Annotated in this window: 79 protein-coding genes and 4 pseudogenes (2 of these 83 cut by a window edge); 50 read left to right on the forward strand and 33 right to left on the reverse strand. The window is 38.6% G+C overall.

Annotation, left to right across the window (positions count from 1 at the left end; translation table 11 throughout):
* Together ALW18_17145 and ALW18_17150 are read left to right on the forward strand one after the other, a co-directional pair.
* Positions 1–168, forward strand: the end of a protein-coding gene (locus tag ALW18_17145; GenBank protein AOE54082.1) for an AraC family transcriptional regulator. Its footprint begins 714 nt before the window's first position; the window shows 168 of its 882 coding nt (coding positions 715–882); the start codon falls outside the window, past its left edge; its stop codon occupies positions 166–168.
* A gap of 219 nt (positions 169–387) precedes the next feature.
* Positions 388–2,784, forward strand: a complete 2,397-nt coding sequence (locus ALW18_17150) for a hypothetical protein (protein ID AOE54083.1) — start codon at positions 388–390, stop codon at positions 2,782–2,784.
* Between the two features lie 339 nt (positions 2,785–3,123).
* Here ALW18_17150 and ALW18_17155 read toward each other — a convergent pair whose 3' ends face one another.
* Both ALW18_17155 and ALW18_17160 read right to left on the reverse strand, forming a co-directional pair.
* A complete protein-coding gene (locus ALW18_17155; protein ID AOE54084.1) occupies positions 3,124–3,759 on the reverse strand; it encodes a LuxR family transcriptional regulator in 636 nt (211 codons plus the stop codon).
* A complete protein-coding gene (locus ALW18_17160) occupies positions 3,749–5,791 on the reverse strand; it encodes a hypothetical protein (GenBank protein AOE54085.1) in 2,043 nt (680 codons plus the stop codon). The genes ALW18_17155 and ALW18_17160 overlap by 11 nt, the downstream gene beginning before the upstream one ends.
* A gap of 260 nt (positions 5,792–6,051) precedes the next feature.
* Between ALW18_17160 and ALW18_17165 the strand changes: the two genes are divergently transcribed.
* The 4 genes from ALW18_17165 (at position 6,052) to ALW18_17180 (ending at position 8,546) form a co-directional block, all read left to right on the forward strand.
* On the forward strand, positions 6,052–6,480 hold the full coding sequence (locus tag ALW18_17165) for a hypothetical protein (protein AOE54464.1): 429 nt from the start codon (positions 6,052–6,054) through the stop codon (positions 6,478–6,480).
* Between the two features lie 196 nt (positions 6,481–6,676).
* The gene (locus tag ALW18_17170; protein AOE54465.1) at positions 6,677–7,231 is read left to right on the forward strand and encodes a hypothetical protein; all 555 of its coding nucleotides are present in this window, start codon (positions 6,677–6,679) and stop codon (positions 7,229–7,231) included.
* Positions 7,232–7,540: 309 nt separating this feature from the next.
* The gene (locus ALW18_17175) at positions 7,541–7,924 is read left to right on the forward strand and encodes a hypothetical protein (GenBank protein ID AOE54086.1); all 384 of its coding nucleotides are present in this window, start codon (positions 7,541–7,543) and stop codon (positions 7,922–7,924) included.
* 130 nt (positions 7,925–8,054) lie between these two features.
* Positions 8,055–8,546, forward strand: coding sequence for a methionine sulfoxide reductase A (locus tag ALW18_17180; GenBank protein AOE54087.1), 492 nt, complete (start codon positions 8,055–8,057; stop codon positions 8,544–8,546).
* Between the two features lie 33 nt (positions 8,547–8,579).
* Here ALW18_17180 and ALW18_17185 read toward each other — a convergent pair whose 3' ends face one another.
* Genes ALW18_17185 through ALW18_17205 form a run of 5 tightly spaced genes read right to left on the reverse strand, consistent with a single transcriptional unit; the run spans position 8,580 to position 15,188 of the window.
* Positions 8,580–9,068 (reverse strand): hypothetical protein, encoded by a 489-nt coding sequence (locus tag ALW18_17185; GenBank protein AOE54088.1) that lies wholly within the window; start codon positions 9,066–9,068, stop codon positions 8,580–8,582.
* Positions 9,069–9,118: 50 nt separating this feature from the next.
* Positions 9,119–9,730 carry a 2OG-Fe(II) oxygenase gene (locus ALW18_17190; protein AOE54466.1) on the reverse strand — a complete coding sequence of 204 codons (612 nt, stop codon included), beginning with the start codon at positions 9,728–9,730 and terminating at the stop codon, positions 9,119–9,121.
* 48 nt (positions 9,731–9,778) lie between these two features.
* Positions 9,779–12,958: a DNA polymerase gene (locus ALW18_17195; GenBank protein AOE54089.1), complete on the reverse strand. Its 3,180-nt coding sequence runs from the start codon at positions 12,956–12,958 to the stop codon at positions 9,779–9,781.
* Entirely contained in the window at positions 12,955–14,445 is a 1,491-nt protein-coding gene (locus tag ALW18_17200; protein ID AOE54090.1) for a nucleotidyltransferase, read from the reverse strand. Before ALW18_17200 ends, ALW18_17195 begins: the two co-directional genes overlap by 4 nt.
* The gene (locus ALW18_17205) at positions 14,445–15,188 is read right to left on the reverse strand and encodes an Error-prone repair protein ImuA (protein AOE54091.1); all 744 of its coding nucleotides are present in this window, start codon (positions 15,186–15,188) and stop codon (positions 14,445–14,447) included. The genes ALW18_17200 and ALW18_17205 overlap by 1 nt, the downstream gene beginning before the upstream one ends.
* Before the next feature lie 100 nt (positions 15,189–15,288).
* Between ALW18_17205 and ALW18_17210 the strand changes: the two genes are divergently transcribed.
* Positions 15,289–16,056 carry an XRE family transcriptional regulator gene (locus ALW18_17210; GenBank protein ID AOE54092.1) on the forward strand — a complete coding sequence of 256 codons (768 nt, stop codon included), beginning with the start codon at positions 15,289–15,291 and terminating at the stop codon, positions 16,054–16,056.
* A gap of 16 nt (positions 16,057–16,072) precedes the next feature.
* Positions 16,073–16,318, forward strand: coding sequence for a hypothetical protein (locus tag ALW18_17215; protein AOE54093.1), 246 nt, complete (start codon positions 16,073–16,075; stop codon positions 16,316–16,318).
* Positions 16,319–16,440: 122 nt separating this feature from the next.
* Here ALW18_17215 and ALW18_17220 read toward each other — a convergent pair whose 3' ends face one another.
* The 7 genes from ALW18_17220 to ALW18_17250 all read right to left on the reverse strand — a co-directional run bounded on the left by ALW18_17220 (position 16,441) and on the right by ALW18_17250 (position 27,289).
* Positions 16,441–17,931, reverse strand: coding sequence for a hypothetical protein (locus ALW18_17220; protein ID AOE54094.1), 1,491 nt, complete (start codon positions 17,929–17,931; stop codon positions 16,441–16,443).
* 113 nt (positions 17,932–18,044) lie between these two features.
* A complete protein-coding gene (locus tag ALW18_17225) occupies positions 18,045–21,188 on the reverse strand; it encodes a hypothetical protein (GenBank protein AOE54095.1) in 3,144 nt (1,047 codons plus the stop codon).
* Between the two features lie 275 nt (positions 21,189–21,463).
* Positions 21,464–22,861, reverse strand: a complete 1,398-nt coding sequence (locus tag ALW18_17230) for a transporter (protein AOE54467.1) — start codon at positions 22,859–22,861, stop codon at positions 21,464–21,466.
* Position 22,862: 1 nt separating this feature from the next.
* Positions 22,863–24,215 carry a biotin attachment protein gene (locus ALW18_17235; GenBank protein ID AOE54096.1) on the reverse strand — a complete coding sequence of 451 codons (1,353 nt, stop codon included), beginning with the start codon at positions 24,213–24,215 and terminating at the stop codon, positions 22,863–22,865.
* Positions 24,216–24,219: 4 nt separating this feature from the next.
* Positions 24,220–25,875: an ABC transporter ATP-binding protein gene (locus tag ALW18_17240; GenBank protein ID AOE54097.1), complete on the reverse strand. Its 1,656-nt coding sequence runs from the start codon at positions 25,873–25,875 to the stop codon at positions 24,220–24,222.
* A 107-nt stretch (positions 25,876–25,982) separates the two neighbouring features.
* Positions 25,983–26,384 (reverse strand): hypothetical protein, encoded by a 402-nt coding sequence (locus ALW18_17245; protein AOE54098.1) that lies wholly within the window; start codon positions 26,382–26,384, stop codon positions 25,983–25,985.
* 176 nt (positions 26,385–26,560) lie between these two features.
* On the reverse strand, positions 26,561–27,289 hold the full coding sequence (locus ALW18_17250) for a GntR family transcriptional regulator (GenBank protein ID AOE54099.1): 729 nt from the start codon (positions 27,287–27,289) through the stop codon (positions 26,561–26,563).
* 1,133 nt (positions 27,290–28,422) lie between these two features.
* Here ALW18_17250 and ALW18_17255 point away from each other — a divergent pair.
* The 3 genes from ALW18_17255 to ALW18_17265 all read left to right on the forward strand — a co-directional run bounded on the left by ALW18_17255 (position 28,423) and on the right by ALW18_17265 (position 33,824).
* A complete protein-coding gene (locus ALW18_17255; protein ID AOE54468.1) occupies positions 28,423–30,198 on the forward strand; it encodes a hypothetical protein in 1,776 nt (591 codons plus the stop codon).
* A 65-nt stretch (positions 30,199–30,263) separates the two neighbouring features.
* Positions 30,264–32,621, forward strand: a complete 2,358-nt coding sequence (locus ALW18_17260) for an alpha-mannosidase (protein AOE54100.1) — start codon at positions 30,264–30,266, stop codon at positions 32,619–32,621.
* Positions 32,622–32,633: 12 nt separating this feature from the next.
* On the forward strand, positions 32,634–33,824 hold the full coding sequence (locus tag ALW18_17265; protein AOE54101.1) for an MFS transporter: 1,191 nt from the start codon (positions 32,634–32,636) through the stop codon (positions 33,822–33,824).
* A gap of 37 nt (positions 33,825–33,861) precedes the next feature.
* Here ALW18_17265 and ALW18_17270 read toward each other — a convergent pair whose 3' ends face one another.
* Both ALW18_17270 and ALW18_17275 read right to left on the reverse strand, forming a co-directional pair.
* Positions 33,862–35,304 carry a monooxygenase gene (locus ALW18_17270; GenBank protein ID AOE54102.1) on the reverse strand — a complete coding sequence of 481 codons (1,443 nt, stop codon included), beginning with the start codon at positions 35,302–35,304 and terminating at the stop codon, positions 33,862–33,864.
* A 44-nt stretch (positions 35,305–35,348) separates the two neighbouring features.
* Positions 35,349–36,899 (reverse strand): oxidoreductase, encoded by a 1,551-nt coding sequence (locus tag ALW18_17275; GenBank protein ID AOE54103.1) that lies wholly within the window; start codon positions 36,897–36,899, stop codon positions 35,349–35,351.
* Between the two features lie 270 nt (positions 36,900–37,169).
* On the opposite strand from ALW18_17275, the gene ALW18_17280 reads away from it, so the two are divergent.
* Both ALW18_17280 and ALW18_17285 read left to right on the forward strand, forming a co-directional pair.
* Complete coding sequence (locus ALW18_17280; GenBank protein AOE54104.1) at positions 37,170–37,958, forward strand: short-chain dehydrogenase; 789 nt, start codon at positions 37,170–37,172, stop codon at positions 37,956–37,958.
* Positions 37,959–38,060: 102 nt separating this feature from the next.
* Positions 38,061–38,633, forward strand: a complete 573-nt coding sequence (locus ALW18_17285; GenBank protein AOE54105.1) for a hypothetical protein — start codon at positions 38,061–38,063, stop codon at positions 38,631–38,633.
* Positions 38,634–38,733: 100 nt separating this feature from the next.
* On the opposite strand, the gene ALW18_17290 is transcribed toward ALW18_17285, so the two are convergent.
* On the reverse strand, positions 38,734–39,462 hold the full coding sequence (locus ALW18_17290; GenBank protein ID AOE54106.1) for a hypothetical protein: 729 nt from the start codon (positions 39,460–39,462) through the stop codon (positions 38,734–38,736).
* A gap of 255 nt (positions 39,463–39,717) precedes the next feature.
* On the opposite strand from ALW18_17290, the gene ALW18_17295 reads away from it, so the two are divergent.
* Entirely contained in the window at positions 39,718–41,133 is a 1,416-nt protein-coding gene (locus tag ALW18_17295) for an MFS transporter (protein ID AOE54107.1), read from the forward strand.
* A 380-nt stretch (positions 41,134–41,513) separates the two neighbouring features.
* Positions 41,514–42,665, forward strand: coding sequence for a hypothetical protein (locus ALW18_17300; GenBank protein AOE54108.1), 1,152 nt, complete (start codon positions 41,514–41,516; stop codon positions 42,663–42,665).
* Between the two features lie 68 nt (positions 42,666–42,733).
* On the opposite strand, the gene ALW18_17305 is transcribed toward ALW18_17300, so the two are convergent.
* Positions 42,734–44,320, reverse strand: coding sequence for a hypothetical protein (locus ALW18_17305; GenBank protein ID AOE54109.1), 1,587 nt, complete (start codon positions 44,318–44,320; stop codon positions 42,734–42,736).
* Between the two features lie 395 nt (positions 44,321–44,715).
* Entirely contained in the window at positions 44,716–45,432 is a 717-nt protein-coding gene (locus tag ALW18_17310) for a hypothetical protein (protein AOE54110.1), read from the reverse strand.
* A 294-nt stretch (positions 45,433–45,726) separates the two neighbouring features.
* On the opposite strand from ALW18_17310, the gene ALW18_17315 reads away from it, so the two are divergent.
* Positions 45,727–46,911 (forward strand): hypothetical protein, encoded by a 1,185-nt coding sequence (locus ALW18_17315; protein AOE54111.1) that lies wholly within the window; start codon positions 45,727–45,729, stop codon positions 46,909–46,911.
* A gap of 124 nt (positions 46,912–47,035) precedes the next feature.
* Here the strand turns inward: ALW18_17315 and ALW18_17320 are convergent, their stop codons facing one another.
* From ALW18_17320 to ALW18_17335, 4 genes are all read right to left on the reverse strand, one after another.
* The gene (locus tag ALW18_17320) at positions 47,036–48,148 is read right to left on the reverse strand and encodes a hypothetical protein (protein ID AOE54112.1); all 1,113 of its coding nucleotides are present in this window, start codon (positions 48,146–48,148) and stop codon (positions 47,036–47,038) included.
* A gap of 2 nt (positions 48,149–48,150) precedes the next feature.
* The gene (locus ALW18_17325) at positions 48,151–51,228 is read right to left on the reverse strand and encodes a hypothetical protein (protein ID AOE54113.1); all 3,078 of its coding nucleotides are present in this window, start codon (positions 51,226–51,228) and stop codon (positions 48,151–48,153) included.
* Between the two features lie 652 nt (positions 51,229–51,880).
* Positions 51,881–54,244 (reverse strand): hypothetical protein, encoded by a 2,364-nt coding sequence (locus tag ALW18_17330; protein ID AOE54114.1) that lies wholly within the window; start codon positions 54,242–54,244, stop codon positions 51,881–51,883.
* A gap of 1 nt (position 54,245) precedes the next feature.
* The gene (locus tag ALW18_17335) at positions 54,246–55,016 is read right to left on the reverse strand and encodes a sugar transporter (protein AOE54115.1); all 771 of its coding nucleotides are present in this window, start codon (positions 55,014–55,016) and stop codon (positions 54,246–54,248) included.
* Positions 55,017–55,434: 418 nt separating this feature from the next.
* Between ALW18_17335 and ALW18_17340 the strand changes: the two genes are divergently transcribed.
* The 9 genes from ALW18_17340 (at position 55,435) to ALW18_17380 (ending at position 65,165) form a co-directional block, all read left to right on the forward strand.
* Positions 55,435–56,928, forward strand: coding sequence for a hypothetical protein (locus ALW18_17340; protein AOE54116.1), 1,494 nt, complete (start codon positions 55,435–55,437; stop codon positions 56,926–56,928).
* A gap of 10 nt (positions 56,929–56,938) precedes the next feature.
* Positions 56,939–57,904, forward strand: a complete 966-nt coding sequence (locus ALW18_17345; GenBank protein AOE54117.1) for a hypothetical protein — start codon at positions 56,939–56,941, stop codon at positions 57,902–57,904.
* 17 nt (positions 57,905–57,921) lie between these two features.
* Positions 57,922–58,902 (forward strand): hypothetical protein, encoded by a 981-nt coding sequence (locus tag ALW18_17350; protein AOE54118.1) that lies wholly within the window; start codon positions 57,922–57,924, stop codon positions 58,900–58,902.
* A gap of 161 nt (positions 58,903–59,063) precedes the next feature.
* Entirely contained in the window at positions 59,064–59,816 is a 753-nt protein-coding gene (locus ALW18_17355) for a hypothetical protein (GenBank protein ID AOE54469.1), read from the forward strand.
* Positions 59,813–60,973 (forward strand): hypothetical protein, encoded by a 1,161-nt coding sequence (locus tag ALW18_17360; protein AOE54119.1) that lies wholly within the window; start codon positions 59,813–59,815, stop codon positions 60,971–60,973. Before ALW18_17355 ends, ALW18_17360 begins: the two co-directional genes overlap by 4 nt.
* On the forward strand, positions 60,963–62,099 hold the full coding sequence (locus ALW18_17365; protein AOE54120.1) for a hypothetical protein: 1,137 nt from the start codon (positions 60,963–60,965) through the stop codon (positions 62,097–62,099). Before ALW18_17360 ends, ALW18_17365 begins: the two co-directional genes overlap by 11 nt.
* An 86-nt stretch (positions 62,100–62,185) precedes the next feature.
* Positions 62,186–63,172 (forward strand): hypothetical protein, encoded by a 987-nt coding sequence (locus ALW18_17370; GenBank protein ID AOE54121.1) that lies wholly within the window; start codon positions 62,186–62,188, stop codon positions 63,170–63,172.
* 2 nt (positions 63,173–63,174) lie between these two features.
* On the forward strand, positions 63,175–64,035 hold the full coding sequence (locus ALW18_17375; GenBank protein ID AOE54122.1) for a glycosyltransferase: 861 nt from the start codon (positions 63,175–63,177) through the stop codon (positions 64,033–64,035).
* Entirely contained in the window at positions 64,032–65,165 is a 1,134-nt protein-coding gene (locus ALW18_17380; GenBank protein AOE54123.1) for a capsular biosynthesis protein, read from the forward strand. Before ALW18_17375 ends, ALW18_17380 begins: the two co-directional genes overlap by 4 nt.
* Positions 65,166–65,261: 96 nt before the next feature.
* On the opposite strand, the gene ALW18_17385 is transcribed toward ALW18_17380, so the two are convergent.
* Together ALW18_17385 and ALW18_17390 are read right to left on the reverse strand one after the other, a co-directional pair.
* On the reverse strand, positions 65,262–66,032 hold the full coding sequence (locus ALW18_17385) for a sterol desaturase (GenBank protein AOE54124.1): 771 nt from the start codon (positions 66,030–66,032) through the stop codon (positions 65,262–65,264).
* A 62-nt stretch (positions 66,033–66,094) separates the two neighbouring features.
* Entirely contained in the window at positions 66,095–66,682 is a 588-nt protein-coding gene (locus ALW18_17390) for a hypothetical protein (protein AOE54125.1), read from the reverse strand.
* A 261-nt stretch (positions 66,683–66,943) separates the two neighbouring features.
* Here ALW18_17390 and ALW18_17395 point away from each other — a divergent pair, with 261 nt between their 5' ends.
* The 7 genes from ALW18_17395 (at position 66,944) to ALW18_17425 (ending at position 80,606) form a co-directional block, all read left to right on the forward strand.
* Positions 66,944–68,437, forward strand: coding sequence for a hypothetical protein (locus tag ALW18_17395; GenBank protein AOE54126.1), 1,494 nt, complete (start codon positions 66,944–66,946; stop codon positions 68,435–68,437).
* A gap of 183 nt (positions 68,438–68,620) precedes the next feature.
* Complete coding sequence (locus ALW18_17400) at positions 68,621–71,260, forward strand: hypothetical protein (GenBank protein ID AOE54127.1); 2,640 nt, start codon at positions 68,621–68,623, stop codon at positions 71,258–71,260.
* Positions 71,261–71,324: 64 nt separating this feature from the next.
* Positions 71,325–71,591, forward strand: a complete 267-nt coding sequence (locus ALW18_17405) for a hypothetical protein (GenBank protein AOE54128.1) — start codon at positions 71,325–71,327, stop codon at positions 71,589–71,591.
* 14 nt (positions 71,592–71,605) lie between these two features.
* Complete coding sequence (locus ALW18_17410; GenBank protein ID AOE54129.1) at positions 71,606–77,575, forward strand: hypothetical protein; 5,970 nt, start codon at positions 71,606–71,608, stop codon at positions 77,573–77,575.
* 371 nt (positions 77,576–77,946) lie between these two features.
* A complete protein-coding gene (locus ALW18_17415; protein AOE54130.1) occupies positions 77,947–78,852 on the forward strand; it encodes a hypothetical protein in 906 nt (301 codons plus the stop codon).
* Positions 78,853–78,990: 138 nt separating this feature from the next.
* Positions 78,991–79,503, forward strand: coding sequence for a hypothetical protein (locus ALW18_17420; GenBank protein AOE54131.1), 513 nt, complete (start codon positions 78,991–78,993; stop codon positions 79,501–79,503).
* 80 nt (positions 79,504–79,583) lie between these two features.
* Positions 79,584–80,606, forward strand: a complete 1,023-nt coding sequence (locus ALW18_17425; protein AOE54132.1) for an alkane 1-monooxygenase — start codon at positions 79,584–79,586, stop codon at positions 80,604–80,606.
* Between the two features lie 1,776 nt (positions 80,607–82,382).
* On the opposite strand, the gene ALW18_17430 is transcribed toward ALW18_17425, so the two are convergent.
* Genes ALW18_17430 through ALW18_17460 form a run of 7 tightly spaced genes read right to left on the reverse strand, consistent with a single transcriptional unit; the run spans position 82,383 to position 87,768 of the window.
* Complete coding sequence (locus tag ALW18_17430) at positions 82,383–82,895, reverse strand: phosphopantetheinyl transferase (protein AOE54133.1); 513 nt, start codon at positions 82,893–82,895, stop codon at positions 82,383–82,385.
* A complete protein-coding gene (locus ALW18_17435) occupies positions 82,892–83,146 on the reverse strand; it encodes an acyl carrier protein (protein AOE54134.1) in 255 nt (84 codons plus the stop codon). Before ALW18_17435 ends, ALW18_17430 begins: the two co-directional genes overlap by 4 nt.
* Entirely contained in the window at positions 83,143–84,423 is a 1,281-nt protein-coding gene (locus ALW18_17440) for a beta-ketoacyl-ACP synthase (protein ID AOE54135.1), read from the reverse strand. The genes ALW18_17435 and ALW18_17440 overlap by 4 nt, the downstream gene beginning before the upstream one ends.
* Positions 84,420–84,857 (reverse strand): hydroxymyristoyl-ACP dehydratase, encoded by a 438-nt coding sequence (locus tag ALW18_17445; protein AOE54470.1) that lies wholly within the window; start codon positions 84,855–84,857, stop codon positions 84,420–84,422. Before ALW18_17445 ends, ALW18_17440 begins: the two co-directional genes overlap by 4 nt.
* A 14-nt stretch (positions 84,858–84,871) precedes the next feature.
* Entirely contained in the window at positions 84,872–85,924 is a 1,053-nt protein-coding gene (locus ALW18_17450; protein ID AOE54136.1) for a 3-oxoacyl-ACP reductase, read from the reverse strand.
* Positions 85,921–86,640 (reverse strand): methyltransferase, encoded by a 720-nt coding sequence (locus ALW18_17455; GenBank protein ID AOE54137.1) that lies wholly within the window; start codon positions 86,638–86,640, stop codon positions 85,921–85,923. Before ALW18_17455 ends, ALW18_17450 begins: the two co-directional genes overlap by 4 nt.
* Complete coding sequence (locus ALW18_17460) at positions 86,641–87,768, reverse strand: FAD-dependent oxidoreductase (GenBank protein AOE54138.1); 1,128 nt, start codon at positions 87,766–87,768, stop codon at positions 86,641–86,643.
* 430 nt (positions 87,769–88,198) lie between these two features.
* Between ALW18_17460 and ALW18_17465 the strand changes: the two genes are divergently transcribed.
* The 4 genes from ALW18_17465 (at position 88,199) to ALW18_17480 (ending at position 90,770) form a co-directional block, all read left to right on the forward strand.
* Positions 88,199–88,876 carry a glycosyl hydrolase gene (locus tag ALW18_17465; protein AOE54139.1) on the forward strand — a complete coding sequence of 226 codons (678 nt, stop codon included), beginning with the start codon at positions 88,199–88,201 and terminating at the stop codon, positions 88,874–88,876.
* A gap of 777 nt (positions 88,877–89,653) precedes the next feature.
* Positions 89,654–89,965 (forward strand): hypothetical protein, encoded by a 312-nt coding sequence (locus ALW18_17470; protein ID AOE54140.1) that lies wholly within the window; start codon positions 89,654–89,656, stop codon positions 89,963–89,965.
* Between the two features lie 22 nt (positions 89,966–89,987).
* A complete protein-coding gene (locus ALW18_17475; protein AOE54141.1) occupies positions 89,988–90,185 on the forward strand; it encodes a hypothetical protein in 198 nt (65 codons plus the stop codon).
* A gap of 63 nt (positions 90,186–90,248) precedes the next feature.
* Positions 90,249–90,770, forward strand: a complete 522-nt coding sequence (locus ALW18_17480) for a hypothetical protein (protein AOE54142.1) — start codon at positions 90,249–90,251, stop codon at positions 90,768–90,770.
* On the opposite strand, the pseudogene ALW18_17485 reads toward ALW18_17480, so the two are convergent.
* Positions 90,746–91,065 (reverse strand): annotated as a pseudogene (locus ALW18_17485) (hypothetical protein). The gene ALW18_17480 and the pseudogene ALW18_17485 overlap by 25 nt on opposite strands.
* Positions 91,066–91,496: 431 nt before the next feature.
* Between ALW18_17485 and ALW18_17490 the strand changes: the two are divergent.
* The 14 genes and pseudogenes from ALW18_17490 to ALW18_17555 all read left to right on the forward strand — a co-directional run.
* Positions 91,497–91,694: pseudogene (locus tag ALW18_17490) on the forward strand (hypothetical protein).
* Between the two features lie 156 nt (positions 91,695–91,850).
* Positions 91,851–92,960, forward strand: a complete 1,110-nt coding sequence (locus ALW18_17495; protein AOE54143.1) for an RND transporter — start codon at positions 91,851–91,853, stop codon at positions 92,958–92,960.
* 36 nt (positions 92,961–92,996) lie between these two features.
* Positions 92,997–96,110 carry a multidrug transporter AcrB gene (locus ALW18_17500; protein AOE54144.1) on the forward strand — a complete coding sequence of 1,038 codons (3,114 nt, stop codon included), beginning with the start codon at positions 92,997–92,999 and terminating at the stop codon, positions 96,108–96,110.
* A gap of 9 nt (positions 96,111–96,119) precedes the next feature.
* Positions 96,120–97,598: an RND transporter gene (locus tag ALW18_17505; GenBank protein ID AOE54145.1), complete on the forward strand. Its 1,479-nt coding sequence runs from the start codon at positions 96,120–96,122 to the stop codon at positions 97,596–97,598.
* 31 nt (positions 97,599–97,629) lie between these two features.
* Positions 97,630–99,402 (forward strand): transporter, encoded by a 1,773-nt coding sequence (locus tag ALW18_17510; GenBank protein ID AOE54471.1) that lies wholly within the window; start codon positions 97,630–97,632, stop codon positions 99,400–99,402.
* 107 nt (positions 99,403–99,509) lie between these two features.
* Positions 99,510–100,148 (forward strand): hypothetical protein, encoded by a 639-nt coding sequence (locus ALW18_17515; protein ID AOE54146.1) that lies wholly within the window; start codon positions 99,510–99,512, stop codon positions 100,146–100,148.
* A gap of 737 nt (positions 100,149–100,885) precedes the next feature.
* Positions 100,886–101,116 (forward strand): hypothetical protein, encoded by a 231-nt coding sequence (locus tag ALW18_17520; protein AOE54147.1) that lies wholly within the window; start codon positions 100,886–100,888, stop codon positions 101,114–101,116.
* A 48-nt stretch (positions 101,117–101,164) separates the two neighbouring features.
* Positions 101,165–101,638 (forward strand): annotated as a pseudogene (locus ALW18_17525) (hypothetical protein).
* A complete protein-coding gene (locus tag ALW18_17530) occupies positions 101,593–102,537 on the forward strand; it encodes a hypothetical protein (GenBank protein ID AOE54148.1) in 945 nt (314 codons plus the stop codon). The pseudogene ALW18_17525 and the gene ALW18_17530 overlap by 46 nt, the downstream one beginning before the upstream one ends.
* 5 nt (positions 102,538–102,542) lie before the next feature.
* Complete coding sequence (locus ALW18_17535; GenBank protein ID AOE54149.1) at positions 102,543–104,744, forward strand: ABC transporter ATP-binding protein; 2,202 nt, start codon at positions 102,543–102,545, stop codon at positions 104,742–104,744.
* Positions 104,744–106,039, forward strand: coding sequence for a hemolysin D (locus ALW18_17540; GenBank protein AOE54150.1), 1,296 nt, complete (start codon positions 104,744–104,746; stop codon positions 106,037–106,039). Before ALW18_17535 ends, ALW18_17540 begins: the two co-directional genes overlap by 1 nt.
* Before the next feature lie 2,660 nt (positions 106,040–108,699).
* Positions 108,700–110,310, forward strand: a complete 1,611-nt coding sequence (locus ALW18_17545; protein ID AOE54151.1) for a hypothetical protein — start codon at positions 108,700–108,702, stop codon at positions 110,308–110,310.
* 8 nt (positions 110,311–110,318) lie between these two features.
* Complete coding sequence (locus tag ALW18_17550; protein ID AOE54152.1) at positions 110,319–113,810, forward strand: hypothetical protein; 3,492 nt, start codon at positions 110,319–110,321, stop codon at positions 113,808–113,810.
* 2 nt (positions 113,811–113,812) lie between these two features.
* Positions 113,813–115,343 (forward strand): annotated as a pseudogene (locus tag ALW18_17555) (hypothetical protein) (it continues 1,355 nt past the right edge of the window).

Consider the following 115,343-nt stretch of genomic DNA (forward strand, 5'->3'; position numbering starts at 1 on the left):
TTAGTTCATACCTCTAAAAGTGCCAAAGAAATCGCGTATGATTTAGGCTATGAAGATCCGGCTTATTTTAGCCGCTTTTTCTTTATAAAAACCGGCGAAACTCCTTTTGGGTTTAAAAGCAAATATCTTAGCAGCCAGGAAACTGAATCGGATAGCCTGCCATATTAAATATAATTACATTCCTGAAAATTAGTGCGCAAAGTTTATGGTTTATACGCTGCAACGCTCTTTACCTAAAAATTTAGAGTCAGTTAGATAACGGGTATAAAGTTCATTCTTCGATTTTTTCACATATGCATGCAACACAACCTAAACTGCCAGCAACCGATAAAAGTCTAAAATTAAAAACCTTAATAACTATAGAGACTTTACTTTTTTTATATAAAAGTGGGCAAATTAGAGCTACAGCACTTAAATCTTTGTTTAAACAAACGTCTTTTTTTTAATTTAAATGCTATAATTTTATTGTTATTACTTGCCATTGATTTGCCTATAATATTAACTATTCGTTGCCTAATTCCAAATTATCAGATGCGTAAAATTATCCTGATTTTTATATCCTTCATTTTTATCAATTCTCCAATCCGGGCTCAAAATAGTAGTAAACAGGCCATCGAATTTAAAATCCACCAAAACTTATTAAATGCGAAGAATTTCCACCAAAAATTTAAAGCGTTATTAGAATTGGGAGAATATCATTACTCGATATCCAATCAATATATTTATTACAAGTCGATCGATAGTGCTTTCTATTATACAAAAAGACTGGCAAGTGTTAGCAAAGCTATGAATTACAAAAGGGGGATTGGAGAATCACACCTTCTAAATAGTAAAATTTACACTAAGATAGGCTTGTCGAATAAGGCCATACAATATGCACAGCAAGCGGTGGATGTATTTTCGGAACTAAAAGACAAGAGTGACATAGCCAGGTCTTATATGGCTCTTGTAAGCGCAAGAGGCACTCAAGAGGATATAAATTTAAGTATTGTACTCGCAGAAAAGGCATATACATTATATAAACAATCAGGAAAAAAATTAGAACAGGCGCAGGCGTTGGTTGAGATTGCCTACTTAAAGATGGGGCTGGGAAATATGGAAGCTGCAAAAATAGATTTGGAATCAAGCCTGGCGCTTTATCAAGAATGCAATTACAAGAAAACCCAGCGTGTATATTCGCTTTTAGGTATGGCTTACTTACAAATGGGTATCTATAAAGAGTCCTTAGAAAATAGCCTTCATGCTGTTAAACTAGTAGAAGATAACCATGACAATTCTGTTTTGACTGCCGAAATTTATAACTATGTTGCAATTACCTACAACCAATTACGGGATATAAAAAGATCAAATGAGTATTTCCAAAAAGCCTACGGCATCTCAAGCAGGTTTAAAGAGAGGGAATTAAACACTATGATACTTACCAATATTATCCAAACATTCATCCATCTAAACAAGAATAAGGAAGCCATATTCTACCTTAAAAAATTGGAAAAGGAAATCGACGAAATGGACGAATCGTCCCGCACATTGCTAATAGCCAGAGCGCTTAGGGTCTACACAGAAGTGTCTGATTTTAAATCTGCCAATAAATATTACAATGAGGCGATCAAGAAAGTAAAAAAGAGGGAATCAGGAAATAACCTCAATGTAATATTATATCCTGCAATTATCAGCTATCAAATCAAATCATCCCAATATAACGAAGCACGTAATTATGTGGCACATTATAAAAAGATAAGCGAAAAAAACAAGGACAAGAAAAAGCTCCAGGAAATACACCTAATGTTATTCCGGCTTGATTCGATTGAGTCTAAATTTTTATCGGCAATTAACGAATACAAGTTACATGAAGCATACAAAGATTCACTTTTTAGCGAAGAGAAAAACAAGCAAATTGCAGAGTTGCAAATTAAATTTGAAACAGAAAAAAAAGACAAAAACCTTTTAGTTAAAGAACAGCAAAACACGCTGCTGAGGAAACAGAGTGAACTTCAAAAAAGCAAATTATCTGAGGCAAACCTTTTAAAAAATATCAGTTTTGCAAGTATGGTATTGTTCCTTATTATAATTATTTTATTGCTTGCCGGATACAGAATCAAATATAAAACAAATCGTATACTACAGTCTCAGAAAGAAGAGATCAATCATAAAAATATGACTCTCCAAAAATTAGTTGTTGAAAAAGAATGGTTACTGAAAGAAATACACCACCGCGTAAAGAACAATCTCCAAATGGTAATTAGTCTGCTAAAAGTACAGTCCCATCACCTCAAAGATCCGGCAGTTATATATGCTATGAGAGAGAGCCAAAACAGAATATATTCGATGTCACTAATCCATAAAAAGCTCTATCAGTCAGAGAATCCCATGTCGGTAAACATGGCTGTTTATATAAAGGAATTGGTGGAGTATTTCGAAAGCACATTCGATATGGGCCGAAGGATTCAATTTAGTGTAGATATAGAGGCTATCGAGTTAAATACTTCTCAGGCAGTTCCGTTAGGGCTGATACTTAACGAGGCCATTACCAACTCTATCAAACATGCATTTGTTAATAAGAAAATGGGTTTGATCTCATTATCTTTTAAATATATTAATGAAAACTATTTGAAGATGTCGGTTATGGATAACGGTGTCGGAATTTCAGAAGATTTAAACGATTTTAAATTTAAATCATTAGGTATGAAGCTGATACAAGGTTTTAGTACAGATTTGGATGCTAAGCTGTTGATTAGGAATGAAAATGGACTGATCATAGATATTGAATTCCTACACAATCGGTAAAAAAGGATACATATGATTTGCCTGCAGGTTGCTATTGTAAAACATTTAATTTGAGAGGGAGACACGTTAACAGCTGAACAGAGAAGGTTTTAGCTATAATTCTGGACAAATCCGTAGTCCTAATAACTCTGCTTACAATACTGTTAAAGATGCCGACGACGCAATTATGCATTCGTATGTAGATCTGACACATTTAAAAAGTAGGATGATTAATCCTGGTACAACTGTGTTCAAATCATCCTGTAACCTGACAGTATAAAGTTGTAGTGCTAAAATTTCCTTGATTTTAAAAAAAATGCGACAGAATCGGAGTAATTGGTCAATGCATTTTGCAATAAATTAGAGAATATGATGTTGGGCAGCTAGTAGTATGAGCTCCGCCACATTTTTAGCCTGGAACTTCTGCATTATATTTTTACGGTGTGTCTCAATTGTCAGTGGGCTAAGGCAGAGTTCGCCGGCAATAATAGGGGTAGTTTTACCATCGGCCATCATCCGTAACACCTCGCTCTCGCGTTTGGTAAGTTTTGGTATTTCCGGGGTATTCCTGCTATCCGGCTTGCCAATGATCATTTTAATTTCATTGCAAAAAACGATATTTCCGGTAATTACCTCGGTAATGCAATTAGTAAGCTCTTCGAGTGATGCATTTTTTAAAAGGTAGCCGCTTGCACCGTTTTGCAGGGATTGCATAACCATACTTCGCTCTGAGCGGTTACTGAGCATTAGCACCGATGTAGAAGGAGATGCCATTTTAATGGCACTGCACAGTTCAATGCCATTGCAATCGGGAAGAGTAATGTCCAGTAATATTACATCAACAAAATTTGTCTTCACAAAGGAGAGTATCCCGTTTCCATCAATAAAACAGCCTGCAATATGCAACCCCTTAACTCCGGAAAGCAATTGCTTTAATCCTGCAATGACTATCGGATGGTCATCAACTACAGCGATTGTAATCGTTTTATTTTCCATGTAATTTCAATTCAATGTTAACCGTTGTGCCCTCACCAATTTTAGAATCAATTTCTACCATGCCACCAAGGTATTCCACCCTGTTATGAATGTTACTGATGCCCATACCTGCGCGATTTGATAAATCTTCCACTGCAAACCCAATGCCGTTATCTTCGATAGTGATATAAAATGCAGCTGCATCCTGCGAACATTGCAATAATATAGTGCTTGCCTTGGCATGCTTAATGGCATTGGAAAGTAATTCCTGTACGATCCTATAGATATTCAGTTGTGCGGAGCGTGAAAGATCCTCTGCTATAGAATAGGTTTGAAGGTCAATATCAAGATTGTCGTTCATGAAAAACTCGCAAAGATCCTTTAAGGCGGTTTCAAGCCCAAATTTCAGCAGCGATTCAGGCATAAGGTTCCGGGCTACCCCTCGTAATTCACTTACAGACCGGTCTAATTGAAGAACTATAGTATCAAACTCGAACCTCTGTTCTTGTGCCAGTTGTTTTGATGCCCAACCTGATAGATTAATTTTTACGCCGGCAAGCATCCCACCAAGCCCATCATGAAGTTCTTTTGCGATACGTTCCCTTTCTTTTTCTTCTCCTTCCAGTATCGCCCTGGTGATTTTTAGTTTTTCTTCTTGCTGTCTGGTCTCAATTTCCTGTTTGTGGTTTAGCTCTTTTTGAAGGATCAGTTTTTTATTACTGCGATAGTACAGGTAAGAAAACAGTGCAATGCTGAAAAAAAGCAGGCTTATACCGGCTAGAGCAAATACGTAATTTTTTTGTTCAGTAACCTCCAGGTCCTGCTGCACTTTCTGTGTTTTTAACTGTACGATCTGATTTTGGTTTTCCGAATTTTGGTATTTCGCCTCAAGGGCGTTCACTGTTTCTTTTAGCCTGCTGTCAGATAGGCTGTCACTTAGCGCACTGTATTTTTTCAGCCATTTGTAGGCTTCACTTTTATCTGCTAACAACTCATTTATACTGACAAGTTGTGCAAATATGGTTTTACGATTATTTACATCCCTGGTAAAGATACCTTCGTTCAAAATAGCAATAAGTTGCATTTTTGCCTGTTTATAGCGTTGGAGGTGTAATAACGACTCGTAATTTCTAAAATATAGCAATTGCAAAATATCGGGTTGGTTGAGGCTTTTGGCAAGGCCAATACCCGATTTTGCGCTCTTGATTGCCCCGTCGAAATTCTCTATATAAATGTTATACTGCGCTTCACATAAATAGTACATGGGATAGCTGACACAATCAGGCGATAGTAAGAGTATTCTTTTTGCTGCATCCAGCATCTCCCTGGCCGGTTCTTTTTTACCCGCATAAATAAAATTGTTGGCAGCCGCTATGTAAGCCAGCAGAAGGGTAGGGGATCGCGGTACATCTTTTTCAAGCAAATCAATTGCCTTTTTATTGTACAATGCCGCTTTGTCAAACTGGGCATTGTACATTAGTATCGTACCGAACTGAGAGTAGTAATGCGCTAGTTTTTCGACATTGCCTGATTGCCTGGCCAGTGGTATTGCCTGTTTTGTAAGTACTTCCATTACGTAAGGATACCCTTTACTGTCTTTGAGGGCGATGGCATAATTATACCATGCTGCCGCCTGCATTAGCAAGGCATCTTTACCTTTAAATGCAGCAAGTTGCTTTTGAGCCATTTGAAAGGACTGGGCAGCTTTAGCCTTGCTCCTTGTACTATAGTATTGCCCCTGGTAGAAATTATAGGCTGCTCTTAAATAGGGATAATTTTTAGCACTGGTTTTTCCTTGTAAGAGATAATATTTGCTTTTAACACTGTCTGTAGCGCGATAGTAGTCTGAAAGCAGGTAATAAGCGCCTGCTTTAAGGCTGTCAGAAACCTTTGAGCGAACTACAATACTTAGGCTGTCTGCATACGCTTTTTGCCCTATAGGCAGAAGTTGCTGCGCAGCGGCTCGGGGGGGTATAAAAAATACTACTACAAATACGGCTATACTGTATCGAACAATTTTAAGCATTGATAAAAATTTGCTTAAAAGTACCATATCCTTTCCTAAAAAAAAATACCCGGAAACAGGTAGATGTTTTTACCTGATTACAGGTATTGAATACTGTAGAATAAATTTTGACCTTTGATTTGTAAAGCAGCGATGGAGACTAAAGGTAACAACATCCTACAGCCTGTGCGGCTTTTACATCGAATTGCAGGTAAAAGAAAAATTAATTTAAATTTAAAATCATGAAAAACCAATTGAGAACAAAAACAGGATTCAGAAAAATGGCACTTATCGTTTGCACTATCGCTATGGGTATATTTACCTCTTGTAGTGATGATGACGGTGGGAGTACTACAAATCCAACAAACGGAAAAAATGTTAAACTTACAATTACCGTTAATGGCGCTGCCGATAGTGATTACCTATCTTTTGTAGCGGTGGGTAGCGCTACATCTGATCCGTCTGAAAATACAATTTGGAAAGTAAATGGTACAACACTAACCAATGAGAGGGCAGTGAGCCTTGGTGAAAACGAATTTACAGGGAGTACAAAAACCTATATTATAGAATCTGTAACACCCCTTACCTCTGTGAGTGTCGGCATGCAGTTTCTTACCTCTCCGGAGAGGAGTTACACATTCAGCTATAAAGCAGAGATTAATGGGAAAGTGGTGAAAGAAGAGAACAATGTTCAGGTAACTTCTGATAACGACTATACACACGACTATTCATACTAATACAGCAGAATAACTATTGAAACAGCCCTACGTACAGCCGTCAGGGCAGTTTCAATAAATACAGACATTCCGAAGGAGATTTACCATTTCTTACATATAGTTTACTATGAAAAATAATCTAATACACAAAGCGCTGTGTGGCTGCTTTATAATAGCAATTTTTATTTGCACGGATTCGGTTGCTGCTCAGCAATATGTGCAGCCTGAAAGAAACGACACGATTTATCTCACCCCAAAAACAACTTTTGACATTGCGAAAGCAACAGCTGCCCTGGCTAAAGGTAAAAGTACTATTAAAGGTGTGGCATTTATTAGACCTGAAAACAGCAGTCTCGGGTTTAATATTAAAACAGGGAAAAAGCTTTTCGCTGATAGGATAAAAATTAGCCTATATCCGATTACGCCGTACTTTGATGAGTTTTTAGCGTTGAAGAAAAAGGAAAACCCCCGTAAATTAAAATATGCTTTTCTATCAAAGGAAGCTATAAGCTACAGGCTTGAAGCCATAACAAACAGTACAGGTGAATTTACATTTCCTGAAATGAAGCCGGGGAAATACTATATTGAGGGAGTTCTAAACTGGACACAAAGCGGAACCTACCAGCAATATACCGGTAGCGGCTATAATAATTATGGTGGGCGTACCAATTATTACACTAACCAAAACTATGTAAACCATAATAGCGAACTTTTGACAAAAATTGTAGAAGTGAAAAAAGACGGAGAAATTGTAGAAATAAAACTGAAATAATATTTACATTTTATAAACCATACAACAAGCGGTTTACTTAAATTCAAGGTCAGGTAAATGGTGTTTCGGCAAGAGTGCTTTCCAGTGAACTTAAAGAATCGGAAGCTAACGACTTCATTAAGAAAAAAGCTTCAGTGGGGATATCCGGTAAGTATTAAATATGAATTTTTGCCTTATAGCCAGACACTTGATGAAGTTATAGGAGCAATGACAAAATAGGAATGCAGCATCGCCAGAAAATAAAAAGTGGACATAATTATAGTATAAACAACTACTATAAATAAGATTTCCTTTACACTAAAATTAACTATGACTGATATAGAAAAAAACAAGAAAACTGCTGTCGCGTTTTACGAGTTGATGTTTAATGACTGCAAACCTGCAGAGGCTATTTCGTTATATGCCGGAGACACTTATATACAGCATAATCCTCACGTAGCTGACGGTAAGGAGGGCTTTATTTCTTATTTTGAACGCATGGCTTTAGAGTACCCTGGAAAACGGGTAACCATCAAACGCATTATCGCAGAAAATGATTTGGTTGTACTACACTGTTTTCAACATTGGCCGGGCGATTCAGATTATGCCGGTATTGACATATTTCGCTTTGATATTAATGGTAAGATTGTAGAGCATTGGGATGTATTACAGGTTATTACAGTACATTCTGAAAACGACAATGGATTGTTCTAAAGGGGGAAACTTAAATACCAGGTTATGAAACGTTATAATATGTATAAATATTAGAAAATGAACTGTCCATTTAGTATTTTTATTACCCGTAAAAAACTTCACAGTTACATTAGATAGTAAAAGCACGATAATGGAAAATTTAAAAAAAACATATATAGCAGGCGGTTGTTTCTGGGGTATGGAAGACCTTTTTAGAGTACTGCCTGGGGTAAAGGATACAGAGGTAGGTTATTTAGGAGGACAAAATGAAAACCCCACTTATGAAAATCATCCAGGACATGCAGAAGGTCTTGAGATAACTTACGATCCGCAAGTGATAACGTATAACGAACTGTTGGATTATTTTTTCAGGGTTCATGATCCAACTACTATCGACCGTCAGGGAAATGACAGGGGAGCAAGTTACCGTTCTGCTATTTTTATCCAAAATGACGAGGAAGAGCAAACGGCTAAAGATGTAATCGAAATTGTTGATGCATCAAAGCGATGGCCGGGTAAAGTTGTTACCACTTTAGAGCCATTTACCAAGTTTTGGATTGCAGAAGGCTATCATCAGGACTATTTGGTTAAAAATCCTAATGGGTATACATGCCATTTTGAAAGGTTTGGCACATTTTTATAGTAATGAAGAACTCTGTTTTAAGGTTCATCCAGACTATTTTCCCTTGGTAAAAATCAATATATCCCAACTTTTTCTTCCCATTAGAGGTTTGGATTTGTAGATAATTGTGTTTTTATTAGCTATAATTTCGCTGTATGGTGCATGGTGCTGTTTATCTTCCGGCATTACAAGTTTCCCATCTTTAATAAAGGCTTTGTAAACATCGCCGCTTTCCCGTTTTTGGTATTTAGCGGTCCAGTCTGTTATTGTGGCATATTGTGCATTGTCAAAAACTATCTGCAGGTTTCTGGTCGTTTGTTTGTTAATCCAGAGGCCTTCATATATTTTTTTAGCCTGATTAAAGCCTGAAGGGTGCTGGGCGTCAGCATTCGAAGATGCTAGTAGTATGATAATTGCACAGGTGAGGTATTTATAATAATTTGACATCTTTGTTTGATTTTGAAATTTATCAGTAGTAGGCATCCCGGATCTCAATTGCTGCAGCAATACTAGATTACTTAACTTAAAAATAGTACCTGTCATAAGCGTTTTTCTTTGCTAAGGTATGGCATTGTATCAAAACAGACTCTAACTTATTGAACTTGCCGAAAAGTAAGGTTGATCCTCGGTAACATTTCTTTAGCGGATTTAGGAATTTGATGTTCCCAAAAAGTATTAGTGGTGCCGGACATAAGCAACAATGTACCATGATGCAAAGGAACTTCTATCTGTGCAACAGACTTATCAATTTTATGCCTGAGACGAAAAGGCCTTGTCTGACCGAAAGTCATAGATGCAATATTAGGGTTTCTGCCAATCATATGTTCCTTATCCGAATGCCATGCCACGCTGTCGCTACCATTACGGTAGAGATTCAGCAACACAGCATTAAACAAAAGCCCCGTCTCTTCTTCGACTTTCTTTTTTAGTTGCATAAGTTCAGGCGTCCACGGCAATGCACTTTCTCCTGCTTCTTCCTGTTCGCCATACCAGGCAATCATTCTCGGAGCGGTCACTATTTTGTCATACATGGGCATTTGGTATTCTCGCCATGGCGTATTATGCAATAGCATATCATAATAATAATCGGCTTCAGTTTTAGATATAAAACCTTCATGCAGCATCAGGCATAAGTCAGGCAGGTCAAAATTCTTTTGCGCACCGTTACCTGTGGTAAACAAATCTTTTTCGTCAAATAATAGCATTGTCATTTCATTAAAGGCATTTAGTCATAGATAAGTTTAAAGCCACGGTTACCTGAAATTACGTCCCTTATGAAACACTTTTTCCGGGTTTTTCTCATCAGATTGTGATAGGGTAGACAAAGCTGATGCAGTGTCTTTAGTATCTGTCATATTTTGTAAAAGCGAAGACATATTATAGCAGGAATTTGCAATAACGTGGATAACCTCACCTTCAATTTGCACTTTTCCCTGTACCATTAGCAAACGTGCCTGCACGATATCCCTGCGGTAGGTATCAAACACTTTTCCCCAAACCACCAGGTTGGCAAAACCGGTTTCATCTTCAATAGTAATAAAGATCACGCCTTTGGCTGTTCCGGGTCTTTGTCGTACGGTAATTAGTCCGGCTACAGCAACAGAATCTCCATTTGCCAGTTTGGAGAGGTTTGCCGTAGCTGTTACCCGGAAGCTATCCAGTTGCTTGCGCACAAAACTTACGGGATGGGCTTTTAATGACAAACCTATAGTACCATAATCTTCAACTACGTGTTCGGCATCGGTTAGCAGCGGTAATTCAAGCTGTATCTCGCTAGTACTTTCAGAAGGCTGACCCTTAAACATACCAATAGGGCTGTCTGATAATGAAGATACCTCCCAAAGTGCCTGCCTGCGGTCCAGTCCGATAGAGCGGAAAGCATCGGCATCTGCGAGTTTTTCCAAAGCAAGCATAGCTAGTCCGGCGTCCAGCAATGCGTTAACAGACCTAAATGGCTTTTGCCGTGCCGCCATTAATAACTGCATATCATCGGTAGACAAACCTTTAATTTGCCTGAAACCAAGCCGCAAAGCAAAATATTTACCCGATCTTTCTTCGAGTTTATTATCCCAGTGCGAATAATTAATGTCTACCGAGCGTACTTCTACGCCGTGCTTTTGCGCGTCGATAACAATCTGAGCAGGCTGATAAAACCCCATAGGCAGGCTGTTGAGCAACGCCGCAGCAAACACATCCGGGTAATAACATTTAATGTACGATGATACATATACCAGCAAAGCAAAACTTGCCGCATGGCTTTCAGGGAAACCATAAGAACCAAAGCCTTCTAACTGGCGGAATACCCGGCGGGCAAAATCTTCCTCATATCCTTTGTTTATCATTCCCTTCACAAGTTTTACTTCCCAGTCGCTTACTTTTCCCTTTGCTTTAAAAGTAGCCATGCTTCGGCGTAGTCCATCAGCTTCGGCAGGGGTAAAGCCAGCAGCTACAATAGCAATTTCCATAGCCTGTTCCTGAAACAGCGGCACGCCCAAAGTACGGCCTAGAATTTCCTTCAGTTCTTCCGATGGGTAATTTACAGGGTCAATTCCATCACGACGGCGCAGGTAGGGGTGCACCATGTCGCCCTGAATAGGCCCCGGGCGTACAATAGCTACTTCAATTACCAAATCATAAAAGCACTTGGGCTTTAACCGTGGCAGCATAGACATTTGCGCACGGCTCTCTATCTGGAAAACACCCAGTGTATCGGCATGGCTTATCATTTCATACACCGCGGGATCCTCATATTTGTTGATTTCTGCGAGGGTATATTCCTTACCATAATGCTGTTTGCAAAGGTCAAAAGCCTTACGGATGCAGGTCAGCATCCCCAACGCCAATACATCTACTTTTAAAAAACCCAATTGTTCTATATCGTCCTTATTCCATTCAATATTAGTACGGTCTTCCATCCGTGCATTTAGTACAGGGCATAAGTCAGAAAGCCTATCCTGTGTAATGATAAAACCACCGGTGTGCTGACCGAGTTGACGCGGGAATCCCACAAATTCACGTGTAAGTTCGAGGGTTTTCATCAAATGCGGATCGGCGAGGTTAAAGCCCTCAGAAGTAATCCGCCCGTTGTCAAGTTCATCACGAAATTCCTGTATAGAAGCTGCCAGCCTGTCAACAGCATCGGTTGATAACCCCATGGCTTTTGCCACATCGCGAATGGCACCCCTCCAGTGTACCTGCGTAACGGTTGCCACAATAGCAGCTCTGTCCCGTCCATATTTTTCATAGATATACTGAATGACTTCTTCACGGCGTTCATGTTCAAAATCTACGTCAATATCGGGCGGCTCATCACGGGCATCCGACATAAACCTGGCAAACAGCACCTTGAATTTAGAAGGGTCTACCGATGTAATGCCCAAACAATAACAAACCACAGAGTTTGCTGCCGATCCGCGTCCCTGGCATAAAATGTTACGTTGTCTCGCAAAACGTACAAAATCGTACACGGTTAAAAAATAGGAGGCGTAATTTTTACGTTCCATAAATTCGAGCTCATAGCGTATGGCCTCTGCAATTTTTTCGGGAATGTTATTGTCAAACCTTTCATTGGCTCCCTGCCATGCCAGCATTACAAGTTCCTGTTGCGGTGTTCGCCCACCGGAAGTAATTTCTTCGGGATAGATATATTTTAGACTATCGAGCGAGAACCGGCAGGCATCGGCTATTTCGCTGGCAGCATCTAATGCCTGGGGGTATTGCCTGAACAATCGTTGTATTTCATCAGCAGGTTTCAGGTAGCGTTCGGCATTTTGGTAAAGGCGAAACCCCGCCGTGTGTATGGTGCATTTCTCGCGAATGCAGGTTAGTACATCCTGTAGCTGCCTGCGCTCCGGCACGTGGTAGTGCACATCATTTGTGGCAACAAGTTTTATATTCAAAGATTCAGATAATTGCCAAAGGCGGTGCATGCGTTTATTGTCATTGGCCTGATAGGATCTGCTCATTCCCAAGTAGAGCGCCATGCTCAAATTATCGCTATATTCTTTTAGTGAATCTTTATAACTATTGTCAAAATCAAAAGTTTCGTTAAGCGAGAGTGGGGGCAGAGCAATAAATAATATGCCTTTGGCATATTCGTAAACTTCTTTCTTATACAGGAGGCATTGACCTTTTTCGGCGCGTAAATTTCCCGTAGAAAGCAAACCGGAAAGCCTGGCGTAGGCATCTTTATCGGTGGGATAGGCAAGTAGGGGTGGCCCATCCATAAGTTCAAGCCTGCACCCGATAATTAGCCGTATACCAACCTTTTTTGCCGCCGAATACGCCCGTACCACGCCTGCCAGTGTGTTATGATCGGTAATGGCAACTTCGGTATAACCTAACGCTGCGGCCTGTTCCACAAGTTCATGAGGATGCGACCCCCCACGCAGGAAACTGAAATTGCTTGTGATATGTAGTTCTGTATAGCTCATGCAAAAAATCCGTGTAAAAACCATTTGGGCTTATCGCCATCATAAGGCCCCGAACGGAACACCCAATAACGGGCACCATTTTTATCTTCAACTGAATAGTAATCCCTATATAATCCGTCAGAGAGCCACCATTCCTGCTCAATACGTTCGGGTCCATCAGCTTTGGCTATATCATATACTGTCCCCTTGTAGCGAAACACTATTGGAGGGTTATCCGGCAGGGCAGCACTCACTTCTATAATTTCAGGGATAGGCAGCAGGTGCATGGGGCGTGGCAAATCGGTACGCCAGCCACCGTCAGGTTTTTCCCATAAAGGAGATGCTTTTTTTATAGAACGTTCCGGCCAGTGATGTTCCACCGGTAAATACCGGTTTACAGAATCCTGTCCAATTTTAGCGGTTACCCTGTCCAGCAGTTCGGCCACCTTCATGTCGTTTTGTGAAGCAGCATTCCATATGGCTGCCTGTTCGTGTGTAACCGGTTCTATCTTTGGTGCCTCAAGTATAAATAACTCAAACCCCAGCGCGGGCTCCAACGTGGCGATCTTATGCTCAAAAAGCCTGAATAAATGACTGGTATTTCGGGATGGATGCCCCGTGCCAATTTCTATTTGCTGCACGGCACCATCAACTCTATACGCCTTAAAAACACAATGGCGTAAACCGAGGCCTTCGGTTTCGAACCGCAGACATAGTATTTCAAGCAGCTGTTTAAGAGCAATCGTTATACCTGTAGCCGATGCAATAGGTTCCATACTCGATAGCCGCTCCTGATACGGTTCGACAGGTTTTACGGGTACGATGAGTTCAATTTCCTGACCTAAGGCCTGTGCAATTCTTTTAGGAAGATCGGAACCAAAGCGCCTGCGTAGCACTGATGGCGGCATATTTATAAAATTGCCAATATACTTCATACCTAGTTTTTTCAGTCTTGCCAGGATAGTAGCGTCCAGCCTAAGCGCGGCAGGCGGCAGGTTTTTCAATGCCTCGCGCTGCTGTCCCGGGTTTACCATTGCTTCGCTTCCAAAGCGTGCTACTGCCCATGCCGTGCTTATGGTATCGGCAACGGCAGTTTGTACAGTATAGCCATAGCTGCCTAATTTCTTTTTAATATGGGTAAGGTAAGCAGCCTCGCCACCCCAAAGATGCGTGCAGCCGCTGCTGTCTAAAATCAACCCGTCGGGCAGGTCCACCGCCGCAAAGGGCGTATAAAATATGCTCCATTCAGCCAGTGCCTGTAATAGCTTTTCAGCTCTTCGGGGTTCGGTTTCAACCATTTCCAGTGCCGGAAAAATGGCTTTGCAATCGGCCAGTACCATGCCTGTGCGTATGCCTTTTTGAACCGCTTCAGGGCTAACCGCGTCAATAACCATACGTCCGTGCTGACGTGAAGCCAAAACGAAAGGTTTGTCTCGAAATTCGGGTCGCTTGCGCGCCACATACTCCGTGAGCAGGTAAGGAAACGATATGGAAACGTATCTTGGCATTATCCGGTATGGCGTTCGTTAAAAATTGATAATGTAAAATGTTTATCGGTCAGCGAGGTAAAGGTTTTATCCTGCCAGGTTACCTGCCACGAATGGGGTCTGCCATTACGCATCTTTACCAATTGCACATCCCATGTGCTATGACCCACTCCGGGTAAATTGTCATTAATAAGGCTTGGTAACGAGCTTATTTTCCATCGGGTAGTACAGGCCACTGCATTTTCTCTGTGCGGGCAATGACGGTGAATAAAACCGGTTACACCGCTGTTTTCTACGGCTAACTGCAACCGTCGGGATTCTGTAAAACCAAGTTCTTTAATTTCACCTACCACAGCTGTAAGCGCTTCGCATTTCAATGCTTCTTCAATAATCCAAAGCGCATCTTTTGTACGCACTGTATTTATAAAAACCACACGGTCGGGTTCCAGCCCAAAGTGTTTTAAACCAAAGGGGAAAACTTTTTTCCCGTTGCCAACCCAAAGGCAAAGGCCTCCGTCTTTTATTAATTTACTAATTATTGCTGTAATGAAACCGCTTGTTGATGCGGCATTAGCCGATTCATAGCTGATAAATTCGTGTATAGCCCCCGTTGAAAAAACATTGCCGGGAAAGGCAGTCGCAAATGGATAAAGACCGGTAGTAAAAGGCTCGGTGCTTAGTTTTCCTAAGCCTTGCATCGCATTGATCTTTGCCTGAAGCTGCCTTGCTATTTCTAATTTTTCAGCTGCGTATTTCACTTTCATTTCTTTTAGCTATACAAATTTCATTCTGCACAGTACAAAATTATTACAGATTGTAACAAAAAATCGTATATTTGATGTTACAAATTATAACAAAATAATTATGTCTTTATTTTCTGATAATATTAGGCACCTGAGAAATCAAAAAAATATTTCTCAGGAAAATATTGCCGGTGCATTGGTTATAACCCGTGGTCGCTATGTGAAATATGAAGACGGCACCTCGGAACCGCCTTATGAAATCCTGCTGCGCCTTTCAAGATATTATAATGTAAGTGTAGACCTTTTGCTTTCCGTTGATATCCGTAAGGTAGATATTACCAATCTTATCAAGCTGGATGATAACCGTATATTGTTGCCAATAACGGTAGACAGTAAAGGGGAGAATATCATAGAGATTGTTCCGCATAAAGCGAAAGCCGGTTATCTGAATGGTTATAGTGATCCTGAATTTATTGAGGGATTGCAGCATGTTTCGCTACCCTTTTTAGGTAATGGAAAATTCAGGGCATTTCCGGTAGAAGGCGATTCTATGCCGCCGCATAAAGAAGGCTCTTTTATTATTGGGCGTTATGTGGAGCAGCTGGGTCATGTTACCGATGGCAGGACATATATATTGCTTACCCGGGACCAGGGAATTGTATATAAAAGGCTGAATAAGAATGGCAGGAACAGCCTCATGCTGCAATCTGACAATACATTTTATCCGCCCTATACAGTAAAAGCATCTGATGTGTTAGAGATATGGGAATACGCTTGTAGTATCGCTACCAAAGAATTTGAACCTGATGACAGTCCCGAGACGATAAGAGATGTATTGCAGGGTATGCGAAAAGAAATGGCTGCGTTGCGAATAATTAATAAACAATAATATAAAGTACTATACAATGGACACAATTGTACGCTTAAGGGTAAAGAAAGAACTTGATAACAGGCAGCACAAAAGCATACTTGGTTTAAAGGGTAGTATCATATCCAAAGGATATACTGATATCATTCATATTAGTGATGAAGGAGAAGAATTCCACATTAATTCTTTTTTGGTCCTGCAGCAGGAAAGAGAAACGATACTGGAATATGTTGCTCTTTACCTTAAAGAAAATAAGCTTGAAAAGAGTGCAACGCTTCTGTAACGACTAAAGCAATAGATACAATTGAGGAAAAAATGAAGTCAAAAAAAGAATAGGTAAGGGGCAGCCTAAGGTTACATTACCCGGATTTTTTTATTTTGACAAACAGATGTTACAGAGCCAGTTTATTTAATAATATGCTGTAAAAAATCTTCAACAGTTTCATAATCCTGTATGAGTAGTTTTTTCTTAAGGCGCATTTTGCAAACCCTTACGCTTTGTGGTGAAATACCAAGTATGTTAGCCATTTCTTTACTTTTAAGATTTAAGCGCATAAGTACCAATATACGGATCTCTGCTTCTGTAATTATAATGTGGCTTTCATTAATTCTGGCAAAAAAATGCGGATATATAGAACCAAACCTTATTTTAAATGTTCGCCAGTCTTCATCGGTAAGTATCTTTTGACCTAACAAATCAGCAACCTCTTCGTCTTCTGTATCCTTAATCAGTTTAATAGTAGTGTCAGTTTGTAAATTGCCTATAATGTTGTTCTTTTTAGAAAGGTCTATAATATAGGTTTTTAGTTCCTGTTCCTTTACTTCTATTATCTTTAGCGAATTCTCAAGTTCTGCTTCAAGCTGTGTTTTTTTAAAGCGCATTTTAGAAAAATATCTATAAAGCAAAAAGGCAGTAATGAGTAGTGCTATCAGGATACCAATAGCAATAAACCATAGCCTGTTATTCGCGATCTGACGTTCATTCTGTAAATTTTGTATTTGCAGGTTTTTTACCTCTACACCCATTTTTGCCTGGTAGCGTGAAAGCATTTCACTTTGGCCTGCATCCATCAGTTCCTTCTCATGGTCATAATGTTTTTTAAAATAATACAATGCCGAATCCGGTTGGGTAAAACGTTCATGTATCCTGGATAACTCGCTATATGCTTCGCTAATGCGCACTTTGCTGTTTAGCTTTAGACTAAGAGCAAGGCTTTTATGGGCATTATAATAAGCTTTGTCCGGATTTGCCTTTGTTGTGTATATTGTACTGAGATTTTGATAGGCCGTTGCCATACCTTCTGTATAATTTATCTTCTGGCACTCTTTTAAAGATAGGCCGTAGTGAGTAAGAGCCTGTTCTGTTTGATTGCCAAAACGGTAAATTTGCCCCTGGTTGTTATAAGCAATAGCAAGATCCCTTGGCTCTTCAAGTTCTTTAAAAATTGCGATTGCTTTGTTATTATACTTAAATGCTTCGGTAAAGTTACGTTGCTCTTTAAGAATGAGCGAACGGTTCGTAAAGGTTAGGCCAAGCAAGCGTTGCATATTAAGCTTTTCCGCCAGTTTTTCCGCTTCACTATAGCATTCCATTGCCGAGGTATTGTTCTCAAGCCTCCAGTGTACCAGCCCAAGATTGTTAAGCAGGGTGGCCATTTGCTGCTCATTTCCGGTACTTTTTACTTTGTTATAAGCCTGTGTAAAGTATTTTAATGCTTCTTGGTAATTGCCCATTCGCCATTCTTCGTTACCAAGGTTGGTAAGCAAGTCTGATTTGTTTACTACAGTTTTATTTACTACATCTTTATTATTTGAATTATCCTCACGGCATGCACTTAAAAGTAGCAGCAGCGATAGCATAAAAAAAAACTTGTTTATGTTACGGGCCTCTTTCATAAGTAGGATTGAGCGTTCAAATTTATGCATTTTAGAATTAACGCTGTATATATAACTATAAATCCCTAAGCAGTAATGCAAAGGGATTTAAATTTTTATTGATTTACGGAGTGCTATCGTACTACGATCATTTTACGTGCCTGCTTAAATTTACCGGCAGTTATCTGGTAAAAGTAAATGCCCGATGCAAGTCCGTCCGCATCAAAAACAAATGTATTATTACCCACACCAAAAGTTTCGTTCGCTATTTCCTTTATTAATTTACCATCATTACTATAAAGTTTAATACTTACTCTTTCTGTACTAAGAAGGTAAAAAGGAATAGTTGTACTGTTTATAACAGGGTTAGGGTAATTTTGCCCTAGTTTATTTTGTTGACTTATTATTTCTTTATCGTCTAGGCCCAATGAGCCATCGTGCTCTGTTTCAAAAAAATGCAGGCCCTGAAAGAAAGACTGGTTACCTATGTTTCCTGCTAAGAGCAGCCTGCCATCGGGATGTGGCACAAGGCCTTTACCATAAAATTCTGCATATTCATTGCCTACAAAAATTTCTTCTTCACCATTGCCGGAAGCATCTACAGTTATTAGTGTTGCTATAGGGAAGGGGGAAATGTTGATCTTATGTGGAAACGGGTCTCTTTGTATCTGATTCATGATATAGCAATTATCAGATCCGTCAATATGGAAGCCATTGTAGTATCGCATGCTTTCCGATTCAAACACCCATACTTCATTTCCATCTGTATCGTATTTAATTAGCTCGTTATTTATATTTCCATCTATATCAAGACTGTAGCCGATAACCGCAATAGCACCATCAGAAAATTGCCTAAGGGTATAAGAGCGTTCGTTCGTATCGTTATCGCCAAAAACGCGGCTCCACTCTAATGCTCCATCTGCACTAATTTTTGCGGTAACAATATCTTGCGCATAGGTCTCATTATTTTGTGCATAACCATTGGTGTAAATTGCACCGTTGTTACTGATTAGTATATCAGTACCCGATGACGAATTGCCCTCAACAGCCACAGGTGTTTGCCAGCCTTCACTGCCATCGTTATTAAATTTTACAACGGTAAGGTTTACATTTTGAGACATAAAATTGCCTGATCCGCAACTGCCCGTTAATATAAGGTCGTCTGCCTGGTTTACCTTACCTGCCGAAATTGTGTAGATGTTGTTTGAAGCAGTACTGCTTGCTATAAAAGTCCTCCAAAGTTCTTCGCCGGAGGCACTTAGTTTTATCCCAAGGAAAGAACGGTTTTGATCGTTTTCATTTTCATAGGCCAGGCCACCAAGGTATACCGAACCATCGGCACCTATTTCCATAACCTGTACCTGAGCGCCATTAAGACTTATTTCGGTTTCCCATAATTCCTGGCCATTTGGAGCCATTTTTTTTATTTTAAAAGCTTCGCCAAACTGAGGCAGCAGACATACAAAAGCATTACCATTTCTATCCGCTCTTCCAAGTATGCCTTCGGCAGGATTGCCATTTTCGGTATTATAAACTTTCTCCCAAGCTACTGCGCCCTGTGCATTATATTTTACCAGAAAATAGTTGGAATTTAGCATACCATCGGCAAAAGTAGAGTATTGCCCTGTAGAGAACGTGTTGCCATTACCATCGGCAAAAGGATATAGCATAGAAGCATTAGGCGCAGCGGTATTGGCATATACAGTATTCCAAAGTGGGGTTGGGGCTGTAGTGCCAAATGCTGATTTTACAGTTTCATACACAGCGCCGTTTTCACTATAAAAGGAATTTAAAGCAAAGTATACATTGCCTTCGGTATCCAGGCCTATTCCTGCCAGATCACCCATACTAGCCGTGCCCGTTGACGTATCAATTACAAATGCGGCTTCTCCAATCAGGTTTCCCTGCACAGAATATTTTTTAGCGCGTGCAGCAACGTTTAGTTCCCATTCTTCTGCTCCGGGTGTCATACCTTTTGCTGCCACTACGGGGTTGCCCTGAGTATCAAACATTAGCTGTACGTTTGCAGCATCAATAAGGTCGGTAGTTTCTTTAGCCCAGTTTTGCGTGCCATCCGGCTCATAAGATAAAAGTACATTACCATTATTTGCAAAGTTGCCATTATGGATGCCCGCAACATATAGCTTGTTATCTCTAAATGCAGTTTGCCATCCCTGTGTATTTTCGCCTTCGGTTTTGTAAGTCGCTATCCATTGCTGCTCTCCGGCAGCATTATATTTAATTGTACCTATACGGCCTAAAAAGGTATCAAAAACACCGGTTACATAAACATTATTATCACTATCTGTTGTAACAGATCTGGGTACCGAATTAGTTACTTCCGAAGGATTTTCAGGATCGGTACTCGCATAATTATAGTCTCTTACCCAAAGCTCTGTACCATCGGCACTATATTTAACAGTATGGTAGTTTAACCATCCGTCGTTGTTTGGGCTATAACCTGTAACTATTACATTGCCTGTATTATCTATTGCAATGGCTGTAGCCTCATTCCAGGTTTCTCCGCCGGACCCATTATTACGTGCCTGCCACGCAAGCGTTCCATTCGTGTTATATTTAAGGGTAATATAATCTAAAGATGGTCCTGACCAGCTTATGCCTGTAATATAAATTGCGCCATCCGGTCCTGATTTAATTGCAGTGGGAATATCTATGCCTTCATAGGGGCTGTTAAATATGGTTGTCCATAGTTGCACTCCTTCCGGAGAATATTTAACGGTAAGGATGTCCATATCGCTACCGTTCCATTTCAGTCCGGTTACTACAAGGTTACCATCGTTATCAAGCAATAGCCTCATACCGTATTCTACAGCATACTTTGCTGCCGGAATTCTTACCTGCCAGAGTATAGCTCCCTGTGGACTTACTTTCATAGTAAAGAAATCGCCTGCAGGCTGATTTTCGTTACTACTTCCGCCCGTAATGTAGGTGTTTCCCTGGGCATCAGTAACCATTGCATAAGGAATATTATTGCCGGCAGTACTCTCGCCTCCGTAAAACTCATAGTTGTTGGCAAGAGTTGTAACAACCGTTGGACGAATTCCCAGTTGCAAAAGCATTTTTTCCTGAGGGGTCTGAAATGATTCAGTAGTATGTTTTGCGCCAAACTTTTGCCATCGCATAAGTTGTGCAATCATTCCGCTACCCTGAGATTCCCTATAGCCATTTTGCTCACGCAGGCTATTAGCTTCCTGCGCAACACTTATAAAAGATTGCAGGGAAAATATAAAGACAATTGTAATACGTATAATTTTCATAACATGTAAATTTATTTCTCGCACGTAAATTTAACGATATGTACAGGTATTAGTCTTTAAATGGTGTTGACATAGCTGTTGACAACCGGTAGTGTTAGCTAGTTAGCTAAGTCTACTAAATGTATTGCCAAGTGGGAAGATCGCATTTCTAATTGAAACGATAAATACGGATACCACATAACTAAAAACCCGGGCAGCGTAAGCTGCTTGGGTTTATTAGGATGTAGCAAAATAATAGTCGCTAGTATATATTCTAAAGTAATCTAATGGTACTATTAATCAGGATTAGCGAATGTCCTATACAATTCGGCATTAGAGATGTAATATTGATTTTCAATGTTGATTTGCGAAAGCCTTGCATTTACCAGATTGTTTTCACGGGAATTGATTAAAAATATTGAACTCTCACCAAACGAAAATAATTTTTCTTCAGAGTTTAGCATAGTAGTATAATCCTTTACAAGATTATCAATTACATCTTTTTGTCTTTTGAGAGATTGTATCTCTGTTTGCTGAGCCGCTATTTTGTTCTTTAGTTCCAATCGTTCCTGATCCAGTTCGTACTGTGTGTCCTGAATCTTAAACTTTGCCAATCTAAGGTTACCCCGTTCTTTCCTAAGAAATACCGGTATACTAAAATTGACATTAAACTTATAATCCTCGGCGTTAAAGCTACCTATATATGCCGGCTCAGACAGGTAATTATAACCCACATTAATTTTAGGGAGCAGCATATTTGCCTTAAGTTTTCTGTTTACCTCCAGTATAGACAATTTGGTTTGTAACGACTGTATTTTAGGATGGCTTTCAAGTTCCCCTGCAGTAATAGCCATATCATTAATACTAAGTGTTTCCTGTAACGTCTCTAAAAGGTTGTCTTCCGGCCTTACATTGTTATCAAGTTCAACAGGAACATTTTCAATCCATAAAAAGTTAGATAACTTTAGTTTTGCTTTTGCCAGTTTAAGGTTGGCACTTTCAAGGTTCAGCTGCCTGCTACGAACTGTAATGCCTGCTTCAACACTGTCTATAGCAGGAGAATCTCCCAACTCTATCAGTTGTTTTACACCTTTAAAACGTGTGCTGGCAAAACCCAGATAACTTTTATATAATTCTGCCTCACTATAGCTTCTTTTCCAGTCAAAATAGGTTTCACTAGCTTTATATAGAACTTCTATCGCTCTTAATTTACGTTGAGCGTCGCTAAGTTCTACCTGTAATTTGCCTTCTCTTACATCAGCCATTCTTTGGTTTATAAATAAGCCTTGCCCCAATGGTACACTTATACCTAAAGCGGTAAGCCCGGCTTCAGGAGTACGGTTTTGTGGATTAAAGTATTGTCCCGAAGTATCATCAAAACCAGCCTTAATTTCTATACCATACCATGTGGGTATTTTAAAACTACTATTTAGAAGTGAGTAATATTCAGTCCCTTTAAATTCTTTTTTATTATAATCCACTTCAATTTTAGGGTCAAAACCACCACGGGCAGCCATAAGCGATGCCTGTGCATAACTAATTTCTAAGTTAGCCTGCTTAACAGCGGGGTGATACTTTTTTACATATCCTAAAAATTCACTGTAGCTTAAGTGGTCTTTATTAAAATCCTGTCCCTGTATATTTTGTATGCACAATACAAGAAACAGAATATATATATTGATAGAACGTATCATATTATTTCTTTTCCTTGCTATTAATATCATTACCATCAGGTTTGTAAAAATTTGGTGGAAAACCATTTAGGTTACGCCATATCTCATACCATATTGGTACCGTATCCAAAAGAGCGATACTTTCGGCTCCTGCACCTATGCTCAATTCTTTTGGCCATTTTTCTTCATCAGCATCAGGTGATACAAGTACTCTGTACTTACCATTCGGACTAATGAAATTTTCAATAGCCACTACCTTACCACCAAATGTTCCATAAGATAGCCCGGGCCATCCCGAGAATACAACACGCGGCCAGCCATCAAACCATACCCTTACCTTGGCCCCACGATGAACCAGTGGTAAATCTATCGGATTTACATAGGTTTCTACAGCGATGTCATAACCTGCAGGCATAATACTTACAATGGCAGTACCTTCTTTAATAGTTTCACCAATACCTGCCAGCAATGCGCGGTTTACATAGCCGCTTTGCGGTGCGGTGATATAATACAGTCCGTTTCTAATACTATAGTTTACAAACTGGTTTTGCAATTTATTAACTTGTGCCTCAGTGTCATATTGAGTACTTAGGGCTGTAAACTTGTCACTTTGCGATTTTGATATTTTCTCAGCGTACTCAGCAGTGATACGGTTTATTTCGACCTTGGCATTTATAAGTTCGTTTTTGCTGCTTAATAGTTTATTGTCCTGTGTAATTATATAGGCTTCAGCTTCCTGTAGCTTTAACCTTTTTTGCTCTACATCGGTAAGTGGTTTTAAACCTTCCTTATTAAGAGCGGTAGAACGGTCAAATTGTGTTTTTGCAATCCTTAGCTGGGTCTTTACAGCCTCAAGATCCATACTATCACTCTTAATTTTAAGGTGCGCCTGTTTGATCTTATTTTCAGCCTGTTGTAATTTCAGCTGTCTTTCTTTTGCCAGTGACTCAGTTTGCAATTCCAGAGAGTTTACTTTATTCCCGTACGAATCAAAAGCCATTTTCTTTGCATCTACCTGCTGTTTTGTGTTAGCTATAAGATTGGGGTCAAAATAGTCTTCTTTTGTTTCAGATATAAAAAGTATTGTGTCGCCTTTATTTACATAGTCGCCTTCCTGAACGAACCATTTTTCGATACGTCCGGCAATTGCATTATGAACTGTTTGCGGTCTATGATCCGGTTTAAGGGTGGTAACAGCACCACGACCGTCTATATTTTGAGTCCATGGAAGGAACAGGCATGCTAGTAAGAAGAAAAGAAAGCCGATAATAATTCTGTTTAAGAATTTATATTGTGGCCTTTTAGCAACACTGGTAAGCGATTTATATTTGCCGGGAGTGATAAGTACATGATTATCGTTAGATATATTTAGCATAATGTTACAGCTTTACGTCGTTAATAATTTTACCATCGCCTATAGCTATCATACGGTCACATTTATCTTTGTACATATTGTTTTTAGATGCAACTAAAACCGTCCAGTTGTTTTCTTCGGATAATAAAAAGTCCGTTATCTTTTGTGATGTAACATCATCCATCATACTGGTAGGCTCCTCAAGGAATAATATATTTGGTTTATGAACTATGCTGCGTGCCAGTAGTATTTTTTGTACATCTGATGCAGAAAGTTCACTACCACCGGGATGGATGTGAGTTTCGAGTCCATTAGGAAATGTTTTGATATGTTGTAACAAATCCACCTTCTCTAATGCCCATTTAAGATCTTCGTTATCAATTGCATCATTCCCAAAGAGTATATTATTACGTATGGTACCATCAAAAAGTGTTTCGCTTTGTAAAAGTGTTCCAGACTGCGCCCTGTATGTACCTTCATCAAGCCTGTTCATATAACCGTCGGTTACGTAAATGGCACCGTTTTCGGGTTCAAGGATGCCGGAAAGTAATCGAAGCAATGTGCTTTTGCCGGAACCGTTTGCGCCAGTAACCAATATTTTTTCTCCCTGGGAAATTTTGAGATCAATGTTTTTGAGTGATCTTTTTTCACTCCCCGGATACTTATATCCTAAACTTTCAGTCTCTATATTAATTCCATCCTGCGTTTTTTCTGTTGTTGTTGGAATAGCGCAAGTCTCCATATCAGTAACCTGTCCTATTTTTTCAACAGAAGTAAGAACGTCATAAAATGATTCAAGTCCGAAAATTACTTTTTCTACCGAATTGATAAGTAATACAATAACGATTTCTGCGGCAACAAACTGACCAATGTTCATTTGATGGTTTATTACAAGAAAGCCACCTATTGATAAAAGTGCTGCGGTAACAACCACTTTGAAAATTACAAGCTGTATGTACTGCTTTCTCATAACTCCAAAGTGTTTTTCGCGAAACTCTACATATTCGCTAACATATTTATCGTTTCTGTCCAAGGCATATTCAAACTCCTTTTTTTTACGAAAGCTGTCGCGGTTACGTGCTATTTCCTGCAACCAGGCTGCCACTTTATATTTGAATTTAGATTCTTTTAAGCTGGTTTCTAAACCATCTTTGTAGGAAAATTTAAAGATGATATACAGGATAGCGATAAACAGCAATCCTATAATCATAAAGAAGGAATGGTATAAAGCGAGTAAAATGATACCGAAACTAATTTGAAGAAAAGCTGTCGAAAAATCGAGTAGAAGCTTAGCAGTTCCTTTTTGAACCATAAGTGTGTCAAAAAACCTGTTTGCTTTTTCCGGTGCATAATTAGAATGCATTTCCTTAAATTTTATTAAGGGCATTCGATAGGCAAATTCAAAAGACGACCGCACAAAAATGCGTTGTTGAAGATTTTCTACGATACGCAACTGCATGATGCTTAATATACCTGAAAAACCCACCGCAAGTGTTACAAGAATTACAAGTATAATCCAGGATATGCTTAGCTGGCCACTTTGAATAAAGTTAATAATAGCCTGGACTCCCAGGGGCAGTGATAAATTCACTAAGCCGGCAAACGCAGCGTAAAATAATATCTGATACACATCGCGCTTGTCTAGCTTAAGTAAATTATAAAAACGTTTAAAAGGCGTCATAATTTATATAAGTACAAAATTAATAGAATAGGGGTTGGGCAATGCTCCCACATACGATACTAAGATAATTACTATCCTATTTAGTACCACATAGCTTTTTGGAATACCTATAATTTAATTTCCGGAGGCGGTAAATGTATCTTGCTGTTAAAGCCCGCTATTAAAACTGAATTAATAATAAAGGCCTTATCTTTTGAAGTTATATTAATGTGATTGTCTGTAACAGAGAAATGCCCGGGAACTATATAGTCAATCAGGAGTAATCCTCTATCTGCTTTTTCCGATTTGGTTTTAGCATCATATTCTTCTAATTCTTCGGGGCAGCCATCACATTTAAATATTTTTTTAAAAATGTCACCTACAATGCCAGCAGTAGTGTTCTGTTGAATATTTTGCGTAAGCAGTTCATTAAAAGTACCTGACGCATTGACACTACTAATTAAAAAATAGCCAATAAGGAGCACCTCCAGGCACCTACTTAAATAGCTATTTTTTATATTTTGGATCACAATAGCTGAAATTCAAATTTTATGCCAAAAAAACGATTTTTATATTAAATTAATGGTTTTTAATACTGATATTATTCAATATTAAAGGTTTTAATGATTAAAATTAAATTTTCTAATCTTTGATATGACGGATGTATATTTATTTACTATTTAATTAATACATCAGCAATTCGCCTTTATCGTTCAAATTCAAGGGTATATGTAAAGCTATCTGCCCTGTAGTATCCTATATTCCATTCGAGAGGCCTTCCACCCGGATCGTAAACAAAACGCTTCCGTCTTAATAAAGGTTCTCCAACTTTAACCTGAAGTTTTTCTGCCAGTTCCTGAGTGGCACTGACAGCACTAATTTCTTCCTTAGATACTTTTGCGACAGAATTATAATCATTTTCCAGGATTTCATATAAGGGACGTGAAAAATCCTCCTGACCCGTAAGTCCTATTCGCGGATTAAAATATGAGATGAACAGTACAAATGGCTGCTCTTCACTACCTCTTATTCGTTCCAGCCTAAGCAATTTTGTATTATCTTTTATATCAAAATACTGCAATAATTCTTCATCGGGAAGCGCCCAGCTTATATTCTGGTCAAAAAGTTTTATTTTTATTCCAAGGGTTTTCATTTCCTGCGAAAAGCTTGGCCAATTAGACGCTCTTGAAGTAATGCCCAATTTCTTTACAAATGTACCAACCCTTTTTTTACGGATTAGCAAACCTTCATATACCAGTTTATTTATCGATTGGCGTAACGTATTTCTGGAAATACCCAATTGTTTTGAAAGATCCATCTCATTGGGAAGTTTTTCGCCACTTTGGTATTTCTCGTTTTTTATTGCTTCCCTGATTTGTTCTTCAATCTGGAAGTGTAAGGGTATATGGCTTTTGTGGTCTAATTTAATTTTCATTATAAGAATTCATTATAAAACACCGCACATAATTGTACACGTTTTAATTGAGGTTTTACTTCCCTTTGAAGCACTTGATATCTGATACAATGTACAAAGCTAGTTTTTTTACTGATAAATGTTTAAACATATTTTGTGATGTTAATTCAATTACTTTTCTTTGTAATAGTTAATATGTATATACATATGAACATATAAAATTTTATTCTACTACCATGGCATTATATTTTTTAGGTATCGATATCGGTGGATCGCATTTATCAGGTGCGGTTGTGCAATCTTCAGACATGTCTTTAGTGAATGGGTCATATACCAGTATTCCTGTCACTTCGTCATTGGCAGCGGGCGACTTTGTCGATAGTCTCGATATACTTATTAGAAAAGTAATTCAAAATTCGAAATTAACGGTAGAAGAGCTTAGTGCTATTGGCATTGCGATACCCGGGCCTTTTGATTACCAGCGCGGAATTTCTAAGATTTATGGTGTTCAGAAATATGATTCACTTTTTGGTTTGAATATTACCGCAGCTGTAAACAAAATGGTTGACTGTCCGGTATATTTTATTAATGATGCAGAAAGTTTTGCCATAGGCGAATATTATGCAGGTGCAGCAAAGGATAGTACTAAAAGCATAATTTTTACTTTGGGTACGGGTTTTGGCAGTACATTTTTAGACGCCGGAATAGTACAAAAAGATAAAGCTGATGGAGTTCCTGAAAATGGATACTTATACAATGTTGCATTTAGAAACGGAATAGCTGACGATTATTTTTCTACCCGATGGTTTGTTCAGCAATGGCAAGAACTTGGACGTGAGAATGTGATAAGCGTTAAAGAAATAGCTTCTCTTGCAGAAAAGCAGGATCCTGATGCCTTAAGCTTATTTACAATTTTTGCAGACAATTTTATCGATTTTATTTCGCCCTGGATACAATCGTATAAGCCACAGCGTCTTGTATTTGGCGGAGGTATTGCAGAAGCAGCTCATTTATTTAAAGATAGAATTGCATCATCTTTTTCTAAATTCCCGAATTTAGAAGTTAGTATTTGCCAATTATGGGATAAGGCAGCTATAATAGGTGCAGCCCATTACGCACAGGAGAAGTCAAAAAATGCAACACAACAGGATATTATATTTCGAAAAACAGAGCAATTTCTTGCTCCTGTAAAGAGAGATAGTAATGAAGAAAATAACTATGATGCATATCCATCATTCCCAATTGGCGATGGTAAAATACAGTTGGGAGCAGCGGCTCTTGCACAATGGATATCAGTACATAAAAACATAGTTATAGATGGATACATTGGTGTGTTTTGGGATACTGTAGTAGAAAGTCTGGATGCCGAATTATTAAAATTAGGTATTAGAGCGCGTTGGTTTCACACCGAAGCGGCAATGAAGACAGAGGAAGAACTAGATACTATGCTAGAACCATATCTTGGTGGTGACGATCCGCTTTTTGGTAAGATTACCGATAAACATTTATCAGACTGGTTTGATCGGGAGAAACTATATCATATACAACCGGACCCATCCGCAGATGTAAATATTTTAATTGGCCCTGGAGCGGCTTTAGGAAACTGGAATGCACCACTGGTCTATTTCGATTTGCCGAAGAACGAACTGCAGTTCAGGGCGCGAGCTGGTAAGGCAAACAACTTAGGTGTAACAATCATAAATGATAGTCGCCGAACCTATAAGAGATTCTTTTTTATTGATTGGGTCGTGCTTAACAGGCATAAAAAAGAAATACTGCCTGATATTGCAATTATGGTTGATGAGCAGCGTCCTGATAATTACCTTTTCATGACGGGTAATGATCTTAGGGATGGATTATCGTCAATGGCTAAAAATGTTTTTAGGGCAAGGCCTTGGTTTGAACCGGGAGCTTGGGGAGGCAGCTGGATGATGCATCATCTGGAAGGAATTAATAAAGATGTTAGCAATCTTGCATGGTCTTTTGAACTTATGGTATTAGAGAACGGCCTTCTACTGGAAAGCGATGGATATCAGCTCGAAGTATCTTTTGATACACTTATGTTTAATAGTTATCAGGATGTTTTAGGCGATTGCGCAGAAATTTTTAAGTATGATTTCCCTATACGTTTTGATTTTTTAGATACTTTCGATGGTGGCAATCTTTCTATTCAGTGCCATCCGAGTCCAAAATATATCAAGGAACATTTTGGTATGCCTTTTACACAGGATGAGACCTATTATATACTGGATTGTAAAGAAGACCCTGTTGTTTATTTAGGATTTCAGGAAGGTGTAGAGCCGAAAGAATTTCATGATGCCCTTGTTTACAGTCAGGAGCATGTAGAAAAACTTAATGTAGAAAAGTACATACAAAAGTTTACGGCGAAAAAGCATGATCTCTTTCTAATACCTAATGGCACAATACATGCATCGGGTAGTAATAATATGGTGCTCGAAATTAGCGCTGCTCCATATATATTCACGTTTAAAATGTACGACTGGCTTCGTCTGGATCTTGATGGAAAGCCGCGACCAATTAATATTGAGCGCGGAATGGAAAATCTAAATTTTTCAAGAAGTGGCGATAAAGTAGTTCCTGAACTTATATCAGTTCCTTCTTTGCTGACTGAAAACAGTGATTACAGTTTAGAACATTTGCCAACGCATGCAGAACATTTTTACGACATACACAGGTACAGCATAAATACACATGTACAAGTACAAACCGACAATAAATGCCATGTATGGATGGTTGTAGAAGGGCAATCGGTAAGGGTTGAAACCGAAGGCGGTATAAGCCAGGTATACAATTACGCTGAAACCTTCGTTATACCGGCAGCAGCAGGAAGCTACACTATTTACAATGATAGATTTGATACGACTGTCAAATTGGTTATGTCTTTTGTAAAGTCAGACGTTACTATATAAATATCGGCATATTGCTTTAGTAAAGAACTGTTTATTATTATGATTTAAACTATTTATATTTAGATATGAAAAATATTATTATACAACTATTTATCCTGACTGCTATTTGTTTAGCGCCTGATAAAGCCATGAGTCAGAAATCCACTAAGAAATTATCCGATTATGTAGATCCTAATATAGGCACTGCGCACAGCCGCTGGTTTTTTTACACTCCGGGTGCTGTACCATTTGGGCTTGCAAAACTAGGGCCGTCAACAAACGCTCATCTGGGTAATGCCCAGGGTTGGGAAGCAACAGGGTATGATGACAGGGATACATCTATAGAGGGGTTTGCCTGTCTGCACGAATTTCAGGTAGGGGGTATAGTGCTTGCACCTTCTGTAGGAAAGCTACAGACAATACCCGGCAGCCTCGACAATCCAGATGAGGGCTATCGTTCAAGGTTTGATCGCAAGGATGAATTTGCTACAGCGGGTTACTACTCGGTGAAATTAAAAGACTATAATGTAAAGGCAGAACTGACGGCCACTAAGAGAGTAGGGTTTCAGCGATATACGTTTCCTAAATCATCGCAATCAAACATCATTTTTGATATTGGTAACAGGCAGGGTGAAAGTGGTGCTGTAAAAGAAGCTAAAGTTACGATATCTGCAGATGGCAGGATAGAAGGATATGTTATTACAATTCCCGAATATGTAAAGAAATATCAGGCAGGTGCCGATGTAGCGATGTATTTTTCAGCCGTTTTAGATAAAAAGCCGGCAGCATTTGGTACATTCAATAAAAAAGGAACCCAGGCAAATAGTAAAGAAATGACTGGGGAAGGGGCAGGTGTATACCTGACTTTTGATACTAAAGAAAATGAAACAATTACGGTAAAAGTTGGGTTATCCTATACTTCTGTTGCCAATGCCCGCCTTAATCTTGATACTGAGGCAAAGGACCTGAATTTTGACAAGGCCAGAAAGCAGAGCCTCACAACCTGGAATGATTACTTAGGCAGGATAACAGTAGAAGGTAAAAATGAAAACGATAAGACAAAGTTTTATACCGGACTTTATCACGCTTTATTAGGGCGTGGACTTGGAAGTGATGTAAACGGTGCCTATCCTATGAATAATGGTAAAGTTGGTCAGATACCTTTGGATGCTAAAGGCCAGCCAAAATACAATTACTATAACACCGACGCTATTTGGGGTGGTTTCTGGAACCTTACCCAATTGTGGGCATTAGCATATCCTGAATATTATGCTGACTGGATACAGGGACAGTTGCTTGTTTATAAAGATGCAGGATGGCTTGGCGATGGTATTGCTAATAGTAAATATGTATCAGGTGTGGGTACTAACTTTACGGGTCTTGTTATAGCATCGGCTTATAATAGCGGGATTACAAATTTTGATGTAGAAAAAGGATATGAAGCTGCTTTAAAAAACGAACTCGAATGGAGGGGAAGAATAGAAGGTGCCGGAAAAATGGACGTTAAGCAATTTGTTGATCGCGGTTATGTACCACAACTTGATAATATTGGTTACGACACTAATGGAGAAGGTTCGGGATTCTCGGCTTCCCATACATTAGAGTATTCGTATAGTGCCTATGCTGTAGCGCAATTTGCTAAAGCATTAGGTAAAACTCAGGACTATGAAAAACTCATGAAACTAGCCGATGGATGGAAATTGATTTTTGATAAAGAAACAATGTTCATAAGGCCTAAATATGCTAACGGTAAATTTGTAGATAATTTTGATGCGTCGCAGCCCTGGAGGGGTTTCCAGGAAGGTAATGCATGGCAGTATACATTCTATGTTCCTCATAATGTGGACGAGCTGGTTGCTACTTTGGGAAAAGACACTTTCAATGATAGGCTGGACAACATCTTTGTAAAATCTCAGAAAAATGTTTTTGGTGGGGGAACCACAATTGACGCTTTTGCCGGATTGTCCGGGTTTTATAATCATGGCAATCAGCCTAACCTGCATATTTCCTGGTTGTTTAACTTTTCTGGCAAACCTTATCTTACCCAAAAATGGGTGCATGCAATCTGTGACGAATTTTATGGTACAGAAGGAATTCACGGATATGGCTATGGTCAGGATGAAGACCAGGGACAGCTGGGTGCTTGGTATGTTATGTCTTCAATTGGATTATTTGATGTTAAAGGACTGACAGATATAAATCCATCGTTCCAGATAGGAAGCCCTCTATTTGATAAAGTGACGATTAAACAATCGGGTAAATCAGGAAATAAAAACTTTGTTATTGATGTAAAGAACAATTCCAAAAGCAATGTATACCTACAGGAAGTAAAGCTGGATAATAGAAATTTAGAAAAGCTTTCAATCGACCTGAAAGATATAAGAAAAGGTGGTACATTAAAAATGAAGGTTGACGCTAAACCTGTAGATACCTGGAATAACTAATAAAGTATTATCATGCAGAATCAAAAATCTATTTACAATAAACTGTTTCCTGTATTATTGGGCTTTTTTATAATGGGTTTTTGCGACCTTGTAGGGATATCGGTAACCTATGCAAAATTGCAGTTTAACTGGTCGGAAACAAAGGCGGGTTTTTTACCTTCGCTGGTGTTCCTGTGGTTTTTGTTACTATCTGTTCCTGCTGCTTTGGCTATGAATAAGTTTGGTCGGAAAAAACTGGTTTTAGCGGGATTATTTATTACCCTGATTGCAGTGTTTATTCCGGTGGTGTCGTTTACTGAAACTACGTGTTATATAACATTTATATTATTGGGAATAGGAAATACCGTACTTCAGGTAGCTCTAAATCCGTTACTTACCAATATAGTTAATGATAAGGTTACGAGTTACATTACCCTTGGGCAGTTTATAAAGGCAATCTCATCTTTTACAGGGCCAATAATAGTGGGGTATTTTTCGGTTCAGTTTGGCTCTTGGGAAAAAAGCTTTTACGCATATGCTGCAATAACATCTTTATCACTGATATGGTTATTCTTTACAAAAATAAAAGAAAACACAACAAGACAAGAAACGGCAAGTCTTACTAAAACCTTTGGTTTGCTTAAAGATAGTACCATCCTGTTATGTTTTATTGGTATTTTATGTGTCGTAGGGCTTGATGTGGGGATGAATATGGTTACCCCAAAATTATTAATGGAAAGAGTAGGGTTAGAGAAAGAGGCGGCCACATACGGATCAAGTTATTATTTTGCAGCCCGCACCATTGGTACTGCATTTGGAATAATAATGTTAAGCAGGTTTTCTGAAAAGCTTTTCTTCAAGATATGCATGCTCGTTGTGCTGCTTATGCTTGGTGGTTTATTGTTTGTGAATGATCAGACATTACTACTAACGCTTGTGTGTATTATAGCCTTTGCATCGTCAAGTATCTTTGCGATAATTTATACGATAGCAATCAGATTCAGGCCTTTGCAAACAAATGAGATATCGGGTCTTATGATTACAGGGGTTGCAGGGGGCGCTATATTTCCACCACTTATGGGACTGGCTACAGAAACTCTGGGTTCGCAACAAGGTTCAGTAATGATACTATTGTTATGCGCACTTTATTTGGCAATCTGCTCCTTTAGACTAAGTGTCCCATCTGCCGCGAATCTCAACGATAAAACTGATAGTTCCGCCTAATAATCAGAAGTACATATTTATACAGAATCCAGGCGCTTTATGCGCCTTTTTTCTTTAGGCAGCGTCCTCTTGGGGCATCGCCTTCATGAAGCACAATATCGGAGTGCAGAAACTGTGCCGCTGCTGCTGAATCTTTTACTTTAATGGCACTGCGTTCTAACATTTCTGATTCAAATTCATTTAGTACACTGTCTCTCAATCCTGCTGTCCTCCATTGGGAAGATCTGCATCCTTTTGCTATTCCGCGTGCTAATGTAAGTGCATCTAATAGTGCCTGATTGGCTCCCTGTCCTTTAAACGGACTCATAGGATGTGCTGCATCGCCTATTAGTGTCACCCGATTACTCTTCTTCAGAAATTCTGAATCGAGTAATTCACGATCATATACCGGATAGCCCGAAATTTGGACTTCGGGAGTAGCTGCTAAAATCTGAGGAATAGGGTCGTGCCACTGTGTCCTGCGACACGCTTCTTCTTTTAGTGCTTTTGCTCCAAGTGCACTTAAGGCTTTGGCTTCTTCTTCCGGCATAGGAAAACTGAGCTGCCACATTACAGAGTCTGTTGTGAAAGGCATCATATAGATACGCTCATTCCCGTTGGCAGTCTGAAATACAGTTGCCGAATCCAGTAAATGACTGCTAGGGTCTTCCAGAGCATTTAGCGGACAAATACCTAATATTACGATGCAGTCGAGGTAACGTAGTGGCGTAATATTGTCACCGATAACTAATTTGCGTACGGTACTGCGAATACCATCGGCACCAACCACAAGATCTGCCTTGTAGTTCTTCCTTTCTCCGTTTACGTGAAAAGTAAGATTGACGCCTTCATCTTCAGATTCTTTAAAATCAATTAACTGGTGTCCCCAATGTATTGCATCATGTCCGCCAAGTTGCTCAAGCAATGCTAAACGTAACGATTGCCTGGCAATATGTATGTTTGAACGTTTTTGAGATTCTTTCGTGTCGGGTTGCACCCATTTTCTGTTTCCCCATTCCCCTATAACTTTTCCTTCCGGAGTATGAACAACATGTTTTGTTGAAATCACGCCTTCTTTTAATGAAAAAATCCCGAACCCCTCCATTGCTTTACTGGCTTGTTGCAAAGTTAGTCCGTAACCCTGAGAACGTGCATCAAAATGGCTGTCACGCTCGTATAAGGTAAAAGGAATTCCTCTATGTAAACACGCTACAGCCAAAGCCACGCCGCCTATGCCACCGCCAATAATAGCAACGTGTGGGTAATTTTCTTCATTTGCTATTGGATTGTCGATAGAAGGAAGCAACCCCGATCCTGAACAGGTTAAGCAGGAATATAAATGCCCTTTCGGGCGAACGGGAGCCACACCTTCATTTGTTTTTTCGAAATTATCCAGCTCCATTTGATAGTGGAGCTTTGCTTTCTTGCTAAGTCCCCGGCTTTTTTTGCCGCGTCCCTTGCAGTCAATACAAACAGTCCAGTGTACCCCTTCATTTTCCATTCTATTCACGTCCTCTTTTATTTACTTTTTATAATCGCTAACGATTACCATGCAATTGGCCTGTAATCTTTCAGGAATTTTCCACACCAGTGTTTTCCTGTATTTATTCCATCAAACAGTGGATCCATAACCCTCGCAGCACCGTCAACAATATCTAATGGGGGTTGAAAATCTTCTTCCTCTTGTTTTCTTTTTGCTAATTCAGCAGGATCTTCATCCGTAACCCAGCCGGTATCTACAGCATTCATATAAATACCATCTTTAGCTAAAGTAGCGGCTGCTGTATGAGTTAGCATATTTAATGCTGCCTTTGCCATATTAGTATGAGGGTGGCGGTCGTCTTTAAATCCGTAGTAAAATTTGCCTTCCATAGCAGAAACATTTATAATATGTTTTTGCCCAGTATTATCTTTCTTCATTACTTCTGCAAGACGATTACATAGTACGAAGGGAGCAACAGAATTTACCAATTGCACTTCTATCATTTCGGTAGTTTCAATCTGGCCTAATTTTAAACGCCAGCTGTTTGTCTTACGTAAATCAATCTGTTGAAGATCGGCATCCAGTTCTCCTTCCGGGAAAACTTCGTTTGTTACCAGCGTATTATCAAATGAGTAGGGAATTTGCGATAGTTTAGCAGACGCCCTTAATCCGATACCCGGTTCGGGTCCGTGCCACGTTACCGGCATATTTTGATTAGACGAAGCACCAAGTGTCAGCGTTTTAAGCTCTTCCAGGCAATTGGTATGGTCTAATAGTAAATCCTGCACCTGTTTAGGTAAAGACGCAACAGGGCGTTCTTCATTTTCCATTAAATGGGTATAAAATCCGGAAGGGCGTCTTACCGTTTGTGCAGCATTATTAATAAGGATGTCTAAGCGACCGTACTTTTGTTCTATAAAATTGCAGAAGATCTCTACACTAGGAATGTGTCTTAAATCTAATCCATGGATTTTTAAACGGTGTCCCCATTCCATAAAATCATGCTCTTTAGCAAAACGAATTGAAGAATCTACAGGAAAACGGGTCGTAGCTACAACTGTTGCGCCACCACGCAAAAGCATAAGGGTAATATGGTAGCCAATTTTTAAACGGGAACCTGTTACCACTGCAATCTGACCTTTTACATTTGCTGTCTGGAAACGTTTTGCGTAATTAAAATCGCCGCAGTCTGTACACATAGTATCATAAAAGTGATGCAGCTTGGTGAACTGTGTTTTGCATACATAACAATTTCTGGGCGTTTGTAACTCTAACTGCTCCTTAGTAGATAAATCGGTGAAATCTAGTAATTTGGGAGCTATAAAAACAGGAGCTTCACGGGCTTCACGTATTCCGGTTACTTTACGGGCAGTCCTGTCTCTCTTTTCCATTTTTCGTTTTAGAGCCTGTTTTCCGTCTTTTTTTCTACGGACAAGTTCATCGCGATCGGGCCTTGAAAACTGACCTGCAGCTTTAATCAATGCTGTTCGCTGCTCTTTTGGAATGTCAAATATCTGGTCGGTATTAGTATTTAACTCCGTCAATAAAGCAATACATTTCTCTATTTCTTCAATGCTTATTGCATTTGGAGTTATAAATTCATCTTTCGTCATCATAAAAATCGGGTTCAATTATGGCTTACCGCCAGCGGTGCAAATATAGTTCTTATAATCTCTGGTACAATTCATTTTTATGTTCTGTTATGCCTGATTTTGAGACTATGAGACTATAATACAAATCAGTAATTTTTCGGAAGTTTTTATCAATCAGGTTAGGCAACAGGATTTTAAGAAAATACTGAGCATGCGTTAATTTAAAGCTAATTCAATGCGTACATTATATATACTGTCCTTTTGTAAGTAACTTTAAGAAAAAGAACATTTATGGAAAACACAGAAAAGAAATTCACGGGTAAAGTAGCAATTATAACGGGTGCAGATTCAGGAATTGGGCAAGCTTCAGCTGTTGCACTTAGTCGTGAAGGTGCTGATATTTTAATTAATTATCACACTGACGAAGACGGCGCAAAAGAGACTTTAAAATTAGTTGAAGAAAATGGCAGTAAGGGAATCATCCTGAAAGCAGATGTTAGCGACTATAAACAGGTACAACAAATGTTTGAGGAATGTGAACGTCAGTTAGGGACTCCCTGGATTATTGTAAATAATGCAGCTGTAAACCAGTCGGGTGTCAAGCTGGATGAAATGGATATTGAAGTTTTTGACAAGACGATACGTACTAATTTATACGGAACTTTTTATGGCTGTAAGGAATTTATAAAAATAAGGAAAGCAAATGGCAATGGAGGGAAAATAATAAATATATCTTCTATTCATGAAGAGGTGCCAACTATTGGCGGAAGTGACTATTGTGCAAGTAAGGGAGCTATACGAAATCTAACCAGATGCCTAGCGCTCGAGTTGGGGCCTTTCAATATAAATGTAAACAATGTGGCTCCGGGCATGATACTTACACCAATGAACCAGGAGGCAATAGATAACCCCAAACAGTTAAAAGAAGCCCAAAGTAATATTCCATATCAAAGGGCAGGAAAACCGGAAGAAATTGCAAAGCTTGTGGTTTATCTGGCTTCGGAAGATGCTTCTTACGCGGCAGGTCAGACTTTTACCCTTGATGGCGGTCTAAGTATAAATCTGGGGCAGGGGGCGTAACTATATTAAATTTGAAAGGCTTAGAAAATTGCCTGTCACTACGGTTAAAAACCTTCATATCCCAGGTTTTGGGAATAAATTTAGATAACTAAAAAATAGTCTATGGAAGCAATCTACAATAATGTATTTACCGAACTTAAAAAGTTTATAGATAAATCCTCAGATGATGATTTAAAAGCAGAGCTATACAGGGAGAACCTTCGACGTAAGTTTGCCATTGCACCACCTTACCTGGATACAGATTGTTTAGCTGTAGAAATTAAATCTAAGACTCTTACACATAATAACGCTCCGGAAGGTTATAATTATGTTGTTGGCGATGTCGCTAACTATGCCTACTATAGTATTCCTGTAAGAGGAAAGGTTGAATTATTAGAACATAAAATTAAGGATATCCTTGAGGCAAGCAACAAATTTGCTATAGTAAATAGCTATCTATTTGTGGAGGAATACTATTTTGAGAAAATTGAAAATAATGAAAAAGCGATTCAGGCCGTAAAAGCAGAACTACTGAAAGATCTAAATTTCATACATACCTTTATAGAACAGATCCATAAAGAATTAAAAGTATTCGGTAATAGATTAATCACTGAAATTGATATTGAAATTTCAGCAGAAATTGAGCGAAGAAACCGGAAAAATCACACGTTAAAAAAACTAAACCCCTATCAATAATAAAACCACCTTGCAACAAATTGCAGAATGCAGAATGCAGGATGAATTGATTATGCTTTATTCATAATCCGCATTCTGCAATTTGTTTAAGGTTTTGGGATTACTCATCAGTTTTTTTAACCTGTTTTTCAACCGAGAAGTGGAGTAGGAGGGCATCATCTTCAATATGCCTTACATCTTTAAGGCCTAAAAGCGTAGAGCTTATCTTTTTGCTTTTAGTCTCTCTATCAAAAAAGGTTGATGCATCTTTACTGCCATCTGCCAAGGGCAATAGAATTTGGTAAATCTCATCTATAAGTCCAAGGTCAAGGAAACTTCCATTTAGCGTGCCACCACCCTCCAGCATAAGTTTATCTATAGAAAAAAGGGAATATAGTTTTTCTACCACCACCTCAAGGTCAACTACAGATTTTCCTGCAAAAATATAAGATAAGCCTATATCCTGCAGATGTGCCAGGTAAGCATCCTGTACTTCTTCTGTTAATACGGTAATTACATGCTCTCCCTGCATCATTGGCGATTCCCAGCCCAGTTTTGCGTGTCCGTCTATAGCAATCGCATAAGAGGAAGCATCCTTAACTGCAATAAAATCGTTGCGGTCTATTTCAAAATCACCTTCCTTGTAAATTGGCTTAAGGTAATGGGTGAAATCTTTTTCCATGGTAGTTCTCCCTACTATCCATGTCGGTATGCCAATCTCATCATGGATCTCTTCATATTTCGCGGCGAGTTTTTTTACCTGCGGATGGTCACCCCAGGTTTCTGAAAGAATTTTTCCATCAATAGATGTCATCATAAGGCACGTAATATGAGGTCGACTCTGTTTCATATAGTATGATTAATTAAATTTTATTGTACATAATCTGAAAGTTAACAAAAATTGATAACACAATGAGGACTTTATAAACCTGTTAACTTTCGGTTATAAAAGTTATTATGAATTTGTCACTTTAAAGGAGATGTAACGGAAAAACATAGTCCCTAGAACGGATAAAAGAATAGTTAAAGCCTGCTATTTCTTATGTAGAATAGCTAAATTAGTAGTTACAAAAATTACAGCACTACGCCTGGAAAAATATAATGAATGCTAAGTCTTAAAAGGGAAAAGAAACAAAAGAAAAAAGAACAGGAACATATCGCCAAAAACCTATTGCCTTGGGTTACGGCAGTTGCTATGTTTATCCAGTCGTTAGATGCAACAATTCTTAACACCTCGTTGCCTGTTATTGCACGCGATATGAATTATTCGCCTACAGAGATGCATTCTGTTATTGTTACCTATGCGCTTACACTGGCTTTGTTTATACCATTATCAGGCTGGCTTGCCGATAAATTTGGTACAAGAAGCATGTTTATGCTTGCCGTTGGCCTTTTTGTTGCGGGGTCATTATGCTGTGCGCTCTCGGTTGACCTTCTTACTTTTAACCTGTCAAGGGTGCTGCAAGCGATAGGAGCCTCTATGATGGTGCCAATAGCAAGGCTTGCCATATTATACCAATATCCTAAAAATGAACTATTAAAGACCATGAACTTTATAACAGTTTTTGGCCTTTTGGGAATGGTGGTAGGACCCAGTTTAGGCGGATTCCTTTCGGATAATTTTTCATGGCACTGGATCTTCCTTGTAAATGTTCCGATAGGCCTTATCGGGATAGCAATGGCAAAGAGGATTATGCCCAATTTTAAGAAGGCAGTGGGAAGATTTGATTTTCGTGGGTTAATGTATTTTAGCCTTTCACTGATAGCAATAACAATGGTGCTGGAACTTATAAGTACCGGCCTTACGCACTGGATGCTCATCTTAGCATGCCTGCTGGTATTTAACCTGTTGGCTGTTTTCTACTATATACACTACAAAAAAACAGAAAAGCCTATTATCGATTTAAGGTTGCTTAATATTAAAACGCTGCGTGTAGGGCTTTCCGGGAGTCTGATTACGCGGCTTGGTATCGGCGGGTTACCATTGCTATTACCTCTTATGTTGCAGACAGGGTTTGGCTATTCGGCATCAACAGCAGGACTGTTATTACTTCCTTCAGCGCTTTCTAATGTGGCAATAAAGCCATTTATGGTACGTATTATTAAAGCGCTGGGATATCGAACGGTACTAATTAGCAACACTATTTTACTTGGAATTGTTCTAATCATTTTGGGTTTTGTAGAAAAGGAAACGCCAATTGGATATTATATTCTGCTAATGATATTTTACGGATTCTTTACTTCTATACAGATGTCGGCAATGAATACAATTACTTTGGTTGACCTGGATGATAATACAAAGAGCGGAGGTAATACTATGCTGGTTATTATGCAACAGCTTTCGGTGAGTTTTGGCGTATCAGTAGCCAGTGTTATATTGTCGTTCTTTCAATCCGACGCTTTCGATATGAACAGTACGCAACCTTTCCACTATACTTTTATTGTGCTGGCTATATTTACCATTCTTTCCAGCCTTACGTTTACGAGGCTAAGTAAAACGGATGGCAGCGGTTACGTTTAGATGTCTATTTTTGTTGTTGCTTATACAGCATTTCTATTACGTTATTGAGTGCGTTCTTTATTTGAGTTTGTCCTTCAGGCACTGCGGCATCAATACCGCAAAATGTACTGTTGCTTTTAGTAATATACATGTTGAGGTAGTAAATTCCGGAAATTAAAATTGCCATCGTTGCCTGAAATCTTCACTATTAAAACCAAAGTAGGTCGGTAATTGTCTGAAACTCCTTGTTCGAATTAGAGTAGTCAAATTGCTCGATGAGCATCTGTTTCTAGAATTGCTGACTTTTTTTATATTTGCGGCATCATACCAAAACGGACAAATTAACGAAGTGTAAAACCTAATCGGGCTTTTTTTAATAAATTTTATAGCAGTCCATCAAAATGAGATACATTTATTTAATTACGCTGTTGGCTTTTTCAATAAGCTGTTTTTCTCAAAAGAAACTGCCTGTAATTAGGGCAACCTCTAAAGCTGCAGTTGTATACGAAGAAGGCCAGAAGGCAATACGCTGGAATCTTAGCCCCGAAACAAAAGTTGATGCCTATACTACAAACAAATTAACCAAGCCAACATCTGTAAAGCTTAAGACCGATATTGATTCGATCAGCCTTACTTTAAAAGAAGGGCAGTACAAGGATTTTATAGTTTTGCTTAATGGTAAAGATTCGTGCTATACACGTTTTCAAAGCCCCGAAGTTAAAGATTACCGTAAGGTTTCTCCTGAAATTCACGATACAATTGCACTTGTATTAAATAAATACAATACCAATTATATTAAAGTTGTAATCAATAAAAAGGATACTTTACATCTTAATTTTGATACGGGTGCCACAGAAGTTACTTTGATTGAGGAATCTTTACAGCATAAGGTAAAAGGTGATATTAAATTGTACAATACGTTTCACGATATTGAAATAGGGGGGAGGACCTACAAATCAAAAATATATGATATTAAAATGGCAGGTCACGAGACTGATGGCCTTTTAGGATGGGATATATTTGATGGTTTAATTGTAGAACTTGATTACTATAAAAACATCATGGTGGTTCATTCTAAATTACCTAAGGCTGTAAGACGTAACAAAGCTGCCGTAAAACTGGATATTAAATATTTTAACTCCAGGTTTTTTACGCAAAACCAAATTGCGCAAAGCGGAACTACTGTTAAAGACTGGTTTCTTTTTGACACAGGTTACCAAAAGACGGTTATGCTTGATAACGACCTGTTGAAACAAGAAAATTTCCCCACAGATAAAATGGAGTTTATCGATAAGGTAATAATGCATGGCGTCATAGGTAATGAGGTTCCGGTAATAACCTCAAAGCTAGAAAGCCTTACCATCGGTAAATATGAATTGAAAAACGTTCCTGCGCAGGTTATGACAACAAGCAAAACACAGTTTGGGGCTAATGTCCATATTTTAGGCAGCGAGGTATTAAAAAGATTCAATACTTATCTGGATTTTCAGGATAACACTGTTTATCTTATACCGAACCATCATTACAACGAACCGTTAATGAATAAGTCGTAATCAAAAAATAAGCTTAAAGAAAGCTTGATAAAATTAAGATGAAGACATGCGTTTTATCTGTAGGTGCTTTATACAACTGCCAGACAGTCTTCTGATAGAGGTTTATAAAAACAGTCTTCTTCTTTTGAGCCTATTTGTTGCAGATGTCTTTCCGTTTGGTATTTATTAAAGTTATCCCATTTAGGAGGTATGCTTGTTTTCTCGCCGCACATTGAATCCAGGCAGATATTATTGTCTTTGTATTTACTATGCAAAACCGCTAAGATCTTAAAGAAGAAGTCATCTAACATTATTATAGCATCAAATTCAGATTTTAATGTGTTATAATCGCTATCTAATGGATTTAATATCTTTAGCACTTCTAAAACCTCTTTCTTTTCAACCTCATTTATTTCAGCTAAATAACCCAATTTTAAAGTTTTAAAAGCTAAATTATTCCAGGCTGCACTATCGTGTCCCCATTGTACATCGGGCAGGCTTAAAGAGTGTTCACAAATTAGAATTATAGCAAAAATCACATCCTGTAGGTACTCGGCAGGAAACTCGTCAAAGCTTCTAAATTCAAAACCGCTTTGGTACATTTTTTCCTGATTAAAATCAAGGCCAACGTCAGAAAGCAATTCATATTCCATGTCTGCCTCAATTTGATCACGCCACCAAATATTTTCTTCTTTAGTAAACTTTAGCAGCTTTCTAAAGTCTTCTACTTTATAAGTCAGTATTTTACCCTTTGGCATCGCTTTATTATAAGTTCCTAAACCTATATAGCGGGAAATAGCATTTCTCATAGAACCTAGAGTAAATTTTTTCTCAAGGTTGTATTTATCGCTTATTACGCCCATAATATCGGGACTTCCAAGAGTTGCTATAAAAAAAGGCTCAAACCATTGCAGTAAATAAATAGCGTTGGCGTGTGTTTTTTCAAAATCATTGTAATCTACAATCCTGCTGTCTACAGTTAACGAAGGCAAAGTAATATGAAAATGATAGGTACCGGTGTTGAATAATACCAAATTCTCGTGATTGGTAATGAACATATTAAGGCCATTGTTGTATTCAGGGAAATTTAATTTACCATTTAATACTGACGATTCATTAATTGTATCGAGAAATAGCTTTTTCGTGGCTCTTAACTCTTTGCATGAATCAGCGATCGTTCTATTTTCGAAATATTTGGTTACAAATTCAATAGAATCACCATCAAAGTGTACAGATCCCATCGTCTTGTTCCTCTGGGTGATCATGCTTTGAATATTGTAAGGCTGATCTTGAAGGAAAATTTCCATGATCGATTTTCCAAGATATTCAGGATTGTCAAGGGGTTTTACTTCTGTATCAGTTGTATCAGCAGTGCCAGGTGCTTGTTCTAATACTGGTAAGGTTTTGTGCTGATAGTTTAGATCTAACTTTTCCAGCGAATGGCTATTCACCATCCTGCTAACGGTATAGTTTTTCTTAAGTTCAAAAGCCTCTTTTAAGATAGGAGCCAGGCTATCCGGTTTATAGCATTTCCTATAATCGATACTGTATCTTTCAAAACCAATTTTTTCCTGTATAAATTCACCAGAAACTATTAGGGATTCTTCAAACTGCAAGTAGGTTTCGTTTTCTAATCCTATTCCCCAATAATATTTTTTAATCTGATTTTCTTTCATTTATACTACTTTCTTTTTTGTTATTAGGAACATTTATTTGGTTAAAAGCAAGAGAGATAAAACATTAGTAGATCAGTTGCTTTTACAGCTACTAAAGTTTTAGTTTGATTTTAAACGGTATGGAAATCTATTTTATTCTGAGAAACATGGGCACTTGCATCTACTGAAGTACTGATGAAAAAGTAATATTTATTGTAGGGGTGTAAAATAACTACCGCCGTAAATTACTTTTTATCAATAATTTAACCCAGATGAGCAGCTCTGTTGTTAGAGCTGTTATTAGTGGTCTTTCTAAGTTGCGAAAGTAGTTCTTTATTGTATTATTTCCAATTAGTTAAAGCGCTGGAAATCAATACGTTTTTTGAGAGTGTAAACGATGAGGTATATTATTTTGTTTAATCGTGGTAATAAAACACATATGAGGAATATAACTCATCATTCCACCAATCTTTTCTAATTTCAGAAAAGTAGTTATAATTTAGTTTTCCTGCCTGTGACTGAAGGGGATATACTACAATGCCATCCTCACGGTAAGCTTTATTTAAATCGGTTTCAGGAACAACAGGAACAATATGTCCGGATAGCCCTTTTTCTTTTCTTTTGGCGCAAATTATACCAATACCACCATTAGTATTTACCTTTTCCTGAATTTCATCAGCGGTAAACAATCTCTGCCAGCCAAAATGAGATCCCCACTGTAAAAACCAGTCATGTATCGCGCTTGAGTAAATTCGCTCTACAGTTTCCCCGAAAACAACTTCTTCATCGCATCCTTGCAGAACTCGTTCTAAGGCTTCATCTGTCCACCAGACCGTTGGCAGGTATACTTTACTAAAGAAACAGTAATCATAGGCGTATACATTACAATACGTATCTTCAACAGTTCTCTGATACCTAACACTGGCAGCAACATTTAGTTTATTAATCAGTCGGCCCAGGCTTTCTTTTTTGCTGGCAGCATCAGTTAAGTCCCTGTATTGTATTGTAGCATCCATAAGAGGTCGTTCCCTCATTTCCATAGAATCTAATCTTGATTCCGGATCGGGTAATAAATCAACTTTCTTTATTTGCTCATTTGATACCGGATTTTCATCCAGAGTATATTCTTCCATGCTTACTACTTAAAATTGATTGACCTGATGCTACAGAGCAACTAATCGTATAACTTGAATTTTACTTAATAGTAAATATAAGAATTAATGTCATTTTACAGCTATTAGGAGACTAATATCTCTTATTTTCCTAATAAAAAGAACTGCCTTGGTTTGAGGCAGCTTTATATAAATTAATATGTAATCTCTCTGAGGACGCTTTACATAATTGTTTCTTCTGTCATAATGAAGTTTTTTTTCATTGCCAATGTAATTTTGATTCGCTATATTTGAGAGTCATCAAATCTAAAAAACATGAGTAAAAGTTTACAAAAATTCTTTATTAAGTCTTTTATAATATTGCTAATTATACATTTTGCTTATTTTTTATACGGATATTTTAAATTTGAGGGAGTAAAAAATATCAACATCTATACAGAATTTTACAGATTTAAATTTTACGATGACGTTTCTATATCTCATTTTTTTGTTACCGGTTTTTTTCTGTTTTTCTTTCTTATTTTTTTAGTCCGAAATCACTCAAAACAGCAACGTACGTTTACTGATTTATTAAAAACAGGTTCATTATTGCTGTTAATTTCTTTTTTAAGCTTTTCCTTTTTTATTAGTTACAGCTTCGGTTTAAATGCTAAATTGAAAACGGAATTATCAGAAGCTAATTTTAATAAGGATAAAGTCTTATTAAACACTTTGAATTCTTTTTTATATAATTATACTTCCTACAGTTCTGAAAAGCTGTTTAATGTTTTGAATATTTTGTATCCCGAGCCTTATCCTATTATAGAGGAAAAAGACAGTACCAAAATTTCTGATGACAATTATATTACTGAAAATAGGTACTATAGTATTGATACTTTAAAGGTAATCACAACCGATTATAACAAAGCTGCCAATGTAACAAATACATTTTTTGATAGTCTTGGCATTGACAGTGACGTGCTAAAAAAGCGAGTTTTAAAGAAGACAACTATTAAGGACAGCACCGAAATTATTTATAAGGGTAGCGAGGTAAACCCACGATATGATGGTGATATTTGTATCTTTTTAGAAAACAATTCTTTGTTTAAAAATGTTGAAGGGATTCCAACGGACGAACAACAACGCCAGGTTGCTGTAATAAGGTATAATTTGATTTACAGGTACGGCAAAGATTCGCTGCTTTACAATTTTCAGAAATTAGATACCTTATTCAAAAAATACAAGATTGAAACACAGATTGTACCGGGTCAGCTTACTACAGATGTTTTGTATTATAAAGAGCATAGCAATGAATATCTAAATGCTATCAGAAATAATTTTGACAGAAAAGGGTTGACAGAAAAATTCACCACATTAGATAAACTGTTCTATCAGCCAAATTATTTACATCCTTCAATTATTAAGATATACCTGGGTGTTATTTTTGCAGTGTGGTTTGTACTGTTAACGATTTATTTTTTGTTTAGCAGAAAGAAGCTAAGAACTGACGGCAGTAATTGATTTTTTGGTAATTATATTGCATAGTCAATCTGTGTAAACTCCGGAATAAAACAAAATTTGAATCTGATACTTTTTGGATTAATCTCGTATTGTAAAGTCGCTGAATTATTTAAAAAGTCAGAAACTATTGTTGCCTGCTTTTCCAGTAGGGTTCATTTCGATAGCGAAATTCATTCATGTAAAAATACCTTAAATGTTTTTGGTTCTCAGTGAATACATTATCAACAATAGCTTCATAATCTTTTAAACTTTGGTTTGCTATGTTCATTTCAGTGAGATTTTTTACAATAGCTTCTGCACCTTTTATACCACTGTATAATGCAAATAAAATTCCTTGTGAAGATAAAGGATCAAAAGAAAGTGCAGCATCGCCTACACAAAGCAGCCTGTCGGCAATAATACTATCGGGCTTTGCCACGCCTGCCTCGTATGCGCTCTCTTCAAGAATTGACTCCTGTGTTATGGTACGCGAAAGTATTCCTGAGTCATTAAATCGGTTAAAGAATAATGTTGCATCTTTATGCATTTGGCTGACATCTTTCGGTAAGCCCTGAAATCCTATAACTCTGCTGTTATCAGGTAAAAAAGAAGTGTACCACCAACCATATGGTACAGATTTGATACGTGTTGCATGATCATCGTTTGCAACAGAAGCTGCCTTAATCCATTTTACAGCTGCCATCTGACTATCGAGGCGCATTCTTTTTACGCCAAACATCCTGCTAATTGAGGCTTTTCGTCCTGTTGCATCAATTATCCACATTGTTTTTAAATGTGCGTTACCGTTGCGTTTAAATTCAACCTTTAGTCCTATTGTTAGTCCTTTAATTGATAGTGGACTAACGCTACCTATCATATTTTCATAGATAACAACACCAACCGATATAGCTTTATCGCGTAAGGCATCGTCAAAAGCTACTCTGTTGATATGATATCCTCCGCCTTCAGGATTCTTCAGTCCCGACTGAAATTCCCATGTATCAGTGCCCCATGCAGAAATATTGGCAAGGCATTTTTTATAATCTTTACTATCTAATAAAGATTCAATTCCGTTAATTCCCAAACGGTTTAAAAGCCGTACTGATGCCCCGGGAATAGATTCGCCAATCTTTCGTCGTCCGTTATAAGGCCTGTCTACAACGCATACGGTTAAGCCTGCAAGTCGTAACGCAATTGCCGCGGCGCAGCCCGAAGGGCCTGCGCCGGCAACAACTACATCAAATTCTGTAGTATTCACAATTAATTCCCTCTTCGTTTAATTGTTAAGAACTCATTTCTTTGTTCTTCACTTGTCCATCCTGCCTCTGCCATTCTACGGTCAACAAGTCCAAGCTCGTTAAATGCTTTATTATATAGTTTGTGGTCAATCTTAAGATTATGGCTTTCTTCTTTGGTTAGGTTTTCAACATAAATATTTTCCGGTAGCCAATCCATATCTTCCGGTCGTGGCTTCGCTTCTATAATACCCATCTGACTAAAGTGTGATACCATAAACATCATTACCTCCGGCGCAGGGCTATTAGGGAACTGCCTTACCCAATTAGGCCTGTTTTGAAATGCGGCAATCCTGATATCCATTGGCTGTGATGTATCACATAACGTATGGTAATCAACATCAGTTAGCACTTGATTTGGTACGCGGGCCGGCCAGAATGTCGGCAGGTAAGGATCATATTCCATATCATAACCCGAACGGCAAAACGCAGTATCGCCCTGCCAAGGCAAAGCCATCCACCTTGTAAGTCCGCCTGCAGACTGGCCATATAATGGTCCATTTACAGCCATTACTCCATTGTTATCCAGCGTAGCGCCATATGAAGCATCTGATATTCCCTCCTCGCATTTACGAATACGGTAAGGCGCTCTATATAAAGAAGCGTTACGCATAGGCCATGTTAGTTCTGCTCCCGGGTGAAAAGCATCTGCCAGGCAAAAATGCATTGCCGACCTGTCCAGCATTTCCGGCTGCTTCTGAATATCTATTTCTTCAATATTGTGCGGTTCTTTTTTGTTAGCATCATAGTCATTTATAAAGAGACCTTGTACCCAGTTGGTAAGAACGTACGTGTAAAATGGAGGTAACTGAAGATATGTAGATGCGGCTGGTGGAAGATTAGGGTCCGGATTGGTATATCCAAATGCATCGCCGTAAATAGACGGCCACGCAGCAATTTCGGCAGTTTGAGTATTAGTAGGCCTGAAACTGTTATATATGCCACGGCGCAGTTCCGCATACGGATCAGGATACATTGTTGTATCCATTGGCACAAAAGACAACTTCCTCATTAGTTCCGGATCGTTAAAATCCATCGGAGCACCCGCACCAAACAAAGAAAGGAATCCTTTGTTAACCCATTGCAACTCGCTAAGGCGCTGAAGTATTGGCCTAACATGATCGTTAAAGGATATTCTTTGTGGTACGCTCAACATACCCGATTGCATATATACATTTTGTAAAAGATCATCCATAGTTCTCCAGCCTACAAGATCCGGCGCAAAATTGGGAGGTGCAGATGCTACCCACGCAGAATCTGCATCGTAGTCAATACCACCAATAGTAACCTTTGCATATACGGGACCATCGGCAATGTCGTCATACCAACCATTGGCATTATTAAAGCTGTTAGGGTCTTCAGGTCTGTAAACTGGCTGATTCGACGGACTTGCTGAAACACCGAAACCAGGTAATACCAATAGTCGTCCGGCTTCATCGGTTCTAAGTTCACCAAGCGTTACAGGAGTACCTTCAAAATTTCCGCTCATAACATAGCTGGAATCTTTCATATTTACTCCCATTATAACGGTTTTACCCGCATCTATAGATAGTGTACTCCTGTCGCCACCTTTTATTGTAGGATTTCTTAATGGGACTGTAAGGCTTACTGTAGCCGGAATATCCAACGCGGCATTAAACTGATACCATGCAGCTTTTTTATTAGCCAAATGTACTGACCACTGAATAGTGGATTTTTTGGTATGCTCAACTTCTCCAACTACATTGTTATATTTATCGTACGCGTAAATCCTGAAACGGGCAGCCTGACGTTTTATGGCACCTCCTGCATCTCGTGTAGATCCAAACTTTGTTGGTTCAGGATGAAATACTTCGGGGCCAATGTAGTATCCGTCCGGACTGTCTCCAACTCTGGCAATACCTATTCCTGGATGTATCTTTACATGTGTTATCCTTTTTATCTGGTCTTCTGTAAGCTCTTTGGATTCCGGTTTGGGTTTGTGGTGAGGGAAAGGGCAAACAGGATTTTTAATTTGCGGTTCCCCCGGTTTTACAGGCTCAGTTACGGGCTGGCTGTTCATTTCCCTTCGATAATTAGCACTGGTTTGATAAACGCTTACGCGCGCCTGCGCTATACTGCCAACGGGCTGGTTATCTAAAGGAACCCTGCCTATATTAAACGAAAGCCAGTCGCCATATATCTCCTGCTCATCTTTATAAATGTCCTGTTTTTCTAAATGAATAGTTGCAACTTTAACAGGCACAGCAATTTTTTCATCCCATATAACTGTAGCACGATCTAACGGGAAGTGTTCTTCAAGGTATGCTTCTCCGTATTCGGCAGCATCAGGCCGTCTCTGAATATAAATATCTAAACTGGCGTGTCCTAATGCCATACGGGCAGCAAGATCTTTAGCCATAAAATCGGGGTCATTGGTGTCTACATCTCCAGCAAAAGTAGATTCTCCGGGACGAAGTACATATTTACAATAATTATCGGGCCCTAGCTTAAAAGGCACAACACTCCACAACTGCGTTTCAAGCACAGAAAGCACAGGTTTCGCCATTTTATCTAGAAGTTCGTTCGTGTCCGGAGCATTTTGCTGCACCCAGTCATCACCCCAACCTTCAAGACTCGCTTTTGTAAAATTACACATATCGCTGGCATTGTCTACAAAAAAGAATGGTACATTCTGCAGCAATAAATCGGCAGTATTTGCATCATTATCAGTTATGAATTTTTCACCCGGAATATCAAAAACCTTAATTCCTATTCCAATTGTGCTCATCCAGTCCGGTCTGCCATCTGAAAGGTCAGAGGAATAGCGCACATATACCGGATGTGTACCGGAGTCTTTAAATATACCATATTGAAGGTCTTTGGGTAATCCTTCCGGTATCGTAAATGTACCTTTGATTATACCGTGTGTACGTAAAAATACCGGCCTTCTTACAGGACACTGACCCTGATCGACTCTTTTCTTTTGAACAAGGTCGCAAAACATATGCCTAAGGCATTCAATTGGATCTTCACACCCGCAGGATGTATTGTCGTGACTTTTGTTTTGAAGAATACTTTTCATAAATGATTAATTGTTAGTTTTTGTAAATCAAACCTACAATTTAAACATCTCTGATATGTAAGTAAAAACACCTGTTTTAAAACGACGGGGTTCTACTGTGTTTCTACCTTGTTACCGGATTATTTATTACCGTTTAACGGAAGAAATAGCATTTATATCGTATTCAGTGTATTTATTAATAGCTTTTAGTTATTGATAGTTACAGATTCTTAAATTAAGTTCTATCGCAACTGTGATTAATTATCTTATTTTTCTCTTTCACGTCGCAAATCATATCAACTGACGTTGAATTTTAACTTTTGAAGAATTTAGAACTTTGATTTTCCTTACCGGGCTGTACAACAATTAAAATATAAAATCCTTTGGGAAGCTTTTTTATGTCTATAGCATGACTTTCCGTTTACTCAATTTCAAAAGATTCAAAGTGTTTTTACTGAAAGATAGGTAATTTTAAAGTCAGTAATCTGGTTATATCGTTTGCAAAATGAACAGTAAGATAATCTTTAGCCGCATTAGGATAGGCATAACTTGAAATTAGCTCTAAAACAATGCAGAGTGTTGGGTAGCTCATGTTATTCAAATGTCTTTGCAAAATATTGTTTCGAGCAAGCTTTAAATGAAAGTTAAAGAATTCTACATGTTTCTTACGATCTTACGATCGAAATCCTCTTCTTTTTATTGACTTAAAAAAAGACTTTTTTCGGTCATTATATTCATAACCGTAACCATAGCCGTATCCATACCCTTTATTGTAGTTAACATCATTTATGATAAGGCCAATATTCTTTAATTTTTTGTTTAAATACATATCTTGTAGTACTGTCGTTAAGCGTTTGTCTAAATAATTAGAACGTGCTATAAACAAGGTGGCATCGGCATACTCGGCGATAATTTGAGTATCGCTAACCATTCCTACAGGAGCAGTGTCAACAATTACATAATCATATCTGTTTTTAAGTTCGGTTACAATTTCTTTAAAACGCTCATCCATTAACAGTTCCGCCGGATTAGGTGGAATAATACCCGCAGGCAGAATGTCAAACAGATAGTTGTCGGGTTGCTTTAAAATAACGGTATTTACATCAACGTCATGATTCGCTAATAAAGTAGTGAGCCCCATATTTTTAACCGTTAAATTTAGGTAATCTAATATTTTTGGAACACGAACGTCTGCCCCTAATACTATTACAGTTTTTTTAGTTAATGCTAAAATCTGGGCGAGATTTACAGCCGTAAATGTTTTGCCTTCGCCAGGTAAAGTTGATGTTACATAAATAACTTTGCCATATGTTGTTTTAGGCAATATAAAGTTTAGATTAGAACGTATGATGCGTAATGACTCCGCCAAGCCCGAACGGTCGTTAGATCCTGTTATTTCATCATCACTTGTTGGAATATCACCTAAAAAAGGCCCGGAGTATATTCCGTTAAAATCTTTTTTATCCTTAATGGTATTACTCAACAAAAACTTTAAAAATAATAAAGTAAAAGGGACGAAAAAGCCTAACAAAATACTCCAAAAATAGACGCTGCTATTTTTTGGCGTAACTGGTGTATTGGTGGTGTAAGCCTCGTCTACTATTTTAAGTGTATCTATTGTTGCAGTCGCTCTAATTTCTGCCTCTTCACGTTTTTGTAATAAAAACAAATAAATCGCTTCAACAATTTGCTGCTGACGTGCAATATTTCTAAATCCTCTTTCCTGCTTTGGTAATTTTTTCAATTTATTGTTTAAACCACCCTCTGTATTTTGTAGCAAATTCAGTGACGCCTGAAGATTACGAACATACATTTTAAGGCTGCTTAATATATTAATACGTAGATCTTCTATATTTTTTAGCAGCGTAACCATTGTGGGGTTATTAGGGGTCATTGATTTACTGTACTGTTGTTGTTCAAGAACCAATTGGTTGTAATTGCTTATAGTTTCGCTCAAAGCAGCGTCTTGTATTCCTATATTGGAAGGTAGAAGCGAATTTTTATTATTTTGCAACGTTTGCTGCAAATGCTGTGCTATTTGCAATTGGGCACCTTGGGTAACTACCTCCTTATCTGCAGCCAGCGCATCTGTTAAAAACATTACTGCCTCTGTTTCGGTATTGTTGAGATTGTTTTTAGTTTTATAATCTTCCAGATTTTTATCTACATTTTCGAGATCAGAGGTAATTAGCTGTAAACGTTCATTTATAAAGCTGGCTGTAGCCTCTGCAAGTTTGCTTTCATCTTCTTTACTTTCCAGGCTATAGCTGTTAATAAGGCTGTTAACGATTAAAATAGCACGTTCTTTAATGTTATCTACCAATGCAAAGTTTACAATCATAGAATTTGCATCATCATCAGGAGTAACAGAAATTTTTTGTATGTATTTCTGAACTGTAGAGGTGATAGGCTGAAACTGTATATTTACCACCTTTCCAATATTATTTACATTGGGAATAAATGTTACTGCCCCTAAAGACGTTGGTATAGGTTGGTAATAATGGTAAATACCAGGTTTTATCAAATCACCTTCGACAATCTCAAATTGTTTAAGGTTAATTGTTTTTATTTCAAGTTTTCCACTAAAGTTATAAGAGGTATATGCTGTATCCTGTTCAAATTTGATTTGCACTGGTGAATGTTTCGCCAGCACTTCGATCTTAGTTATGTTACCGTGGTTGAAATAGTTTACGTTTAATCTACTTTGCTGTATAATTTTATACATTAAACGACGGGATTTCATAATTTTTATCTGGTCATTTACACTGGCATTGCTGTTTGTTCCCGTAAAGCTAGCCGTAGCATCAGTCAGGGCTGCCAGTTCTGGAGATGCTTTTGATTTATCATTTAATAATATCTGAGCATTTACTTCGTAGTTTTTATTAGCATAACGTAAGTATAACACGGCAAATAATAAAGAAATTACTATGGATATAGCAAACCATTTCCAGTAGTAAAAATACTTCTCAAATAGTTCTCTTGGGTTTGCTATTTCAGATGGGTTACGAAAAGTTATCTCCTGTTTATTTGTTTCCATTTTATCTAGATAATACTGCTATTACAGAAATAATGATGCCTGCTACTGAAATGAACAGACTATAATTTACTACTGACGATTGTATTCTTGCCTTATTGGGTTCTACATATACCACGTCATTTTGTGCCAGGTAGTAAACGGGTGAATTCAATGCTTCTTTTGACGTAAGATCTATAAAATAGGTTGTTTTTTTTGAATTATATTCCCTTATAACCATCACATTTTCTCTTTTACCCTGAATAGATAGGTCGCCTGCCAGTGCTAAAGCTTCAATTATTGTAATGCGTTCATTTGGTAGTGTAAAACTCCCAGGGTTATTAACTTCGCCAATTACGCTAATTTTAAAATTGGTAAAGCTTATGTTTACTCCCGGATTTACTATGTAATTATTCAGTTTGCTTTTAAACAGTTTTATAGCTTCATACCGTGTCATACCGCCTAAGTTAACTTCTCCTAAAACAGGAAACTCGATAGTACCTGCTTCCGAAACGGTATATACATTTTGTGGCGTTTCGTTAGGAGAAGATCGCATTTGATATACACTTGCCTGATTAAAAGCTTCTGTTGCTTTTACGTCAGCTGCTGAAATTGAAATCGACAGCATGTCGTTAGGGCCAATTCTAGGTACATTTTTCTCGAATGACGTATTTAACTCTGCATCTCCCTGAAAATACACGATTTTTTTTCTGGACGCGCACGATGTAAATACAATTGCGAGTAAAAAAAAAGCCAATCCTTTAAAGGTATTTATTATAGTTTTATGGGAATTCATTAATAAAATAAATATGATGGTTAGATTGTGATTGATAAAGTTTAATTGCTTCTGATATCCGTCAATTTTTCAAGTTCTAAAAGTACTTTTTTTTGCATAAAATAATCATATTTTAGTACTTAATTTATTCTTATAAGGAATAATTATTGTTATATTGTTTTGATTTGTTGTAAAATAAACTATTTTTGATAGCGAAATTATCCTTTGCCAACTTGCAAAGGTAGATTCATAATGTGTATAGTTAACTTCAATCTAAATGCCCCCTGCATTTGGCTATCACATCATGTAATTGTAATATTATTTCTTATTGTAGTATTAAGTATGTATTTAATGTAAATATTTAACATTTTATGTTGTCTCTTTATCATTTAATATATAGGGTAAAAAATTCTTTTAAAAGAATCTAGTTAGTAAAAAGATGAGCCAGCTAAAAAAAGGAGTGCTTTTTTCGTATATAAATATTTTTATAACTAATATAACTGGTTTAGTTATAACTCCGCTTATAATCGCTGCACTCGGAAATTCTGAATATGGCTTGTACACACTTATAGGAGCATTCGTGGGATATATTTCAATTCTCGATTTGGGGTTAAATAACACTGTAATACGCTACGTAAGTCAATACCGGATAGAAAATAAGAAAAAAGAAGAAGAGAATTTTTTGGCTACAGTATTTATAATTTATTTGATAATAGGCCTTTTGATTGCCGTAGCCGGATATTTTTTCTATATAAAAATTGAAGACGTGTTCGGAAACTCACTTACTCCGGAACAGTTAGAAAAAGCGAAGGTTATGACTATCTTTTATATAGCCAATATCGCAATATCTCTTCCAGGGGGAACATTTTCGGGTATTTGTTTTGCATACGAAAGGTTTTTCTTTCCAAAGTTATGGGCTATTGTTGTTAAGCAAATTCTCAGAACCATTGCTATACTTTGCATTTTATATTATGGAACTAATGCGATTGGTATTGTGATACTGGATTCTGTTGTGAATTTACTTTTTATTGCCGGAACAGTTGTTTATACCTTTTACGTGCTTAAAGTTAAGGTCAGACTTCATGACTTTAAGTTTCATTACTTTAAGACGATATTCCAGTATTCATTGTGGATTTTTATTTTTGGTATAGTGTTTCAGTTTCAGTGGTCTGCCGGGCAGGTAGTATTGGGAATTAATCACAACACAAAAATTGTAGCAGTATATGCTGTGGGCATAATGTTGGGAATATACTTCAGAACATTTGGAAATGTAATCAACAGCTTTATACTTCCAACAGCTGTGAAATCGGTGAGTAATCAGTTGTCAAATGATGAGCTTTCCCAGCAAATGATAAAGGTAGCCCGCGTAATATTGATTGGGCTACTGTATATACTAGGAGCATTTATTTTATATGGACATGACTTTATTATCTTATGGATTGGTTATAGCTACATCGATTCATGGTTTATAGCACTATTGGTTATGGCTGTAAACATCATACCTATTAGCCAGGGATATGCAAATACAATATTAGAAGCCAGTAACAAAGTAATGTTCAAAGCACTATTATTTCTCGTTTTAAGTGTTTTGGGTGTAGTCTTAGGTTATTTTCTCTCGATAGATTACGCAGGGAAAGGTATGATTATAGGTACCACAGTCATGATTGGGGTATCTCAAATTGTTATGTCTATATATTATCAAAAAAACCTGGGTTTAAATATGATAAGGTATTTTCAACGTGCTCTTTTACCCCTTTTATTTGGTGCTTTGATTGCCGTATTTCCAAATTATTTAATCAGGCACTTTATGAAAAGTCAGAATTGGGGAAATTTTATTTTGCAATGCACCCTGTATACAGTGGCTTATGGAACAGTTTTATTTTTTTTTATGAATCCTTTTGAGAAACAACTATTTAAAGTAATAAAAAAATAACACCTTCAGCATGGAAGTATCTGTAGTTTATTGTTTCGATAATAATTTCACAAGACCCGCCTATATTACGATCGCGTCTTTAAAGCATCATATAAGGCGTCCGGCAACTTACAGTATATATTGCATTATTGCTGAGGATGTAACAGATCAAAGTAAAAACATGATTCATTCATTGAATGACGAAAGTTTTCAGATCATCTTTATTGCTGCCAACTCAGATTTCGACAATGCTTATTCATATAGGGGAGTTACGGTAGCTTCATATTATAGATTAACGCTTGCTGACCTTCTTCCCGAAACTGTTGAAAAAGTACTTTATATAGACGTAGATACACTTGTAAATGACGATATAAGCCAACTTTATATGACTGATTTACAAGATAACATTCTTGGAGGGATCAGGAATCTATATATTTTTCAGGTTCATGAAAAACTCTTATCACAATTAGATTATTGGGAAAAATCATTTGGCGATTTTAAGTCGGACTACATTAATGCGGGCGTTTTACTGATGAATCTCAAAGAAATCAGAAAACACGGATTAGCGAAAAAGTGGTTGGAGTATAGAAATGAAAAATGGGAGTTCTTTGATCAGGATATCCTGAATATATCCTGTAAAGGAAAAATAAAATATCTGGCACCAAAATACAATGCAACATATGCTGTGCGGGCTAGCGGAGCAGAAAGCTATGGTTTATTCTCTAAAGCTGAATTATCAGAAACTCCGGTAATATTTCATTTTACCGCAGCTAAACCATGGAATGCTAAATATATGAGCCAGGCCAAAGTCTGGTGGGATTTTGTAAAGAATAATACTACCATGTATGACTATTTTCTTACTGAATATAAGAAAAAATATACGTTGAAAAGGAAAGTAAACAGGTATTTGAGAAGAATAAAATCCGGACTGCGTAACAGACTAAGATACCAAATTTTCGTTAAGCCGAGAACATGGCTTAGTACCAATACATTATAGTTAATACAGGATAGTACATGATTACAGTAGCCTTGGCAGTTTTTAATACTGAATATTATCTCAGCGAATGCCTGGAGAGCATTTTAAATCAGACGTATACCGACCTGGATGTATTGTGTATTGATGACTGCTCAACGGATAATAGCCTTTCTATCCTGAAAAAATATAGAGAGCAGGATAACAGGATAAGGATAATTGAAAGAAAAGCTAATGAAGGTTTGGCTGTTGTACGTAATCATTCAATTAAAGAAGCAAGAGGCGAATACCTTGTCTTACTCGACAGCGATGATGTGTATGATGTAACAATGTTGAAGAAGGCTTGGTACATAGCACAGAGGGAAAATTCCGATATGGTTATGTGGGACTATATTCCTTTTACAACCGAAGATGAATTAGCGAAGAAGAAAAATAAACTTTCTGACCTAAAATTTTTAGATGCCAGTAATAAAATAGCGCTGCTTCAAAGACCTGCTTTTACAGGTGTGAAACTTATTAAGACAAGTATTGCCAAAAATTTAAATATACACTTTCCTCTCGGTTACACACGACAGGACATCCCCGTACACTGGCATTTAATTATCGCTGCAAAAAAGATATCTGTTTTGCCTGAACGACTAACCTATTACAGGCAGCAGCCAAATGCTGCGACAGCCCAAAAAAATGAGAAACTATTGCATTTGGCTTTTATAATGGACATAACTAAGCAGGTACTTACAGAGAATAACTATTGGGAAATTTATATGAAAGAATATTTCAGGCAACAGCTAAATCTGTTGTTTGGAATGTTGGATAATATAAAGCCTGATTTAAAGGATAGGGCATTAGAGTTAATAAAGGAAAGGGTCACACCTGAACATCATAGGTATATAAATAAGGGATTACCTGTAAGGATACAGGCAAAATGGTTTTATCAGGGTTTGGAGGGGAATAAGACAGCAAAGCTAAAATATACTTGCTGGATTGTTTTGCGAAAATTATACCGTACTATAAAAAGATAATTATGAGAGAGTTCCTGGTGAATTTGAAAAATAGAAATCCTTTCTTACTCTATTTGTGGACAAAGAAAAGGCAGTCTGTGGGTGAAAGTGATATAGAGAATTTCAGCGATAAAGAGGCTATAATAAATCTGTATAAGAAATTTTCGGGTCAAGTTCCAGATCTGGAAAATCCGAAGACATTTAGTGAAAAATTGCAATGGTTAAAGCTGAATCTTAGGGATGACAGAATGATCACTTGTGCAGATAAATATGAGGTGAGAGACTATCTGAAGAATAAGGGATATTCAGCAATGCTTTCAAAAATACTAGATGTATGCGATTCAGTCACCGAAATTAAAATTAATAACCTTCCTGAAAAGTTTGTCATAAAAGCGACTCATGGCAGTGGATGGAATTTAATTGTTGAGAATAAACACAACATTAACTGGTGGATATGGAAAAAGATAATGAACATCTGGCTGCATGATAACATATTCTGGCCGGGTAGGGAGTGGCCATACAAGAATATGAAACCGAGATTGATAATTGAAGAATATCTTGAGGATAAATGCGGTCAGCTAATAGACTTTAAATTCTTTTGTTTTAATGGGAATGCCCATTTTATACAGGCCAATAAAGGGCGTAACACCGCTAACCACGCACAGAATTTTTACGATCTCAATTGGAATATTCTTCCTTTTGGTAAAGACCTAAAACCAAGGCCTGACATCACGATAGAGGCCCCCGCTAATTTAAGTGAGATGGCTGCAATTGCACAAGATTTAGCTAAACCATTTCCATTTGTGAGGGTAGATTTTTATGAAGTAAATAACAAAATCATATTTGGAGAGATGACCTTTTACCCCAAAAGTGGCTTACCGGATTTTACTCCGGGGGAATATGATAAAATTTTGGGAGACCTATTAAAGATATGATTAAAGTACTACACATAACAGGCGGTATGAATAGAGGTGGAGCCGAAGTAATGGTTATGGATCTGCTAAAAAACAGATCTGAAAATCTTCATTTCGACTTTTTAATTCATTATAAAAACAGTATTACAAAAGGAGATTTTGATGATGAAATCAAAAGTCAAGGTTCCAGTTTATATTATACTCGTACACTATGGGATAGCGGGATTTACAACTACATAAAAGGGTTAAAAAAAATATTTAAAACTATACGTCCTGATATTGTTCACATACATATGAATAGTAAATCGGGTGTTATTGCTTTAGCTGCTAAGTTAGCAGGGATAAGCTCAATCATTACACATTCTCATGCAGATATAAAATTTAGAGGAAGTAGTGTATACAGGTTTTTAGCTAATAAAGAATTGTGGTTTCAAAAAATTCTCATTAATAAATATTCAACACATTTCTGGGGCTGCTCGTTGGAAGCGTGTAAATCTTTATTCCAAAAGTCAAAAAGCAATCATTTTCAAATTATTAATAATGCTGTAGATACAGAGGCCTATCATGCAATCTCGGCAGATGATGTTGCTGCATTCAAAAAAAATAATTTGATTCCCGATGACGCTATCCTGTTAGGCAACATTGGTCGTATAGTCCGACACAAGAATATTTCATTTGCTATAGAGGTGCTAAATGCATTGGTAAAAAATAACAGTAATTATTTTTTAGTATACGCAGGTAGAGAGGACGAGCCTCAATATCACAAAGAAATTGAAGATAAGGTAAGGCAATATAAACTGGATAAACATGTAGCTTATTTAGGATTACGGGATGATGTTCCGTTGTTGATGAATGCTATTGATGTATTTGTGGGGCCTTCGTTGCAGGAAGGTTTTGGTTTAGTAGCCGTTGAAGCTCAGGCCGCGGCAACACCTTGTATTCTTTATAAAGGATTTCCTAAAAGTGTGGATATGCAATTGCAGCTTGTAACATTTGTTGATGACTTTAAAATTCAAAATTGGGTAAATGCTATCCTCAACGTAAAAAGCAAGAAGATACCGGATAAAAAAACTATAAAACATACAATTCGGTCTTTAGGATTTGACAGCAGGATGAATGCAAAAGAAGTTTGTGATTTTTATATAACAATGAATAAATCTACATCATATGAAAAGTAAGGTAACTATAACTTTATGTGGTGATTTGTGTCCGACTAAGGACACATTGCCGAATTTCCTAAAGGAAGATTTTCCATCGTTATTTAACGACGTACAGGGAGTATTTGATAACTCAGATTTTTTATTTGGAAATTTAGAATGTGTATTAACCGATAGTCCAACTCCAATACGTAAAAGCGGCCCGGTATTACATGCGCCGACTTCAACTGTTAAAGCTTTAAAAAAGGCAGGATTTAATCTTTTAAGCCTGTCAAATAATCATATTAGAGATTGCGGTGAAAGTGGCGTTAAATCTACAATTGCTGCCTGCTTAGATAATGGCATAGCTACATTTGGTGCCGGAAAAAATATTTATGATTCGAAGAAGCCATACATTAAAGAGGTAAACGGATATAAGATAGGCTTCATCGCTTTTTCCGAGCAGGAATTTAATACTGCTACAGAGACCTCTTATGGAGCAGGGTTTTTTGATCCGCTCGATGATCTTGATCTTATTGAGGACACAAAAAATAATGTTGATTATTTGATTGTTATTTATCACGGAGGCGCGGAATATTACGAATATCCTAGCCCGCTACTTCAAAAAAAGTGCAGAAAATTTGTTGATAAAGGAGCAGACCTGGTACTATGCCAACATAGCCACTGTATTGGAACTTTTGAGGATTATGCCGGAAAAAGAATTCTTTATGGGCAGGGAAACACAGTTTTCGGACACAGAGAAGGGAACGATCAGTGGAACAGGGGATTGTTAGTGCAAATATTATTTGACGGCACTTTCACACCTACAATAAATTTTGTACCGATAACAGCCAATGATAAAGGTGGTATAACACTACTAACTAAAAAAGATACAGCATTACTACTAAGCCAACTAAGTGAAAGGTCGGAAAAGATAAAGGATAAAGCTTTTATTTATTCTGAATGGGAAAAATTTATTGCCTTCAAAAGTAAATTATATGTCCCATACTTACTCGGTTTCAATAGGTTGTTTATACATCTCAATCGAATTACAAATAACAGGTTTACAAATCTTTTTTATAAGAGATCCAGGTTATTAACGACTCATAATATCATCAGGTGCGAGTCTCACAACGAAGTAATACAATCAATCTTAAAAAAATGGTAGCGCATTTTTTAATATTAATCATTAGTTGTTTCTGCATTTATTACGCTGATAGATATAAGGACAGTTTTTTAGGTACTATTAACCTAATGATTGTTTGTGGAGTACTTATAATATTCGGTGGTTTAAGGGATAAAAGTGTTGGTACAGACTCCGGTAATTATGTGAGAATTTACAAATCATATAAAAATCTAGAATTTTTTAAGTTTCCCAAAACAACAATTGAAAGAGGATTTGTAATACTTCAAAAAATCGGGCATTTAATATCCGATAAATATGTAACGATATTCATGTTGGTTGCCATCGTAAACGTAGCAATCTATATGCTTATCATCAGAAAATTTTCATATCACTACCTCATATCAGTTATTGTTTTTATCACGCTGGGCACATATTCAACTTATTTTAATGCTGCAAGGCAAAGTCTGGCCATCTCCATCTTCGCACTGAGTTTATATTATGTATACCATAAAAAAATTCTGCCATTTTTGATTTTAGTATGCATTGGTTTTTTCTTTCACCAGTCTATCATCATCCTACTGCCTTTCTATTTCCTCATCAATATTAAATACGATTTAAAAAAATTTATTGCCATACTAATAGGATCGTCAGTATTATTTGTGCTGGCAGGTAAATACTTGTTAGCAATAGATAACAGCGATTTTAACCGTTATACAGTATATGTAAACAGGGGCGCAACGGGTGGTTATTTATTGTGCCTTTTTTATACTGTTATATCAGCTTTCTTCATTTATATAAGAGAAGATATGGTTAAGAATAAATTCCCGGCCTTAAAGGAATTTGAATTTTATCTGAAGTTATGTCTGTTCTCAACTATCATCTACATCATCGTAGTAATTACAGGCAGTGATGTAAACTTTATTAGGATGACAGTGTATTTCGCTCCAGGTTACATTTTAATCTGGCCGCTAATATATCTGTACCTAAAAACTAACAAGATTAATACAGGGTTATTTGTATCTGTTTTTATAGTCATGCATACGCTGTTTTTTTATGTAATGCTCGATAAAATGGCAAATCTGGTTCCTTATAAGTTAAACACTGAAATATTTTAATTATGGGGATTACAGTAGCAATACCATTTTACAATGTTGAGCAATACCTTTTTGATGCTATACGGTCTGTATTTGCCCAGACATACCTCGAATGGGAACTTATTTTGATAGATGACGGATCTACAGACAGATCATTAGAGATTGCGAATTCTATTAACGATCCCAGAGTTCGTGTTATTTCAGATGGGAAAAATAAAAAATTGGCAAGCCGTTTAAACGAGGTTACGAAGCTTGCTAAATATGAATATATCGCACGTATGGATGCGGATGATTTGATGGTTCCGGAAAGGTTACAAATTCAATACGACATTTTAGTCAACAATCCACAGTACGATTTAGTGACATCTGGTATTTATTCAGTTTTAAATGATCTGACCATTGTAGGGAAAAGGGGTAGTGCTTATTTGGGAGCAACTTTCGAAGAAATTATCAGTAGGAAAAAAGGAATTACACATGCTGCCATATTAGCAAGGAAAAGCTGGTACGAACGAAATAAATATGATGAAAAACTTACCATAGCGCAGGATTTGGAATTGTGGGTACGCACAAGTCAAAAAAAAGATTTGAAAGTAATTTCCTTGTCCAGCCCTCTATACATATATAGAGAGGAAAATAATATTTTACCTAATAAGCTGCTTAGGGCATATAGTGTAGAAAAGCAATTAGTAAGAAAATATAAAGGAAGGATAAACAAATATTATATGATTTTATTATTAAAATCATGGGTAGTGAGGTTCTTAAAAATAGTGAAAGTAGACAGAGACTTCCAACGTAGGCGGAATTTTGTTTTAGGTAGTGAGGAAGTATGTATTTACAAAAACGCGATCGATAAAATCAACGAAACTAAAGTGCCACTATTATGAAAAAAAAATTAGTTCTACTTACAACAGTTTCTATGTCGCTGGAATTCTTTAGAGAGCAAATTTCAGAGTTAAGCAAGATATACGATGTAACACTAGTAAGTTCACCGTCTGAAGAACTCATAGAGATAGCTTCACGGGAAGGAGTGGCATACAAAGCAATAAAAATGAAAAGAGAAATTTCTTTTTTTCATGATTTAAGATCTTTTATAAAGTTACTATATTACTTCATTACGAGAAAAATTTTTATAATTCATTGTAATACTCCAAAAGCCTCTTTACTAGGGCTGGTAGCAGGAAAAATAGTGGGAATTCCCAATAGAATTTATTATGTACATGGCCTTCGGTTTGAGGGCGCTTTTGGAATAAAAAGGAAAATATTAATAGGTTTGGAAATTTTGGGATGCTATTGTGCTACAGAAATTATAGCTGTAAGCTATGGAATTAAAGAAAAAGTTGAAAGGAATTTAACCAACAAGAAAGTAATAGTAATAGATAATGGTAGCGCCAATGGAGTGGCAGTCGATGAATTTATAAATTGTTCTTACGATAGTTATCAGATTAAAGAAGGGCTGGGCATTGAACATGACGATTTTTTATATGGCTATGTTGGGCGTATTGTAAGTGATAAGGGTATTAATGAATTGATATATGCATTTAATGAAATTAACAATACAGAAACAAATACAAAGTTACTTTTGGTAGGTTCGTATGAAGATAAATTAGATCCTCTTTTACCCAAAACAAAAAAAATAATTAGCGAAAATACAGCGATTATAGAAACAGGTTTTCAGAAAGATGTCAAAAAATACCTTTCAATTATGGACGTATTTGTGTCGCCGTCTTACAGGGAAGGTTTTGGATTATCATTACTTGAAGCAAATTTAATGGGTAAGCCGGTTATCGCTACCCAAATCACCGGTTATGATGAGATAATAAGAGAGAATATTAATGGTTTTCTTGTTCCCGCAAAAGATTCAACGGCCTTATTAAATCGTATGAAATTTGTATTAAACAATAAAAATTTTATCAGGGATATGAAACAGAGTTGTATACAGGAGGTATCAGAAAAATATAGTCACAAAAAAGTTATGCAGAGTGCTTTAGGATATTATTCTAAGTTTCTCAGATAACAAATTTGGTAGATAATTCTGCTTTTTAGGCATATTGGGTATCCCTTCGTTTTAAATTTTTCGGTTGCAATAAATTTATAGACCATACAAATTTCGTTAATCCTTGCTAAACCTTTTGCTTTGAATTAAATCATACTGATTTTCATAATCCGGTATTTCTGTCTTCATTACTTTATCCCAAAATCTAAAGTAGAGGCCATAATTTCCTGTAAACCGGCTATGATGCATATTGTGGTGGACAGATGTATTGAGTACATTAAAGAGTTTAGTTTTTCGAAATGATTTTGGCGCTATCTCGTATCCTAAATGACCATATACATTTATCATCAAGCCAACCACGGTAAACAGTGATATAGATATTACATGCAACGGAAGTATAAAAACCAACACAAGTAAGATAAGGCCTTCAGGGATTGCCTCAAGTATATGGAATGAGTAAGAACTCCAGGGAGAGGGATTTGTAGATTTATGATGTGTTACATGCGTGTGTTTGTAAATTTTTTTATGATGGAGTAGCCTGTGCATCCAGTAAAAGTATGTATCATGAATAACAAGGCTTAACGCTACACTTATAACAATCCACCATATGGGATATTCACTAATGTCATCGTAAACTAGAGTATACTGTTTTAGCGGCGTATATAATATTAAAATGGTAATTATTGAAAATATAAGTGCGCTTTGACTAGAGTGAAGTATTTCCCTGATGATAACTTTCTTTTTAATCATTCTGCTTTGTATCTTTGAATTTACTAATGCTTTTGATAAAACATAGTATATAAATACAAAAGCTAAACCTGCTATTGCGAAATATCTAATTAACGTTAGCCCAACTATATACAGTAGGTTTTCGATAATATTGTCCATAATTTTAATTTTTAGGCTAAATTATTGAACCTGTAATGTTTAAAAGATAACAAAAGATAATTTCACCGCTGAGTGCTTATTCGCTTCCTTATACGACTAAGAGATACAGGAGTAATGCCGAGCATCGAGGCAATATATTTATCGGGTACGCGGTTTACAATATCAAATTTTTCAGCAATTAATTTTTTATAGCGCTCTTCAGGATTTAACAGCACAAAGTCTTCAATCATTTGCAATGACGACCCTAGCATAGATAGAATGATCTGGTAGCGCAAGCTTTCATATTTTGGATTTTCAGACATTATCTTTTCAACCAAAGCATAGTCAATTTCCAAAATTTGGGTCTGTTCCAGTGCCTGATATATGAAATTTGATGGTTTGTCAAAAATTATGGAATCATGCGATCCTATAAATTGGTCTTCCCACCGAAGTAACAATGTGGCCTCCTCACCATTTTTTTTTATAGCATATACTCGCATCAAACCTTTTTTGATATAAGCAAGTTTTTTGTTTATTTGATTTCTTTGAATATATCCTTCTCCGGCTTTTAGATTTTTTTCCGATGCTTTAGAAAATAAATCACTCACATCTTCAAAAGGTACATCATTTAATAAATTGGTAAAGAATAAGAGTTTTTCGTTACTTATCATAATTGACTAATTGTATAGAAATTTAGGTAAAAAATACGGTTATGAAATTAACAAAAGATAATAATAGGGTCTACTTTATACCAGCAAATTTGTTACAATGCAATAATTACTCGTTTTTTTATAAAAAATGGATCATTGTTTCTATGTTTGTAACAGTTAACCTAATAATAACATAAGATGCGGTTGAAAAATTTTATCTGTCCGGGATTCTTTTTCTATTTTTTTCTTTTTAGTGTTTACACTTTAAGCGCTCAGAAAAAGATGGACGATTCTGAAAAGCTTATTAGGGCTGGTGTAGTACAGTATAACAAAGGGAACTATATTAAAACAATCGAATTCCTTACAAAAGCAGTTGTGCTTATTGATAAGAATGATCCTAAAAAGCTTTTTACTGTAAAGAATACCATTGGCATTTGCTATGGTTATCTATCAAATTATGGCGAAGCATTGAGTACATATAGCGAAGCCATGAAAATTGCAGAGGACAATAATCTTATTGAAGACCAGATCAATGTCATGTGTAATATAGGTATACTTTATTCCTTAGAATACGATTTTAAAAGTGCCATCGATATATATGAAAAAGCTATAACTACCGCAAATAAAATTGATTCCAATTATTCGAAAACACTACTTGCTGTAAATATTTCTGACGTATATAATCAGTTGGGCGATTATAAAAAAGCCCAGTTTTATTTAAATTCAGTAAAGAAATTAAAAAAGACGAAACAATTTGATCAGCTTTGGAATATAAATTATGCGGAAAGCCTTTTAATTCAAGGCAAGGTTGCCGAATCGTATCGTATTATGAAACAACTTGAATTAACCAACCCGGTTGATCTTTCCTGTAGTATTTGTGTAATAGAACTCCTTTCAAAAATATACGACGCTAAAAATGATATCAATATGGCCATTGCCTACGCGAATAAGGGAATAGCTAAAGCAACAGATAAAAGCGACAAGCTTAATCTTTATAATCATCTTTCGCTACTATATGCTAAAAAGAAAGAATTTGATAAAGCATTGAAATACAAAGATTCTGTCATTATGACGAAAGATTTGGTGTCGGTTTCCATTAACAGAGGACTTTTTGAAAGTAATAAAGTAAAGCTTAAAGTACAGGAATACCAGGACGAGATTAAGGTGAAAACGGAAAAGCAGCAAAAACTACTATATCTATTTATTAGCTCTTTATTTATAGTAGCAATCGTCTGTTTTTTAATTTATCGGGGGTTAAATCATAAGATTGCAAGACAGGAACAGGAAAAAGTTATTGCGGGAAAACAACAGCAAATTATTACATTAGAGCTGGAAGGTTTAAAAAATAACGTTGCCGAAAAAAACAGGAAGTTAAGCGCAAAAGCGTTATACCTTTCCGGGCGTAATGAATTAATCGAGGAGGTAATGAATTCGCTTTCCGACATTCCGGAAGTTATAAAGAATAAACAAGTATTGGATTATGTAAAAACTCTTAAAAGCTATTTGAAGTCTGACGAGGAATGGGATGACTTTATAACGTATTTTGAGCAGGTCAATCCTGAATTTATAAAAACCCTTACCAGTAACTTTCCGGATCTGAATTCTGCAGACATTCGCTTTTTATGTTACATATATATGAACCTTGACGTTAAAGAAATCGGTAACATCTACAATATTACCTATAACGCTGCCGTAAAAAGGCTCCGACGTATAAAGGAAAAGATGAAATTTGATAAGGAAATGTCCTTTCATGAGTACCTGGTTACACTTCGTTGATTTTCAGGAATATGTGTTTTCATTGATATATGACGGCTATTTATTTCCCACTGTTTGGCTAGTTATTTCCATTCTTTTTTATTGTAAATGGACAACTAAAAGCAATATTTGTTGTGAAATCTTAAAACGATTGGGTTAAAGATTTGACCGACAACTTTTGCTAACCATTAACTAACTAAACAGATGAAAAAAAAATTACTTCACAGTATTACAGTAGTACTGTTATTAATTGGCTGCACTTGTAGTGCTCAATGGCAAAATGGACTGTGGACAGAAAAACAGGCTTACAATTGGTACTTTTGTATGAATGCAGGCCTAAATTTTAGCGAGGTACCGCCGCTGCCACTGGCCGATGGAAATGTAGATGCCCTTGTTGGCTATGAAACTGATCCAAATGGAGTTATCAACCCCGATAGTGGCTATACAACATACGGTGGTTCTTCAGTTATGTCAGATGCCCAGGGAAACTTGCTGTTTTATACTAATGGTAATACGGTTTGGAATAAAAATCATCAGGTCATGGTTAATGGTACTGATTTAATTTGTGGCCCATGGGGTAAGCAAAATAATATAATTGTACCAGCTCCGGGACATCCTGACAGGTATTTTATTTTCTCAATTAAAGAGCCTGGCTACTATACACTTCCTTATCCTTTTCCTATACCGAATCCTCTTTATAGCTGGAGAGTTGTATATTCTGAAGTTGATATGTCCCTGGATAACGGCATGGGAGGAGTTACAGTTAATAAAAACGTAATATTGGGGGGTATTGACGAACCAAATTTTTTAGCGGGAAGTTATTACGCCAGAATTTCAGCTACCTATCATTCTGATGAACATCAGATATGGGTTATGACGCATGGAATTGGTAATAACGAGTTTAGGGCTTTTCTCGTTTCTGATACGGGAGTAAATATGACTCCTGTTATAAGTTCAGTTGGAGTGTCGTATGATGGATACCCGGATACAATGGCACAAATGAAATTTTCTCCCGATGGAACCAAGGTTGTAAAATCATTAATGTTGTATGATGAAGGAAAAAATGTTGAAGTTTTTAATTTTAATAAAAGTACTGGCGAGGTTACAGGCCTTTTAGTAACGATAGGGCAGCAGGAATTTATAAACGAGGGGGAACTTGCCGGTGCCCAAGGGCTTGAATTTTCTCCCAACAGCAAACTACTTTATACTACGGGTATAACATCAGGCATCCTTAAGCAGTTTAATCTTGATGCTGGAGATGAAGCCGCTATCAGGGCTTCAGGCATTCCATTGTCCGGTTCAGAAGACCCTCTGCAATTTAATCATTATATGCAGGTCGGTCCGGATGGAAAGATCTACATTGCATATTCAGAAGAGGCATATGGGGGGTTTGGTTCACCAATGGCATTAAGTACTATAAATGTTGTCAACTTTCCTAATAACATAGGTATAAGCAGTGGTTTTACCCCAAATGCAATTGATTTGGGTAGTGGCAAAAGCGCTCATAGTTTTCCTAGTTTTATTCAGGACTATTTTGCATCCGGTATATTGTATGAAGGGGATTGCGAAGGAACAGCTACTACATTCAGCACAATTCGTATACCTGGCATAACCAGTATAACATGGAATTTTGGGGATCCTGATAGTGGGGGAGATAATACATCGCTTGACCCGGAACCTTCGCATACTTTTAGCGGTGCGGGTACTTACACGGTAACAGCTGTAATTACAAGTAACAATGCACAGCAAACCGCCACAAAAACAGTTAAAATATTGCCGGCTCCCATTGCTACGATGCCTCTTTTAACCGATCTTAGTCAATGTGCTGATGCTTCAGGTAAAGGTACTTTTAATTTATCTGACCTGGATGAATCCATTCTCGGTGGACAAAGTGCGCCCGAATATACCGTTACTTACTATGCTTCAATAGAAGATATGGAATCAGGCACTGTTGTTAGTATACCTGGTGAATTTGTAACTTCAGGGCAGTCGATCTTTGCTATGGTAACAAATACCCTTACAGGATGCAATTCGGTAATAGAACTTATCCTTGTCGTAAATCCAGTTCCTGTAGCAGGTAACCCGTCTACTATTCAGGAGTGTGGAAATGCTTCCTCTGCCGCTATTTTTGATCTTACACAGCAAATTCCATCTATACTTGGACACTTAAATCCGGGAGAATATAGTGTAACTTTTTATACAGATCAGGATGTTACAAATGAAGTTCAGCAGCCAGCAACATTTATTTCCCAAGGGCAAACAATCTATTCCAGGCTAACCAATTTGGCCACAGGGTGTTCAGTGTTGGTACAGTTCGATATTTTGGTATTGCCGCAACCGTCACTTCCGGAAACTTCGACTTTTGAAGGATGCTCACCTTTCGACCTTGTTATCATTGCAGGTGAACCGGAATCTGGTACAGTTTTTAGCTTTTACACTACTGAAGAAGATGCTTTAGGTAATGTAAATTCTATTGTAAACACAAACAATTATGTACTTAAAGACAATATGGGTACTTTATACGTAAGAGCTCAGGATGCTAGCGGTTGTGTTCAGGTGGGAAAATTACTTATAGAATCGGGAGATTGCTCTATACCACGTGGTATTTCTCCTAACGGCGATGGAATGAACGATACTTTTGACCTTTCCGGTTTTGATGTAAAGTTATTAATGATATATAATCGCTATGGACAGGAGGTATATAGTAGAGAAAACTACATGAATGAATGGCTCGGACAGTCCTCTAATGGGAATGAATTACCGTCTGCCACCTACTTTTATATTATTGAATATAGAAATGGAAATAGCAAAACGGGCTGGGTTTATGTGAACCGACAAGAGTAGATTACTAAAAAAACAGTTACATGACAGGCTATTACGATAGCCTGTCATATCTAATCAAAGAATTATGGATGAGGTTATCTTCTACCCAATGTCGCAAAGGCCTGTACCTGATGAAAGCGATGCCACTTTTAGCACAACTGTTATAGTGTACAATGAAAAATATACTGCAGTAGGATTAGGCTATTTTGACTTTGAAATAGGCGAATGGCTTCATTTTAGCCATAATAGTTTTTTGTTAAAATGCTGGTGCTATATACCTGTTCCAAAGATTATTGGTGACAGTAGCTGGGATACGGTAATGCCGAAGGGTTATATCAAATCTCTTTTCTAATAAAAATAAATGCTATGCTTAAGAAAATAGTATACCTCATCTTGCTGTGTTACCTTCCTGCGTTTGCTCAGAAAGAAGCCGCTAACTGGTATTTTGGTAATAATGCAGGATTAGATTTTAATTTTGGAACGCCGTTAGCATTAACAAATGGACAATTGTCTCAATTGGAAGGTTGTGCCACTATTTCTGATAGTGATGGTAATCTTTTATTTTACACGAATGGAATAGAGGTATATAACTCCAACCACCAGTTAATGTTAAACGGAAGTGGTCTGTTCGGAAGCCAGAGTAGTACCCAGTCTGCAATTATAGTTCCGGCTCCAGGTAATCCTGATAGATATTATATATTTGCTATCGACAGTGAAGGAGGAATTAATGGTCTTACCTATTCTAAGGTAGATATGACACTTGACAATGGCCAGGGCGGAATAATAGTTGGTCAAAAAAACATTCCCCTTGCAACGCCAACTGCTGAAAAACTTACAGCTACCTATCACTCCAACGGAGAAGATATCTGGGTCATTGCACATCGCTTAGGTACGAACGGTTTTTTATCCTATCTTGTGACGGCATCTGGTGTAAGTACAATTCCACAGGAGTCTAATGTTGGTGTTATACACTATTCCAGCGGAGGTTTGGGCGCCATTGGTTATATGAAATCATCTCCTGATGGAAAAAAAATTGCTATTGCAAAATTGATCGGACCTGCTATTACACAACTTTTTGATTTCGATAATGCTACCGGAACTGTATCAAATCCGATTAATATAAATACTTATGCCTCCTATGGTGTAGAATTTTCCCCGGACAGTAAATTGCTGTATACAACTTCCACGGGTTATTTCAATTCTCCAATATATCAATATGATATAACATCTGGAAGCCAATCGACTATTCAGTCATCACAAATTTGTATAACCCCCGGAATATTTAATTATACAGCGTTACAGTTAGGGATAGATGGAAAAATTTATACCGTTGCTTCAGGTGGCGAAAGTGTACATGTTATACAAAATCCAAGTGCGACCGGACTAGCTTGCAATTTTCAGCAAAATGCGGTAAGTTTAGGAGGAAAAACTTCCTCGTATGGGCTTCCTCCATTTATTCAAAACTATTTCCAATATGAAATAGGTTATGAAAATATATGTGATGGTGTCCCTACACAGTTTAAAATAAATACGCGTTCCGTTATAGCTTCAGCAAGCTGGAATTTTGGTGATCCTGATTCCGGAAACAATAACAGTTCTACAGACATTGAGCCCGAACATATTTTTAGTTCTCCGGGCACATATGAAGTTTCAGTTACTTTCGTTACAGATTTAGGCTATACCATTACTTTAACTAATAACTTAACCATCCTTCCCGGGCCTGTAGCCAACACGCCATCGGATATGCGAGTTTGTGATGTGCTTCCCAATGATGGTTTTTCTACATTTGCCCTGGGCAACCAAAACGCCGCGATACTGGGCAGCGGACAGGCCACAGGTTATACGGTAAGCTACCATTTAAGCCAGGACGATGCGATTGCAGGGGAAGAAGCCCTTGTGTCACCTTTTACCAATACAGTAAACCCACAAACACTACATGCGCGTGTAACCAGTGCTAACGGCTGTTATGCTACGACATCTTTTAACCTTATTGTTAACCCGGTCCCGGTTGTTACCGGCCCTGATGCGCTTTTAGGCTGCGAAGAGCAGCAGGGGCAGGGCAAAGCCCCTTTTGACCTTACCGAGTCCATCCCACAGATTACAGGAGGTAACACAGCAATTAATGTCACCTTTTACAAGTCACAGGCCAATATGGTCAGTAACTTACCTATTGGCACACCGGGTAATTATACCAATACCACACCTTACAACGAGACGATTTACTTTAAGGCAGCCAATATAGCCTCTCCCGAGTGCACATCAACGGGCGAACTTCAGCTAAAAGTAAACCCCCTTCCGGTTTTAAAAAGCAATATAGCTCCCTACAGCCTTTGTGATACCAACAACCCCGGGGATGGCTTTGAAGTCTTCGACCTTACCAGCAGGTATAGTTCCATCACCAACGATACAGGCCTTGTCCTTACCTACGCCTATGATAATAATGGTACGCTAACCACTATTACTGACCCGGCAGCATTCCGCAATACAGTAACCGGCCAGCAGACCATATTTGTCTCAACACAAAATACTTTTAATTGCAGTAACAGCACGAGCTTTACCATTGTGGTAAACCCGCTACCGGTATTAAGCGATAACCCTGCAGACTTTATTGCCACCGAGTGTGAAGAACTGCCTGGCGAGGCTGATTTTGACCTTGATGAAATTGCAACAGCGGTAACGGCAGGCTCCGCGAGCTATGTAGTGTATTTCTACCAGACCCAGGCCCAGACACTGGCTGGGGGTACTGATTTTGAACCGGGCCCAAACTACCTTTCGGGCGATGCCGATATCTGGGCCAGGGTAATTAACCCTACCACGAACTGCGTAAGGGTAGCCCGTGTGGAACTAAACGTAATCCCTGCCCCTATTGCCACCACCCCTGCACCTATTGCAGAATGTGATGACAACAACGACGGCTTTGCAAGGTTTAACCTTACACCAGCCATGCAGGCTATTGAGGCCGCTATCCCCGATGTAACGGTAAGCGCCTTTGAGACCCAGAGCGATGCTGACCTAAATGTAAATGTAATACCGTCACCCGAGGCCTATGACAATATCGTAGCAGGTACCCAGACCCTGTACCTAAGGGTACAGTCGGACCTTACGGACTGCTATGATACGGTAACCCTTGTGCTGATTGTAAACCCAAGGCCTGATGCCCACAGCCCGGCGCAGCCTTATGCGCTGTGTGATGACGGTACCAGCGATACTGATGGCATAGCCCATTTTAACCTGAACAGCCAGAGTGCTGAGATACTTGCAGGCTTAGACCCTGCGCAGTACACAGTAGACTATTACACCGACGCTGCAGCTACACCTGCCAGCCTTATCGGTACACCGGGCAACTACCCATCGGCAACAGCTACGGTGTATGCCAAAGTAACCAATACAGCCACAGGCTGTTTCTATATCGTAGCGGTACGCCTTGTGGTGAATGCCCTTCCGGTGCTTATTACCAATGAGTACAGCTACTCGCTGTGTGATACCACACTGCCGGCCAACAAAGAGACCTTTGACCTTACCACTACCATCGATAAATTCATCACCGATGAAAACCTAAACGGTGTAGCGGTAACCTTCCATACCACCCTTGCCGATGCGCAAGGGGGCACCAATGCCCTTACCGACGCCCAGGCACAGGCGTATGAGAACACTTCACAGGTACAGAGCCTTTATGTGCGCTTTACGGTAACCACTACAGGCTGCTTCAGGCTTGGCTACCTTGATATCAGGGTAGAGCCGCAGCCGGTACTTACCCTTCCCTCACAGGATGAGCTAACGGTATGTGATACCGATGGCAACGGTATCGGTGAGTTTAACCTTGAAGCCTTAAAAGAGGGCCTTGCCAATGGTGATGCAAGCCTTGTGATCACCTTCCACCTAACGGCGGAAGAAGCACTATCGGGGGCCAACCCGATCGGTAATACGACCGACTACAGGAATGACCACCCGGGCACACAAACCCTTTGGGTAAGGGCAGTGAGTGGTACCACAGGCTGCTTTAACACCACGCCATTCCCGGTTACCCTTATAGTAACCCCTGCACCGCAGGCACCAAAGCTACAGGATATCACCCTTTGTGATGATACCGACAACAATGGGCAGGACGGGGCGCTAAGGACAGACCTTACAGTATATGAAACACAGATAAAAGAAGCAGTAGCCCCTGTGGAAGTAACCATCACCTATTACCTGTCACAGGCTGATTCCGATGCCGGTAGTAACGGTATTGCCAGCCCTGCAAGGCATATTGCCAGGGATGGGCAGGTGATCTGGGTAAGGGTAGAGAATACCGCAGGCTGCTATAGCCTTACGAGCTTCACCATCCATATCAACAAGCCACACCAGTTGGTAACCCCAACACCCCTTGCCGTATGTAACGAGGCATTGCCAAATGACGGTATTGCGGAGTTTAACCTTACACAAAAAGACGATGAGATACTGGGCCCTGATGGGGTAGGCATGGACTACGTTGTAGACTACTTTACCACCGACCCAAAAACAGACAGCACCGCCGTGGCAATCGCCACCCCGGATGCCTATGTAAATACAGACAGCAATGGAGCAGCCCAAAACCCAAGGACGATCTGGGTAAGGGTAACCACCACCCAGGGGTGTGTTAGCTATACCACCCTGACCATAAGGGTGCTTCCGCTACCTGTACCCAACTTTAACCCAGCCCCACTTGAGGTATGCGACCAGGATACTACAGTAGTAGGCAGTGAGCCCTTTGACCTTACCCTTGCACAGGATGATATCCGCAACAACGGTACTAACTATGTGTTCAGCTATTATACCACAGAAGAGGATGCCCAGGCAGGCACCAATGCGATACCTGACCCAACCAGCCACAACAGTGCCAGTGGCAGTGTATGGGTAAGGGTTGAGGCCAATACTAATAACCCATCTGATTTGAGGTGCTTCCAGATAGTGGAGCTTGAACTAATAGTGAACCCACTGCCACCGATAGCCGACCTTGCCGACTATGGTATCTGTAACGACACCCCTGCATCCCCTACAGCCTTTAACCTGAAGGAGTATGTAGAGACAGCCCTTGGCGGCAATACAGGTACCATTTACACTATAGGCTACTTTAGCGATGCAGCCCTTACCACACGTGCCACGCCAATAACAGGGTATGTAGTAACAGGCAGTGCAACGGTATACATAGAAGTAGTGAACAACGACACAGGGTGCAGGATCGTAAAAGAGCTTGAGCTTATCGTAGAGCAGCAGGCAGTAGCCAACCCTGTGGCAGACCCTGCGGCGGTATGTGATACCGACGACCAGAATGACGGCAGGGCCTCAGGATGGGATTTAACCCTACTTGCACCTGAAGTACTTGGCGCTCAGGACCCGGCTGTGTTCCTTGTAAGCTATTACGATATTGACCCGTCTACAGTACCTGCACCGCAACCGATACAAGACCCTGAAAACTATACCAACCAGACTCCGGAGAGCCAGGTGATCTGGATCGTAGTAACCAACAGCGATACGGTACAGGACACTCCATGCAGTGCCACCACTACGGTAACCCTAAGGGTAGAGCGCAGGGCAGAGCCTGTTATCACCACAGCAGATGGCAGCGATACAGTATGTATCGAATGGGGGGCAAGCGAAGGCGAGCTGGAACTTAACAGTGGTGTAGTACCAAACGGGCACACCTATCTTTGGTACAAAGACGGGGTACTGCTAACCGATAGTGATGACTCAGGAAGCTACATCGCCAAAACAGGCGGCGTATACACCGTAGTAGTAACGGGCCCTGCGCCACTGGAATGTGTGTCGGATGAATCGGCAGGCTTTACGGTAATCGAATCAGGGCAGGCATCAGCAATAGGCCAGGGGTACTATGTAACCAACTACTTTAGCGATAACCAGACCATAACGGTAACCATAGAAGGAAACGGGGAGTACACCTACCAGCTGGATAACGGCCCAAGGCAGGAATCTCCGGTATTCACCAATGTATCCCCGGGCTACCACACGGTTACGGTATGGGATGAGAAAACAGATTTTCCATGCCAGGAGCTGGTCTTAAATGGAGTAAGCATTGTAGACTACCCTAACTTCTTTACCCCTAACGGTGATGGTTTCCATGACACGTGGAACATCATAGGCTTAAGCGGTACAGGATCGGTGATCTATATCTTTGACCGCTACGGCAAGCTTATCAAACAGATAAGCCCGGACCTTGAGAGCAGCGGATGGGACGGAACACTAAACGGTACCCCGGTACCGGCAACGGACTACTGGTTCACCGTTACCTACCCTGAGTTTGATGGCACCACAACGGTAACCAAAGAATTTAAATCGCATTTCTCACTGAAGAGATAAACAAATAGAAAACCATAATAACTAAGAACCCCGGACAGCGAAAGCTGCCCGGGGTTTGTTTTTATAAGTAATGTAAAAGTTAAAACGGCAGAAAAAAAGTTTAAAGAAAGTGTTACAGTTTGTGCCTAGCCCTGATAGAGGCGGCATCCTGCCCGGCAAGGCCAAAGGGCAGATACAGCCGATAGCAGGAAATAGCTTTAAATAAATGCGCTTAGTTGGACTTCTTAATACTACTCTAAATAGTCAGGAGATATCGTTTTTCGTGTAGTAAAGTTTATATGTAGTGATTAACCTATCATTAACTCTGTATTAACCGGGTAAATGAATTTTACTTGCAACATTTGCAGCTTAAACACATTAAATTTATAAGTATGAAAACAGGTCTTTTTATTGCAATGTTACTTTTATTTAGCCTATTTGGTTTTGCTCAGGCGAGACCTGTATCAACAATTCCGTTTGTGTTAGAGAATAACACAGTTTATGTGTATTGTAAAATTAATAGTACCGACAGTTTAAAATTCTTGTTTGATACCGGTGCTGACGGATCTGTTATTAATAAAGACTCTAAGCGTATGTTTAATCTTAAAATAGATGGTAAATCATTAAACAGGGGCTCTAATGGTACGAATGAAGTAGAGGTGGCTATTGATAACACCATTAGGTTTGGAGATATTGAAAGAACTAAAATCAGTTTTACATTAATATCTTTCGGAACAGATAGTTTTGATGGGATTATTGGAACTGATTTGATGAAAGGGTATATTGTAGAGCTTGACTATAATAAAAATGAACTAAAGTTTTATAAGGATAATGATCCGGAAATGACATATTCCGGATATGAAAAAACAAAACTCCATCTTATAGATAATTATCCTGCCGTAGAAAGTAAAATGATTGTAGATGGTGTAGAGTATAAAGGCCTGTTTGGTATCGATAGCGGGGCAGACGATATTCTGACTATTGCTGCGCCATTTTCTAAAAGGCACAAATTGAATGAAAAAATGAAAAATATAGGATCGGCAACTGCTCAGGGATCTGATGGGTCTGTTTATGAAATGCCTGTAGTTTTGTGTTCGATCATGAACTTTAGCAATAAATTTTTGTATAACCTTCCTGTATTACTTTCCAGTTCTACAGAAGGAATTGATGCATCAGATAAAATGGCCGGTTTTCTTGGTAACAAATTTCTAAAACGATTCAATACCATATTAGATTTTAAAAATAGATATGTGTATTTCAAATTAAATAAAAACCTATATTCTGAAGTTTATCAATAATTTATGTAAGAAAAATAATAATTGTACACTGCAGGTTTATATAATATTGTAAATTAGTAGTATCGGCAATTGGTTCACTACCAAAAATAAACAAGGGTGCACTACCGTCTAACTAATTGTATAATAAAGTAGCAACAAATGAAAAAGAAATTAAGACTTGCAATAGTGTGTACCGTGCTTCAATGTGTGATATCTTTCTTTACCAGCAGGTATCCTTTCTTTTACCAGGGGGCAGACTGGTTTATAACTGCGACGGGCGATATACTTTTCCTGATACGACTATTATGTTCTTTAGGTACTTTACCTTTTTTTATCGCGCTTTATAAAAGTAATGACTTTATAAATATAATAGATAAGGATGTTGCTACAAGTCAGGACAATCCGAAGGACGAATCCTGGTTTAAGCATCTGTTAATCAGGGTGGCAATTTTACTCGTGGCCTATTTGTTTTTGTATACCATATCACTATTAGACAATAGTCTTGGAGCGGGCTATATTGTAGCTTACGGACTCTTAATGATTTTAGGTGCCTCAACTGTTATTCTCAGTATTGAAGCTGTTATTTTGTTTCGGAAGAAGCTTTTCTTTAAGAGCTATGGAAATATGTTTATTTTAGGTGTTTCCTTATGGATCTTGTTAGGCCTTTTGTAAACAAATATTTTCTGATGAAATGTTTTAGATGCACTCGGTTATGAGTCGTAACTTTGTTATTGTAACAATTAAAGCTATCTATGAAAAAAATAGGATTTTTATCGTTTGGGCATTGGTCCGATCATCCTTCCTATCAAACCCGTACAGCGGGCGATACGCTGCTTCAGTCTATCGATTTGGCTGTTGCTGCAGAAGAGATTGGTTTGGACGGCGCATATTTTCGTGTACATCATTTTGCGCGGCAGCTGGCATCGCCTTTTCCTTTGCTTTCAGCTATAGGTGCTAAAACGCAAAAGATAGAGATTGGAACAGGAGTGATTGATATGCGGTATGAGAACCCTCTGTACATGGTTGAAGATGCCGGCGCTGCCGACCTGATTTCCGGAGGGCGTTTACAACTAGGAATAAGCAGAGGATCGCCAGAGCAGGTAATCGATGGCTACCGCCACTTTGGTTATGTGCCTGCAGATGGCGAAACAGATGCAAATATGGGACGCAAAAAGGCTCTGGAGTTTTTGGATAGGCTGAAAGGTGAAGGATTTGCACAACCAAACCCAAACCCCATGTTTCCAAACCCACCGGGTTTATTACGTCTTGAGCCGCATTCTGAAGGTTTGAGAAATCGTATATGGTGGGGAGCAGCATCTAATGCTACTGCCATATGGGCGGCTGAGAATGGGATGCACCTGCAAAGCTCTACCTTGAAATATGACGAAAATGGCAAGCCTTTCCACATTCAACAGGCGGAACAGATAAGGTTATATAAAGAAGCCTGGAAAAAGGCCGGACATCTGCACGAACCAAGGGTATCGGTAAGCCGCTCTATCTTTGCATTAGTTACCGATCAGGATAGGTATTATTTTGGACAGCAGGGAAGAGGATCAGATAGTTTTGGTTATATTGAAAGTGATCAAAGAGCAATATTCGGCAAGAGTTACGCAGCCGAACCAGATAAACTTATTGCAGAACTGGATCAGGATGAAGCTGTTAAAGAAGCGGATACCGTGCTGCTGACTATACCTAATACTTTGGGTGTTAACTATAATATACATGTGTTGTCGGCTATTTTAGAACATATTGCCCCGGCACTGGGTTGGCGATAAACTTTTTGAAAACATTAGAAATGAAAAACCCTTAAACTCTTTGATTATAAAGTGTTTAAGGGTTTTTTAGTGTGGAATCGCCCGAATCGAACCTGCTTCGAAAGGCCCTTTAAAATCCTATCTTTTCAAGCATGCAATTAAATCTTGCACCCAATTTGCAACTAATCTGAAATAGATGTTTAAATGATTACCTCATAAGTCTTTACAGGTGCAAATGTGAAAATTTCAGTAGATTTGTACCTATTCTGTCTTTGTTTATTATAATCTATCATTCATTGACTATCTTTTGGCTACTCCTTAAACAGTTTTTATATATCTGACTTACCAGACTAGTAAGAACCAAACTTACTTATACCGTATTTTCCGCTAACCCTGATATTTCGCAATGTACTGGGAGCTATATCTAATATCTTGCGTATTGCTTGCTTTTTAGCCACTGGTCACCAATAATTGTGGCTGGCTTATTGCGGGCAAGCTCATTTTTTACTTCCCTTATGATTTCGACCGCAAATTGCTAATGATTTTCTTTAGTTATAGCTCGTTCATTACGGTAATTATTTGCAAATGGATAATTGCTATGTATGGATGGTGGCTAAGGGAATACATTTCGATAGGCATCAGGTTTCATTTCTTGGCATTTTATAACCAATTAGCAATACAGTGAAATCTTCAACTTTCCCTTTACGATCATACAAAGACTGTATAAGGGAGATTTCCGTTGGATGCTGAGTCAAGGATGATCTAAAACAGGTCTTGATCTTCTATTAATTGCATTGCTATCTATTAGGGCTTCAACGGCTTTATGCTATGATAAATCGAAGATAGAAAATACGATATAACCCACAATGGTTTGGCTGCTTTAACCTATCTATTAAGATAAGTTTATAATAAATGATTCCCTGAATCCTAAATGCTTCTCTGATATAAGCTTTCGAAGTAGATTTATCTCATTACAAATCCACTCTGCAGAAAAATTTAAATTTTCCATATATGGCTTGAGTTTATTGAAAGTTTCATGTGGGATTTTTTTAGCCAGGCTTATATTAGGTGATTTTGATGACGACTTTACTCATGCCATTAGGTTAATAATTGGGGCCGGATTTTCAATTTTGAAATATATAGTAACACTATGGCCATGATCAATGACATCCCAACCTTTAGCTTTGACTTTAAAGGGCCCCGTCGCTGTCAACAGACCTGAAATTGTCTCGGCAAAATGAGCATCATCAGTAAGCTTATCACTGAGTGTGATATGTGCTATATAGTTAAGATTCCTTTCACCGATATCTGCAATTTTGTTAAGTTCTTTTTTAATTCCGGCGATTTCCGCTTATACCTTTTCAGCAGGGGAAAGAACTACCACATAAGCGTACAGCTGTCCAAACAACGAAGTTTGGTTATAGATGATGGTACGGTTCATTCCTGTAGCGGCATCTGTCCTCATCTGGGTGGTGTGTTGCAGTGGAAAGACGACGAGAAATCATTTGATTGCCCACTGCACGGTTCAAGATTTACCGCTTATGGAACGGTAATTAATGGGCCTGCGATTTGTGATCTCAAGAAAACAGTTTAACACCCTGGCATTTCGCCAGATTAAATAATGTATTATGAATAAGCGTAAAACAATCGGTCTAATTGCTCTTGTAGCTTTAGGTTCACTGTTCTATTCCTGTAAGGATATATTACATAATGCGGACAACTGAAAAATAATATTATAAAACCAACTCATTACGAAAGCAGCAGTTATACATGGTCTGGGTAAAATAACCTGTGACACTATTGACTATCCAACTTGAGGGTAGCTACTTTTTCAAATCGACCGTGATTGCTGACTGAAACATCACGGTGTATAGTTGTATTGTTATCATACAGATACGGGATACCATATGCATTTTTTAGGATCAATTTCTTTTCGACTTCTATTACACAATCTAAATGTTCCATCTGGGTAACAGCTATAGTATATAAACTTTCCTGTGTTATAATTGTTCTTGTATAATACAGCGTACCTAAACACTTTACATGTCCGGTACAATATGTGTTTTCTTCATGTAAAATTGTGCATTCAAACTTTTTAGGGATGTAGTGCCTGCTCCCTGTTCGCCGGTTATAAATTTTATAAGCAGCTTCTTTCATGCTCCAAAGCAACCATATTAGAATTTCGGGGTCATTTGTGTTTGTGATACATCGCTTCTCATCATCAGTAAAAATTTTTTGTATAAAACCAGGTCGCTGCCAATTGCTTTCAAGGCGCGATTGAGAGATGTCAACCACATCATTACCTATCATTTTGCTGCCAATTTGGTTTCTATTATTTCTACCGATGTTTTTACATCAAGCATACGTTCCATATCAGCATTGTCAATCACCACGCCAAAGGCTTCTTCAATGTCAAGAATGATATCTACCAGATTAGCGGAGTTGATGTTAAGGTCATTAATAAAGTCTGTTTTTTCATTAAGATTATCGTAGGCCTCAAAATTTGTTGTGTATGGCTTTACGATTATTTTTAGTTTAGCAATGAGTTCTTGTTTATTCATGTTAAATTTTTAATTTTTTTGAATATTATGCAAGCGTTTACATCGCCAAAGCCAAAACTTGCCTTGGCGATTATATTCAGGTCTGTATTAAATGTTCTTAGAGGTACTTTAGACGAATCGATTAGCTCTATAATTTCAGGATGCAGGTCTTCGCAATTCGTGTTACCAAATATAAAACTTTCATGCAGCTGCAATACAGTCGCAATACTTTCTATGCTTCCGGCAGCGCTCAAGCAATGGCCTGTCAAACTTTTAAGGGAATTAATGTAGGGAAAGTTAGGTCCGCTTCGACCTAAAGCCTTTGTCCAATTTTCAATTTCGAGGCTATCTTTTGTGGTAGCGGTAAGATGGCCGTTTATAGCATCTACTTCAGCTGCAGAGATAGCCGCATTTTTAAGGGCATCTGTAATGCAACGCTGTACTGCCTCACTGTTGGGTGCCGTCATACTCCCATTGCCACGCTGCCCTCCGGAATTTACATTACCTCCAAGGATCTCAGCATAAATGGTTGCGCCGCGTTGTAGTGCACTTTCTAAATCCTCTATAACCAAAGCTCCTGCGCCACTACCGGGAACGAACCCAGCTGCTGTAGCACTCATGGGGCGAGAACCCTGTTCGGGGTTATCGTTATATTTTGAACTGCATACCCTAAGAGCGTCAAAGCCTGCCCAAATGTATGGACCGCTGTCTCCTGTGCTTCCTGCCAGTATACGTTTTGCATGACCAGATCGTATACGGTCGTACGCCATCATTATGGCCTCAGTACCCGTCGCGCAGGCCGATGAATTTGTCGTTACCTGATTGCCTAGTCCAAGTTTTCCACCAAGGTAGGCACTAATACCGCTGTTCATAGTCTGAGCTACTACAGTGCTTCCCAGCCTTCGGGTCTGCATGTCATCAATTTTATAAATGCTTTCACGGAACTTATCAATACCAGAGGTACCGGATCCAAAAATAGTTCCGCTTTCCCAATCTGGCTCACTTTTATTTTCCGCAGGCAGCCCTGCATTTTTCCAGGCTTCCATGCCTGCAATAACGCCATATAATATACCGGTACTGTTAAAGCCGCGCAGCTCGAGATCTGAAAAATACTGCGATTTAAGCTCGTCGGTTATTTGCGGCATGCCGGCTATGTGGCAGGAAAACTTTAGTTCCTTCAATTGGGTGTCATGGCGTATTCCCGAAATTCCGTTTTTTATTGCATTGGTAAAAGCAGGTATACCCACACCGTTTGGAGCAGCAATGCCTAAGCCTGTTATAACAATCCGTTTACTCATAACTTAGTAGTTATCATCCCGGCTACAACCCCTTTACAAACTTCAATTCCTGCTTCATTTTTCATAACCACATCACACTTTAGCTTGCCAAACCTAAAAAATGTTTTTTTCGATGTCACAGTTACCTTTTCATTAGGGTATACGGGTTTTAAGAATTGCATATCTGCGGATGTAAAAGCAACAACAGTATCCTTTTTTAAATCGTTACCCAGTAAATAAATACCCAGGCAAACCATACCTATCTGCGCCATAGTCTCTGTTAAGATTACACCCGGTGTTACCGGATTACCTTTGAAATGTCCTTTATAAAAATCAAGATCTTCTTTAAAAGTATAGGCGCCTGTAACACCGTCTTGGTCGGCATGAAGTAATTCGTCAACAAATAAGAACGGTTTGCTGTAAGGAAGCTGTGCTATAATGTCGTTTAAGTTCATATTTTTCTTTGTAGTTACCATTGTAATAAAACACGCTGTGCCGAAAATCCCGGGCCAAAACTAAGCATTAGCCCCTTTTCTCCCGGTTGAGGGCTTTTCTCCATAATACATTCTAGAACGTAGAGTACTGTAGCACTGGACATATTTCCATATTGCTTAAGTACTTCTTTAGTAGCGTTAATGTTTTTACCCAAGCCTGAGAAAAGTGTCTCGACAGTTGCGACTATTTTTTTTCCTCCCGGGTGAAATATCATGTGATTTATATCTTCAATATCTAAATTATTTTTTTCGAGGAAAGGGTGAATTATATCGCCAAAATGCGTTGATATAGTATCGGGCACCTCAATATCCAGTACCATTTGTAAACCGCTATTGGTGAGCTTAAAGCCCATCATGTGCTCTGCATCATAAAAGTGATACATTTGCTCATCTACTATTTCAGGTCCGTAGTCTTCTTCATACGATGAGAGAAGGCAACAAGCCGCTCCATCTCCAAAAATGGCTGCACTTACTATATTTGGCATTGAAAAATCATTGAGTTGAAATGTTGCCGTAGGTGATTCTACTGCTATTACCGCAGCGCGCTTGCCGGGATTTGCCTTTAAAAAGTTTTTAGCATAGATAATACCCGATATTCCTGCGGCACAACCCATTTCCGTCACAGGCAGTCGCACAATATCCTGCCTGAGCTTCATCGTATTAATCAGATAAGCGTCTAGGGAGGGTATCATGATACCGGTGCAGCTAACGGTGATAATGTAATCAAGCGTTTTGGGGTCCCAACCTGCTTTACTAAGCGATTTTTCAAGTACCTGTTCACCTAAAATAACGGCTTCACGACTGTAAATATCGTTTTTCTCTTCAAATGATGTGGCTGTAAAAACTTCAGCAGGATCCATTATAGAATAGCGTCTATCTACAGCGGCGCCTTCAAATATCTTCTTTACTTTTTTTATAAAACGTTCATCCTGTCCCGACAGCCAGCCGTCCAGAAGCGGAAGTATATCGGTTGTGGTACGAGAATATTGTGGCAGTTGCTTTGCAACGGTTATTATTTTTACACTCATTGTTTAGCTATTATCCATTGGTAGCGAAAAGCCCATTTCCAATTTATGGTATATTTTTTTAGGTTTAGTTTTTTAGAAAAGTCAATTAATTCCTGCTTCTTAAATCCCCGTAATATAGATATCAGCCCATCTTCGCGCGACATTCTGTTAAGTTTAAACAAACTACAGATAACTTTGAAAAGCATATACGCAGCCTTGCTACGGTGCAAATCGTTGATAACTACTCCCACAGCTGCATTATTATTAAATGTAATGATTATATTTTCTATTTCCTCGTCGGTGAAGTGGTGCAGTGTGAGGGTGCAAATGGCAATGTCATATTTAAGGGTAGTAAAATCGGCGCTAAAAATGTCAAGGCATCTATACTCAATATTTAGATAGTCTACTGATAACGACCTTGCGTAATTTATTGTAAATTCATTAGCATCCACGCCAATAAGCTTGAAGCTAACAGAATGTTTTTTTCCATAGCGGGCTAGCATGCGTAGCATATCGCCGTTGCCGCAACCAATATCTGCAATGGTTACTGTTCTAGGAATGCTCCCTTTACCTTTATTTAATAACTGCTTTACACCGTGTAGCGTTAAGCTGTTGCCACCTAAAAGCTGGTTAATGTTAGCGATTTTATCAAGTGCATCGCGCAGTTCTTCACCCTGTAGCGAAAAATCGTCCATTATCTCGGTGTCCTGTGTCCTGTATTTAGTAATTATGGGCATTTAATTGATTATGATAGGTTTGCCATGCGTTTGTTTAATTATTAGAGGCAGTAGCCCAGGCAGTGTTGCTGTTATAGCAACCAATAGAGTCGTGGTAGTTGTAGAACGTAATATCCTGGCTAAGGTTCTCCCCATAAATAAACGCCCGGCAAAATGTTTTTTCCATTGCTGTGAATACTTTGTTTCGAGTAGCTGTCGTGATGCTATGCTGCCTGAGTAATATTCTAACACGAGTCCTGAAGCGATTTTAGCGCTATGCAATGCCATCGCCATACCGTTGCCGCAAAGTGGGTGTATAAGACCGGCGGTATCACCAATCATAAGCATATGGTTTTCTACAGGTAGTTTGCTGTCAAATGATATCTGGCTTATAGTAAGCGGTTTATCAAAGAGTATGGTAGAGCTTTCAAATACAGCTTTTAGGTACTTGTTTTTATAAAGTACATTACGCTGGTAATCATCGATATTTTTATATTTTTTAAAGGTGGAATAATCTGCGAGATAACAAATATTAAGGATATTATTTTCAACCTTGGATACGCCGCAATAGCCGCCTTTAAAGTTATGCAATGCCACAACATCGTCAGGGAAATTACCTGAATAATGTGCTTTAACGGCTAACCAGGGTGACGTTTTACGTATAAAATCTCTTGACAAAACCTGGTCAATATTCGATCGCTTGCCGTAAGCACCTAAAACTATTTTCGCTGATAAAACCTGGTTTGAAGAGGTAACGGTAAATAACTCATTGTTAAAAGAAATAGTGTTGACAGTCTCCTGGAGCAGGGTGCAACCATTTGTTACTGCAATCTGACACAGATATTCCTCGAGTACGTAACGGCTAAGGCCGAAGCCTCCTAAGGGAAGTTGTGCTTTCGCCATTCTACCTTCGCCGGCTGTAAGTATAAAATTGGTAATATTGGCAGGCTGAAGCTTTGGAATATCTGCGCCGAGCCATTTCAGGTAGGGAAGAATTTCGTTTGAAATATATTCTCCACACACTTTGTGGCGCGGGTAAGCGGACTTTTCCATCACAGTTACCGTTAATCCTTTTTTAGATAAATGAATTGCACTTGCCAGACCTGCAAGGCCTCCACCAATTATAATTACATCAGGACTTTTTATCATATACAGCAATTTAAGTATAAAACTTGAAATACGATCTCTTTAAAAAAGTTTATTATATGCCTATGGCAAAAGATCGTACACCACTACATCGTCTCCAGGAAAATTAACAACCATAGTGTTCCAAAAAAAAATAAAATGGCATTTCTTCGCGGTTTTTTATTATCCAGTATTGCATTATGCTTGTTTAATTTTTAAAAAACAACATTAATAGTATTCCATTTTTGTTTAGTATTGTAAAAATTTGTGTGTAATAATTAACGTATCGTACGTCATCCATAATGATATAGATATGCTACAAGATACTGGATATCTATAGGTAGTATGTCAAAAAAGTAACCAATGCAGGATGATGTAAATCAATTTGTAAAACGCAATTAGAGAAGGCCGGAAAAACCTAAACTTTTAAATTAAAAAATTAATAGAAAGAATTATGATAAAAATTATGACAGCAGTCGTACTATACACTTTTTTACAAACCGTAAATGCCCAGCAAGGTTTTATGCCTATTTTTGATGGAAAAACTACAACAGGCTGGCATACATATGGCAAAACTTCGGCCAGTGCGGGCTGGAAAGTAGAAGACGGGCTTCTGCATTTTGATCCCGAAGCCGCTAAAAATGGTCAGGGAGGCGATTTATTAACCGATGCAGAATATGAAAATTTTCACTTAAAGTTGGACTGGAAAGTAGCACCAAATGCGAATAGTGGTATCATTTTTTATGTGAACGACAATCCAATAAAATATAAAAATACTTATGAAACAGGTCTTGAAATGCAGGTTTTAGACAACGAGGGTCATCCTGATGGAAAAATAAGCAGACACCGTGCAGGAGATTTGTATGATTTAATTCAAAGCAAATCAGAGCCGGTTAATCCTGTTGGCGAATGGAATACGTCTGAAGTTATTTGTAGAAATGGAAAACTTACTTTCGTTTTGAACGGCGTTATAATTGTTGAAACCTTACTTTGGGACGATAACTTTAAAGCACTCGTTGCAGGAAGTAAATTTGCAACCTGGCCAGGTTTTGGAACTTTCAAGAAAGGTCACATCGCTTTACAGGATCACGGTAATAGTGTATGGTACCGCAACATTTCCATTAAAGAGTAGAATACTATGGAAACCACAACAAGCTGTAGTTAACTGCTCCAAAAAAAAATATGTCAATGAAATCCTACCCAGACATGTTTACATTGAATATGCCATAACTTTATTTTATTATATGTTAAATCATTCCTAAATCACTTTTTGATACTCATTATAAGGCTCTTATAGGATGATATTTGGGATAATGTCCATGATGTTAACGTCGCTCCGTTAGAATTGAGGGTAAAGTTACCGCTTCCGGGATCTACGATAATTACTGCGCCGCCACTACCAACAATGCCTCCGAAACCTGTATTCCACCTGTCTTTGCCACTACCACCTGTACCGTTGAAGGGACTTTACTGCTGCTGGCTGCGCCCATGCAAAAGTGCTGGGCATCATGAGCATCACAAGGGCTATCCTGCCCGTCATGCTTTTTTTAGATCATTAAAGTTTCTAATAAAATCAGAAATTGGGGCGTAGAGCCATAGATCACAATTTGAGATAATCGACCAGAATTTTCCAGTATAGAATTTCTAATACTTGCGATAGGATCATAACAAAGATATCAGTTATATTATTTGGTATAAAATATAAAAGGGTTAAAAAAGTGTTCATTTTTGCTACTATAAGTAAAACGCTATAACAAATACTAACCGTTTAACATTTAGAGAGATAATCGATAGTAGTTCCTAATATTTGTAAGTATATACCTGTGTAAATGATTTAACAACAAAGCAAAGTAATGTTGTTTTTTATAATGTTTTCTATAGTAACTTTGCCTACCCCCAACCAATAACCATGGCTATTGTCAAATATTTAATTACTGGAATTGACCTTTTTTCAAAGCAGAAAATTGTGTTTTATGTATTGTTGCTACTGACTAATTTAACCTTCGGGCAAAATAAATCTTACGATGGAGTATTATATCAGGCTGTTGTAAAGACTGCCGGAAAGGATATTAATCTTGCCAAGAAAATGGCTGACTCCCTATACAAAAGCTCTGTTGAGCCACTGCACAAGGTAAAGTCCTTAATGCTGCTTTCTGAATTAAAGTTAACAACAGGTAAAAAGGAGGAAGGGATTAATTATGCGTTTGCGCAGAGCAAATAGCTTCTGATAACAAACTCTTTGAATGGCAAGCAAGGATATATGGATTTATTGCTACGCATTACCGGACAATTGGCTTAAAAAGCAAAGCAAGGCCTATTTAGAAAAGGTACTCGAAGCTATTGGCAAAGTAGATGACATCCATATTGTTAACCAATACAAGGCGATGGTTTATCAGGAACTTGCTTTATATAAAATAGAAGATAAAATATATCATAAATAAAGAATTACGCATGTATCAGTTGGCCACGAATTTCGGGCAATTGGGTATACCAAGGACCCAAAAATGGCTATTGTAAATTTTAAAAAAGCCCTTTGGCATCTATATCATATAAAACATGAGTCAGCAGTACTTAGGGGATTTATGAATGAAGGGATAGGGCGTGCCTTTTTAGAAGATCAGGCATATAAAAACGCCAAGCACTACCTTGATGAAGCATTGTCAATTGCTGTCTCATCCGGGGATATTAGCCTTAATGAGGAAGTGTATTGCGATATGGCCATTTATTATATGGAGATAGGTGATACAAAAAAGTATAATAAATATGATAAACTGTTCCAGGACGCAAGGGAAAACTTCGTCAAAGCGAACAAAGAGAGCGCAGAAGTTTTTGTAAACAGGCTTGAAGAGAGGCAAAGGGAGGTTGGACGCCAGCATGCTTTTCTGTTCGCAGGACTTGGCGTGGCATTACTGATATTAATCATTGCCTTAATTAAGGCCAGGACAAAGAGAAAAAGGGAATATACAAAGTTTCAGGAGATTATACACAATATTTCACAACAGGTGCGTTGGTCGCCAATAACGTAATTACTGCAATTCGATTCCCTAGAGATCATTTTGCTGCTCCACTGCATACCAAGGCTGTCCGGCCAGGTTTTCACATAAGGGTATCGGCCTGGACCTCTTTATCTTTCAGGGTTAGCAAACTGTCCCTCATTTTAACGAGCTGTCTATAATCCGCTTCCTTAGTCTCAAATTCCTGCTCACGTGATGTAAGTGCCCTCTCGCGTTCGGCGAGGCCTTCTTCCTTTTTGTGGGCGCAGGAAATAATTAATAGTAATAGTAGCAGTATGAACAGTTGAGGTAATTTTCTAAAAGCCATAGTAGTAATTTTGAAGAATTAAAATTTAAGCAAGGTGTGCTTTTAAAGGCTTTTAAAAAATCATAAAACATAAAAAAATGACGTAATCTATTTGCTTTTGAATTAGAAATCGAGGAATGCTTAAACTGAAGAATACTATTTTATGTTAAAAAACTTCCCTAAAAGGTCTATAAAGCCCTATATTTGAAATTCTAACATCAACCCCAATATCATAAGCTATTTTTTTCACGTAAACGTACGATATGAAGCGTTTTAAATATTTCTATTTTATACTCCTGCTTTGGCTTTGTCTTTTTGGCAATGCCTATGCTAAAGCGGAACCTATATTTAGGACATTTACTACAGGCCGTACGTTTACCAAGGCCCAGGTTCCGTACGTTAAGTCGTTACTCAAAGTTACCGGTCAAAAACTGCAGTACTGTAAGCCCCATAAAGATACCGAGATAAGATCTACTGTTAGCAAAGGGATGAAACGGAAAGCCACCTCACCGGACAGCGATACTTTACCGGAATCCTATACCAGCGAATTTATCACGATCAGGTCGTTCCAGGATACTAAAATTCACGGCCTTACCATATTATATCACATCCAGAGGCATTTATACCTCCACCTGTACCAGCTTTTCTAAGTTGCTGACAGGTCAACCTTTTACTTTTATAACTTCCTGCCATAAATAGGCAGATTTATATATAGTTTCTGAAGGTAGGCCATATACTTTTTTACACGTCACACCTTATCTGTTGGTAACCCGTCACCATGTGCACGGGTCATAATCACTTACTATATATCCATGAAACATCTTATAATTCACCGATCACTCTGTGCAATAGCCCTTTTGTTGCTACTCTCCTGCGGCGATAAAGCTAAAAGAAGAAAAGCAAGTATAAAAACCGTACCTGTATACACGGTCATTCAGAAAGACACCCTGGTCTCCAACCGCTTCGTGGCAGACATACAGGCGAAGAATAATGTCGAGATACATGCGCGTGTTGCAGGTTTACTGGAAAAAGTATTTGTCCGTGAAGGGCAAAAAGTCAAAAAAGGCCAGCCACTTTTTAAAATTGGTGATGCCGAACTCCAGATCCAGTTGCTTAAAGCCGATGCCGTTTACAAGAACATGGTGGCCGACCAGCACATTGCTGCCGTGGAACTCGAACAGGCACAAACGCTTTTTGATAAAAAAGTAATTGCCGATAAAGAGGTGGAACTTGCAAAAGCCCGCCACGATGCGGCGAGTGCAAAGCTTGCCCACGCCATGGCCGAGAAGAAAGCCATAAGCCAGCAAATAGGCTTTACCAACATTACCGCACCGTTCGACGGGACGGTAGACCGCCTGCCCTATAAAGAAGGCAGCCTTGTTGCTAATGGTGCATTGCTCACCAACATTTCACAGCTAGATGACGTATATGCCTATTTCTCCATTCCTGAGAATATCTATTTCCAGATGATCAAGGAAAAGAGCCTTGGCGGCCAGCCTGACATCCGGCTCATATTGCCCGGTGGGATGGAATACCCCGAGAAAGGCGAACTCAGGACTGCCGATGGCGATATCGACCGCCAAACGGGCTCAATACAATACAAGGCTAAATTTCATAACCCTGATGGGTTCATCAAACACGGCACTTCCGGCAAGCTGACGATCTCAGACCCCAGGAAGGAAGTAGTGCTGATACCCCAAAAGGCTGTTTTCTCCATACAGGACAAACAATTTGTTTTCCTTCTTTCTAAAGATAATACCGTTACAATGACCAATATCGTTTTGGGTGGCACCCTCGACGGGCTTTACATCGTATCAAAAGGGCTTAAACGCAATGATGTGATTGTTATGGAAGGCACACAGTCCCTTAAGGATGGTGATAAGGTAAACATCAAGAACAGCAACGACCGTACATAAGGCGTTGCAATTATAAATTTAGAAAGAGAAAACACGATGATAGCATTATTTATCAAAAGAAAAATATTGTCTTTGGTCATCTCGGTAATGCTCGTGCTCCTTGGGGTTATGGCGCTTACCGGAATGCCGATTACACAGTTCCCTGATATCGTACCCCCGTCGGTAACGGTAACTGCAAAATACACAGGGGCTAATGCCGAAGTATCGGCAAATGCAGTGGCGCTCCCGCTCGAAAGGGCTATTAACGGGGTCCCTGGCATGACCTATATGTCTACCGTTACCTCTAACGATGGGTTAACCTTAATTCAGGTATTCTTCGAAGTGGGCGTGGATCCCGACCTTGCCGCCGTAAACGTGCAGAACCGCGTGACCACGATTTTGGATGAACTGCCTGAGGAGGTGATCCGTGCCGGTGTGACCACCGAAAAAGAGGTAAACAGCATGCTGATGTACCTTAATGTGACCAGCGACGATAAGGTTCAGGACGAACAATTTATCTTCAATTTTACCGATATCAACATCCTTCAGGAGCTTAAGCGTATTGACGGTGTGGGCCGCGCCGAGATCATGGGGCAGAAAGAATATTCGATGCGCGTATGGCTCGATCCGCAAAAAATGCTGTCCTATACGGTTTCGGCAAATGAGGTCATTGCCGCGCTTCAAAAACAGAACATATCCGCCGCACCGGGTAAAGTAGGTGAAGGATCCGGCCAGGTAACTAATGAACTGCAATATGTGATAAAATACGGAGGGAAGTTTTTTGAACCGGAACAATATGAGCAGATACCGGTACGGGCCAATGCCGACGGTACGGTACTAAAGCTTAAAGACATTGCCCACATCGAGTTTGGCGCCATGAGTTACGGAATGGTGTCCAAGACCGATGGCAAACCCTCCGCTTCGATAATGATCAAACAGCGTCCCGGCTCCAACGCCTCCGATGTGATCGCAAGCATTAAGGCAAAGATGGTCGAACTAAAGAAAACATCCTTCCCGCCGGGAATGCAATACAATATTGCGTACGATGTATCCCGCTTCCTTGATGCTTCAATAGATGAAGTTCTCCATACACTGATAGAGGCTTTTATATTAGTGGCCTTTGTGGTTTTTATTTTCCTTCAGGACTGGCGCTCTACCCTAATCCCTGTGCTTGCCGTGCCTGTGGCTCTTATTGGTTCGTTTACCTTTATGTCGATGCTGGGCTTTTCCATCAACCTGCTTACCCTGTTCGCACTGGTGCTATCCATAGGTATAGTAGTAGATAATGCCATCGTGGTGGTAGAAGCGGTCCATGTAAAAATATCGGAAGAACACCTGTCCCCCATGGAAGCCACCATCAGCGCCATGAAAGAAATTACCGGGGCGGTAATAGCCATTACAATCGTTATGGCTGCGGTATTTATCCCGGTAGCCTTCCTGAGCGGTCCGGTCGGGGTATTCTACAGGCAGTTCTCTTTAACATTAGCCATCAGTATCGTGATTTCAGGGATCAACGCCCTGACGCTGACCCCCGCACTATGTGCCATACTGCTAAAGCCGCACAACCCTGATAAAAAGAAAACATCGCTGTTGGAGCGTTTCTTTGCCGGTTTTAATAACTGGTTTGAGCGTATCACCTCAAAATATGTAAGTGTCCTTTCTAGGTTTGCCGGAAGGAAAATTGTAACCATGGGGCTTTTGGTACTCTTTTGCTTGCTTACCTGGGGCACGGCATCGGTATTGCCTTCCGGCTTTATACCTTCTGAAGACCAGGGCATGGTCTATATCAGCGTGACCACACCTCAGGGGGCGACGGTTGAGCGTACCGAAAAAGTGCTTGACGAAGTTACTGCTATTGCCCAGCGGTTAGAGGGTGTGGATAATGTGACGACACTGGCAGGATACAGTATCGTTACCGAGATTGCCGGGGCTTCCTACGGAATGGGTATGGTGAATTTGAAAGACTGGAGCGAGCGAAGTATATCGGTACCGGAGTTCATCGCCCTGCTCTCTGAAAAGACCAATGGGATATCCGATGCGCAAATCGAGGTGTTTGCGCCGCCAACGGTGCCCGGCTTTGGTAATACCAGTGGTTTTGAAATGCGCCTGCTCGACAAGTCGGGAGGCAGCATTGCTAATACGGATGAGGTGACTAAAAATTTTATACGGGAACTGAACGCCTCACCAGAGGTGCAAAAAAGCTTTACCAGCTTCGACGCCACATTCCCACAATATCTTATCCATATCGACTACGACATGGCCGCTAAAAAAGGGGTATCGGTAGAAAATGCAATGTCTACCCTGCAAACCATGCTGGGGTCTTTCTATGCCACAAACTTTATCCGTTTTTCGCAAATGTATAAGGTCATGGTACAGGCCAGCCCGCAGTTCAGGCGCGACCCCGAGAGCATTATGGATATGTACCTGAAAAATGACACCGGCGAAATGGTACCGTTCTCTACCTTTATCAGGCTGGAACGGGTGTATGGACCCGAAGTGCTCACGCGCTACAATATGTACATGAGCGCCATGATAAACGGGGAATCTGCCGAGGGTTACAGCTCGGGTGATGCTATTGCTGCCGTCGAGCGTATCGCTTCGGAAAAACTGCCCCGGGGATTTGAGGTGGAATGGAGCGGTATGACCCGTGAGGAGATTTTATCCGGTAATCAGACCATATACATTTTTGGTGTCTGCATACTCTTCGTTTACCTGTTGCTTGCTGCACAGTATGAGAGTTTACTGTTGCCATTCCCGGTGTTGCTTTGCTTGCCGGTAGGAATATTTGGCTCGTATCTGGCTTTGCTTGCCGTGGGGCTTGACAATAACATTTATGCACAGGTGGCCCTTGTAATGCTTATCGGCCTGCTCGCAAAGAATGCCATACTTATTGTAGAATTTGCCATCGCGCGAAACAAAGAGGGCTTTGCGGTTATTGAATCGGCTATTGAGGGTGCCCGCTTACGCTTCAGGCCCATACTGATGACCTCTTTTGCTTTTATTGCGGGCTTAATACCCCTTTGTATTGCATCGGGTGCCGGTGCGGTAGGTAACCGCTCCATCGGTACTGCTGCTGCCGGGGGGATGTTCATCGGTACGCTGTTCGGGCTTATTATCATCCCGGGGCTGTATATCGTGTTCGCCAAAATGCAAAACGCCATGAATAAATAAATCAGGAAAATGAAGAAACCATCTTATATATATACCATTAAAAAATATAAAAAACAGGCTGCCGCGCTCTTAGCATTCGGGCTGCTGGCTGCCTGTTCGGCGCCTAAAGCTACGCAGCTACAGCCTGCAAAGGAATTACCGGAACAATTCAACAGGAAAAATGATTCCCTAAAGCGTAACGGTGAATTTAAAGGTGTTGCTGCAGCAACCTATTTCAAGGACCGGCAATTACAAAACCTGCTAGACAAGGCGCTACTACAGAACCCGGATTACCTTGTCATGCAGGAGCGCATCCTGATTGCCAATTCACAGCTGAAAGTGGCGAAACTGGCCCTGCTTCCCTCACTGGCCCTGGTAGCTGAAGGCTCAGGCACCCACTACAGTAAATATACCATGGAGGGCGTGGGTAACTATGATACCAACTTTTCACAGAACATTAGTGACGACCAGCGCATTGCTACCGATGTTACCCCTAATTATTTTTTAGGCGGCAGGGTATCCTGGGAAGCCGACCTTTGGGGGAGGCTTAGTAATAAAAAGCGGGCAGCACTGCACCGCTACCTCGCTTCGCAGCAAGGGATCAAGCTCCTGCAGGCCCGGCTGCTTACGGACATCGCCAACCTCTACTACAAGCTGGTAGCCCTGGACAGGCAGGATGCTATTTACAGGGAAAACCTGAAAACCCAGCAGCGTGCCCTGGATATCATCGCAGCACAGCGGTCGGTGGGTAAGGCAACAGAGCTTGCCGTACAGCAATTTGAAGCGCAGAACAACAACATATTGGCTCAGGAACGGCAGATCGCCCTGAGCATCGACCAGACCGAGAAAGCATTGCTGACCCTTATTGGCGAGTATGGCGGGACAATTGAACGCAGCAGCGGATTTATGTCCGGCCACCTTGAGGTGCTGAACCAAAAGATAGCCGTCGATTCTGTTATCCACAACCGGCCGGATGTACGTGAAGCCTATTACCGGATGGAGGCGACACATGCGGGTACTAAGGCAGCCCGGGCAGCGTTCTTCCCTAAGCTTATCCTCGGCGGGTATGGAGGGCTGAACTCTTTTTCGATCCCTACTTTTTTTGATACCGGGTCACTCGCATGGCAGCTCTTGGGAGGCCTTACGGCTCCGGTGTTTAACAGGGGGCAGATAAAGCAGCAATTCTTCGCAGCAAATAAAGAGCAGCAAATAGCTTTTTACAACTATCAAAATGCGGTAACCACTTCTTTTAATGAACTGAGTGCGCTACTGCACCGGACGGAAGCCTTTGAGGAAGTACTGGAGTACAAAAACGAGGAGATCGACCACCTGGAAATTGCAGTTAATGTGGCCAATGACCTTTACCTTAGCGGGTATGCCAATTACCTCGAGATCATCAGTGCCCAGAAAAACAAACTCCAGGCTGAGCTTGATTATGTGGATATCGAGCTGGAGAACGCAAAATCCCAGGTACAGCTTTATAAAGCGCTCGGAGGCATCATTAAGTAATCTATCAGACATATACACCTATACCGTGAAAATTCTAAAAAAGAAATTATTACAACTGGAATCCCTGCTATTGTGGGGCAGGAAAAGGCTAACGCCAAAACAGTTCATTTTTTTATCCAGTGTCCTGGTGGGAATCACGGCTGCTTTTGCCGTGATACTTTTAAAAGCATTCGCCCATTCCGTGTACTCCTTTGCAACTTACATCAACGGGATATTAAAGCTGAGCTTTATAAACAGCATCCTCCCTGTAATAGGGATCCTGCTCACCGTGCTGGTTGTAAAAAAAGTGCTTGGTGGCAAAATTGAAAAGGGTACCTCACAGATCCTCTACGCTGTAGCGCGTAAGTCAAGCATTGTCCCTAAAAAGCAAATGTATGCCCAGATCATCACCAGTTCGCTTACGGTTGGCCTGGGAGGATCGGCGGGGCTGGAAAGCCCCATTGTGGTAACGGGCGCAGCATTCGGCTCGAATTATGCCCAGCAATTCCGGCTGAGTTATAAAGAGCGTACGTTATTGATCGGTTGCGGTGTGGCAGCCGGTGTAGCGGCAGCGTTTAACGCCCCCATTGCGGGTGTTCTCTTCGCCATAGAAGTGTTGCTGGTGGATGTAACGATTTCAGCATTCACACCAATTATGATTGCGGCGGCAACAGGTACATTGGTTTCCACAATTGTTTTAAACGAAGATGTGTTACTTTCCTTTAGGCAGAAAGAAATATTTGACTACTACAATATTCCATTTTATCTTTTTCTCGGGATGTTTACCGGGTTGATATCGGTATATTATTCAAGAAATTTTCTTAAGACAGAACACTTTTTTGCAGGGCTTAAATTTGGCGTATATAAAAGGGCACTCATTGGATCGCTGATGCTGGGTTTAATGATCTTTATATTCCCTACGCTTTTTGGAGAAGGATACGAGAGCATTAAGACACTTGCAGATAAAAATCCGGGTGAGTTGTTGGAGAACACACTGTTTTCGGGATATAGCAATAATGAATGGGTACTGCTGGTTTTTGTAGGTTCATCCATGATGCTTAAGGCTTTTGCTTCTGGGGTAACATTGGGAAGCGGCGGTAACGGAGGCAACTTTGCACCATCACTTTTCCTTGGTTCGTATGCCGGATATTTCTTTTCCAAATTTTTGAATCTTACCGGCCTTACGGACCTGCCGGTCAGCAATTTTGCTATGGTGGGCATGGCAGGAATCTTAAGCGGATTATTCCACGCACCGCTAACGGCTATTTTCCTTATTGCAGAAATTACAGGGGGTTACGACCTTATAATACCACTGATGATCGTAGCTTCCATAAGCTTTGCTATATCGAAACGTTTTGACAAGCACTCCCTTGACGTAAAAGGGCTGGTAAAGAAAGGGAATGTGTTTACAAGCAACAAAGACACCAATATTTTGTGGACCCTCAATATTGACAACATCATCCATACCGATTACGTGACACTACAACCAGGCGATAGTATAGAAAAGTTACGTAAAATGATCAAATATTCCGACCAGGTAATATTTGCTGTGGTTGATGGTGGCGTGTTACTGGGTACCATCTATTTCAATGATGTCCGGGAATTAATATTCAGTGACCACAACTCCCATGTCGGAAGTCTTATGAGCCTGCCCACTGAAATTGTATACCAGTACGACAGCATGGAGACAGTTATGCATAAATTTGAACAGGGTGCAAAGGCGTACCTTCCCGTTATAAAGGACGGTGCTTATTATGGATTTATATCGAAAACCGATGCCCTTGAAGCCTACAGAAACAAATTAAGGGCAATGACCTTTGAATAACATTACTATTAAGCGGATTAGTCGTATTCGCAATGTGCTATTTTGGCACATAGAATTCTAATCTTTAACGCTTCATTAGTAGTATATAGCGCTTAGCGGAACTATTTTTGTTTAAACCTTATCTATTAGCTATTGAAACCAAACAGTTGCTTACGGAAAATATCCTCAGGAACGTAATTGAAACAGCTCCCTTTCCAATTAGTGTCTATGCGGGCTACGAGCTTGAAATCATCCTGGCCAACAAATGTATGCGCGATACGTACGGCGAGGGTGAAGATGTGGTTGGAAAGCGGTACACGGAGATCTTGCCGGAATTAGGGAACCAGGAAATATTTGGTCAGCTTAGGGGCGTTATTACCACTGGAATCCCCTTTGAGGCAAAAGATACCAGGGTTGATATTGTGAAGGAGGGTGTTTTAAAACCGCATTATTTCAATTATAATTTCACACCCGTTTATGATGATCAGGGGAACCTTTTCGCGGTAATGAATACTGCTGCTGAAGTTACCGACCTGAACCTCTCACGCCAGCAGACCATTGAGGCGGAGGAGCGCCTGCGCTTTGCGGTGGAATCAGCGAATTTGGGTGCATTTGAAACACGGGAGGTCGACGGAACCCTTAAGGCATCAAAACGATTTATGGAGATTTTGGGCATCGAGCAAAGCCAATATACACAAACGGAGCTCTCAACGCATATCCATCCTGAAGACTTTAGTATTGCAAGCGAGGCCCATAAAAATGCTTAAAATAAAGGGCATCTTAATTACGAAGTAAGGGTTATGACGCCTAAGCAAGAGTTGAAATGGGTACGCGTAAACTATTTTACAAGTTTAAACAAAACAGCAACTTGAAAAGTTACTGTTTTGTTTAAATCATTTAATGTGTCGTAAACTTATCTTTGATCCAAAAGAGAAACTTCACCGTCTAAGTTTGTGAAAATATTTCTGACTTTGTGTACCTGCGACTCAAAAAGAAAAAAGGGGCTGACACTCTGTTGTGACAGCCCCTTCCACACGTATTAGTTATAACCTAAAGCGGATATTACTACTTACCCACTTTATAACCTGTATTAAAAGTAATGATAAAGGTATCTTTACCTACATAATATATGTAATGTTTGAAAAACTATTAGAGAGTAAAATAATTATTATTTATGTCCTTCTATCAGTACTTCAAATTCTGTAATTTGCCCAGCTCCCCCGATCGGCACATTCTTGACTCCCGACCCATTACTATTCTTACACGACTATCATATTACAAGCCCAACTTAAGATTGTAGTGCAGTGGGTTTATTCTGAAGACTTAATTTAAAGTAATACTAATTATTTAATTTAATACTTTATTAATTATATATAGATAATTTTTATAGTTAATTTTTTGTTAAATCAATGATTTTAATAAAATATTAATCAGAAAATTCTACTTTTGAAACCGTCCGATTAAGTGCACGTAATGCGGATTCAACCAATTAATTTTTATTATTATGACATCAAACATTCAAAAGAAACAGACGATAGAGAGTCTGTTAGCAAAGAGAAAAGAAGAATTAGCAAACGTTTATGGAGGCAAGATTGGCTGCGTACCGGGTTGTTCGGGAGAACCTATCGGTTGTGGTCCTGACGCGTGCATTGGTCCATGCCCTAAAGCATGCCTTAGCCAGTGTATGTCTATGCCAAGCTGTAAAGGTTTAGACTCAGGAATTAAAAAACCATAGACTAAAAACTAATTTTAGGTTTCCCTTTCCGGAAAGGGAAACCTATCTACTTTAAAGATTATGAAAGATTGTACATTAGAGCAAGCGCTGGACTACAGCAATGAAGATGTGATATCGCGATTTATGACTCTTTTCGAAGTTGATGAACAAGAGGCAGAAATTCTATTCGAAGAAACTAAAAAATGGCTTTGGCTGTGTTACCGATCAGCTATAGCAGAAAAAAGATTTGTAGTAGTTATTGACGATTCTTTACTGATAATAGACGAAATGTGGCATAATTTCGTACTTTTCACAAAAGATTACCAACACTATTGTATGGACAAATTTGGTTTTTATATTCATCACCAGCCCACTACAAAAGCCGAAAAAGAAAATTGGAAGGCTAATTTCCAGGAAAGCATGGACGATTATTTTACCAATATTGAAGAACAATACTCAATTATATACGACCTTTTAGGTGAAACAACATTACTAAGATGGTACGAAGATTTTCCAAAAAAATATACCAAAAAGCAGATAAAGGAGCTTATGCGATAAATAGCAAACTGATGTACCTAATAGCCGCACTGTTCTCGATGCATTCGTATTGCCAGTCCGGCTACACTATCGCACCTAACAAAACATTAGAGGACTATCCGCAAAAGAAGGAGATATTAAAGCACCTTGGCCTGGTTAATGTTTATGACCTTACCTATACTTCCGTCGATAACCTGAAAATAAAGGGATTTGTGATTACACCTAAAGATAGTACTCATAAATATCCTGTAGTTATTTACAACAGAGGAGGCAATGGTAGTTACGGTATGGTTAGCGAGCCTTTTCTTTTCAGATTTTTAGCGAATCTTTCGTCCAAAGGATATATCATAGTAGGGTCACAACTGAGGGGGTCAGAAGGAAGTGAGGGAGAAGACGAATTCGGCGGCAGGGACATTGACGATGTTGAATCATTACTTAATATTGCTGATAACATACAAACTGCTGATACTTCCAGGGTTGCCCAAATAGGGTGGAGCCGGGGAGGAATTACCAATTTTCAGCTTTTGAAACGCTCCAAGCGTATTAAGACTACCGTTAATATTGCAGGGCCATCCAACTTGCTGAAAACCAAAAGAAAAATAATGTTTACTGTTTACAGGAACAGGATTCCCAACTACGCACTGGATTCAATAAAATTTACAAACAGGATATCGCCTGTTTTTCAGCTTGACTCCATAAAGAACAAAAAGGGGAGTATCCTTTATGTTCATGGAGATAGCGACCAGGCTGTACCACTTGAAAACAGCAAAGAATTATACGCAGAGTCTAAAAAAAGAAAAATCAAATCTGAAATGGTTATTTTTCCCGGAGGCGACCATAGCCTCCGTGAGCATTTCGATAAATTAATAGATACGATTGTATCCTGGTTTAAAACAGAGTTATAAGCTTAATGAAAAAATTCCCCTTCTATCGTCAGCTTGAAGCAAAAGATTGTGGCCCGACATGTTTAAAGATTGTTGCTAAATATTACGGGAAGACTTTAAATATTCAAAACTTAAGAAATTTTAGCGAAACCAATCGGCTTGGAAGCAGCTTGCAGAACCTCGCCAAGGCTGCCGAGAATTTAGGATTTAGGTCTTTGGGGATAAGACTGGATTTGGATAAGCTGAAAGAAATTCAATTACCCTGCATTTTACATTGGAACAGTAACCATTACGTGGTGCTGTATAAAATAGAACAGAAAAAAGCAGGTAACAAAAAGATTTATTTCATTGCTGACCCTGCAATCGGCCTGCAAAAGTATGACGAGCAGGGATTTATTAAGAATTGGGGTGCAGGAAATTCGGCTGCTACTCTGGAAGGGATAGTGCTCATCCTTGAAACTACCCCTAAATTCTATATGGCTGCCGAGCAGCATAACAAAGAGTTAGACTTTACCTTTTTATTAAGATACATAAAGCCGTATCGAAAGTTCATCGCCCAGCTTATAGTAGGGCTAATGGCTGCGAGCCTTTTGCAGCTAATAGCACCATTTCTGACGCAAAGTATTGTCGATGTTGGTGTGCAAAACCAAAATATGCACTTTGTATACTTAATATTGATTGCACAGTTGTTTCTTTTTATTGGCCGGACATCTTTAGAATTTATAAGAAGCTGGATGCTCCTTAATTTATCGACCAGGATCAACATCTCAATGATTTCTGACTTTTTTATTAAGTTAATGAACATGCCGATAGGGTATTTTGATGTACGGATCACGGGAGATGTACTACAGAAAATTAATGACTATAATAGAGTGCAACGCGTGCTGACAAATTCCTCTTTAACTGTCTTTTTCTCTATTCTTAATTTACTGATAAGCGGTACAGTGCTCTTGATATTCAATTATCAAATATTCCTGATCTATCTATTTGGAAGCATACTATTTTTTCTGTGGATATTTTTATTTCTTAAACGGAGGAAAAAATTGGATAATGAGCGTTTTGCTGAACAGAAAAAAGAAAAGGATAAGATTATTGAATTGACCAACGGTATGCAGGATATCAAGCTCCATAATGCTGAGCAACAAAAGCGCTGGGGATGGGAATACATACAGGCGTCCCTTTTCAAGGTGTCTATGAAAGGCCTTGCTTTGGAGCAGACACAGAATATAGGCTCTAATTTTATTAATGAGCTTAAAAATATTATCATCACATTTTTCGCGGCCAAATTAGTAATCGAAGGGCAACTGACCTTTGGTATGATGGTTGCGATCAGTGGACTAGTCGGTAGCCTGAACGCCCCGATACTTCAGCTAATCGGTTTCATACGAGAAATCCAGGATGCCAAAATATCACTTTTACGTCTCTCCGAAATTTACACTAAGAAAGACGAGTCCGCCGCCGATGAGGGAACTATCGAAGCAGTACCCACAAATTCCAGTATCCGATTTAAAGATATCTCTTTCCGTTATCCCGGTAGTAACTTTGAGGTAATAAAAGATCTGAATCTTGAGATACCTCACCAAAAGGTTACAGCTATCGTGGGAAGCAGCGGTAGTGGAAAAACAACATTAATGAAATTAATGATGAAGTTTTACGCACCAACATCAGGTACTATTGAAGTTGGTAACACTTCGTTGAACTATATATCTCAAAAGGCGTGGAGACATCATATAGGGGCTGTTTTACAGGAGGGTTTTATATTTAATGACACAATTGCAAATAATATAGCCTTGGGTATTGAAACGTTCGATGTAGAACGTTTGTATTACGCTGCAAACGTTGCAAATATCAATAATTTTGTTGAAACGTTGCCGGGATCATATAATACCATGCTGGGCACAGAAGGTGTAGGTATGAGTACAGGCCAAAAGCAACGTGTATTTATTGCCAGGGCGGTCTACAAAGATCCTAAAATTTTATTTTTTGATGAGGCGACATCTGCGCTTGATGCTAACAATGAAAAAGAAATCATGGAAAAACTGAATATCTTTTTTAAACAGAAAACGGTCGTAGTGATAGCACACAGGTTAAGTACGGTAATGAATGCCGACCAGATCGTAGTTCTTGAAAAAGGAAAGGTTGTAGAGCAGGGATCTCATACGGATCTGATTACACAGAAAGGTTATTATTACAATTTGGTTAAAAATCAACTACAACTCGCATCATAATGAATTTAAAAGTTGAAAATTTTAATCTTCGCAGTGAGGAAGTACAGGATATTTTAACGGCAATGCCCCGTTGGTATATTAAGTGGGGAAATTTAATCATCACCTTAATTCTGTCGATGGTACTTTTATTTTCCTTTATTATAAAATATCCGGAAATTATAACCTCGGATGTAGTAATAACAACTAGCAATCCACCGGAAAAGCTTATTGCGAAAACTTCAGGAAAGTTCCAGAAAATTTTTATAAATAATAACGCTTTTGTAACCAAAGGTACCGTCATCGCGGTACTTGAAAATTCTGCGAATTACGAAGATGTATTCAGGCTAAAACAAACGCTTGAAAGCATTGATTTTAAAAAACCCAGCCTCCAATTCGCAAGCAGTGATGCAACGTATGCGAGCCTCGGAGAGCTGGAAAGTTCCTATTCATTATTCGAAAAAGACTATATCTCCTATATTCTATACCTTAACCTAAAGCCCCATAAAGTAGAGACCGGTGCTCAAAAAATTGAATATGCAGAGTTGCACGATAGGCTAGAACTATTAAATCAACAAAAGATCATTAGCGGTAACGAACTCGACCTAAAGAAGAAGGATTTATCAAGGTATCAGAAACTATTCGATAAGGGTGTGATATCTGCACAAGAGTGGGACCTTAAAAATATGGAGTATTTACAGTTGGAGCGAAATTTAAAAAGTATTACTTCATCAATTTCTCAATTGAGGTCTTCATTGAATGACCTTGACAGGACTATTCACACAACATATATAAAAGAAACATCAGATAATATCACACTATTAAAAAATTCCGTCCAGTCCTTTAACCAATTATTGAGGGCATTAAATGAGTGGGAATTAAAATATATTTTCAAATCCTCTATAAATGGCCAGGTTTCATACCTTAATTTTTGGAATGAAAATCAAACTGTAAATACGGGTGATAATGTATTTAATATTGTTCCAGATGGCAAGTCGCAATATATCGGAAAAGCCAAAGCGACGGCAGTTAAATCCGGAAAAATAAAGGTAGGCCAGCAGGTTAATATAAAGTTGCGTAATTATCCAGATCAGGAGTATGGCGTCCTTAAGGGAAAAGTCGCAAATATTTCTAACACTCCGGATAAGGAAGGTTACATACTTCTTGACATTTCGTTACCTGATAAATTAATAACATCTTATGACAAAACAGTTCAATTCCATCAGGAAATGGTAGGAACTGCTGACATAATTACCGAAGACCTAATGCTCATTGAGCGATTTTTTTACAAATTTAAAGAACTGTTCAACCGAGGTTAGTCAGGTGATGGTTAAAACGATTGTTTTATAGGTTGTCTCAGGTAGTTTCAAATATGCTGCAAAAATTGCATACACTATACAATAACGATAACATTTAAATTTTTACACTGACCCTCTTCTCAAATAGGTACTACCCTGACCATTGTAAATAATGCAATGATAGTGACAGACCATTTACAATGTCTGTCATATAATAATATAAATTTACCACACGATCTTGCCGGATAGTAGCCTCAAGGCTTATCCACTGTTTTATAACATTAGATACTGACTTTGATTAGTGAAGTGTTCAATAAACCATGCCTTCCGGTGAGTTTTTGTATTTATCGTTCCTTTTGGCATCGCTACAACATTATTTAACGAGACACTTCGATTTTTTTAAGGTCTTGAATTATAGATTTTAGCATAACAACTAAAAAATATATTTACGGCTTTTAAAGACAACGATCAGACAGAAGGTAAAGTAGCTAAGGCATGCAAAAATTCCCAGCGACGTCTTCTTATGGAGCGCTCTAGGGGCAATGGCGTTTTCGGCCGGGTTGAAAATAGCAGGCAACGACAAGACTGCGTTTAGCATCATCGGAAAAATCAATTTTTCCTGTAAGCCTTATTAGAATTAAATAATTAGCCATAGTAGCAGGGTTTTAATCTTAATTACGGAGGGCCAATACTATAAGCTATGATTTTAATCTATCGTTAACGCGTGAGCCGTTTTGTAAGGCGTGAATCAAATCATATTGATGCGGTTGAGACTAACTATTGCCTGTACGTATGCGTTTACAGTTTCGCGTTGGCTCTGGCAAGAAAAGCGTACGTTCTGTAAAATATCGTTCTGAAATAAGAGAAGCTTGTGCTGAAGTTTCAGTTGCTCCTGCCTGCTTGGAAAGTTTGCTGCAAAACATATCGTTAGCAGCCCCGCAGAAAAAACCTAGAGGTTGTATTAGTTCCGACGTGACCTCCTGAACTGGCTACTGCATTTTTTCATGGCACCCCTGATGTTGGAGTTCTATATTTTGTATGGTGATTTCCATCGTTGTGCTTCTGGAATTCAAGAAGCATGGCTTTTGATGTTACCCTACCCAAAACAAAATCGATAATGCGTTGCGCTGAGATAGATTTCTCCGTGTAAATAAGGTCTGTCTTGAGTTTATTGATTTTCATTTCCATGGTATCAAGAAAGTGGTTAAGTGTTCTTGCATCTTCCTTATTACCTGCGGCCCTTTCGGTTTTTATATCTCACCTGCTGGCATCCCATTTCCTTTTCGTTGAGGTTTCCTTTAGAATACCGTCAACAGTTACGCGTAAGTAAATAAACCTTATGTCTGACTTTTTTTGTGATGACTTCAAAAAGAAGCTCAACCCGAAACTTGTTTCTAACATAATTTACATTTTTAAAACATTAATAAATATAGAATTATGTCGTTCTCCAGTCAATATGTTAACTATGTTTACATCTTGTAAAACAATATGTTATCTTGATTTTTGTGGCAAATTCGCGGCACTTTTTCGCGTTGCAGGAATTGCCACGAATTTGCCATAGAAACTTTGGGCATTTTTGAAAATTTTGCTTGTTGCAGGGAAAATAAAAAGGCCTGCAAATATCAAAATTTGCAGGCTTTAAAGGCTTTTCGAGACGTTTTATGCGTTCTTGGCAACTTTAAAAAGTTCGCCTTAAGCCGTCTTCGTGGACTTGCCCGGACAATTCTCGAACATCTTTATAGAAGATTTATCAATATTGCGCGGCTTTCGGCGTAAGGACTTTAAAAAATTAAGATAATTTTATGGTGTGTTAAGAAAAACCCGATAGGACGCTATTATACCATTAAAATGAAAGCTATGGCAAATACATGGCAAATACTTTATAGCTATTCTATTTCCTATACATATAAACACTTTAGCTGGACAGGTTCGACTACCTTCCCCTCCAACATCTTGCTTAATTGAATCCGATGAGATAGAGTTCTAATAAACTTTATAAAGTTATTGAAAACAGTTTTAAATGCTCATATAAAACATTATACTTATAAAAGAAGGAAATGTTTTTAGGAGACTATTGAACAGCAACATTATAGATGTTACAGTGAAATGATCGTGCGAAAATACTATAAAGCAGTATTGAAGAAATTGAATATTATTTTAATTGTAATTTTTGCCATCCAGCTCTTCCAGATGCTAAAGACCTTGCAGATGTAATACAAGCCTATGTATATTATCGTAATCCCTGTTTACCATCTACATGCAAACTAGAGTACCACCTTGTCGCGCTTTAATTAGTGGAGGCATTGCCAGTAATTCAGTATTCCAAATATAGGATATCGTCCTTGCAATGTCAGTTTGACCAAGAAAACTCGAACATGTTTTGCTTTGATCGTTTCAAAATTCGAAGCACAAAAGCAATAGTATTTTGCCAAATTTAGGGTAGGTATAATTGACATGCTTTCCATGAGCAAATTGTTTAGTGTGACAACGTAATTTATTTTTTCAATACACTATTTAATGAATGATGTCGACTTCTGATTTAAGGAATATCGTTTTGTGTACATTATAATTTTATAGATGTTGAAAAAAGAAATTAAAGAGTAATAAATATTTACGGTTTTCCCGTAATTACGTAAGATAATACTTTTATATTTTTGCACCGCTTAACAAAATATTATGATATGCGGTTTCTTAATTTCTTTCAAATTATTTTCTATCTGACATTTATCAATGCATTGTCAGCCCAAGATATCCTTTGGGATAGGTCATATGGTGGCAAACATGCAGAATATCTTCTCGATGCACAACCAACTGCAGATTACGGGTTTATACTTGCTGGGAGTTCACTTTCAAATAAAAATGGGAATAAAACTTCCGATAATAATGGAGATCTTGACTATTGGATTTGGAAGATGAGTGAACACGGCGAGATGGACTGGCAGAAAAGCTTTGGTGGTCCTGGTGCTGATATGCTTTATAGTGTAAAAAATACTAGTGACGGCGGTTTTATCCTTGCAGGAACATCTGAATCTGGAAAAGGCATGTTCAAAAAAGACTCGTGCCGTGGAAACCTGGACATATGGATTATCAAACTCAACGCCAAAGGTAATGAGGAGTGGCAAAAAACTATTGGAGGTGCGGGCAGGGATATTGTAAACTCAATCTGTCAGACTGCTGATGGTGGGTATATTATTGGAGGTTCTTCCGACTCAGGGACTAGCCGTGAGATACTTTCAGGGGGAACAGATAAATATGGTAAGTCTGAAAAGTGCAGAGGTGGTATGGATTTTTGGATAGTAAAGCTTGATAATACGGGCGAAATAAAATGGCAAAGAACCTTTGGTGGTCTTTATATGGACGTATTGGAAAGTATCAGTACAACCACTGATGGAGGGTGTATTGCAGGAGGTTATTCTAATTCGCCAATGTCACAGGATAAAAAACACGACGGCTACGGTGAAGGTGACTATTGGATTATAAAGTTAGATAAAGAAGGAAATGTCGAATGGCAGCGGACTCTTGGAGGAGAACAAGATGACCATCTATATACTATATTACAGACCAATGACGGTGGATATATTGCTGCTGGTGACTCTGCATCTGCGACCTCAGGTAATAAGAGTAAATCGAATAGTAAAGGAACCGACTTTTGGATTGTAAAGCTTGATAGTCTTGGAGATGTATTATGGCAGGAAACATACAACACTGGGCAAACGGACATTCTTACATCTGCAGTTGAAAATTCAGATGGAACTATACTGATCGGAGGTCATGCGCAAAGTGAAAGAATTGGTTCAACCAAGAGTGATAAGAGAGAAATCAATGATTATATAGCCATTAAAATTTCTGCGCAGGGCAAGGAACTGTGGAAAGAAAGCATAGGAAGTAGCGGAGCAGACATACTAAGAAAAGTAATTGAAACACGTGATGGCGGATATATACTTGCAGGTACGTCCGATGGTAAAATATCAAGAGATAAAAAAAGTGGGAATGGCGGTAACGACTTTTGGGTTGTGAAATTAAAAGACAAGGATAAAAAGAAAGAAGATGATAAGAAAAAAATCGAAGCAATTCCGAATCCTGCCACCCAGTTTACTAATATAATAGTAGGATTTGAATTTAATTCAGGGACACTGTCTGTTTTTGATTTGTCAGGAAGGCAATTGCAAAGCTTCACCGTTGATAGCAGGACTGTTCCCTTAGATCTAGGAAATTATCCCGAAGGCATTTATGTTGTTGAAGTTCGAACCGACAAAGGAACAGAATCAGTAAAAGTTTTAAAATCAAAATAGTCATAAAGGTGAAAAAAATAAGTACAATAATTCTATTGGTTGTCCTGCAAATTACGGTTTATGCTCAAATTAACCCTAATACTTTGCTCCCAGAGGTTTTACCGAAGAATCCACAAGCATTCCAGTTTTCACAATATGGGGATATACCGGTAGGGAAATATACAGGTAGACCCAATGTAACAATTCCTCTATATACCATACCTGCGAAAGGTCTTTCTATTCCACTATCATTGTCGTACATTTCTAATGGTTTAAAAGTTGTAGAGGAGGCCGGATGGACTGGTCTAGGTTGGGTATTAGAAGGTGAAGGAACAATAATTCAAAATGTTCAGGGTAGTGACGACTATGGTTTTTATAAATATCGACAACATCCTGATCTCGACTGTATGCTACAATTCCAAACCGGGTTAAATCCCGAAGTCTTCTGGTTAAATAAAACTCCGATCTATCTAGAGGAGAACAGTAATCTAGCATATATCGGATTTCGAAACTGTGGTTTCACAGATCAGTTTGCAAATGGAATTTTTGATACTACTCCAGATAAATATACATTTTCTTTTTTAGGATATACTGGCGAGTTCGTTCTTGACTGGAAAACCGGAAAATTTGAATGTATAACTAATAAAAATATTAAGATAATTTCTTCCGATGAAAACTCATATACCCTACCGCAAAGCTATGTGATTATCGTACCCGAGGGCCATAGATTTATGTTTTCATTAAAGGAAGAAACCCAAGCTATCGCACACTATTGTACGACTGAAACAAATCCGCTATCTTCTACAGTGGATGTCACTAATTCTTATGAAAAAAGTTCAAGGGTTTATAAACTTACACAAATCGTGACAAATGAGGGCGATATTGTCACATTTGATTACATGCTAACTTCAGTAAGCAAAAATTTACCCGTGATTAGTACGACTTTTACGGATTATCAGCAGTTGGTACCATCTAATCAGTTAGGTTTTCCTCTGACAGATGGGGAAGTAATAACTAGACTAGCGACACAGCAACCTTATTCCTATCTTTCGGCAATAAACTTTACGGGTGGTTCTGTAAAATTTATTACCTCGACGAGAACAGATATCAAAGAGGCAAGGAAATTAGATAAAATTGAAATTCGATCTACAGGGGGTGGGTATGTAAAAAATTTTACATTTAATTATGATTATTTTACTTCTTCAGTCTCAACCACAAACTGGGATAGTTACCTAAATTTTAACTCGTATAGTTCTGGTAAAACAAATTTAGAATTGACCCAACGTTTAAAGCTAATTTCAGTAGGCGAAGATGGTATTAATCCCTATAAATTTAGCTACAATACTCAGTTGCTACCACGAAAGACATCATACGGTGTAGATTTTTGGGGATATTATAATGGTGCGTTAAATAATAAATCGCTAATGCCTAACATTTATAGTTTTAACCTTGAACAAAATAATTTGAGGTATGCTAAATATCAGGATAACAATAAAAGTCCTTCAATTGCTTGTAAAGCAGGAATTCTGGAAAAAATTACTTATCCAACAGGAGGTTATACCACTTTTGACTGGGAGATGAACGTTTTTGATAATGTTGGAATTCCAGATTTCACATACGACGCAGTGAAACGGATTTCGCTATCTACAACTGGCATAAATTTGGCTCAATCTGTCTATCTCGAAGCAGATTATACATTATTTACAGGAGGTGCATCCTTAAGCACCCGGGGATGCACAGATCCACAGGCATATGCGAATTGCTATATCAAAATTCAGATCTTCAAGCCGGAATTGATGGCATACCTGCAAACGTTGGGCGGTCTAAACTCGTATGGATTGAACGGGGTAATGGGAATGAAGGGATTTACTGACGGCACAAACAGCCTCTACAATACATATATAAAAGAAGTAATTTATTTGCGAAAAAATTATAACGATCCCATTGAACAATTTTTAAGCGGTTTGTCCTATAATTTCCCTAAAGGTATAATAGTATTTGAAGTGAGAGGTGGGTGTGGTACATACGATGGAATTAACAATTCAAGTCAGGCGAACCTGAATCTAACTTACAAAGCTATAACTCCTTTACCTCAAATTTCTATAGGAGGAGGGCTCAGGGTCTCATCTATTACATCTTTTAGTAATGGCGGTCAAATTAGTTCAAAAAAGAAATATCAATATGATGGAGGTAAATTAATGTCACCACCGATTTTGCTCAGTAAAAGATCCTATCAGTACCTTTGGCCACAATATCAATCAGGAGGCGGGCATACTGAAAATGGATTTTTGGGTGACAAGTGTGTATTATCTTCAGGCAGTATAGTTTCTCCTGAAACAGCATTGGGGTCATTTGTTGGTTACGATAAAGTGACAGAAACTCAAATAGCTAATGATGATCAGAACGTGTCAAATGGAAGTGTTGAAGAATATTATTACAATGTTCCTGCCAGTTCTACAACAATTGGCGATGGGGCTTATACAAACTTAGCGATTCCGGCTCCAGCAAAATTTCCAAGAAATGGGTCGCTTAAAAATAAAAATTTAAAAAATAAGGCTGGACAAGATATTCTTAAAGAGGCTTATACATATCATGAAATTATAAATGATATAAATTGGAATATGAAAGTTGCCGAACAGGGAAATTATAAAATTTCGTATGGAAGTTCCGTCTATTACAAACCCAATTATTTAATTTGTATATATCCAATCTTTCAGAAGGAATGTCTTTTAAAGAGTATTACAACTGAGGAGATTTTTCCGAATTCCACCACAATTAAAAAAGTGGAAGAAAAATTTTATGACAATTATAACCAACTCAGTAAAAATATCCTGACATATACGGGTGGTGCTGTCGATGAAATTAATTACTTGTATCCATACAGCTATGGATCCGGGGATTCTAATTATTCGATTTTACAACTAATGACGCAAAACAACTCAATTTCCAATGTGATAGAACAAAAAACGTTCAGAAATAATGAACTGCTTGGATCACAGAGATATGACTTCTATAGAAGGTTAAATAGCAATGGGTATCAGTATCCTGACGTTTTTCATAAAAAATCGGTTAAAACTTTTAAGGGAAATCAAACCGTAGGTAAACAGATTAACTTTACCCGATTTGATTCTAAGGGAAATGTTTTAGAACTGGAATTTGAAGGTAAATATACGAGCTATCTATACGGATATAGCTTGACAGTACCGATTGCTGTAATTGATAATATTCAGTATGCAACGATTCCTTCTGATCTTATCTCATCTTTGCAATCTAAAACAGATACAGGAACTGAGTCAGAAGTTCTTAATGCCTTAACATTGCTGCGTACCAGTGTGGTACTTCAAAATGCCCAGATGACTTCGTATGCCTATAAACCGCTAGTAGGAGTAACAGCAGTTATTCAACCTAATGGTGCCAAAACTACTTATCAATTTGACGATAATGGTAGATTAGAATTTATTAAAGATGACAAAGGCAATATAGAGTCTGAATTTAAATATAACTATAAGTTAAATCCTTAATGATGCAAAAGATATTACTTGTACTATTTATGTTTCCATGGCTTGCTATTAGTCAAAGTACAAATCAGAATTATATTAAAACAAGCATTTATAAGCAGCCAACCACTACATCTGATGCATCAAAAGCCAATGCTGGAGTGATCTATTATGATGGACTGGGCAGGCCTATACAAAAAGTTGCCGGAAAAGCTTCAAGCTTGGGTACTGATTTGGTTACACATATCGAATACGATAGTTTTGGTAGGGAGTCGAAGAGTTATTTGCCCTTCCCGAACAATGGTAATCTTCAGTATAATCCAGATGCGCTGTCCAATACCCTGATATTTCACGATATAGCAGGCGAACACGAGACTACCAATTACCCTTATAGTGAGAAGTTCTTTGAAAACTCACCCTTAAACAGGGTTGTAAAACAATCAGCTCCAGGTGACGCGTGGAAGGGCAATGCATCTGATGACCTAGACAATACTATCAAGTTTGCCTATCTAAGCAACACGGCAACAGAGGTGAAAAAATTGAAGGCAGTCTCAACCTGGAATGGTACGACAGGGCTTTTCGATATTTCCTTTGTTTCAGATGATAACTATAGTGCAGGAACATTGTATAAGACTATTACGCAGGATGAAAATAAAAAAGTAGAAATATATCTGGGGTTAACGGCAAGCTTCAAATTAAATACTGTTGAAGAGTTTAAAGATACAGATGGTCGACTTGTTTTAAAAAGAACTTATAATAAGGTAATTAGTGGATTGAGATCTGCTATTGTGCCACTCAATACCTATTACGTTTATGATCAATATGGTAACCTTACCTATGTTTTGCCTCCGCTCGCAAGTGGAGTATTTAGCGATGAACTTTGTTACCAGTACAAATATGATGGACAGAACAGGCTTGTAGAAAAAAAGATTCCGGGAAAGGATTGGGAGTATATTGTGTACGATAAGATGGATAGGGTGGTTGCGAATGGCCCGGCGTATTCTCCCTTTGGAGGAAACTCTACAGGATGGTCAATTACCAAATATGATGCTTTCGGGCGTGTGGCCTACACGGGCTGGCTTACAGCAGCTACGTTTAGCAGTGCCACTCGAAAGGCGATGCAGAATAATACATTCAGTACCGTAACTCGTACAACGTCTTCCCAAACTATTGATAATATCGCGGTTAACTATACTACTAATTTTCCAACAGGCATAACGCTGCTTAGCGTTAATTATTACGATAGCTATGGATTTCCGGGAGGGCCAACAGCTTACCCCTTTGGTAGTATCTCCAATGTAAAGGGACTATTAGTTGGCAACTGGACAAGAGTACTAACTGTTGCAGGGGAATACCTTGGAAATAGCTCTTATACCATTTATGATTATAAAAGCAGGCCTATTAAGACCTATACCAAGAATTACCTGGGAGGGTTTACACAAACGGATAACAGTTATGATTTTGCAGGCAAAACCTTATTTAGTATTACTGCTCACAAGAGGCTTAATACAAGTGTGCAAACTACAGTTCGGGATGATTATTCTTATAATCCCCAAG

Origin of the sequence: Flavobacterium psychrophilum, from assembly GCA_001708385.1 — a bacterium.
In the GTDB taxonomy this organism is placed as follows: domain Bacteria; phylum Bacteroidota; class Bacteroidia; order Flavobacteriales; family Flavobacteriaceae; genus Flavobacterium; species Flavobacterium psychrophilum_A.

Coding starts and splice junctions, on each gene's coding strand:
- ALW18_17175 (AOE54086.1), top strand. CDS start 7,541: ATGACTGATATAGAAAAAAACAAGAAAACTGCTGTCGCGTTTTACGAG.
- ALW18_17200 (AOE54090.1), bottom strand. CDS start 14,445: ATGCCAAGATACGTTTCCATATCGTTTCCTTACCTGCTCACGGAGTAT.
- ALW18_17500 (AOE54144.1), top strand. CDS start 92,997: ATGATAGCATTATTTATCAAAAGAAAAATATTGTCTTTGGTCATCTCG.
- ALW18_17410 (AOE54129.1), top strand. CDS start 71,606: ATGCTTAAGAAAATAGTATACCTCATCTTGCTGTGTTACCTTCCTGCG.
- ALW18_17305 (AOE54109.1), bottom strand. CDS start 44,320: ATGAAAGAAAATCAGATTAAAAAATATTATTGGGGAATAGGATTAGAA.
- ALW18_17540 (AOE54150.1), top strand. CDS start 104,744: ATGAATTTAAAAGTTGAAAATTTTAATCTTCGCAGTGAGGAAGTACAG.
- ALW18_17400 (AOE54127.1), top strand. CDS start 68,621: ATGAAAAAAAAATTACTTCACAGTATTACAGTAGTACTGTTATTAATT.
- ALW18_17280 (AOE54104.1), top strand. CDS start 37,170: ATGGAAAACACAGAAAAGAAATTCACGGGTAAAGTAGCAATTATAACG.
- ALW18_17190 (AOE54466.1), bottom strand. CDS start 9,730: ATGCTATTATTTGACGAAAAAGATTTGTTTACCACAGGTAACGGTGCG.
- ALW18_17415 (AOE54130.1), top strand. CDS start 77,947: ATGAAAACAGGTCTTTTTATTGCAATGTTACTTTTATTTAGCCTATTT.
- ALW18_17545 (AOE54151.1), top strand. CDS start 108,700: ATGCGGTTTCTTAATTTCTTTCAAATTATTTTCTATCTGACATTTATC.
- ALW18_17210 (AOE54092.1), top strand. CDS start 15,289: ATGTCTTTATTTTCTGATAATATTAGGCACCTGAGAAATCAAAAAAAT.
- ALW18_17250 (AOE54099.1), bottom strand. CDS start 27,289: ATGAAAATTAAATTAGACCACAAAAGCCATATACCCTTACACTTCCAG.
- ALW18_17205 (AOE54091.1), bottom strand. CDS start 15,188: ATGAAAGTGAAATACGCAGCTGAAAAATTAGAAATAGCAAGGCAGCTT.
- ALW18_17425 (AOE54132.1), top strand. CDS start 79,584: ATGAAAAAAATAGGATTTTTATCGTTTGGGCATTGGTCCGATCATCCT.
- ALW18_17475 (AOE54141.1), top strand. CDS start 89,988: ATGGCAAGCAAGGATATATGGATTTATTGCTACGCATTACCGGACAAT.
- ALW18_17530 (AOE54148.1), top strand. CDS start 101,593: ATGGTACGAAGATTTTCCAAAAAAATATACCAAAAAGCAGATAAAGGA.
- ALW18_17310 (AOE54110.1), bottom strand. CDS start 45,432: ATGGAAGAATATACTCTGGATGAAAATCCGGTATCAAATGAGCAAATA.
- ALW18_17325 (AOE54113.1), bottom strand. CDS start 51,228: ATGAAAAGTATTCTTCAAAACAAAAGTCACGACAATACATCCTGCGGG.
- ALW18_17460 (AOE54138.1), bottom strand. CDS start 87,768: ATGATAAAAAGTCCTGATGTAATTATAATTGGTGGAGGCCTTGCAGGT.
- ALW18_17345 (AOE54117.1), top strand. CDS start 56,939: ATGGAAGTATCTGTAGTTTATTGTTTCGATAATAATTTCACAAGACCC.
- ALW18_17260 (AOE54100.1), top strand. CDS start 30,264: ATGAAAAATATTATTATACAACTATTTATCCTGACTGCTATTTGTTTA.
- ALW18_17160 (AOE54085.1), bottom strand. CDS start 5,791: ATGGTACTTTTAAGCAAATTTTTATCAATGCTTAAAATTGTTCGATAC.
- ALW18_17225 (AOE54095.1), bottom strand. CDS start 21,188: ATGAAAATTATACGTATTACAATTGTCTTTATATTTTCCCTGCAATCT.
- ALW18_17405 (AOE54128.1), top strand. CDS start 71,325: ATGGATGAGGTTATCTTCTACCCAATGTCGCAAAGGCCTGTACCTGAT.
- ALW18_17360 (AOE54119.1), top strand. CDS start 59,813: ATGATTAAAGTACTACACATAACAGGCGGTATGAATAGAGGTGGAGCC.
- ALW18_17315 (AOE54111.1), top strand. CDS start 45,727: ATGAGTAAAAGTTTACAAAAATTCTTTATTAAGTCTTTTATAATATTG.
- ALW18_17240 (AOE54097.1), bottom strand. CDS start 25,875: ATGACGCCTTTTAAACGTTTTTATAATTTACTTAAGCTAGACAAGCGC.
- ALW18_17335 (AOE54115.1), bottom strand. CDS start 55,016: ATGAATTCCCATAAAACTATAATAAATACCTTTAAAGGATTGGCTTTT.
- ALW18_17350 (AOE54118.1), top strand. CDS start 57,922: ATGATTACAGTAGCCTTGGCAGTTTTTAATACTGAATATTATCTCAGC.
- ALW18_17505 (AOE54145.1), top strand. CDS start 96,120: ATGAAGAAACCATCTTATATATATACCATTAAAAAATATAAAAAACAG.
- ALW18_17395 (AOE54126.1), top strand. CDS start 66,944: ATGGACGATTCTGAAAAGCTTATTAGGGCTGGTGTAGTACAGTATAAC.
- ALW18_17340 (AOE54116.1), top strand. CDS start 55,435: ATGAGCCAGCTAAAAAAAGGAGTGCTTTTTTCGTATATAAATATTTTT.
- ALW18_17195 (AOE54089.1), bottom strand. CDS start 12,958: ATGAGCTATACAGAACTACATATCACAAGCAATTTCAGTTTCCTGCGT.
- ALW18_17290 (AOE54106.1), bottom strand. CDS start 39,462: ATGAAACAGAGTCGACCTCATATTACGTGCCTTATGATGACATCTATT.
- ALW18_17445 (AOE54470.1), bottom strand. CDS start 84,857: ATGAACTTAAACGACATTATAGCACAGCTTCCTTACAGCAAACCGTTC.
- ALW18_17535 (AOE54149.1), top strand. CDS start 102,543: ATGAAAAAATTCCCCTTCTATCGTCAGCTTGAAGCAAAAGATTGTGGC.
- ALW18_17180 (AOE54087.1), top strand. CDS start 8,055: ATGGAAAATTTAAAAAAAACATATATAGCAGGCGGTTGTTTCTGGGGT.
- ALW18_17155 (AOE54084.1), bottom strand. CDS start 3,759: ATGGAAAATAAAACGATTACAATCGCTGTAGTTGATGACCATCCGATA.
- ALW18_17370 (AOE54121.1), top strand. CDS start 62,186: ATGATTGTTTGTGGAGTACTTATAATATTCGGTGGTTTAAGGGATAAA.
- ALW18_17465 (AOE54139.1), top strand. CDS start 88,199: ATGATAAAAATTATGACAGCAGTCGTACTATACACTTTTTTACAAACC.
- ALW18_17435 (AOE54134.1), bottom strand. CDS start 83,146: ATGAATAAACAAGAACTCATTGCTAAACTAAAAATAATCGTAAAGCCA.
- ALW18_17375 (AOE54122.1), top strand. CDS start 63,175: ATGGGGATTACAGTAGCAATACCATTTTACAATGTTGAGCAATACCTT.
- ALW18_17285 (AOE54105.1), top strand. CDS start 38,061: ATGGAAGCAATCTACAATAATGTATTTACCGAACTTAAAAAGTTTATA.
- ALW18_17455 (AOE54137.1), bottom strand. CDS start 86,640: ATGCCCATAATTACTAAATACAGGACACAGGACACCGAGATAATGGAC.
- ALW18_17430 (AOE54133.1), bottom strand. CDS start 82,895: ATGATAGGTAATGATGTGGTTGACATCTCTCAATCGCGCCTTGAAAGC.
- ALW18_17470 (AOE54140.1), top strand. CDS start 89,654: ATGGCTATTGTCAAATATTTAATTACTGGAATTGACCTTTTTTCAAAG.
- ALW18_17450 (AOE54136.1), bottom strand. CDS start 85,924: ATGAGTGTAAAAATAATAACCGTTGCAAAGCAACTGCCACAATATTCT.
- ALW18_17165 (AOE54464.1), top strand. CDS start 6,052: ATGGGTATATTTACCTCTTGTAGTGATGATGACGGTGGGAGTACTACA.
- ALW18_17385 (AOE54124.1), bottom strand. CDS start 66,032: ATGGACAATATTATCGAAAACCTACTGTATATAGTTGGGCTAACGTTA.
- ALW18_17380 (AOE54123.1), top strand. CDS start 64,032: ATGAAAAAAAAATTAGTTCTACTTACAACAGTTTCTATGTCGCTGGAA.
- ALW18_17275 (AOE54103.1), bottom strand. CDS start 36,899: ATGACGAAAGATGAATTTATAACTCCAAATGCAATAAGCATTGAAGAA.
- ALW18_17300 (AOE54108.1), top strand. CDS start 41,514: ATGAGATACATTTATTTAATTACGCTGTTGGCTTTTTCAATAAGCTGT.
- ALW18_17480 (AOE54142.1), top strand. CDS start 90,249: ATGGCTATTGTAAATTTTAAAAAAGCCCTTTGGCATCTATATCATATA.
- ALW18_17265 (AOE54101.1), top strand. CDS start 32,634: ATGCAGAATCAAAAATCTATTTACAATAAACTGTTTCCTGTATTATTG.
- ALW18_17235 (AOE54096.1), bottom strand. CDS start 24,215: ATGCTAAATATATCTAACGATAATCATGTACTTATCACTCCCGGCAAA.
- ALW18_17440 (AOE54135.1), bottom strand. CDS start 84,423: ATGAGTAAACGGATTGTTATAACAGGCTTAGGCATTGCTGCTCCAAAC.
- ALW18_17520 (AOE54147.1), top strand. CDS start 100,886: ATGACATCAAACATTCAAAAGAAACAGACGATAGAGAGTCTGTTAGCA.
- ALW18_17215 (AOE54093.1), top strand. CDS start 16,073: ATGGACACAATTGTACGCTTAAGGGTAAAGAAAGAACTTGATAACAGG.
- ALW18_17270 (AOE54102.1), bottom strand. CDS start 35,304: ATGGAAAATGAAGGGGTACACTGGACTGTTTGTATTGACTGCAAGGGA.
- ALW18_17420 (AOE54131.1), top strand. CDS start 78,991: ATGAAAAAGAAATTAAGACTTGCAATAGTGTGTACCGTGCTTCAATGT.
- ALW18_17220 (AOE54094.1), bottom strand. CDS start 17,931: ATGAAAGAGGCCCGTAACATAAACAAGTTTTTTTTTATGCTATCGCTG.
- ALW18_17185 (AOE54088.1), bottom strand. CDS start 9,068: ATGACAGGTACTATTTTTAAGTTAAGTAATCTAGTATTGCTGCAGCAA.
- ALW18_17390 (AOE54125.1), bottom strand. CDS start 66,682: ATGATAAGTAACGAAAAACTCTTATTCTTTACCAATTTATTAAATGAT.
- ALW18_17230 (AOE54467.1), bottom strand. CDS start 22,861: ATGATACGTTCTATCAATATATATATTCTGTTTCTTGTATTGTGCATA.
- ALW18_17295 (AOE54107.1), top strand. CDS start 39,718: ATGCTAAGTCTTAAAAGGGAAAAGAAACAAAAGAAAAAAGAACAGGAA.
- ALW18_17365 (AOE54120.1), top strand. CDS start 60,963: ATGAAAAGTAAGGTAACTATAACTTTATGTGGTGATTTGTGTCCGACT.
- ALW18_17330 (AOE54114.1), bottom strand. CDS start 54,244: ATGGAAACAAATAAACAGGAGATAACTTTTCGTAACCCATCTGAAATA.